Genomic DNA, 115343 nt, shown 5'->3' with positions numbered 1-115343 from the left:
TATTCGGAATCTTTAGGTAGTATAATCAAAGGAAGAATTTTATTGCGAAAGGTATCACCATGAATATCTTTCACTACGCCAATAATTGTTAAAGGACGCGTAACACCACGAGCAATTACTTCTTCAATAGGATTTGTTAAGCCTAATTCTTTTACTCCCGCTTCGTTTATTAATACTTTAGATGAATCGGATGCAATCACTTCATTGAAAAAACGTCCTTCTACTAACTCTAAATGTAGAGTTTTTTGATAATCTTCATCCGCACTAATTCTTCTAAAACTGTATTGGTTGGGGTCTAAATCAGCTTTCCTGCCAATGATATTACCATTTAAAAATTCACCCGGAATGGCGGAAGCAAAAGTAGAACTGATAATCCCTGGGTAAGATTGAATCCTCTCTTTAAAGCTTTTGATATTGCTTATTTTATCTGCATTTTTAAGAACCAATACATTTTCCTTTTCGAACCCCAACTTTTTGTCCTGTATAAATTGCATTTGCTTGTAAACTGTGAAAGTGGCAATAAATAGAAATATGGAAATGCTGAATTGGAAAATGACCAGTGATTTTCTAAGCAATAAATTGTTTTTTCCTTTCGAAAGTTCTCCCTTTAGAACTTTGACTGGTTTAAAAGAAGAAAGGAAGAAAGCTGCATAGGTTCCGGATAATAAGCCGGTTGCAATTGAAATTCCAAGAAAAATGAAAAATAAATGAGGATTGTTTATGTAGTTTGATGATAACTCTTTGCCAATTAAAACTGAAGTTATTGGAAGAACGAATTCAACAATAATCATAGCAATGGTAAAAGCAATAAGACTAAGTAATATCGATTCAAATAAAAATTGAAAAATCAACCGAGTTTTTGATGACCCCAAGGATTTTCTAACACCTATTTCTTTTGCTCTTTTGCTTGATCTGGCAGTACTCAAATTTGTAAAATTTATACATGCAATCACCAATATTAAAATGGCAATAATTGTAAACAAGGTAACATTTAGAATGTCTCCATTATTGCCTAGTTCGAATGTTGAGTGAGAGTGCAGGTGGATATCACTCATAGGACGAGAATAAAAGCGATAGTAATTCCCCGCTTTTACCATGTCTTCATAATTGATGTTTAAAGCTGATTTCAATGCAGGAGCCACATAATTGGTTACAAGCGTATTTAATTTCTTATCAAAATCACTTTGTTTGGTTCCCTTTTTAAGCTTTACATAGGTGTATTTGCCATCGTTTAACCAAAAATTATCTCTGGATTGAGGATAGTCAAAATAGGGAATCAGAAAATCGAACTGAAAATGTGTGTTGGGTGGGCAATCTTCAATTACTGCAGAAATAGTATAGTCATGATTTTGATTTACTTTCAGGCTTTTTCCAATTGCTTCAATATTGCCAAAGAACTTTAAAGCCATACTTTTGGTAATTACCATTTGTTTTGACTCATTTAGAGCTTGAGCAGGATTACCAGAAATAAAGTTTGCACTGAATAGCTTGAAAAAAGTAGAATCGACCCAAAATATTCTATTTTCTGAGAATATTTTGTCTTCATTTTGAATGATGGAACTACTTCGGTTTATTCTCACAGCTTCTTCTACTTCGGGGAATTCGCTTAGTAGGGTTGGAGCCATAGGGTTAGAAGTGAAAGGTCCTTTCATTTCCATATCACCTAATTTTGCTTCTATGCCAAGGCGGTATATTTGTTGATAATCTTTGTGATATTTGTCATAACTTAATTCGTTGCTAACGAATAGAAAAATAATGATGCAACAGGCTAAACCAATTGCTAGCCCACTAATGTTTATCAAAGAAAAGATTTTATCTCTCCAAAGATTTCTAAAGGCGATTTTTATATTATTCCAGATCATAGGTGTAATGTTTTTTACTTACGGATCTAAGCTTATAAGCTAAATGAACTTGCAGTATTATTCGTAACGTAAAGATTCAACTGGATTTTGTCTAGAAGCTTTAAGGGCTTGAAAACCTACAGTAAACAGAGCAAAAAGCAAACAAGCCAAGCCAGCGATTATGAATGGTAATATTTCAATTGAAATGTGATAGGCAAAAGTACTTAACCACTTTTGCATTACTACATAACTAATTGGAGTAGCCAAAACAAAAGCAATTGTTATCCACTTAAAATAGTTTGAAAACAGCAGATATATAATTTGCAATACACTGGCTCCATTTACTTTTCGAATACCAATTTCTTTGGTTCTTTTATTGGTCATGAAAAGACTTAAGGAATACAATCCTAATAATGCTAACATTATGGATAAGATTGAAGAATAATAGCTCAATTGTAAAGAGTTTTCTTCATCTCGATATTGATTTCTACAGATATCTTCTGCAAAAGAAATTCTGTTTGTTCTAATTGGATCAACTTGTGCGAGTACTTTTTTAATTTCCTCGATAGTTCGTTGTTGATTTTCTTCGTTGATTTTTACCAATATAAAATTGCGCATGAATGCTTTGCTGAACATCATTGGCGTAATTTTCTTTCGTAATGAATTGTTGTGAAAATCTTTAACAACTCCAATGATAGAATATTGTTCTTCTCCAAACCATACTTTTTGCTGTATTGGATCACCCTTTATTTCTAGTAATTCTATAGCTTTTTCATTAATGATGATGTTTCGTAAACTATCGAAATTTTGTTTTGGGAATGCATTTCCATATACAAACTCAAAGCCCATAGTTTCAAAATAATCGGGCATTACCTTGTATTCGTCAATGGATTTGTATTTTGCATTTTCACTTCCTACAAGTTTTAATATTTCTCCGCTAAAATAACCTTCCATCCCTGTGTAATGATCACTAGCACTTACCGATATAATATTGGGATTTTGAAGCAATAGATCTTTTATGGCATGATATTGTTTGCGCTGACTCTGGCTCAAGTTACTAATTGAGATAACCTGAGAAGGATTAAAACCCAAATCAATATTTTTCATATAGTGAATTTGTTGCTGACTTATTATTACTGATGTTACCAGGCAAATAGCAACTGCGAATTGAAAAATAACTAATCCCTTCGATAGGGAGTTTTTCCCTTTACCATTGTAATTTCCTTTCATGATAGAAGCTGCTTTAAAACGGCTTAACATGATGCTTGGATATAGGGCAGTAATAAAACTGATGAGAAGCAAACAAGTCAATAGAATGATTAAGAAGAGAGGATTGCTTAGGAAATTACTGGATAATTCTCGATTCATTAAATTGGAAAAGTGTGGCAGGCTAATTTCAGTTATAATTACACCTAGCACTAATGATATACTTGTTAAGCTAACTGTTTTAACCAGGAAACTTTTAATTAGGTGTACATGAGTTGCCCCAACTGCTTTTTGAATCCCTACCTGGTGTATTTTACTTTCAGATTGAACAATTAAGATGTTTGTAAAATTGATAACAGCTATGATTAATATTAAAGTAGCAAGCAAAAGGTGAATGTATATGCGTTCCATACTACTCTTCCCACCAATTTCTTTAATTTTGGTTTTATTCAAATGAATGTCCAAAAGGTTCTGAGTTAATGATCCAACTTCCTCGCCACTCCATCCGAAGCCAACATCCAAAATTTTGGTATGTATTTCATTTATTTTCTGCTTTGCTAGTTCCTGGTTACAATTTTCCTGCAAGAGAATGTAGGTGTCATACTCTAATCCTTGATACTGATCGTTTTCGTCTAACTGTATAGGAAGTAGAATTTCAAAATTGAAATGAGAAGTGGTAGGAATATCTTCTACAACACTTGAAATACTCAAAACTTGTCCTGATTTAATGATGCTTTTGCCAATTACATTTTCGCTTTGGAATAATTTTAAAGCTGTCGACCTTGAAATGGCAACTGATTGGTGATCGCGGAATAGTTTATCATGCGAAGCAGAGTGAAGTATTTGAATACTAAAAACTTTATGAAAGTTTGAATCAATACTCATACTGTGCAATTGGAACTCATTTTTATCTATGTAAAAACTTTGATTACCAGGTCCAAGTGATTGGGTGATTTGTTCAATCTCTGGTACTTTATCTGCGAAATTATCTTTGGTTAAACGAAGACAATTAACGATCGGAACCAATGGTTTACCAGCATCTTCACATAGAGTAATTAATCGTACAATTCGATCTTTCTTTGTATGGAACTGATCGTAACTCAATTCGTGTTGCACATATATTGATAATAAAAGAACAGCTGCTATCCCAATTGCTAAACCACTAATATTGATTATTGAATTGAGTTTATCTTTTGCAAATACTCTAAAAGAAAGTTTTAAGTTATGCCAAAACATATTGTAAAGTTTGTTTGGATTAAAAGTAAGAATTATAATTCTTCTTTGATAGGTTCTCTCTTAATCTGTTTGTGTTTGTTTTCAGATACCACTTTGCCGTCAAACAAGTGAATGACTCTATCAGCATATTCAGAATCTCTTACCGAGTGAGTTACCATTACAACGGTGGTTCCTGAGTGATTTAGTTCCTTTAGTAATTCCATAACCTCAGTACCATTGCTTGAATCAAGATTCCCTGTAGGCTCATCTGCCAATATTAAATTTGGATCGGTTACTACAGCTCTTGCAATGGCAACACGTTGTTGCTGTCCGCCTGATAATTGTTGGGGATAATGTTTTGCTCTGTGCGAAATATTCATTCTATCAAGAACTTCGTTCACTTTGGCTTTTCTTTTTGATGCAGTCAATCCCATATAGATCAGAGGAAGCTCAACATTTTCAAAAACTGTCAATTCATCAATCAGGTTGAAACTCTGGAAAATGAAACCAATATTTCCTTTTCTAAAATGAGTTCTTTGCTTCTCTGATTTTTTAGTAACATCAGTATTGTTAAAAATGTAGCTTCCATTGCTGGGATTATCTAATAATCCGATAATATTTAAAAGGGTTGACTTACCACACCCCGAAGGTCCCATAATGGCTGCAAATTCTCCTCTCTGAATATGAAGATTTACATCATGTAATGCCGAGGTTTCTACTTCTTCTGTTCTAAAAACTTTGCAAAGATCTTTTGTAATTATCATTATTTTCAATTTATAGGTTTGCTTTTCTAATGCCAATTGGCGTGCCAAATAAAATTGCATCAGAAAATCAATGAGTTAGTTTTTTACTGAAATATTTTGTGTTGGAATTTCCAACACCTCATGTTGTGAATTACAACAATCTGTTAACTTTGAGAATGAAACTAATCGAAACATCTTTTTATGCCACAAAAAGGACGACTACTGATTGTAGATGATAATGAAGAGTTATTGTTTGCTTTTCAACTATTTTTAAAATCACATTTTGAATCGATTGATACCATAAAGAATCCTAATCTTCTTGTATCAAAACTAAGAGAGAAAGAATATGATGTTATCCTGCTGGATATGAATTTTAAAGCAGGGATCAATTCTGGAAATGAAGGTCTTTATTGGTTAAAACAAATACTGGATTTTGATAAAAATGCCTGCGTTGTATTTATTACGGCATATGGAGATATAGAATTGGCAGTGAGAGCTATGAAAGAGGGGGCTGTTGATTTTGTGCAAAAGTCCTGGGATGAGAAACATATTCTATCAACACTTTTGGCTGCCTATAAGCTTCGTTGTTCTAAAATGGAAATAAAGAGTTTGAAATCGAAGCAGAAAAGGTTAAACCAGGAAATCAACAAAAATAAAAGTTTCGTTATTGGAAAATCGCCAAGAATGCAGGAGGTTTTTCATACAGTAGATAAAGTTGCTGCTACCGATGCCAATGTGCTCATAACTGGAGAAAATGGAACAGGGAAGGAGGTAGTTGCACGCGAAGTTCACTTGCGTTCGACCAGGAGTGATCAAATATTTGTTCATGTTGATTTGGGGGCAATTTCAGAATCATTGTTCGAAAGTGAATTGTTTGGACACAAGAAGGGTGCTTTTACCGATGCCAAAGAAGACCGAATGGGAAGGTTTGAATTGGCATCAGGAGGGACTTTGTTTTTAGATGAAATTGGAAATGTTCCCTTACACTTGCAGATGAAATTGTTGACTGCCATCCAACGAAAGGAGGTGACTCCGGTAGGTGGTAGTACTCCAGTACAAATTGATGTTAGAATTGTTGCTGCAACCAATTGCAACTTGCATAAAATGGTTGCTGATGGATTGTTTAGAGAGGACTTGCTGTATCGTATAAATACCATATCGTTAGAATTGCCATCATTAAAAGAACGATCAGAAGATATAGCAGAGTTGTCGCAATTTTACCTTGAAAAATTTACAAAGCAATATGCTAAGGAAAGCATGCAGATGAATAAATCAGCACTGACAAAGCTGGAGAAACATGCATGGCCAGGTAATATTAGAGAGTTGCAACATATTATCGAGAAAACTGTAATCTTAAATGATTCGACAAAACTAAATGCAGAGGACATTATCATTGGGGAATCGCTTAAAAAGACTGAAGTGATGCCTGATAGTTTTAACCTAATAGAAAATGAACGGGTGTTGATTAAAAAAGCCATTCAGTTTACAGGAGGAAATATGAGTATGGCAGCAAAAGAGTTAGGAATTAATCGTTCAACCTTATACGACAAAATCAAAAAGTATGATTTATAGACGATTTTACATCGGAATAATAGTGCAGGTGATTTTAATATCGCTTACGCCAGTGCTGTTTCTGTTTGTTCATGCGAGAGAATATATGGTGGTTACCACCTACAGTTTAGCTGTACTTTGGGTGTTACAAATTGTTTATTTATTGCACTATGTGAATAAAACCAACAGGGATTTGTCTCGTTTTTTTGATGCTTTTCAATATCAGGATTCAACTTTGGTTTTTAATGAGCAAAAAAAAGACAAGGCCTTTAAGAATTTGCATCAAAGTTTTAATCACATCATTAATGCCTTTGGTAAAGTTAAAATAGAGAAGGAAAAGGATTTTATCTTTTTTCAACATACTCTGGAACTGGTTGGTATCGGGCTTCTTGCTTTTGATACAGAAGGGAATGTGAAGTTATGCAATTCATCATTTAAGGAGTTGTTTTTGGTTGAGGATTTTTCGAATATATCCGATTTGGAATGTATCGATCAAGAGTTTCCAGATTTTTTGAAAAGAACAAAATCGGGCAAGCAAAAATTGAGGAATTACCTGGTTAAAAACAGGATTTTAAAGTTAGCAGTTAAAGCTACAAGTTTTAGGCTGGAAGATGAACAATTAAAAGTAGTTGCTTTCCAGGATATCAAAAATGCAGTTGACAAGGGCGAAATGGATGCCATGCACAAGTTGATTCGTGTTTTTGCACATGAAATTACCAATTCGGTTAGTCCAATTTCTATGTTATCCGGTAGTTTGATTGAGTTGTATCAGAACCATGAGGAGAAATCAAAAGATGATTGGATTGATGAGGGAACAATTTCAAATACCATAATGGGCTTAAGCACGATTCGAAAACGAAGTAAGGGACTTTTAGCTTTTGTTGATGAATACAAAAATTTAACTCATTTGCCTAAACCAAATTTTGAGTTGATTCCGATGGAGAAACTTTTCATGCAAATTGAAACCCTGTTTAAAGAAGAGTTGAAAGCTGAGCAGATAGAATTTACATATCATCTTCCGAGTAAGGATCAGGAATTAATTGCCGATGAGAAATTGATTACCCAGGTGTTGATTAATTTGGTTAGAAATTCGATTGATGCAATGAAAGAAACGGAGAATAAGACCTTGTCCATTTCCACGGGAGAAGCGAATCCTGTTAATTTCATCATTATCCGAGATAACGGGGCCGGAATTCCTGATGATGTAATTGACAATGTTTTCACGCCATTCTTTACCACCAAGGAAAAAGGTTCAGGTATTGGATTAAACTTGTCGAGACAGATTATGAGGCTTCATAGTGGAACCATTGCTGTTCGTTCTAAACCCAATCGCCTTACTGAATTTACACTGCAGTTTTGATTGAACTTGCTTAATGAGAACAGTGGAAGAATAGACTCTACATCCTTATGCTAATAGGGTGTCTATTCTTAAGCTAATGTACACTCCATTATTAGGCTAATAGAGTCTAAGGTATTATAATACCTCGCACTACAGTATTCTATTGTCTGCAGATATTTGTAACTTAAGGCATATGATGCAGATCAAATCCCCGTTCGAGATAACCAAATTGTTGCTTTCTACTAATCCGGTAGAAAGGGAGAGAGGTTACAATGCCTTTCTGGGGAGAACGCATTGGGTAAAAGGAAATACAACAGCAAATTTGTGCAAGTTGGCAAGTTTTCAATTTCAATTGAATCCTGAACACATTAAGATTTTACCACCTAAAATTATGAATCCAAAAGTATTGTGGGCAAGTCAGGTTCGTTTAGAACAAGAAAAACTGCACATGGTTGATGCGGCTCATGATTATATTGCTGAGCAAGGAGAGGAGTTTCCTCCAATAATTGTTTGGGATTTGTATCAGGAAAAGAGAATACGTTACATTGTCCACGATGGGCACCATCGATCGTGGTACTTCAATAATAAAAAACAGAATGTAGAGGCAGTAATTCTACAACCAATGGAGAATTATCGATCTGTTGAAAAATGTCTTGCTCTTGCTTTTCAAATTCGAAGATTGGCAATTAACCTACCAATATTCTAAAAAAAGCTGGAATTAACCAGCTTTATTGTTTTGTCTTAAGTCATCTAAATTAATCCTGGCAATTTTCTTATCCAGAGTGTGATGTAATTCCACTAATTTGTTACAAGGATATTCATCACATTCAGCACAGGTGTCATACAGTTTTTGTCTAGCGCATTCTCTTACGGCACACTCGGCACAATGTCGAAATTTTTTACCCCAAGGTTCATGACATCCTTTGCAAGTAATTTCGCAAGCTTCGTATTTGTGATCTTCATCAGACCACAGCTTGGCAATTCTAACCTTCACCTTCTCTTGTTGCCTTTGGGTAGCAACATATGCCGGACATGTTGAGCAATTAACTCCACAATAGGCAATCCGATCTTTGTCTTGAATTCTGTTCATTGGTCCTGGGTTTTATTTATGATACGAAAGCATGCCGTTATGATTGCTGTAATGCATCATGATTTGTTTAAATATAGCTAAGAAAATCAGAGTTTTCAAGATGTTTTATAATACAAAAAAAACCTCGAAGAAAATGCTTCGAAGTTCATTTTTGGCACGAATTTTTTTATTCTTTTTCTGGCTTGATCTTACATGTATTGATACCCATTAATGTATATGGCGGACAATTGCCAATTACACTTGTAAGAAACATGATGCAAGCAAAAATAAATACAACTAATCCAATGGAACCAGTAAGGATATTTGTAAAATAAAGGATTGCAAGAGTTATTGATGCAATTACTCTTAGGGTGCGATCCAAAGTGCCCATATTTTTCTTCATAGTTGTTTCTTTTTTAATTGATAATTGTAGGTTGAATTGCTTCTTCTTCAATGTACACAGGTTGAGATTCCACAAATTCTTTAAAACGATTCAGGTTTGTTTCATCAATTTGTTTAAACATTTTTGAAAAGAATGCAAACATTGATTTTGCAAATATATTATTTCCCTCAACTTTATATTCTGCTTTTAAAAGAGTACCATTAGTTGATTTTTCGAAAGTAAATCGATTGTTTTTGGTCATCCAACCAGCAACAAAAACCATTTCTATCATCTCATTTTCTTTATAAGCAGTTAAAGTTTCATGCATTTCCATTACTTTTCCCTGACTATCGATTAACATTTTGTATTCACTTCCTACTTTGTTAGGAGTTTCCTTAATGGGTTCAAAACTTTTTACTTCAGGTAACCATTTTAGTAAACTTTCATGATTGTTGAAGTGTGCAAATGTTTCGATAACTGGTTTGTTAATTTCTACCTCTGATTTGTATTCATGTTTGCTTACAAATAAACCAATCGCAAGAAATCCAAGTATAAGTACGAGAATAATTATTCCAAAGATTTTTAAAAATTTCATAGGTAGATTTATTTTTCGATGTAAACTTTAAATTTCGATAATCCCTTTTCAAAATCAGGACCAATGGCCTTGTCCATATCCATGAATACCACCATAATTGTGCTAGGGAATGTGTTTTCACCTTTAAAGCCCCAGGTTACCTCTGTTCCTTCATCAACCTTTTTTAATTCGAAAAAACCAGTACTGGTAGACTCAAATGGTTTTAAGAACCTTAGTTCAGTTTCGATGTAAGAGTTTGGTTCTATCTTTTTAACTTCTTGTTCTCCTTCGCCTACATCTTTATTTCCAGACCAATGTGTAAATGAACCAACTGTTCCATCAGTTCCATTGTAAGTTATTTTCATTTCTGGATCTTTTTCGGCCCAAGGGGACCATATTTGTTGTTCTTTTAGTGAGCATAGACTTTTGAAAACTGTGTCAATATCTTCTGACACAACAATTTTTCTATCTACCTGATAAGTTTTTGGAGCCATAAAATGGAGGATCCCAATAATAAGTGCAAGAGTTCCGATAATGTAAAGTAAGATTTTCATAGAGTTATAATTTAGTTGGTAATTATCAATTTGGAATACCCAAATTGTTGGATGCAATTATGTGTTTCCCTAAAGATAATAAAAATCATACTTTTTAGTCCGAAATAAAAGTAAAAGAGCCCTAAGGGGGACTTTAGGACTCTTTCTTTATTGCATTAATTATTTACAAGAAAATAATTCCTGCTTTTTTACAAGTATCTCTCAGCTCATCTGGCCAGATACTCGATTGAACTTCTCCGATGTGTGCTTTGCGCAACAAGAACATGCACAATCTTGATTGACCGATTCCTCCTCCAACAGAGTAAGGCAATTCTCCTGACAATAATTTTTTGTGGAACATTAATTCTTTTCGTTTTTCTTCTCCTTTAATTTCAAGTTGTTCCAGTAGTGCTTTTTCATCTACACGAATTCCCATTGATGATATCTCGAAAGCTTGTTCAAGAACAGGGTTCCAAAGAATAATATCCCCGTTTAAGCCTCTATATCCATTAACCGAAGGAGTAGTCCAGTCGTCATAGTCTGGAGCACGACCATCATGCGGTTCTCCGTTTTTCAATTCACCTCCAATACCAATAATAAAGATTGCTCCGAACTCTTTCACAGCTTCAGTTTCTCTTTCTTTTGGAGTTAAATCAGGATACTTTTCCAATAATTCTTCAGAGTGAATAAATGTAATTTCTTCAGGCAATTGTGGCGTTAAAGCTGGATAGTATTCACTTAAAATGTACTCTGTCCTTTTGATAGATGCATAAACCTGCTTTACAGTTCTCACTAGAAAATCAATGCTTCGTTCTTCTTTACTAATTGATTTTTCCCAATCCCATTGGTCCACATAAATGGAGTGTAGGTTGGTAAAATCTTCATCAGGACGAAGGGCGTTCATATCGGTATAAAGTCCTTTGCCAGATGGAATTTGAAGTTCACCAAGCATGTATCTTTTCCACTTTGCCAATGAGTGAACTACTTCTGCCGTTTGCTCTCCTAAGCCTTTAATTGGAAAAGCTACAGGTCGTTCAATACCGTTCAAATCATCGTTCAAGCCAGTACCCTTTAGAACAATCATAGGCGCAGTTACTCTGCGTAGTTTCAGTTCCGATGAGAGCTGAAGTTGAAATTGATCTTTGATAAATTTAATTGCTTTTTCTGTTGCATCGGGACATAAGATGCTTTTGTAAGCCTTAGGAATAATTAAGTTTTTCATGATTTTTAAAATTTTAATTAATAGAAATGCGTTGATAATAAAAAAAGCCTTTCTCTGTGGTGAGAAAGGCTTGTAATATGGTATAACAATGCTACTTCCTCACCCTGGGGGAGAATTATTATTGTTATTATTATTGTTGAAAAATTGTACCATATGTTGCAAATAAAAAAGCCTTCCCAAATTGGGAAGGCTCATGTAAAATATTTTTTCGATAACAACTATAGCCTTCCCATTTCTGATGAATTATTCATCAAATTATTGAAAAGATTATTATTGTTGCTGAATTGTCTCATTTCTTTGTCTTTCTTGCTTACAAATGTAGGATTAATATTTAAACTACCAAAAGTCATTTTTACAGATTTTTATTTTCTGTTCACCAATTTGGCGCGTTTAATTGAGGGATCATATAAAATATCATCTTGAAAATCAGGTGTTGTATGCTTAATGCTAATTCTTTGTCAAGAAAATTGAAAATAATCAGATATTTGTTTAGTTATTAAATCTATTTACGTACATTTACTACGTAATAATTTTAAATTTTTTAAGTAATGCCTACAGGTACAGTAAAATTCTTTAATGAAACTAAAGGTTTTGGTTTTATTAAAAACAATGAAACACAAGAAGACATTTTTGTTCATGTTACAGGTTTGATCGACAAAGTTGACCAAGGTGATAACGTAACTTACGATGTTGTAGAAGGAAAAAAAGGATTAAATGCAGTTAATGTAAAAATTGACTAATTTTTATTAAGATATTTTTCCTAAAGGTAAAGCTCAATTTAATTGAGCTTTTTTTGGCTCTATAGGTAAGTAATGGATGAAGTCTTAACGAAAACATTATTTTTGTAGAATGATTAAAAATACTGAGGCATTAGAATCTTTAAATAAGATGTGCTCCGAAACTTTAATGGAGCATTTAGGCATTACATATACAGAAGTGGGTGAAGATTATTTGGTGGCGGAAATGGAGGTGACTTCAAATCATTGGCAACCTATGAAAATACTTCATGGAGGCGCTACTCTTGCATTGGCGGAGTCAGTGGGAAGTGCACTTTCTGTTATTCATACTGATTTAAAGAACTACGATGTGAAAGGTATGGAGATTAATGCTAATCATATTAGAAGTCTGCGAAAAGGAAAAATTATCGCCAAGGCCAAGTTTGTTCATAAAGGCAAAATGACTCATATCGTTGAAGTAAACGTATTGAATGAGAAGGAAAAACTAGTGTCGATTTGCCGAATTACCAATGTGATCATTAAAAAATAGAGAATGAGCCAATTGGAGGACAAAGAAAAATCAATACAATATTTTTTAGAGCAGTGTATTCAAAAACGTCTGTCGTTTTATGCTTATTCTTTGCCAGGAGATCAAGAAATCAAAATTGGTATTCAAACAAGCCCAACTAAGTTTCGCACTTTATTGGATTTGAAAGGGAAGGATGGTTTTCTGTTTGTGCCTTTTGATGTTGATGGAGAGCAAGCTCCGTATTTTATAAATCCGGAATTCGAGTTTAGCTCATATTCAATACATTTCAAGGATTTTGCAGGCTTACCAGATCAGGAGGATGAGGATTCGGAAATTTACGAAAGTTCGAAAGAAGACTACTTTGTGCAGATAAAGGAAATGCTCACTGATTTGCAGAGCAAGAGACTGGATAAAGTAATCCTTTCCAGAGTACATGTGTTGAATGGGAAAGGACGCAAAGAGGCAGCATCCATTTTTCTTCGATTGAACGAAACTTACCCCAATGCTTTTGTTTCCATGGTAGATATACCGGGTGAAGGATTGTGGATAGGTGCTAGTCCGGAGAGATTTCTAAATTCGGATGGGAAAACCATAGAAACAGTAGCTTTAGCAGGAACTCAGAAGTTAGGTGATAGAGAAGTACATGCTGTTGAATGGGAAACAAAAGAGATAGAGGAGCAAGCATACGTGAGCAAATATATCGAAGAACTTCTTTCCAATTATCAGATTAGAGATTACCAGAAGAAGGGGCCTTTTACAGCACAGGCGGGTAATGTAGTTCATTTAAAAACTACTTATAAAGCAAATACTGAATTGAGTTTCGATCAGATCTCCAGTTTTGCTCAAGCTTTGCATCCTACGCCAGCGGTTTGTGGTTTGCCTAAAAACAAAGGGATGGATTTAATCCGAAAAGTGGAGAAGCATAGGAGAGAGTATTATGCTGGCTTTTTAGGACCAATTCATGCTGATGGGAGTCTTGCTTTGTTTGTGAATTTGAGAAGCATGAAGGTACTGAAGGAAAGCATGGCACTATTTGTTGGTGGAGGGATTACTGCTGATTCTGATCCTGAAAAGGAATGGATGGAAACCTGTTTTAAAGCGCAAACTTTGCTTAAAGTGATTAAATAAGCGAATTTGTTTTAAATTTGAGTTGCCAAAGGTAAAGATATCGGGTACAAAGTATCGAAGAGGATGTGCAAGGTGTTTTGCCTGAAAGCTAAAAGTTTAAATATGGATTCAGAATTTACTTCTACAATAGAAAAAGAAAATACAAAATACATGGAGCGCAATTATTCGGATATCAAGGGTGTGAAAGAACTGATTGATATCTGTTGGGCCAAAGGAATGGAATATGTAATTGTTTCGCCTGGTTCCAGAAATGCTCCGCTTAGTATCTCTTTTGCGAAAGATCAGCGAATTAAAAGTTTGGTGATTGTGGATGAGCGATCTGCCGCTTATTTTGCATTGGGGATTGCACAGCAAACCCGTAAGCCGGTTGGTTTGGTTTGTACATCAGGAACGGCATTGTTGAATTACGGACCTGCAGTTGCCGAGGCATACTACCAACGATTGCCATTGGTGGTGATCTCTGCCGATCGTCCAACCGAATGGATTGGTCAGGACGACAGCCAGGCAATACCACAGCCTGATGTGTTCAGAGGATTTGTGAAGGCAAGCTATCAATTGCCATTGGATGCTAACAATCCTGATGATTGCTGGTATCTGAACAGAATGGGAAATGAAGCCTTAACGAAGGCGCAAACCGGGCGTATTGGACCGGTTCATATCAATTTTCCTTTGCGTGAGCCTTTGTATGGGGTAAAACAATATCCTGATGCAGATGAAAGGGTAATCCGTAAAGTGAGCTCGGTAGATGAATTGAGCAAGGAAAGTGTTGAAGATCTGGCTACAGCTTTCAATTCCAATAAAAAGATTTTGATATTGGCAGGTTTACTTCATCAGCAACCAGAACTGAATGAATTGCTGAAACAATTGGCTCAAAAACCAAATGTGGTGGTAATGACCGAATCGGTTGCCAATTTGCATGGAGAAGAATTTCTACCTTGCATCGACAGAGTAATCTGTTCGATTAAGGATGAGGAGAAGAAGGATTTTCAGCCTGATTTGCTGATCAATTTTGGTGGACCATTGGTGTCGAAGATGATCAAAGCTTTCTTACGTGAATATCGACCTAAGGAGCATTGGTTTGTGGGGAAAGAGGATCATTTTATTGATACCTTCAAGAACCTGACTTCTCATATTGATGTGTCGCCACTGGCATTTTTCCGTCAGTTGTTGCCAGCATTGAATCATACGCAAAGTGGATATGCAAATCTTTGGAAAGAGAAAGATGCAGTAGTAGGCAAAATTCATGATCAATATCTGGATCATCTGCAATGGAGCGACATGAAAGCTTTTGAGAAGATTTTAGAAGCCATCCCGAAAGGGGGAAATCTACAATTGGCAAACAGTTCTGTTGTTAGATATGCGCAATTGTTCAAGACATCCGATCAGCTTACCTATAACTCGAACCGTGGAACCAGTGGGATAGATGGTTGTACATCAACAGCGGCGGGTGCTGCTTTGGTGAATGGCAAAACCACCACGCTGATTACCGGGGATGTCAGTTTCTTCTACGATTCAAACGGATTGTGGAACAAATACCTGCAGCCAAATCTGAAAATCATTCTCATCAACAATGGAGGAGGAGGAATTTTCCGATTCATATCCGGTCCATCGGGAGTAGATGAGTTGGAAGAATATTTCGAAACCGTGCAGGAATATCGTGCCGATAAACTGGCAGAAACCTACGGATTGGATTATTTTTATGCCGAAAATGAAACTGAGGTAGAAAGCGTTCTGCCTGAATTCTATGCAGCCAACGAAAGAGCTGCCGTTCTGGAGATTAAAACGCCACGAACGATAAACGATCAAGTGCTAATAAATTATTTTAAAACTATAAAAGAGAAGGTATGACAACTAGAAACTGGACTACCATTAAGGAATACGAAGATATTAAATTCGAATTTTTCGAGGGAATCGCAAAAATCACCATCAATCGTCCTGAGGTGTACAATGCATTCCGTCCGCAAACCAACTTCGATATGTTGGATGCAATGGATATCTGCCGCGAACGCAGCGATATTGGTGTGATTGTATTGACCGGAACTGGCGATAAGGCTTTCTGTTCGGGTGGTGATCAGAACGTAAAAGGTGTTGGTGGATACATCGATGAGCACGGTGTACCTCGTTTGAATGTATTGGATTTGCACAAGGCAATCCGTTCTATGCCTAAGCCTGTAATTGCCATGGTTAACGGTTATGCAATTGGTGGTGGACACGTACTTCACGTGGTTTGTGACTTGACCATTGCTTCTGAAAATGCAAAATTCGGTCAGACTGGTCCTAAGGTGGGTAGTTTCGATGCTGGTTTTGGTTCGAACTATTTGGCTCGCCACGTAGGCCAGAAGAAAGCTCGTGAAATTTGGTTCCTTTGTAAGCAGTACACTGCAAAAGAAGCGGAAGACATGGGTATGGTAAACACTGTTGTACCATTGGAAAGATTGGAAGACGAAACTGTTGAGTGGTGTAAAACCATCATGATGCGCAGCCCAATGGCGATTCGTATGATTAAGCGTGGATTGAACGCAGAATTAGACGGACAGCGCGGATTAATGGAATTTGCCGGTGATGCAACCATGATGTATTACCTAATGGAAGAAGCACAGGAAGGAAAGAATGCATTCCTTGAGAAGCGTGATCCTGAATTCCAGAAGTTCCCTAAATTCCCGGGATAAGACACTGTCCACAAATACACACAAATGGTCACAAATAAACAGCATTTTTTGCATCAGCATTTGTGTTCATCTGTGTGTATTTTTGTAATTCTTAGAATAAAATTTTTTATCCATAGTTAAACACAAATGGAATGATGCCTTTTGCGTAAGAATTTGTGTCCATTTGTGTGTATTTGTGGATTCTACTTTTGTGAAATCCTTCGTTAACCTTTGTGGTAAAAACTTAAGTCATGCAAATCAGACCAGCCACCACATCCGACTTACCAGCCATAAACGAGATATACAACCAAGCCGTGCGCAAGCGTTTCTGCACTGCCGATTTGGAAGAGATCTCCATGGTGGAACGTGAAAAATGGTTCGCTTCTCATAATCCCGATACCCATCCGGTATTTGTGGCAGAGGAAAACAATGAAATCATTGGCTGGATGTGCTATTCGCCCTATCGACAAGGAAGAAGAGCCCTGCAAACCGCAGTTGAGGTAAGCTACTACTTGCACGATGATCACCAGGGCAAAGGCATTGGCAGCAAGCTATTGGATTTTGCCATCAAACAAGCTCCTCAATACCATATCAAACACCTTTTTGCCATTTTGCTGGAACCCAACACGGCAAGCATTAAACTATTGGAAAAGTTCGGCTTCGAGCGTTGGGCATGTTTGCCGAATATTGCTAATATTGATGGGGAGTGGTGTTCGCATGTGTACTATGGTAGAGAAATCAATTAACAATTAGTAATTAAGAATTTTCAATATCATTAATCCATTCTCTTGACCTCTTGTACTATTGGGCTCAACCGTATTGATATCTATAATTTCTTCAGGTCGTAATGTAATTAGTTTACGAATTATTCTCCTGTTCCACTTTGTTTTGGAATTATTAATTTTGAGTGCGGATAGAGGATGTTTGTACATCCAATGGTTAGATTTTTCTAATATGTACTTCAAACCAGTATTGATAGAATCTTTTGTGTATAATTCTATAATCCCATAATGTTTAGCTTCACCTAATTTATTGTAGATAGAATCTTTAAGAACGACAATAGAATCAATTGTATTTAGATTAACTAACGCCTCGAATATCTTTGTATTCATGGGAATACCATCATAGATGTGAATAGGTTCTAAAGTGATTTTTGTATTAGAATAAGATGGTCCAATTCTAATTAGTTTTTCTTGACAGAATCCATTACAGCATAACAATACAAATATGAGTAATGAAATATTGTATTTTTTAGTTTTCATTTAAACCTTTTTGATTTTAAACAAATTTGTAAGTATCTAAAGTAAAGATAAAATAGAGACAAGACCTCTCAGCCTTGTCTCTGCCCAAATACACAAATTTATAATATGACTTATTCCACTTCGCTAGTTACCTCTTCTTCGGTAGTAGCTCGGCTTCTACGAGTCCTGATTTTGGTATTCACCAATTCGATATAGTGAATAATTTTAGTGTAAGTTTCTTCGTACATTTCAGCTTGTGTACCCGATAGTACTCTTAAATAAGGTATGAGTTGAACATTAATAATGTCAGTCACTTCTCTTTTAATTACACTCGAAGGAATTACCTTTTCTTTTAAAGCTTTTACTTCCTGTCCCTTTCGGTACATGCTTTGCAGTTTGGTGTGATTCGCTTTGCAAATGGTATAACTCTCTTTTACACCATACAAATCAGCCATGGCAGTTTGAAACTCTTCCTGATCTAAATCAGAAAATAATGATAAGGCTTGAGTCATTTGCTCTTCGTAGCCCAATTTGTACAAGAAAGGGTTATTGGCCTCTATCTTGGACGAAATTTTATTGGCTTTAAGTGCTTTTTCTGAGTCATTCAAAGCCAAATTGGCATCAACAAATTTTTTAAAACAGATTAAACTGGAATCGAAATCGGAGTCGAGATTTGAAATTTCGCTTGTGTATTCCGATTTCTTTTCAACTCCAATTGAATCTAATAGTATTGCCCCTTTTTGACCTAGTTTAGTAGCAATATTGGTTAAATTAATATCTGAACTGAAATCTTTTTGAGAAAGTACAGATAAACAATTACTGTTTGCATCGTAGGCTTCGTTCGCCGTACATGTGCTCAATAGTTTTGTTTCCATTGTGCTGTTATTTATAAGGTTATTTGTTGTTGGGCAATACTAATTTATTAAATAATATGTAATTAATAAAAATTTTATTGAATAAATATTAAAAATTATGAATCTTAATTGTTACAAAGTCTACCTTTCTTTTTGATACGACAGCCTGTTAAGTAAGGTTTACGTGGGGATATCAGATGGATGGAGAGGTGATTGACAAAATATGTTTATGAATGTAAATCGTAAATGATGGGTAGCTTAAATTTTAAACTTGATAAGTAAAAGTCGGATTTGATGAGTTTATATTGAAAATAGGAGTGTACAACTCAGATTTGAATCAGGAACAAGAAAAATGATTCTTAGAAATTGGGAGGAAGCCATTTTTGCTTGTAAAAAGGATTAGATCGTCAGATTTGGGAACTAAACATTTGAAAAAGTGAGTGCGAAACTCAGATTTATACAAATGACAAGAAAAATTGGTCTCAGAAACCGGGAGAAGAACAATTTTCAATTGTAAAAGCTTTCAGAAACTCAGATTTGAGAAAAAACAAGCAAAAATTGTCTGAGAAACTCAGATTTGGATGATTCACAAGGAAATTTGGTCTCAGAAATCGGGAGAACTAACATTTTCAGATTTTCAAGCTCTCAGAAACCCAGATTTCAAAAAAAACAAGATTTGATTTTGGTATACTACTTTATTGTGTACTGATCATCGAATAGAATGAGATCCCTCGCTTCCTCGGGATGACTTCCCAAAGGAATAACAACTATACCTTTGTGTCCTTCGTGAAAAACCTTTGTGTACTTTGTGGTTAGAATTACAGATTCCCCTTCAACTCCAATTCTTCGGCCACCTCTTTCATAGCCTCAATGCAATCGTGAATCAAATCAGGAATTTCCATGCCTAGCATTGCGGCGCCGCGTTCAATCACCGTGCGATCAACTCCGGCAGCAAAGCGTTTGTTTTTCCAGTTGCGTTTTACCGATTTCACTTTCACATCCAATACCGATTTCGATGGACGAATTAGAGCCGTTGTGCGAATCAGGCCTGTTAATTCATCAACTGCGTAAATGGTTTTTTCCATTAAGCTTTCGGGAATCACCTCGGTACAGGTAAGGTAGGCATGACTCTCAACCGCACGGATGTATTCCTCGGGCCAGTTGGCAGCTTCCAGAATTTCGCGAGTTTTTTTGGTATGTTCCTCAGGAAATTGTTCCCAATCCATATCGTGAACCAAACCTACAACACCCCATTTTTCTTCATCCTCGCCATGTTTGCGGGCGTAGTAACGCATGCAGGCTTCTACAGCTTTGGCATGAATAATTAAACTCGGGTTTTTGGTGTATGTAGTAAGCAGTTCTAGTGCTTCTTCTCTGTTGGGAATGTGGGTCATGACAGTTATCAGTTAACAATGATCAGTAAACAATTTGGATTTGAAAATAGTGAATAATTATAAATAATGAGTGAAGAAAATCATGTGTATCATACATTCATCATAGAAATCAGCGTTTGCCTATTGTTTAAACTGAATTTAAATAGTAGTTTTAAGACCCGAAAGTCTTTTATTGGTAATTTGAAGCTTGAGGCTGTTTGCCGGGAGCTTGATAATAGAGGAATCGGATATTTACAATATCACAAATGTAATAAAGAGAAGAAATTCGCAAACGCAATTATATGAGCAATCAAATTAGTACACGAAGAGGTTTTTTACAGAAATTGGGATTAACGGTAGGGGCTGCTGCTTTAATTGATACCGAGGTGTTAGCAGAAGTTAATCCGAATAAATATTCGAATGTTGAAGATCGAGAAGCTTTCTTAACGCGATACGAAAAATGGGTAGATCAGTATATCGATGTTGTTGAGGAGGAGAAGAAAAACAAAAAGAATATTGCCAACAAGAAAAGAATAATGGAGCTATCGGAAGAGGCCAACGGATGGCAAGAAGAGATTAAAGAATACATCAAACATGATGATTTCAAGGCCAAATATCTTGAAGTTTCGAAAAGATTTGCCAACTCCATAACTCCAGAATTAGAAGCATAATCTTTCATATCAATTATGTAGAGATGTAGCACATGCTGCGTCTGTACTACAATTAGCGGTGCATTGCATCGCTTTTTTGTTTTAATACTTCAAGGGTGCAATAATGCCTTGTCTTTGCAAAATTATTAAATTTACATCCTGATTAATTCTATAACACCGATGAGTAAAACAAAAGCATGGATTCATGCATTTAGGCTAAGGACTTTGCCTTTAGCACTTTCTAATATTTTTCTTGGCAGTTTGTTGGCTGCCTCCGATCACAAGTTTAGCCTTAAAATATTTTTGTTGGCAACCTTAACTACCTTGTTTTTACAGATATTGTCGAACTTGGCCAACGATTTGGGTGATTCCATTTCGGGTGCTGATAATGAAAATAGAGTTGGTCCGGAAAGAGCGGTTCAAAGTGGTGTGATTACCAAAAAAGAAATGACCAGAATGGTGATTGTATTTGTTTTGCTATCGCTGGTATCAGGACTTTGGTTACTATGGGAAGCATTGCAATTGTTGAATTATACTCAGGCATTAATCATGCTGGGAGTTGGTTTGCTGGCCATTGGTGCAGCTATAAATTATACGGTGGGCAAAAATCCGTATGGATATAGTGGATTTGGTGATTTGTTTGTATTTCTGTTTTTTGGTTTGGCCGGAGTTATGGGAACCTATTTTTTGCATACAGGCGATTTAAATTGGACCATTTTCTTGCCAGCAACTTCGGTTGGACTGCTAAGTGTTGGGGTTTTGAATTTGAATAACATGCGCGATATCGAAAATGATTCTCTTACCGGGAAAAGAACTTTGGTGGTGAAAATTGGTTCTGAAACCGCTAAAAAATACCATTTGTTCTTGATTGGTTTTGCCATTCTATCGGCTTGTGCATACATATTTGTCCATTGGAATTCATTTTATCAGCTGCTATTTGTAATTAGCTTGCCCTTGCTGATTAAACATACAGCGATTGTAATAAAAAACAAGGTGGCAAGAGAATTAGATCCAGAATTAAAAAAACTGGCATTGTCAACCCTTTTGTTTAGTTTGAGTTTTGGAATAGGCTTATTACTTTAGATTACTGATAATTGTTTACTGATAACTGATCACTGAAAAAAATGCTTAAAGCAGATTACGTACACTATCCTCTAAATTTTAAACGTCCGAGTGGAACATCTCGTGGAGTTTTAACGGAGAAAGATTCTTGGTTTATTCGTTTGTGGGACGACAAGCAACCTGAAATAATTGGAATAGGCGAGTGCTCTATCATTAAGGGTTTAAGCCCGGATGATAAGGAAGGGTATGAGGAGAAACTGCAAGAGCTTTGCGATCAGATTGGTGATTACTGGTACTATTTGGAGGGTGGTTTGAGAGAATGGCCATCCATTTATTTCGGATTGGAAACTGCATTTTTGGATTTTAAAGCCAAAGGTTCCAAAATCTTGTTTCCTTCTGATTTTAGCAGTGGTACCGCTAAAATTCCTATCAATGGATTGATATGGATGGGCGACCCTGTTTTTATGAAAGAACAGATTGAACAGAAATTAGAGACCGGATTTGATTGCATCAAGATGAAAATTGGAGCCATCGATTTTAAGGAAGAGCTAAGATTGTTGGAATCTATCCGTAAAGACTTTGACAAAGATAAGATTGAGCTTCGTGTTGATGCCAATGGTGCTTTTTCTCCCGATTCGGCATTGGAAAAATTGAAGGCTTTGGCGCAATTCGATTTGCATTCAATAGAGCAGCCCATAAAGCAAGGGCAGGTAAAAGAAATGGCTGAATTGTGTACCAATACTCCTCTGCCAATTGCCTTGGATGAGGAATTAATTGGAGTTTACGATGTACCTGCTAAAGCTGAATTGTTGGATAAAATAGCTCCTCAGTATATCATTTTAAAGCCAAGTTTAGTTGGTGGGATTAAAGGATCGCAAGAATGGATTGGTTTGGCAAATGACAGAAAAATTCCCTGGTGGATTACTTCAGCATTGGAATCGAATATTGGATTGAATGCAATCGCTCAATGGACTTATACTTTGAACAACTCTATGCCTCAAGGATTGGGAACAGGACAGCTGTATACCAACAATATTGCTTCTCCATTGATTATCGATAACGGATTTTTGAAATACGATACAAATTTAGGCTGGGATAAAATATAATGAACAGAGGACTTACAATAAACGGAAAATACTATGATGAGCTAGATTTATTAGTCTATTGTAGAAGTAAAATTTCTCATTCGGATAGCGAATGGGAAAAAGACTATTGTAAGTTCATTGTAGAGTGGTTGGATGATGCTGAGCATGTAAAAGCAAAAACTTCGGGTTCTACAGGTGCACCAAAGTCAATGTATTTGTCGAAGCAAAAAATGAGAAACTCGGCCAAACTTACAGGTGAGTTTTTCAACTTTAAAGCAGGACAGAATGCTCTGTTTTGTTTGTCTGCCAATTTTATTGCTGGTAAAATGATGATTGTGCGAGCTTTCGAGTGGCAATTGAACTTGATACCAGTTGCTCCTGACGGACATCCTTTGGAAAATATCAGTTCTGATATTGATTTTGCAGCAATGATTCCTCTGCAGGTAAAAAACAGTTTGAAATTAGAGAAAGGCCTACAGCAAATTAAGAAGTTGTTAATAGGTGGTGGAGCTGTGGATCAAATTCTGGAGAATGATTTACAGGATTTATCTAGCGAATGTTTCATAGGCTATGGCATGACGGAAACAGTTTCTCATGTTGCCATTCGTGCCTTGAACGGTCTTGATAAGTCTCAGACCTATCAAGCTATGGGCAATGCGAAGTTTTCTGTCGATACACGAAATTGTTTGAGCATAAATGCACCAGCCATTTTAGATGAACCTTTGCCTACCAATGATGTGGTAGAATTGCTTGATGAAACCCAATTTGAGTGGAAGGGAAGATTCGATAATGTGATAAATTCGGGTGGAATAAAATTGTTCCCAGAGCAAATCGAGAAGAAATTGGAAGGGTTAATCAATCAGCCTTTTTTCATTGCCGGACTGCCAGATGAGCATTTGGGACAAAAAGTGGTTCTTCTGATTGAATGGAATGATGTTGATGAAAATCAGAAGATGGAATTGGAATATAAAATAAAAAGCCTGCTCGATAAGTTCGAACAGGCCCGTGAAATATTTTATGTCTCTGAATTTCAAAGAACATCCACCAATAAAGTTCAGCGTGAGGCTACATTGTCAGCAGTAAGTTTTTCCAGGTAATTAACCAATTGAACCAATGCTTTTGAATCACTCCAGCTATAATTGTTATTCTTCATAAATTGATTGGCATAGCTTGCTTGATTTTTGTAAATATTTAGGATTTCTGATCTTAAAGAATTTACCTTTCGAGGTAAATTACCTGATTTTTCAGCAAAAAATACATCTTTAATGTCTAATTTTGAATGTGGATTTTGGGAATCTTTCAAATATTGCTTTACATACAAGTTTTGCACACCAGTGTGAATTTTTTGCAGATACCCCATAATAGAATCTCCCTTATAAAGGTATTTCTTATAAACAAAAAGATCTCCATTAATATCTACTTCGCTTATTTTATGAGGAGATGAAATTCTACTGTACTGGGTATTAATTTGACATTCAATTTCATCTTCAGCAATATTATACCGTACACCTTTCGGAGTAATGATATGCTTATCAAGAGTTATTATTTTTCCTGGTAGAAAGTTTGTACTAGTCAAACTTTGAGTAGGAACGAAGTACTGAAATATACCATAGTTAGGAAATTGTGGTTTTTGAGCAGGGTTGTCAGAGCAAAATCCAGTAGGGATATTAATTATAAAAATTAACAAAAGGGGTAAAAATTTTTTCATAGAAATTGATTTTTGTTGTCCAACATAAAAATAGTAACAAAAATCAAAAGTGTTATTGTATAAGGTATTAAGGATTCATGGGATTTGATTGATGGTTGATTTATTAGTTCCGCATACGTTTGCATTATCTAGGAATATAAAATGCACCTTAAGCGGTGCATTCTATTATTTTAGTTTGTTTTTAAATACTTTTTTAAACTTTTCCATCTTTGGTTTGATTACAAAACTGCAATATGGCTGGTTCGAATTGTTGTTAAAGTAATCTTGATGGTAATTTTCGGCAATGTAAAATTTAGATGCAGGAGTGATTTCTGTAACGATAGGATCATCCCAGGCTCCTGACTCATTTAGCTTTTCTTTATACTTTAAAGCTAGTTCTTTTTGTTCGTCAGAATGATAAAATACTGCCGATCTGTATTGTGTACCTACATCTGCTCCCTGTCTGTTTAAAGTTGTTGGATTATGGGTTTGCCAAAATACCTCAAGGAGTTCCTCAAAGCTAATTACATTTCGATCATAGGTAATTTGGCAGATCTCGGCATGTCCTGTTTCTCCAGTACAAATCTCTTTATAAGTTGGATTTTTTGTTTCTCCACCCATATATCCCGACTCTACTTTTTCAACACCATTTAATTCTTGAAAAATAGCTTCCACGCACCAAAAACATCCTGCACCAAAACTTGCTATCTCCATTTTTTTTGATTGATTTTCCGTATTCATATTTGTTTTACCGAGTGTTACTCCGGAAACCAACATGAAAATTAAAACTATTGACTTTTTCATACTTTCCGGTTTTATTATTTATAATCATTCTAAAGATAGTATTTGGCTTTTTCATATAAAAGTTAAAAGTTCTTAAAGTGGTGATCTTTCTTAATCTTCTCTATATTTGGATATGATTAAGGATACAAATTCAATAGGAATAGTTCTTTCAGGTGGTAAAAGCTCACGGATGGGAACCGAGAAGGGATTGGTAAAGTGGCAAGGTAAAACTTTAATCGAATACTCTGTCAATTGTCTTAATGCCGTTTGTGATGATATTGTAATCAGTTCTAATAATAAAGACTACAATTATTTGAATTTTCCCGTTATTAAGGATGAAATTGCCAATTGTGGTCCAATAGGGGGAATCTATTCATGTATGAAAAATGTTATCGCAGATTATTACCTTGTTATTTCCTGTGATGTTCCTAATGTTCCGACTGAACTTTTTAAAGATTTATTAAAAAATATTGGTGATGCTGATTTAATTTATGCCGTTGATAGTATGGGGAAAAAGCAACCTTTGGTGGCAATCTATAAAAGGTCATGTTTTTCAACCATAGAAACTGAACTGCTTAATGGGAATTACAAGATGATGAAATTACTTGAGAAAATTAAGCACAAGGAGTATTTGGTGACCAGAGATTTAAAATATTATCATGATAATATTTTATCAAATGCGAATAGTCCAGAAGATTTGGGAAAACTGTAGCATATTTACAGATTTTTATCGCTAAAACTGAGGGAGGATGAATCGTTAATGAGCTTGATATATCTTTAAATAAAGGATGTAAAACTCTCTTATTAAAGAAATAATACATCAAATGTAATTTAGTAAAGATCTAAATAGTTGCATATGTGTTTAAATCAGAGGATTTCGGCATTTTACTTTGTTTAGATCAATTACAAATCCTAAAAACATGTTGTAGAGCATATTGTCTATTCTTCATTTGGGATATGTTTACATGCATAGATGTAGTTTTCTAGATGTATTCATGTGTTAAAATAAATAATCACAATATGAAGAGCAGAAGAGAGTTTTTAAAAATTAGCTCCCTGAGTGCAGCAGGCTTAATATTTGGAGGTGGAATATTAGATTCTATTGCCAATAACCTAGTCGATAATAACAAATCTTTTTTCAAAGGGCCTTATGATTTTCCCAGAACTCCTACCTATTGCGAAGTATGCTTTTGGAAGTGTGCCGGCTGGGTTTATAAGGATGAAAATGGTAAGATAAAGAAGATCATAGGAAATGATTTAGATCCGAATTGTAATGGGCGTTTCTGTCCAAGAGGTACGGGTGGAGTAGGTATGTATTACGATGAAGATCGTTTAAAAACACCATTAATTCGTACCGAAGAAAGAGGTAAGCAAACCTTTAGAGAGGCATCTTGGGATGAGGCTTTCGAATACATTGCCTCTAAAATGAAACAAATCAAAAAGGAGCACGGACCTGAGAGTACAGCTTTATTTACACATGGTTCAGGGGGTAAATATTTCGGAAAACTTTTGAAAGCATTTGGATCGAACAATATTACAGCTCCTTCATATGCTCAATGTCGTGGACCAAGAGAAGTTGCATTTATTTCGACTTTTGGACAAGGAATTAACTCTCCAGAAAATACTGATATCAGAGATACCAAATGTTTGGTGTTAATAGGTTCGCATTTGGGAGAAAATATGCACAATGGCCAGGTACAGGAAATGTCTGATGCTATTGATAAAGGCGCAAATATTATTACTGTTGATCCAAGATTTTCTACAGTTGCGGGTAAATCAAAATACTGGTTACCTATTAAACCTGCAACAGATAATGCTCTTCTGCTTGCATGGATGAACGTAATCATCAATGAAGGATTATACGATAAAGAATACGTTGAAAAATATACTTTTGGATTTGATCAATTAAAAGATCACGTTCAAAGATATACACCAGAGTGGGCCTATGGTGTAACTACCATTAAGCCACAAGAAATTAGAGAAACAGCTCGAGAAATGGCTAATGCAGCTCCTGCTGTAATTGTTCATCCTGGGCGTCACGTAACATGGTACGGAGATGATACGCAAAGATTACGTGCAGTTGCTATTTTGAATGCATTACTAGGGAGTTGGGGAAGACGTGGTGGATTCTACAATCCTGAAAAGGCTGAAGTGCCACATTATAAGTTGCCGGCATTTCCAAAACCAAAGAAAAATTGGCGTGATGCAATGGGTGGCAAATATAATCTGGCGGATTTAGCTTTAGCTTCTGGTGTTTGCGATGCATCAATTCCTAGTCCAGAAATGGATTATGCCATTAAAGGATGGATTGTAAATGGAACTAACCTAATCAATACCTTACCAGATCAAAAGAAAACCATTCAGGCTATTCAGGAATTAGATTTAATTGCAGTTGTGGATACAATGCCAATGGAAATTACTGGTTATGCCGATGTGGTTTTGCCTGAGTGTACTTATCTTGAAAGATATGATGCATTGAGAATATCGCAGGGAAGAGAACCCAGTATTGCCTTGAGAATGCCAGCTGTTGATCCTCTTTACAATACCAAGCCAGCATATTGGATGGCTCGAGAGTTGGCGAAGAAATTAGATCTTCAGGATTATTTCCCATTCGAAACCATCGAGGAAGAGATTGATTGGGAGTTAAAGCAAGTTGGAACTTCATTAGAAGAAATGCAACGAGTTGGAGTGAAGAAATTGGAAAGAGAATTTGATGATTTGTACTTTGCTGATGGAGAAGATGTGGAATTCAATACAAATACAGGGAAAATCGAGTTGTACTCTACTGCATTAGAGGAGGAAGGATTTGAACCAATGCCGGTTTATACTCCGCATCCGGAACCAGAAGAAGGATTTTATCGACTAATATACGGAAGAGCTCCTATGCACACTTTCAGTAGAACTGCCAATAACCCAAATTTGACTGATTTGATGGATGAGAATACCTGCTGGGTGAATCCAAAAGTTGCCAAAGAATGGGATTTAAGTAGCGGACAGTATGTTTATCTGGAAAATCAAGATGGAGTTGTGTCAGAATTCCCTATTAAAGTAAGAGTTACAGAAAGAATAAGATTCGATTCAATATACATGGTACACGGTTTCGGTCATGCCGATAAGAGAATGAAACGTTGCTTTGGTAAAGGAATTAGCGATACTCAGCTAATTACTAATGTAATGACCGATCCGATTATGGGAGGTACCGGAATGAGAGGAAACTTTGTAACATTTAGAACTGATATTAAAAATTCGGAGGTGTAAGCTATGAGATATGCAATGGCTATTGATACTAAAAAGTGTGTAGGTTGCTGCGACTGTGTAGTAGCTTGCCAAACCGAAAACGATGTGCCAATCGGGTATTGTCGCGATTGGGTTGTAGAGGTAATGGATGGAACTTATCCTCAATTAGAAATGGAATTGCGATCGGAACGATGCAATCACTGTGAGAATTCTCCTTGTGTACGCTGTTGTCCAACTGGAGCCAGTCATTACTCAGAAGGAGGAACTGTACTTGTAACCAAGAATGAATGTATTGGTTGTAGTGCCTGTATTACTTCATGTCCTTACGATGCGCGTTTTGTTCATCCAGAAGGATATGTAGACAAGTGCACATTCTGTTTGCACAGAGTAAAAAAAGGAATGCAGCCAGCTTGTGTTTCGGTTTGTCCGACCAAATGTATGTATTTTGGCGATTTGGATGATCCAAGAAGTGAAGTTTCACAAATCCTGAAAAAGAGAAAGTATAAAACCCTAATACCTGAGGCTGGAACAAAACCTCATTTGTATTTCCTAATCTAAAACTGTTTAAAAATGAGAGAAGAAGTTATTATAAGCGGAAGGAATAATCCACTAATCGACCCTCAGTTACATGTTTGGCATTGGGAAATCCCAACCTACTTGTTTTTGGGAGGTTTGGCAGCAGGTTTACTATTTTTTGCTGCTCTTTATACCATTCGTAATAAGGACGAAGAATACAAAACAGCAGTTCGAATTGCTCCAATGTTAGCACCGATTGCTTTAGTTCTTGGTTTGGTTGCTTTGTTTTTAGATTTGCATAATAAGTTGTATTTCTGGAGATTATATACTACCATTCGTTTGGAATCACCAATGTCTTGGGGAGCATGGACTTTAATGGTAGTAACACCATTGTCAATGATTTGGACGGCAATGCATATTAAAGATATATTTCCAAAATGGAATTGGAAATTTGATGTGATCGAAGAGTTAATAGAATTTTTCCATAAGCATAAAAGAACACTTGCGTGGATTATGCTGATTTCATCGGCAATTTTGGGAATCTATACAGGAATATTGTTCTCTGCATTTAATGCACGTCCACTTTGGAATACATCAATTCTAGGACCTTTGTTCCTTGCATCTGGACTTTCAGCTGGAGCTGCAGTGGTTATTTGGATGTCGAAAAATCATGCAGAAAGAAAGAGATTTGCACAATTGGACCTAATGATTATTGGAATTGAGTTATTCCTGATTATCCACATGTTCATGGGATTCCTGGCAAGTACTCAGGTGCAGATTGATGCTGCCAATTTATTTTTAGGAGGAGAATATACTGCACCATTCTGGATTTTCGTTGTATTCTTGGGAATGATTGTTCCTGCAATTCTTGAAGGAATGGAATTGAAAGGATTTAAAATTCCAGTTGCAATACCAGTTGTTCTAGTACTTTTCGGAAGTGTTATGCTTCGATTTATTATAGCTTATGCAGGGCAGGCTAGCAGATGGCTTTACTAATCTAATTATTGAAAAACTTAAAAACACTATAAAATGAGCGAAGTGAAAAAAACAAAATACTTTAATCCGTATATCGGAGGAGTATTGTTAGGACTTGTGCTTTTGGCGGCAAATTTTGTTTCTGGTCGTGGATTGGGAGCAAGTGGTGCAATTAAAAGTGCAGTGGTATCTACAGTAAATACTGTTGCTCCTACCCATGCTGAAAATTCAGCATTCTATAAAAACTATAATGAAACGCATGAAAGCCCAATGAAATCTTGGTTGGTTTTTCAAATGATGGGTGTTTTAGTAGGTGGTTTTTTGTCTGGAGCATTTGCAAAGCGTTTAAAATTTAAGGTTGAGCATTCTCCAAAGATTACATCGAAACGAAGAATCATTTTTGCCATTTTGGGTGGAATGTTCTTTGGGTTTGGTTCCCAATTGGGACGCGGTTGTACCAGTGGGTCGGCCTTAAGTGGAATGGCAGTGTTGTCGGTCGGAGGATTTTTGACTATGGCATGTATCTTCGGAACCGCATTTGCCTTGGCTTACTTTTTTAGAAAGAATTGGATTTAATTTTAAATGTAAAAACAAATAGATTATGGCACCATTAATTGTTAATGAAATAATTTCTCCGGATACCAATTTGTTAATTGCATTTTTAATTGGAATCGGATTTGGATTTGTGTTGGAAGGAAGTGGTTTTTCTTCAAGTCGTAAATTGGCAGGAATGTTCTATGGTTACGACACAACGGTTTTAAAAGTATTCTTTACTGCTGCAATTACAGCAATGGTAGGAATGTTATTTTTTAGTCTTTTTGGTTGGATCGATTTGGATTTTGTATACATCAATCCAACATATATAACATCGGCAATTGTTGGTGGAGTTGTAATGGGAGTTGGTTTCATTATGGGTGGATTTTGCCCGGGAACTGCTTTTTGTGCAATCTCAATTGGTAAATTGGATGCTTTGGCATTTATTGGAGGATTAACTTTGGGTATTGTTTTCTTTACTGAAGGATATCCATTGTTTGAAGAGATGTACAAAGCCAATTATCTTGGTACTCCAACAATGAATGAATTGCTTGATATTCCACGAGGTGTATTTGCTCTTGGGCTTATTCTGATGGCATTTGCCATGTTTTGGGTTGGCGAATGGGCAGAAAAGAAATTCCCACGTGAAGAGTACTAATTATTAATTACCAAAAAATCACGATCATGAAAATGAGATTAATATTAGCTTCTGTATTTATTCCTTTAGGGATAATTATTGCAGCTATACCCGAAAATACAACAAAACCATTTAAACTAACGGCAGAAGAATTGCTTGATGAAGTGAAGGATGGAACACAATTCGTTAGTACTGATGAAATAGCGGATATGTTGGTTTTAAAAGACCCTAGCCTTCAGCTTATTGACGTTCGTAGCCAGGCAGAGTTTGAAAAATACAGCTTGCCAGGAGCAATCAATATTCCTTTAAGCCAGATTCTTTCTGATGAATATGAAGAGTATATCGATCAGGGCGTTAAGATGAATGTTTTTTATTCGAATGGGAACCTTAAAGCTAACGAAGCCTGGATGTTGACCAGACAATTGGGATACGAAAACAATTTTGTAATGCAAGGAGGATTAAACTATTGGGCAGAAACCATTTTAAATCCTCAAGCTCCAAAATCTGTTATGGCAGATGATGAAATTGCAAAATATGACTTTAGAAAAGGAGCAAGTGCTGCTTTGGGCGGTGGAAATGCTGTGGTAACAAATACCAATACTGTGAAAAAACCAAAGCCTACGATTAAAAAGCGCAAAAAGAAAAAGCGTGCAGCAGGAGGTTGCTAAGCAAAAACAATATTAAGTTGAGGGTGTTATTTTAAACACCCTCTTTTTTATATTCTTCCTTTGAGAAACTTCTTTTGAACAAGGCTCTTATAATATTTTTAAAAGAATCAGGCTTTACTCCCAGTTTTCTGTTCTCCATGCTTATATCGTAAATCAATTTCATATGTTGAATTATCACTTTATAAGCTTTTAATAGAGGAAAGTCAGGATCATAAATATGAGCAGGTTCAGAATTTGTACCGTTTAACTCAATAATTTTGATTTTTTTTCCTTCGTATAAATCTTCAATACTATTTACTTTCATATCGAATCGACCGTAATAATATCCATCTAAAGGTTCTGATATTTCTCGGAAAACGGCTACTAATTGTTCATTTATTAGATCATTACCATCTAAAAATTTGGTTCCTCTGTTGTGATTTCCTATGGGTTCAAGTTTGTAACTAATGCCAACGGGAACTATTTGATCCCATTTTGTTTTGTATTTGTTTTTTAAGTAGGATAATCTACTCGAAGCCCTGATGTTTGCTTTTACCAAATCAGAAAATTTTAATTTTCCATTCCCAGTAATCGTAAGAAACTCTTTTCTAACAATGGAGGTAATTCCATCTTTTTTTGAGATAGGAAAACGATGATAAAATACGCCCAATTCAATAGGGTAGTCAATAAATTCCTGAAATAGAATATTTTCTTGTTTGTTTTGAAGGAATGTAATAAGATCTTTCTCGGAATCAATTTTTTCAACTCCTACGCCGCGTTCACCAACATTAGGCTTACCAACTATAGGGAAATCTATTTCGTGTTTATTCATTAATTCCTTTATATCTTGTATAGAGAGAGAAGAATGTGCAACAAATCCTTGAGGGATATACTTTTTATCAAGCAGACTAAGGATTTTCATTTTATCCATTCCAAATGCTCCACCGAATTTCATTGCAGGGTTAGCAGGAGTGAAATAAGCAAATGCTCTTGCTTTAATAGCAAGGTAAAATCCGTAAAAAAACATTGGGATGTAGAAAAACCAAAATGGCCAAAACTCGAAATGTAACCACTTAGAAATCATGAAAGGGATTTTTATTTTTCTACTCATAGTTTTTCTGTATAAAGTATAAAATGATGTTTCAAGGTAGTAATTTCTGTATGATTAAAAGATGATTTGGATAAAATCATCTAAGTATTTGTTAAAATTGCTTAAGGCTATGATATATATTGATAATTTGATATCTTGTACTTATAACCATTTTTACCATAACCTATGCAGAATCAAATTTTATTAGCGAATAGAGAAATTTTAAGCCAACTAATTCATTTGTGTGAAAATATCACTCCTTCACAATATTGTAAAGAATTAAGTCTGTTGTCTCAAAATACAATAGGCAAACATATGCGACATATTATCGAATTTTATGATATTTTGATTGATGCTTACAATGAGAATAAACCAATAAGCTATGATAATAGGGTGCATTGCAACGAAACAGAAACAAGTTTGGATTTGGCTTCTCAAAGGTTAAGAAAAGCTTCTGAATGGGTGGAAAGTGGATATCCTGCTAAGGAATTAATATTGGTTGTTAGTTACGATAGTGAAGGAAAGAATAGTATTTCAATTCCTTCGAGTATAGAACGAGAGTTGGTATACAATATTGAACATGCAATTCATCATATGGCAATTATTCGTATTGCAATTGAAAAAGAGTTTCCAGATGTTAAATTGCATAAGAATTTTGGGATAGCTTACTCGACAATTAGGTATAGAGACGACTTATGTGCACATTAACATATATACCACTAGGGGAAACGGCTTTCATTTTTACTACTAATAGAGATGAAGATCCAAGTAGAATAGCTTTGCCGCCAAGTAAGTATGTTAGCAATAATATTGAAAGCATGTACCCCAAAGATCCAGAAGGGAATGGAACATGGATGTTGTGTAATAAATGTTTCAGTGTTTGTTTATTAAATGGGGCTTTTATAAAGCACAAGCATGAACCACCCTATAAAAAGAGTAGGGGACTTGTAGTTCTGGAGTATGAAAAATTTCAAAACTCATTGGAGTTTATCTTAAATTTTGATTTTATCGATATAGAACCATTTACAATGGTTGTGGTAAGATATGAAACCGAAGTTTCCATAGAAGAAATTAGATGGGATGGTAGTTCGATTCATTATAAGCAACTTGATCCGGAAAGAGCTGAAATCTGGTCATCCTCGACTTTGTATGATAAAGCTGCTAAAGAAATGAGAAAGACTTGGTTTTCAGATTGGAATATCATGAGTGATTTATCAAGTTCAAATATTCTTAATTTTCATAAAAATGCAGGTTATGGAGATTTGTATAATGGATTGATAATGAATAGAAAGGAAATAGTAAAAACCACTAGTATTACCCAAATTATACATGACAGATTAGAAGTGAGAATGAGGTATGAAGATCTTCGTTCTAAAGAAGTGACAGAAAAATATTTACCAAAAGAAAAGAGTCTCAATTGAGACTCTTTTTTTGAATTAGAAATAAAATAACAAGTAGAGTTAATTATTTTCCAGGGCATTGTGAAACGATATCTTCTGGAATATTTTGTTTTCCATATGATTTATCAAAATCAACGGAGAATTTCTTAGCCAATTTTTCAGCTGTATTTTTGTAATCTTCCTTGTTTTCCCAAGTATTAATAGGATTTAAGATTTCTGTTGGAACATTTTCACAAACAGCAGGAATGTTTACATGGAATAATTTGTCTTCAGTATATTCTACATCATTTAATTTTCCATTTAAAGCTGCATCTACCATTGCTCTTGTATACTTTAGCTTGATACGAGAACCAGTTCCGTATGAACCACCGCTCCAACCAGTGTTAATTAAGAAAACATTGGTATTGTGTTTCTCCATTTTTTCACCTAGCATCTCAGCATAGATATTTGGATTACAAGGCATAAATGGTTGTCCAAAGAAACGTGAGAAAGTTGCCTGTGGCTCAGTTACTCCGGTTTCAGTACCAGCTAATTTCGAAGTGTATCCCATGAGGAACCAAAGCATTGCTTGTTCTTTAGTCAATTTTGAGATTGGAGGCAATATACCGTAAGCATCAGCAGTAAGGAATAAAATAGTATTTGGATTTCCAGCGGTTGAACTTTCTTTGATATTTTTTAAGAAATTAAGAGGATAACTTGCTCTTGAGTTAGGAGTAAATCTATCATCAAAGAAATCTAATTCTCCATTAGGATAAATCATAGCATTTTCAATAATTGCACCATGTTTGGTGTAATCATCTTCGTGCATTACAGCCTCGTAAATTTCCGGTTCGTTTTCTGGTTTGATATCGATCATTTTAGCGTAACAACCATTTTCAAAGTTGAAAATACCATCATCACTCCATCCGTGTTCGTCATCACCTAAAAGGGCTCTGTTTGGATCTGCCGACAAAGTTGTTTTGCCAGTGCCAGAAAGTCCTAATAGAAGAGCGGAATCACCATTTTTACCTTCGTTTGCCGAGCAGTGTAAAGGAAGTACACCTTTAAATGGTAAATAGTAATTCATTACTGTAAACATCAACTTCTTCATTGCTCCCATGTACGAAGAGCCAATAACAATACCTATCTTTTGATCGAAATCAACAACTACACAAATGTCAGATGTTTCCCCATTAGGAAGTTCTCTTACTAGGCCTTTGTAACGATCTTTGTTCAATTTGTTGTTCGGTAAAGCGATTAAATGAAATTCATCATTCGCAAAAATCGATTTGTCAAGATCATTAGGTACTGGTCTAAACATGTTGTCGATAAAAACCTGACTCAAACTTTTATCAGTAATGGTTTTTACTGGTAATGCATATTTAGAATCTGCACCAATTACTCGATCCGTTGTATAAACTGTTTCCTTCTCATCAATCATCTTTAAAGCGTCTTCAAAAATCATCGAAAACGTTTGCGGATTCATAGCAATATTATTGGCTGATGACCAGTCTATATTTAATTCACTTTCAGGATTTCTTACAATATAAGTATCCTTAGGACTTCTACCTGTAGAATGAGGAGGTGTCCAAGTTGCAAGTGAACCGTTCTTTGTTAAAACAGCTTCTTTATTTTCTACTGCTTGAGTAATTAGAGATTCTCTTGAAAGATTCTCTTGAATGTTAGAATGCTTTTTTAATGATTCTTGTAATTCTGCAATCATATTAACTTCAATAGCGTTCATGTGACATTTAATATTTGGTTTGGAGCTTCAAAAGTATGACTATATATGCATAAATCCTACTATGTACATATTTTTTTGTAATTTTTAAGATATTATTTCTCAGTAAGTTTTACTACTTTTATCGTGGGGAAAATTGATCTAGGGACGTTGAAAACGCTTCTTTTTTTCAGTTTTCCCTTCTTTTTTTGTTTAAAATAATTCCATCTTTTCTTTGAAATACAAACGTTTGCGTAAAAATCGAGAGTTCTAAATAATTGAAAATTATGATTAACTATAAAGAGCGATTGAGAGTTAGAGTAGCAGGAATAATTCTAACTAAAAGTTATAAAAAAACCTCCAAAGCAACTGCTTTGGAGGTGTAAAAAGTGACATTTATTTCAAAATTCCATTATAAAATGAAAAGAAAAATCAATTAGTCTTTAGATCTTGGATGGAAATTTTTGATTGTTTCTTTCAAATATTCTCTATCCAAATGAGTATAAATTTCAGTTGTTAAAATTGACTCGTGACCTAACATTTCTTGTACAGCTCTTAAATCAGCACCACCTTCTACCAAGTGAGATGCGAAAGAGTGACGGAAAGTGTGAGGAGAAACATTTTTCTTCAAACCAACTTTCTTAGACAAGTTCTTAATAATAGTAAAGATCATTACACGTGATAACTTACGACCTCTTCTATTCAAGAACAAGATATCTTCACTATCCTTATCGATATTTAATTTACCGCGATAGTTTTTAAGATACAATTTGATTTCTTTTTTAGCTTTCTTTCCAATTGGAATTAAACGCTCTTTGTTTCCTTTTCCATGAATTTTAATAAATCCCATGCGGAAGTGAAGGTTAGAAACTCTTAAATCAATCAATTCAGATACTCTTAATCCACAAGAATATAAAGTTTCAAGAATTGCACGGTTTCTTTGTCCTTCTGACTTGTTCATGTCAACAGCTTTTACTAAAACGTCAATTTCGTCTGTAGTTAAAGTGTCAGGAAGTTTACGTCCAATTTTTGGAGCTTCTAATAAAGCAGTTGGATTTTTTTCGATAATTTCTTCCAATAATAGATACTTAAAGAAAGCTTTAATACCAGAAATTACACGTGCTTGAGTGCGAGGGCTAGTACCTGCATCATTAATCCAAGCAACAAAATCCTTCAAATGCTGAAGTACTACTTCTTCAGGAGTTACCTCAATATTCTTTTCTCTAAAGAAAGTAGTTAACTTAGTAATGTCATTAATGTAAGCATCTACCGAGTTCTTAGAGAGTGACTTCTCTAAGGTGAGGTAGGTCTTAAAATTTTCAATTGTTGTTGTCCATTTCATTTTTATCCAGTTTTTAGTATGTAGTTATAGTTGTAAATAATTTGCTTTATAATTTGTAGTTTTACTCAGTCGTTTAAATATACGAAATGTTTATGATAATTCTTGTGTGCAATTTAAAAAAATATTACGTAAGCTGACAAATTTTTCATATACTATTTATGTTTAACCTTAATTTTTTTTGATAAGATGAATTTTTTGATAATAAATGGTCCCAACCTAAATTTGCTTGGAGTGCGCGAAAAATCTATATATGGAGAAGTTTCGTTCGAAACTTATTTTGAGGAGTTAAAGATGATGTACGGAAAAATTCAACTTGAATATTATCAATCTAATATAGAAGGAGAATTGATAAATGAAATACATCGTGTGGGTTTCGATTATGATGGTATTATTCTGAATGCTGGTGCTTATACTCATACATCTGTAGCTCTTGGAGATGCGATTGCTGCTGTGAATACGCCTGTTATTGAGGTACATATATCAAATGTGCATAAGCGAGAGTCTTTCAGAGGAAAAACAATGATTGGTAAGGATTGTATTGGCACAATTGCGGGATTTGGATTGGATTCTTATCGCCTAGCGATAGAGGCACTTTTGTCTTGTTTGGATTAAAGTTTACTTTTTTGTGATAAAAGTTTTTTTTACATCGTTTGCAATTTATGCTATAGAATATTTGCCTGTATCCTTGTGGTAATATTGACTATCTTTGTATTGCCAAAACTAATAATGAAAGAGTTTTTCTATGAAGAAGCATACGAAAATTATTGCAACGATTTCTGACAAGAGATGTGATGTTGAATTTCTTACACAACTTTTTGAAGAGGGTATGAACGTTGTAAGGCTTAATACAGCACATCAAACACATGCCGATGCACAAAAAGTAATTGATAATGTAAGAGCTGTTTCGGACAGGATAGCATTACTTGTGGATACAAAAGGTCCTGAGATCAGAACAGTAGATGTTGAAGATGATTTATTCCTTAATAGTGGTGATAAGATTAAAATTAAGGGAAAAAAAGAGGATGAAACGGCAGATGACTGCTTATTGGTTAGTTACGAGAATTTTGTAAATGATGTAGAAGTCGGTAAGAAGATCCTGATTGATGATGGAGAACTTGAGTTGTTAGTTATTGAAAAGCATGATGATTTCTTGCTTGTCGAGGCTAAAAACGAAGGACCTATTAAAAATCGTAAAAGTGTAAACGTACCTGGCGTTTCTATTAAATTACCTTCACTTACTCAAAAGGATAGAACTTTTATCGATTTTGCTATTGAGCAGGATATTGATTTTATAGCGCATTCATTTGTTAGAAATAAAGAGGATGTTCTGGAAATTCAAAGAATTCTTGATAAATATGATTCAAAAGTAAAAATCATTGCAAAAATTGAAAATCAGGAAGGTGTTGATAATATTGATGAAATTCTTGATCATGCATATGGTATAATGGTTGCAAGGGGTGATTTGGCAATTGAAATCCCAGCTCAGAAATTACCTGTTATTCAAAGAAAAATCATTAGAAAATGTATGGAGCGTAAAAAACCTGTGATTATTGCAACACAGATGCTTCATTCAATGATTAAAAATCCTAGACCAACACGTGCAGAAGTTAGTGACATTGCAAATGCGATTTACAATAGAACTGATGCAATCATGCTAAGTGGAGAAACTGCTTATGGTGAATATCCGGTGGAATCGGTTCGAACCATGAAGGAAGTTGCGATTGAGGTTGAGAAAGAATTATATCCTGATACAAGAAAGAATTTCGTACCTAGTAACCAGGAATTAACAGCAATTTTGGCACGTTCTGCTGTAAAATCATCACAATTACTTCCTGTAAAAGCAATTGTTACTGATACTTTGACTGGAAGAACAGGGCGATATCTATCAGCTTACAGAGGAACTTCTCCTGTTTATGCCTTGTGTTACTCAAAACGAGTGATGCGTGAGTTGGCTCTTTCGTATGGAGTTGAAGCAGGTTATAGAAAACTGTTGGCCAGTAGAGATGAATATGTGAAGCAATCAATGTATACCTTGATGGAAAAGAAATACTTTACCGGTGATGATATGGTGATTATCATTGGTGGTAGCTTTGGTCCATCTAAGGGAGTTTCTTTTATGGAAATCAGTAAAGTAGATCAGTTGACACATAAAGTGTAACAAGAAAATATAGAAGCAAAAAAAATGCGAATCATCTCGATTCGCATTTTTTTTAACCCATATCACTAAGGATTAGTATCTCAAATATATTAAAACCAATGCTATTCCAATACCAATTCCCGAAATGGAAAGGTTAAAGCTTTTTCTGTCGGTTTTGAATACTGCAATGATTAAAGCAGAAATCAACAATCCTGCCAATATAATGATTAGGTATGCTGCCAACACTCCCAGGCTGTATCCCGAAAGGTGAATGAATTTTAAGTTGCTTCCGAATGATTTTAGAAAGTGTAAGCTAATGCTGGTGCCAACTACCAATCCGATTAATGCGAAAAAATTGTATCGAATTGCGTTTGCTGATAAGTTGTTTGAAATCATATGGTGAACTCCAACTGCCAATAATGAAATTGCCGTTGCCAACCTTATGGTTGAATTAGAGAAATGAGTGATTTTAAAACATGCCAAAAGCAATCCCACTAGAGAACCAATACCAAGGGCAAGGAAAAGTGAAAACAAATTTTTCCATTCTTTTAACTGAAAAACAATGCCGAAAAGCAATAGGATTAAAAAATGATCAAAAAGAGATAGTGAAATTAAGTATGAAAAAGCGGATTCGAATCCGGATAAAAATTGTTGCATATTGTTCTTAAATTATTTCCATTTAATAATAGACCTGCAATTTTCTACATTGCTTTTGTTGTTTCTAATCAGAAAGTGAGATTCGCGATCGTCATTATTACTGTAATTGTTATAAATGCTTAATTTATCGTTGTATTTGGCCTCGTGCAGAAAATTAATTTCCAATTCATCGATCGAGCCAGAGCTTAATTTCTCTATTGGACAAGAATCTATTATCCATTTGATGTACTTCACATTATTAACATGCTGGTTAATGTCAATATCGCTAAAATGCACATCAATAGTTAAGTTTGGATTTTCAGGAACATCAGTATTTAATTTTTGCAAAGGTGCTTCAAATACCTTTTTGGCATTGTCATATTTCGCACCATCGATAATGGAGTGGGGGCGAGTTGGCCTTTTGCTCTTGATATTAATAATTAACCACGATGAACTTGCCAGGATGATCGTCTTGCCATCTTTATCAAGAATTCTAAAATCTCTGTTCCCAAATAAGCCTTCAATTCCTGTAGGCCAGGTTTCAACGGTTATTTCATCGGTCCATTTCGGATAATCAATAACTTTCACCTTTAATCGGGTTAAAACCCATGATAAATCTTGCTGCATTAATTTATCGATTCCCCAATTTAAGGCATCGGCATGCATACCCGCAATTTCTTGCAGGTAATTGCATATGGATGTAAGTTTAACCCTTCCATTAAAATCGGTATCGAAAGAGCCAATTCGGAATGTTTTTGTAAATTTTGTTTGATTAATTTCTAAAGTATCCATTAAACCAACTTGAGTTTTAATTTTTTAACGATATAGATTGATCGTATGAATAATAAGGCTACAATTGGCAAAATTTCATTCGGAAATGATTGTGGAATGATGAACCATGTCGCCAAAACAATTAATAATAGTACAGAGCTTGTAAAGAAGAAGAAGTATGATGCTTTATTTTTCAAGCCTAGCAAGATGTTTGCTACAGGAAAGTAAAAAGGTAACGCCCAAAGGATATTCCAGTTTGGTCCGGTTGCTTGATGATCGGTAAAAAACCAAAGAAAAATAATTACCCAACCCACTAAACCTGTTACTCCGAACAAAACGTGATCGATAATAAAATAATTGAGCTTGCTTTTTAATGTACGAATGCTTACCCATAAAATGATTAGTGAAAGTATCCCGAATATAAAACCTGGGCGCTTGTACCATTCTGTCATTTTATAATCCAAAGCTGGATTTAATACTTCTTTGGTATGGCTAACAAGTGGAACTCTTTCGCCATTATTTAATACGGTAGCTTCGGCAAAAGCATACATCATGTTATCAGGTAAAAACATATACTGGTATGGCGTTGCTTCCACATCGCATGGCGAACCTAAAATGATATGGATCCCCAAGTGAATCCATCGACTTCGATTCATAAAATGATCCAGCAAGTTCCAGAAGTTTTTAGGCTCATCCTTATTTTCTTTGTAAATGATTTTGCCCTCAACATTGGCCTCAATAATGTCTCTTATTCGGGTTGAACAATTGTCGAACAAGAAATCGTAATAATAATACCTATTTTCTGGCTTGTAGTTTTCCGCTACCGCGGCAAATAGCTTTCTTTTTGTATCAAGATCTAAATTTAATTTCTGCTCGGTTACTCCTTGACCAGATTTCATATATTCAGGCAAAAAATCACGGTAAGATTCATATGCTAAACGATACATTAATTTTCCCCTAGCAAACTTTGTGTAAAAATTTGGGGTGTTAAAATTGAATGTCCCATAATTAAAAACTAGGTCAATTTTGTTTAGAGGATCATGAAATCGCAGTGCTGAGTGTCCCCAATGTCGGTAAATATCTTCACCTGGCGAACAGGTTAGCAAACTTACTTCAGATTGTTCGGAAAGTTGCTTAGCGTTTGTATGTGATAATGATAGGATGCCTATTACAAATAGGCATATAAAGAATTTGAATCTTTTCATAAGGATGAATATTTATCTGATCGAAGATATACAAAATACCAGTATTTTGTATGTGTTGATCTCATAAAACGTTCTTATTTCAGATATATTGGAGGAAATGAAAGAATTAATGAAGAAGTTAATTTCTCTCTTTTAATTTGCTCGCTTTTGAAATAGGAAAAACAACTTCAGGCCAAAATTTTATCCCATTTCTTTCTGCAATTGGTCGACTTTTTCAAAAATTGCGTTTTGAAGTGAGCAATTCTACTTTTTTTCAAAAAGTTGGGTTTTGCAGTTGTAAAAAGTACTTCTAGCCAAAAATACAACTCATTGTCACATGACAATGGGTTGACTTTTTCAAAAAAACTTTTTTGTGGTTTACAATACCACTTTTTTCCAAAAAGTTTGGGTTTTGCAATTGTAAAAAGTACTTCTAGCCAAGAATACAACTTATTGTCACATGACAATGGGTTGACTTTTTCAAAAAAAGCTTTTTTGTGGTTTACAATACCACTTTTTTCCAAAAAGTTGGGTTTTTGCAATTGTATAAAGTACTTCGCATCAAAATTTTACTCTACTTCCTTTTGCAATTGATCTTTTTTTTAGAATGAAATCCTTTTTCAGTTTAAATTACATTAATTCTATTATTGTATAAAAAAATCCCCTGCGAGAGCAGAGGATTGGAGTATATATTTTAGTAGAATTACTTTATCTCATATCATTAATATCCACATCAGGATTTGCAGCAGTATCGAATACAAAATCCTTATCAGTCAATGTAACATTAGGCGTAAGTTTCTTCAAGATAATGCTAACATCATTTCCATCTTTACCAACTGATTTTAGAGCACTGATTTGGTTTGTAGCCTGATCAATTTTTAGTCGGATGTGAGTAAAACCACGCTCTTCATCGGTAGGAAATAAATCGATTACATGAAGTTTTTTCCCTTTTTCACTTACTTCATTTACATATTTATAAGTAAAACCATTTTCGTAGATGGAAAAAATCTTAGCAGGGTTTAATGCTTCATCTTCGTCTTCATCTGGCTCTTTGATGCTTACTTCTTCAGCATCAATAATGTGAGAATATTGAGTTGTTCCATCAAAATAGGTGTCAACTCCCATCAATTGAAGTTTGTATTTGTTCTCTTTTAGTATGATACTTCCTTCCGAGATTTCGTGAATATCCTCTTCTTCGTTGTCCATAGAAAAGGTAAACTCCGCCTTAATACTTTTATATTCTTTATTTATAGCTGATACTTTATCTAGAATCGCTTTTGCTTTAGCATCTTGTGCTGATACATTTAGACTGATAAGTCCAAGTAAGAGGAAACAAAAAATGTTTTTCATTGTTCTGATTTTATAATTTGTTCGATTTTTAATTCAATTATTGTGCCAGATCTAATTTGCAATGTTATTTAAAAGTTGCTCTAGCGAATATTCATCCTGAATAAGTACCTGTCGGGCTTTACTTCCTTCAAAAGGACCTACAATTCCTGCAGCTTCCAGCTGATCAACAATTCTACCTGCGCGGTTATAGCCAATCGAGAATCGGCGCTGAATTCCCGAAGTTGATCCTTGCTGTGAAGTTACCACCAAGCGAGCAGCTTCTTCAAACAATGCATCGCGCTTCTGCAGATCAATTTCACCAGCTCCACTTTCCGCTGATTCTCCAACATATTCAGGCAACATCAGTGCAGAAGGGTAGGATTGCTGCTCCATAATATAATCTGTAATTGCTTCAACTTCTGGGGTATCCACAAAGGCACATTGTACACGAACCAAATCGCTACTGGTTGATATCAGCATATCACCTCGCCCAATTAACTGATTGGCGCCAGGACTATCCAAAATGGTTCTCGAGTCAATCATCGAAGCTACTTTAAATGCAATTCGGGCAGGGAAGTTCGCCTTGATTACACCCGTAATGATATTTGTTGAAGGTCTTTGTGTGGCAATAATCATGTGAATACCAATTGCACGCGCCAACTGGGCAATTCTGGCAATTGGAGCTTCAACCTCCTTACCAGCGGTCATAATCAAATCGGCAAACTCATCAATAATTACCACAATATATGGCAAGTATCTGTGTCCGTTTTCCGGATTTAATTTGTGTTTTACAAATTTGGTATTGTATTCTTTAATGTTTCTTGCATGCGCTTTTTTCAGCAAATCGTAACGAGAATCCATTTCGATACACAAGGAATTCAATGTTGCAATTACCTTATTGATATCTGTAATAATTGGTTCTTCTTCGTCGGGAAGTTTTGCCAAGAAGTGTTTCTCGATGGTTGAATAAATGCTTAACTCTACCTTTTTAGGGTCAATCAAAACAAACTTCAATTGTGATGGATGCTTTTTATACAAAAGAGATGTAATGATTGCATTCAAACCAACCGACTTACCTTGACCAGTAGCGCCAGCCACCAGAAGGTGAGGCATTTTTGCCAAATCGAGCGTATAGGTTTCGTTGGAAATGGTACGCCCCATGGCAACAGGAAGTGCATGTTTCGATTCTTGGAATTTCTTCGATGCAATAATTCCTTTCATGGAAACTACCTCAGGATTTTGGTTAGGTACCTCAATACCAATTGTTCCTTTTCCGGGAATAGGAGCAATGATACGAATTCCTAATGCCGACAAACTTAGTGCAATGTCATCTTCCAGGTTTTTAATCTTGGAAATTCTAACTCCTGGTGCGGGAACAATTTCATAAAGAGTAACCGTAGGTCCGATGGTTGCTTTAATTTGTACAATTTCAATTTTATAATGTCGAAGAGTTTCAACAATTTTATTCTTGTTGCTTTCCAACTCCTCTTTGCTTACCACCGAATTGTTTATTTGGTGATCTTCCAATAAGTCAATGGTTGGGAACTTATATCTTGATAAATCCAAGGTTGGATCGAAATCCTCTAAAGGTTCTTGATTAATAGGAACAGTTTCTTCCTGTTCTCTTACTGTTTCAATTTTTAACTCTACATCATCTTCACTTTCTGCTTCCTTTGCAACAGGTTCTTCTATTACTTCTAACGGAGCTTCTGGCTCTTCTGTTAATAGAATTTCCGATTCGAAGTTTGGTGTTTCTAACTCTACTCCTTCAATGGCTTCTGGTTGTTCTGTAATTTCTTCAGCAACCTCCTCTTCTTCTAAAACATCATCTTCAGTAATCGCTTCCGCGGATTTCTCTTTCTTCTTAACCAATCCTTTAAAAAAGCCAACGGTATTTTGAAATCCGAATGTTAACAGGCAAAGAAGACTTAATATTAATAAGAATAAAGTTCCTACGCTACCAATAATGGAAACTAGCCATTCACTTATAAAGAATCCATGAATACCACCCAGGAACAGAAACGAATCGCTTGTTGAATCTACAAATACAAAGGCCATTCCTATTGACAACCAAATGCTAAATAATAAGGTATAAAGAATACTTTTTCTGATGGATTGAATTTTTAATCCCCACGATCGCAAGGATAGAACCACCATAACATATAGAAAAGAAAAAGATGCAATTCCAAAGCCTTTGTTGATAAATAGATTTGAAAGGTAAGCTCCGGTTTTACCCGTCCAGTTTTCTACTCTTATTTCCGAATCCGTAATTAACTCGAGCCATTTAATATCCAGTTTACTTTGATCTGCACCTCCTGTAAAAAAGAAAGACACAAATGCCAAGCATGTATATATGGTAAAAAGAGAAAGAGTAACTCCCAAAATAAAACGAGCTCTTTCGTCATTTAAAAACTTGGGTTTTGAGAATATCTTTCTTTTGGATTTAGGTTTTGATTTCTTTTTTGTAGCCATTCGATTATTTTTCAGTGTGTTGCTGATGTCACGCTGTTGCGAAATTTATGTAAAAGTAATAAAAATGACTTGGAAATCCACAGTTTTACCGGCGTACAAAAGATTAATTTTTGTCTAAAATCTTTAACTAGTTGAAACCTAAAATATATTTCTTCAAAGTTGCCTTATCAGAAAGAACGTAGCCTTCAGGAACTGTAAATTCATCTTGACATATTTCTTCTAAGCTTACAGATTCTGCCGTAAATTTTGTTCGTATTTTATTCATTGTAGTTTCAAACTCCATAAGAACACCCTCAATCTCATTTAATGGTGTGTTTCTGTTTGGATTTGCAAGACCAATCTCTTCTGTATACGCAACTTTGATAGGATTTATTGTTTTGTCCTCGAAAAAAAGCTTGGCAACTTTGCATTTGTAACCAGCTACTATTTTACTTTCATCTAAGTATTTTATTTTGGTAGGAGATAGTTGGTTGTAAATAAAAGCAACCTCTTCTTTCGGAAATTCATAATTGAATTTGTTGTTCAGTACCTTAAGGAGTATGTGGCTTTTATCACATTCGAAATTTGAAATAAATTTTGTGCTGAAAAATCCAAGGTATCCCTCAGAGGTTAAACTGATGTTATTTTCTTTGAACCTTAATTCTACCTTGTTCGGAAGAAGTGCGACAATAGGATTTTCTTTTTCCGAAGCGTAATAACTAACATCGTAAATAATAAGTCCTTCGTCGGCTTTGTTCTTATTTCCTGATTTATTATTACAAGAACTTAAGATGATTGTAAATAAAAGAAGGAAAATGGGTAGCCTCATAAAATTCGAGTTAGTTGGTAAATTTAGTTAGGTATAGTAGCTTTAAAATACTTCCTAAAAGTATAAAAACATACTAGAATAAATGTTAAAACTAATCTTCTTTCTCAAAGAATCTAAAGTTTCTACGATTATTTTGGTTTTAAGTTTTAAATTATGCTGATAAGATGAATAAAATAAATTTGGATTAAAATCTAAAAAAAATAAACATAACAGCATTGTTTAATTTGATTTGTGCAAACGAGTGATATGAAGTTTTCAGTTTGCTTTGAATTTCATTATTTTACAAGATAAACTACTAAACAGTAAAAATAGAATCTCTGTAATGTGTTGAAAAACAGTGTTTGAAAAAGTTTTTAAAAAAATGCAATTTTTCTTGTTTTGTAATTTATTTTTTTAGTTTTGCAAAACTAACAAGAAAAACATAAAGCGAAAAGTAATGAATAAATTAGCAGTTGTAGCCTTAGGAGGTAATGCGTTGCTTCGAGGCAATCAGAAAGGTACTGTTGAAGAACAAAATACAAACACAACAGATACTCTTGAAAATTTGATTTTCCTTATTAAAGAAGGATATGATATTGTTTTGGCTCACGGTAATGGTCCACAAGTTGGAAACATTCTAATGAGAAACGATGCTGGTGAGCAAATGTATAATATTCCTCAAATGCCATTGGATATTGATGTTGCCGATTCTCAGGGAGGTATTGGTTACATGATTGAGCGTAACTTAAGAAACATTTTGAAGAAGCATGGTATTCAGAAAGATGTTATTACTTTGGTTACTCAGGTTGTTGTTGATAAGGATGATCCAGCGTTTGAAAATCCAACAAAACGTGTAGGTAAGATCTATACTAAAGAAGAAGCTGATGTATTGGCTGCTGATAAAGGATGGATTTTTAAAGAAGAAGTAAAAGCTGATGGTGGATGGAGAAGAGTAGTGCCTTCGCCAAGACCAATGAGAGTTATGAACGAAGAAATCGTTTCAAAATTGGCTCGTGAAGGAAATATTGTTATCACTGTTGGTGGTGGTGGTGTTCCTGTATACGAGGATGCTGATGGTCAGATTTGTCCAGTAGAAGGTGTTATAGACAAAGACTTGGCTTCTGCCTTAATTGGTGCAAGAATTGAAGCTGATGAATTCTATATCTTAACTGATGTTCCATATATCTACAAGAACTTTAAGCAACCAAACGAAGAAATTTTAGAATTCCTTGACTACAAAGATACCATGGAATTGATGAAAGATGGTCAATTTGCAGAAGGTAGTATGGCCCCAAAAATTAGAGCTTGCCTGGAGTTTGTTCAAAATGGAGGTAAAAAATCGGTAATTACCGAAGCTACTAAGCTTGAGGACAAAAAGTATGGTAGTAAAATTACTATGGAATACGAGAAATAAAATTAAATAAGAATCTTGTGCCTTCGTTTTGTTATGTTGGTACAAGACTCTATTTTTGACAAATATTTGTTTATCCTATTAAAATTATAACAATGGCTTTCAATCTTAGAAACAGAAGTTTTTTGAAGCTTTTGGATTTTTCTCCAAAAGAAATTCAGTACATGTTAGATCTTGCAAGAGATTTAAAAAGAGCTAAATATGCTGGTAACGAAGTTCAAACTCTAAAGGGTAAGAACATCGCTTTAATTTTCGAGAAGTCTTCTACTCGTACGCGTTGTGCTTTTGAAACAGCTGCTTACGATCAGGGAGCTCACGTAACTTATTTGGGACCTTCAGGATCTCAGATTGGTGTTAAGGAATCTATGGCTGATACTGCACGCGTACTAGGTCGTATGTATGATGGTATTGAGTACCGTGGTTTCGGTCAGACTGTTGTTGAAGAGTTGGCTAAGCACGCTGGTGTACCAGTATGGAATGGTTTAACTGACGAATTCCACCCAACTCAAATTTTGGCTGACTTCCTTACTATGATGGAGCACTGTGATAAGCCATTACACCAAGTTTCTTTCGCTTATCTAGGTGATGCTAGAAACAACATGGCTAACTCATTAATGGTAGGTGCTGCTAAAATGGGTATGGATGTAAGAATCGTAGGTCCTAAGAATCTTCAACCAGAAGAAGAATTGGTAGCTCAATGTCTTGAAATTGCTAAAGAAACAGGTGCAAAAGTAACTGTTACTGATAACACTGAAGAAGGTGTTAAAGGTTGTGATTTCCTTTATACTGACGTTTGGGTATCAATGGGTGAGCCAGATGAAGTATGGAAAGAAAGAATTGATACGTTGAAGCCATACCAAGTGAATAAGGAAACTATGGAAATGACTGGTAACGATAAGTGTAAATTCATGCACTGTCTTCCTGCTTACCACAACAGAGAAACTAAAGTAGGAGAAGAAGTTTTCCAGAAGTTTGGTTTAGACGGTATCGAAGTAACTGAAGAAGTATTCGAATCTCCAGCATCTATCGTATTTGATGAAGCTGAAAATCGTCTTCACACTATTAAAGCTGTAATGGTTGCTACTTTAGGAGCATAATTAAGCTTAAAGCATAAGATAAATGAAAGGGATAACAATTGTTATCCCTTTTTTTTGTTATGATTAAATTGTATGTTCTAATGCATTTGTAAGTAGTGGTATCGGGGATAGTTAGTTTTTAAGATATGTAAACTTTTCATTCTTATCAATTGAAATTGTATGAATCCCTTTATTTTTAAGTTCATTCTTAAAATCACAACCGCTGCATCCGCCACCACAAGCGGATTCTTTTTGTTTTTTTACCATTTGAAACAGTTGATAGAGTGTATATCCAACTGCATAAGTAATAATTAGGTATGTTAGTGCAAGCTGTATGCTCATGATTTAAATTATTAAGTTCCCTACTTGATAGACAATAAATGAAACCAGCCATGCAAGTCCGGTTGTATAAAATACAACAAATGCAGTCCATTTCCAATTTGCTTCTTTAACTAATGCTGCAACTACAGCTACACAAGGAAAATAAATCAAAGTGAAAATCAAGAATGATAAGGCTGTTAAGGCACTAAAAACCTTTTCTCCAGTTCTGTGACTACCTGTGAATTCCTGTTCTCTTAATTTGCTTCTTAAGCTCTCGCTAGTTTCATCGCTGCCTTCTCCTTCCTGATATAATACGCCCATTGTACTTACAACTACTTCTTTTGCTGCAATTCCTGTAAGCATACTAACTGACATTTTCCAGTCGAAACCCAAAGGATGCATTGCAGGAGCAATAAAATGTCCAATTCTACCTATGTATGAATTTTCCTGCTTTTCTTCAAGCATATCGTTTCGTAGTGTAGCAATTTCTGCATCACTTTGTTGTTGTATGAAACCTTTGTCAACTTCATTTGCATTTTCCAGTTTTACTTTGGTGTTGGCTTCATTTTGTGCAATTAAGTTATTGTAATCTTTTGAGTAATCTACGTCTAATGGGAAATATCCCAAAGCCCAGATTATTACGGAAGCAACTAGAATAACACCACCCATTTTCTTTAAATACTGTACTCCTTTGCTCCACATATGTCTAGTGGTTGCTTTTAGAGTTGGTATTCTATATGGAGGTAACTCCATTACAAATGGCGCATCTTTTGATTTAAAAAAGCTGGCTTTAAAAATCTTCGCAAATAATACTGCTAATGCAATACCTAGCATGTAAATGCCGAAAAGCATTACACTTGCGTTTTCTGGGAAAAAGGTACCAATGATAAGAATGTAAACCGGCAATCGAGCACTACATGACATGAATGGAATAATCATCATGGTCAGTATCCTGTCGCTTCTATTCTCAAGTGTTCTGGTAGCCATCATAGCTGGCACATTACATCCAAATCCCATAACCAAAGGGATGAATGATTTTCCATGTAGGCCTATTTTGTGCATCAACTTATCCATGATGAACGCAGCACGTGCCATGTAGCCTGTGTCTTCCATAAAGGAAATAAAGAAGAAGAGGATAAGAATGTTAGGCAGAAAAACAATAACTCCTCCAACACCTCCGATAATTCCATCAATAAGAAGGTCTTTTAGTGGACCTTCCGCCATTAAATTATCGATTAAGTTGCTTAAACCCTCTACACCCATTTCTATCCAACTCATTGGGTATTCACCCAAGTTGAATGTGGCGTAGAATGTTAAAAACATAAAGCTTAAGAAGATAGGAAATCCAAATAATTTATGAGTGATAAATGTATCAATCAAGGTTGTATTTCGTCTTCTCTTGATAGGGCTTTCCTTATAGGTTTCTTTCAGAGCTCCATCAATAAAACCATATTTGGCATCTGTAATAACCGTTTCGCATACTTCGCCAAATTCCTTTTCAATCTTTGCAATTTGTTCTTTTGCTACCGACTTTATTTCAAAATGAAGATCGCTTTCGTGAATAATATGACGTGCACTTTCATCATCTTCCAAAAGCTTTATTGATAGATATCTTGGCGACATGCTAGAAGATAGCTTTCGATCTTTCTTGATTACGGTTTGTATTTTAGAAATAGCGGTTTCTACAATTTTACCGTAATTGATATGAATGTGTCTAACTATTGGATCTCTGTCTTCATATACTTCAATCGCCTTGTCGAATAATTCTTTTACCCCTTTACCTTTTGAACTAACAGTTGGAACAATAGGAATTCCCAACATTTTTGAAAGTTCCTTATAATTGAAAGTTGCTCCTTTCTTTTCCAATTCATCGTACATGTTTAAGGCTAATATTACCTTAATATCCATGTCGATAAGCTGAGTTGTTAGGTAAAGGTTTCTTTCTAAGTTTGAAGCATCTACAACGTTGATAACAACATCAGGACTTTCATTCATGATGTATTTTCTTACGAATAATTCTTCAGGAGTATACGCGGTAAGGGAATAAGTTCCTGGTAGATCCGTTACATCAAATTGATAACCATTTTGCTTTACTCGAGCTTGTTTAGAGTCAACTGTAACGCCGCTGTAATTTCCTACGTGTTCTTTAGATCCAGAGGCATGGTTGAATAATGTTGTTTTTCCGGCATTAGGATTTCCTACAAGAGCTACATTTATCTTTTTTCCTTTTTCTTTCGCTGAAGTTTTAAGTACTTCATCACTAATTGTTCCTTCGAAATCGGATAATTTTATACTATTCGCTTCTTTTTGGGTAATTACTTCAATTAATGCAGCTTCGCTTCTACGCAGAGAAACTTCATACCCCATAATTTCATACTCTACAGGATCTTTTAAAGGAGCATTTTTAATAACAGTAACTTTTTTCCCTTTAACAAAGCCCATTTCGGTAATTCTCTTTCGAAATGCACCATGTCCTAAAACTTTGGTTATTATTCCTTCTTGATTATCTGTTAACTCAGATAGTTTCATTCGTTCTAAATTTCCTTGTTGTGTGTTGTTGCCTGATTTGTCAGGTAGTTTAGTATTCATCATGTGATGTTATTTTCCGATGAGAAACACCACAAATTTTCCTAAAAGTTGGTCAAACGTATAGGAAATTTTCAATATTTACAATCCCTATTAATAGGGATTTTTAATACTCATTAAAATAAATGAGGCGTTATATTTGGACTTAATAAAAATATGCCCAATGCAAATGTAACAGTTTTGTGTTATTTTTTTACACTAGTGTGCAAGAAACAAAAAAAGCTGCTCGTTAAAAGCAGCTTTAAGTTTTATAAAATGATATTTATTCCGATAAATCTTCAAATTCAACGTTTGAATAGGCCTCCGCTTCTAATCCTTCAATTAGTTCTGAGTTTGTATTTTGTTCTTCGGTTACGAACAATTCTTCTACTTCGTTGGCTTCTTTATTCGATGATTTGATAAAATCCAAAGCTTCTAGCAATCCTTCAGAAAATTTGTCAAAATCTTCTTTGTATAGAAATACTTTGTGTTTCTCGAAGGAATAGTTTCCTTCTTTGTCATAGCGTTTTTTACTTTCTGTAATTGTAAGATAGTAGTCGTTTTTCCTTGTTGCTTTTACATCAAAGAAGTACGTCCTTTTTCCCGCCCTAATCGCGTTCGAAAAAATTTCATCGCGATTCTTTTTTCCATATCCATCTTTATTGTCGTAACCTTCCATTTCAAATAAATTTTAATTTATTCTGTTTATTGTCTTCAAAAATAAAAAAATCTGCGTACTAATTGCTATTACTTAGTAATTTATTATCGTAAAAAAGTAATTTAAATTCAGTATGCAAACCTTTTCAATTGGCTTTGATTGACTTACATCATTTTGTTATATGTAAAGTATAGGATAGTCTGATCTTTAATTCTTTTTACTGTTTTTTTCAAAATTACTTGTCGGGTTATAAAAAAAGTCTAATTTTGCAGCCACAATAACAAATTTGTAAAAGTTCTTTAAGGATATGATTAGTAGAAGATTACTTCGAGTGAAAGTATTGCAATTGCTGTATGCGTACTATAAAAACCAAGATCGCACAATTGCAAAAGCTGAAAAAGAATTGTTTTTCAGTATTGGTAAAGCTTACGATTTGTACCATTATTTGCTTCTGCTGATTGTAGAGCTAGCTTTTGTTTCAGAAAAGAAGATTGAAACAGCTAAAGCTAAAATTATCCCTACTCAAGAGGATCTTAATCCCAACACCAGATTTATAGACAACAAAGTAATTAGACAATTGGCTGAAAACATACAGTTGAATAGTTATGCTGAATCCAATACAATTACATGGACGGATCAGGAAGATTACATTCGATTGTTATTTGATAAGTTGGTGAATTCAGATTTGTATATCGATTATATGAATGCTGAGAATAATTCTTATCAGGATGATAAAAAGTTTGTTGAGAAATTTTTCTTGACTCTTGTTGCTGCCGATGAAGATTTTTATTCTTTAATGGAAGAAAAAAGTATTTATTGGAATGATGAGATCGAATTTATCATTAGCATGGTAATTAAGACGATTAAGGGATTAAAAGAGAATGATGATCAGCATACTTCAATTATGTCTTTGTTTAAGGATGATGAAGATGAAGATTATGTGAAAACTTTGTTCCGTAAGGCTGTGGTGAATCACACAGAACATGTTGAGATGATTCAGAAAAACACCAAAAACTGGGATTTGGAGCGAATTGCCTTTATGGATATTCTAATTATGGAGTTGGCTTTAACTGAGTTGAAGGAGTTTCCGAATGTTCCGGTAAAGGTAAGTTTTAATGAGTATCTTGAAATTGCGAAGTTTTATAGTACTTCGAACTCAAGCAACTTTATTAATGGTATACTTGATAAATTGGTTAAAGAGTTAAAAGAAAATGGAAAAGTTAAGAAAGTAGGTAGAGGACTTGTTGGCGAGGTATAATCTTAACTTTTAATAGATAATTTAAAATGCGCTAATCAATGGATTAAGCGCATTTTTGTTTTATGCGAATTGATATGAACGGATTCATGGAAATTTTTGTACTTTCGAAATCCGAAAATTAAAGTATGAGTGTATTAAAATTTAGAGATATAAAGTGGGGCATTTTTGCGCAATTGTTGGTGTTTGTGTTTGTTTTAGGCTGCACAGGAAGTTCATCTAGAGAGAATAAGACAGTTGGATTAGATAGAGTAGAATCAGCAAAATCAGGCAAGTATCCTAAGTTTGAGTTTAGTAAAGAAATACATAAATTTGGGAAGATTTCGGAGGGAGAAATAGGAGTTTGCGATTTCTACTTTAAGAATGTTGGTAAAAGCAACTTAATCATTAAAAGTATAGAAAGTGATTGCGGTTGTGCAAACTTTAAATGGTCTAAGAAACCTATTAAAGTTGGAGAAGAATCAAAAATAACCATTGAGTTCAATTCCAAAGGACGATATGGAAAACAATACAAAGTTATTACGATTTATAGTAATACTTTGCAGAAAAAGAAAAAGCTGATTATTACAGCAAATGTGGATTAGTTATTAAATGATTTGTAATTTTATAATAAATCGGTCGAGAGACCATTAAATTTGGATTGAAATGAATATGCTAAACATCTTATTGATGACTCAGCCTGCAGAAGGTCAGGGAGGTTTAACTTCGTTTATTCCTTTGATTTTAATTATCGTAGTATTTTATTTCTTCATGATTCGTCCTCAGATGAAAAAACAGAAGGAGTTAAGAAAATTCCGTGATGAATTGAAGAAAGGTGATAAAGTTGTAACTACTGGTGGTATTTACGGAAAAGTACTGGAAATTCAGGAACGTGCAATTATTATGGAAGTAGAAGGACAAAACCGTTTGAAAATTGATAAAGCTGCGGTTGTAAAAGACATGAGTGACGTTGCTCAAAAATAATTTATCAGGCTGTGCCTACTAAGGCACAGCTTTTCTAAACACTAAGCACCTTGAATAATCTCGATCTTCAAAAACTAAAAGGATATTTTAACAAAGAAAAAATAACATCGAATAAAAAACTATTGGTTTATTTATTCTTTGTTGGTTTATCAACAATTTTTTGGTTTTTGAATGCACTGAGTAAAGAATATACAACGAGTATCAATTACCCTGTATATTACATGAACTTTCCGAAAGATAAAGTGCTTACCAATGATCTTCCCAAGAAGTTAAATTTGCGTGTAAATGCATATGGTTTTGATTTGCTTCGCTACAAATTGAGTACCGCTTTTTTATCAAATCCATTTGATGTAAATAAGTATACCAATAATAGAATTACTGGTAGCTCGCTTAATAGCTATAACCTTCTCACCTCAAACATAACAGAAAGAATAGAGAAAGAGTTGTCGACAGGTATTCGTTTGGAAGCCATTAGTCCAGACACCATTCGTTTTCAATTTTCACCTATTTTGGAGAAAAAAGTACCGGTAGTATTGGATTTGAAACTGAATTATGAGCAGCAATTTATGAAGGGAGGGACAATTCTTCCAGAATTCGATAGTGTTTTGGTAAAAGGGCCTCAATCATTACTTGATTCGGTACGTTTTGCAAAAACAGAACCGTTGGAGTTATTGGGATTGAAAAAGAGCACAGAAAAGGAAATTGATTTTGAGAAAATTGAAGGAGTTAGTTTCTCACCTAAAAAACTCACAGTTAATATTCCTGTTGAACGATTTACCGAGGCTAATAAGAATGTATCGATAAAGGTTGATAACTTACCTGATTCAGTATTGTTACGTTTATTTCCGGGTGATGTAAAGCTTTCGTATTTCGTAGGAATGAATAAATATGAAAATATTACGGAAGATCATTTCGATGTAAGAGTAGATTATTTAGAAGCTGCACAAGGTGACGGAAACAAATTAAAGGTTGAGTTGAAGCGAAGTCCTGATTTTGTTTCAAATGTTCGTTTTTATCCTCAAACCGTTACTTTCCTAATTGAGAAACGTAAGTCGGTTCAATAACAGTTTATCATGCTAAAAATAGGTTTAACAGGAGGAATTGGTACAGGAAAATCTATTGTTGCCGAGGTATTTAAATTACTGGGAATTCCTGTGTATGTTTCCGACAAGGAAGCAAAACGCTTAATGATAGAAAGTGATGAAATTAGAACCAGGTTGATTGATAGATTTGGCGCTGATGTGTACTTTGAGAATAAAACTCTTAATAGAAAACACCTTTCCGATATTATTTTTAACAATCCTAAGGCTTTACAGGATATAAATGCGATTGTTCATCCTGTTGTTAGGAATGACTTTCAAAGCTGGAGCGAGAATCAGCAATCGCCATATGTAATACAAGAATCTGCAATATTATTCGATACTGGTTTGTATAAGAATTTTGATAAGATTATTTGTGTTACGGCAAGTGAAGAAATTAGAATTAAACGTGTGATGGAGCGTGATGGGGTTGATGCCAATGCGGTTATGGAGCGCATGAAGAATCAACTTGACGAAAATGTGAAAATTGAAAAATCAGATTTCGTAATTTATAACAATTCGGATTTAATATTGCCACAAATCATGAATATCCATGAGGAACTAAGTGGGTGTTAAACTTTGTTAAGGTTTTGTGATATATCTGATAAAGAACCTTAATTATACTATCTTTAAAGCTTTCTGGCTTTTTCAGCCAGATATTAATAATACATTAAAAATTGATTGCCACATATGGGTAAATATGGAAAATGGATAGCCGGAGGATTAGGTTGGGCTTTTCTAGGACCATTAGGAGGTATTTTGGGATACTTGGTTGGTTCTGCTTTTGATACAATTGAAATAGAAGGAGGGAAGGTAGCAGGCCAAACTCGCCAGGGAGATTTCGTAATGAGCCTATTGGTTCTGGTTGCTGCAGTAATGAAAGCTGATGGAAAGGTGCTTCGTTCCGAACTGGATTACGTGAAAGCCAATTTGGTGAAAAGCTTTGGTGCTGCGCGTGCTACAGAAGCTGTTGGAATGCTCAAAGATATTTTAAAGCAAAATATTCCGGTTGAAGAAGTTTGCCGACAGGTTCAGGCTAATCTTGATTATTCTTCGAGATTACAGTTGATGCATTTTTTATTCGGAATTGCGAAGGCTGATGGATCAATTTCAAGTTCAGAACAGGCAATTATCGATAAGGTGTCATACTATCTTGGAATTCAAGGGAATGATTATTCTTCTATCAAGTCAATGTTTGTTCAGGATACTGATTCGAGTTATAAGATTCTTGGATTAAGCAAGGATGCTACTGATGAAGAAGTGAAAAAAGCCTACAAAAAAATGGCTATAAAATATCACCCCGATAAGGTAAGTTATCTTGGTGAAGATGTTCAAGAGGCTGCAAAAGAGAAGTTTCAGAAAGTAAATGAAGCTTTCGAGAAGATTAAGAAAGAGCGAGGCTTTGCATAAAACAAAAGCTTTTAAACTATTTTTTGCCAAATAGTTTTGTATAATACTATGGAATTATAAATTTGTGCTTCCAAAATTAAAATTTGAAAATATGTTGAAAGGAATATTAGCTATATCAGGACATTCGGGTCTTTTTAAAATGGTATCGAATGCAAAAAATGCTTTGATTGTTGAATCGTTGGTTGATAAAAAACGCATGCCAGCATATGCAACTTCAAAAATTAGCGCATTAGAAGATATCGCAATTTTTACAGATGAAGGAGATGTGCCATTGGCTGACGTTTTCAAAAACATTAAAGAGAAAGAAAACGGAGGAAAGGCAATCAGCCATAAAGCTTCAGGAAATGAATTGAAAGGATATATGGGTGAAGTATTGCCTAACTACGACGAAGATAGAGTATATGTATCGGATATGAAGAAAATATTCCAGTGGTATAATTTACTACAAGAAAACAATCTTCTTGAAGATCTTGATAAAGAAGAAGAGGTTGAAAATACTGAAGAGTAATTTTCAATTCTAAATAATTTGCAAACCGCTTTAGTTTTAAGGCGGTTTTTTTGTGCGAATTGGTATTGGGTGTGTTGGTTGAATTTATAGAGGAGTTCATCCGTGAGCGGAAGTAATCAATTAATTTTTTGGGAAGCTCGTCCATTGGCGGAAGTGATCAATTATTTTTTTTGAGAAGCTCGTCCGTTGGCGGAAGTGATCAATTATTTTTTTGAGAAGCTCGTCCGTTGGCGGAAGTGATCAATTATTTTTTTGGGAAGCTCGTCCGTTGGTGGTAGTAATCAATTAATTTTTTGGGAAGCTCGTCCGTTGGTGGAAGTGATCAATTATTTTTTTGGCAAGCTCGTCCGTTGGCGGAAGTGATCAATTATTTTTTTGAGAAGCTCATCCGTTGACGGAAATGATCAATTAATATTTTGAGGGGCCTTTCCGTTGTAGGAAGAATCCTTATTGAATGAAGAGGAATGATTTAATAGGTATTGTTTTAAAGTCTTTTCACCTAGTAATGCATTTTCTAATACATATTTCGAGTTAAAATATTGCGCCGAAGCGATATTTTCAAGAACTTGTTTGTAAGTAATCGATTGATGTTCAATTTTAAATACACGTGTTATGGAATCAGTAAAGCTAGAAGTACAAAATGTGGTGCTAAGAAAATGGCAAAAAGGTGACGAAGATAGCTTGGTGAAATATGCTGATAATGATGCTGTAGCTAAATTTTTAAAAGATAGCTTTCCAAAACCATATACATACTCCGATGCCGTTAATTGGGTGCGTTTTGCGAACAGAACCATTGATTCTTATAACCTGGCAATAACTCTTAACAAGGAAGTAATTGGTGCAATTGGTGTAGAAAGACAGAAGGATGTTTATCGAAAATCTGCAGAATTAGGCTATTGGTTAGGTGAAGAGTTTTGGAACAGGGGGATAATGACCAATGTGGTGAAAGAGATGGTTGAATTGGCATTTCAAAACTTTCCAATTGTTCGCTTGTATGCATATGTGTTTACTGGCAATAAAGCTTCGACGATAGTTTTGGAAAAGGCTGGTTTTGAGTTGGAATCAATCCAAAAATCAGCAATCTATAAGAATGGACAATTTATGGATCAATTGGTTTATGTCATAGTAAGAATATGATTCTGTAGAGACGTAGCATCGCTACGTCTTTGTAATGCGTTTCATGTTAGAACAAAAAAAAGAGGCTTTCGCCTCTTTCTCTATTCTCCATCGAAAATAATATTATAGGAATCCCAGAACTTCTTATCGAAAGGCATATTTTCGTAGTATGCTCTTTTTTCAATAATCTCAGGGTTTTCAGTGTTAATTTTGGTGATTAGCATTTCCGTATTGATGTCAATTGATTTGGGAATACCAGTTTCTTTTTCCTTCAATTCGTGATGACGCTTATAATTCACGTAACTTAGGTAATATCTACCTGAGTGTTGTTTGTAGGTCACGCTAAAATCATATTCGATTTTTAAAGGTTGCCATTTTTGTCTGTTCTCATTCACATAGAAACTTCTTCCTTGAGGCGAGTAATTTGTAGCAACAACATGTGTTTCATTCTTAATTACTGCGTAATCTTTGGTTTTAATGTACAATTTACCAGAATAACTTTTCGCATAGTAATCACCTGTATTACTTAGCATCGGACGTTTGCTTTTATAGCTAATTACCCAAATTGAATCATTCTCATATTCGGTGATTTGATCCAATTTTAAATCGTAGAAGCTGATGTGATTTCCATTTAAAACATTTCCACGACTTCTTACGATATCCATTTCAAGCAATTCGTCTAAAAAGGTTGAACCATCAGCCAAAGAGGCTGGTTCGAAGTTTTTGCGTACCTGCAGGAACCTGTATCCTCGCTCTTTGAAAACTTGGTATGCATCTGCACGCTGATATCCTTTGTCGTCATAAATTCTAACAGCAGCTTCGCGAAGTCTGTTCAATTCTTTGTTTTCAAACTTTTCCGATCGATAATAAACATCGTAGTTGAAAGGAGTTTGAAGATAGTTATCAGGAATTCGTTCAAGTGCAGTTTTAATTCTTTTCTGTAAAACCAGTGATTCAGCCATCACCTCCACTTCACCAATATTGTAGTTTTTTGGTGTTAGTACGATCTCCAGAGTATCTACCTGAGTACATTCAGAAACCTTTGCTGTAAAAGTTGAAAAACCAACAGCAGAAGCTTGAATCATTTTTTCGCTGTATTTCCCAGGGATTTTAAACTCAAAAATGCCGTCTAAATTAGAAGCAGCACCAATATAAGATCCAATAACACCAACATTGGCAAATGGTATTGGTTCATTATTTTGTTTGTTGGTTAGTTTACCAACAATTCTGATGATATCCGAATTGTCTTCTTGGCTTTCGTTTTCCTGCGAGAAAACTGTAAGTGAGAATGCACAAAGCATTACAAGCAATAATCTAAATTTTTGCATGATATGTAGGATTGTTTCTTTTCTGTTGTTCAAATTCTTTGCCAATTTGCATTTGGCAATCATGATATACAAAGATATGTTAATATAAGAGCTAGAAAAGCGATTCTTGTGAGAATCCATTTAAAAAATGTTAATTTTAGTCAGAAATATTTATTTTTTGTTGAATAAAAAATATCTTCGCTTGTATTTCAGTTATAGATATAGATAATCAACTACGAAATTAAAATATAAGTCCTATGAGAAGTAAATTGCTTGTTCTGTCTTTGGCATCATTAATGCTAACGTCATGTGTTGTTTCAAAGAAAAAATATGAAGAACTTGAATATGCAAAGCGAAGAAGCGATGCAAAAGTATCTGCCTTAGATAAGGAGAATTCAAAAAAGAAAAAGCAAATCACTCAGCTAAACTCAAAGCTGGACAAAACTTTGGCAGAGTATAACGAGATGAAAAATAGTATGGCTGAAAGCAATGCCAAAAAGAATACCGAAATTGATGAGTTGAGTACCGAATTAATGGGATTGGCTTCGGATACAACAGCTTTAAAATCAAGATTGCAGGAAACTCTTTCTAAGTATAATGATCTGATTAATCAGAATAGTAATAATGAAGGTGCAATAACTGACTTGAAGAAGCAAATTCAAAGTTTAAAATCGGATTCAACCAAGTTGGCACAAGATTTAAAAGCTGCTGGGGTAGAGGCTGAATGGGACAAAAAGAAGCTTGAGACCGAAAAGAAGAAATCAACTGAAGCTGTAGCTCGTAAAGAGAATGAGATTTCAGCCTTGATGAAGCAGATTAAAGAAAAAGATGGAAAGTTAGGTTGGCTTAGAAAAGAGAAAAAGAGATTGGAAGAAGAGCTTGAGTTCATGACCAATCAAAGAAACCTTTTCAAGAAACAATACGAAAAGGCAACAGGTAAGAAATAGACTGTAAATCCATAAAAAAATAAACCATGAATGGCTCGATATTATCTTGTGATTCATGGTTTTGTTGTTTTAAAGGTAGAGAAAGGAAAATCTTGTGTTAAAAAGTATATCTAGATATCTTGATTTAATAGATCTTAATTTTTAGTTTTGCACTCATGGAAGTTTTATTGATATCACTTGTAGTGATTGCCGCAATTGCTTTCCTTTCTACTTGGATTGGACAAAAGCTAAGAGCGCGTAAGGGGGAGGTTGAAGAAGAACCAGTGGCTGAGCCAATGGAAGAGTGTTGTGGTGCACATGAAATTTGTGAAACCGACATTCTGAATAAAATGTCTGAGGAGATCATCTATTATGAAGATGAAGAGTTGGATGCCTACAAAAACTTCGAAGAGAATGATTACAACGACGATCAGATCGATGAATTCCGTGAAGTATTATACAGCTTGAAAGAGAAGGAAATTGCAGGCTGGATGAGAAGTTTGGAACTTCGAAAAATTGAATTGCCATCAGCAATTAAATCCGAAGTAGTTTTTATGCTGGTAAAATAAAGAAATCAACTAGATTAGATACAAGCCGTCTCGCTTTGCGAGACGTTTTTTTGTTTAGAAGTATCTCTCGATAAAAATGTAATCTGATGTATAGATATCAGGCTGTGAAATATTATATCCTCTCAAGATATCATTGTCATCATTATACATCATATTAATTAAAGAAAAAATAGAGCAATTGACAGATAAAAGATCTGATTCTTTCTCTTTTAAAATCAGAAAATTAACTATTGGAATTTAATTTGGATCATTCTATTCAAAATAGGCTTTACTTCCTATTTTAATTGCTACCTTTGCGGCTCATAAAAATTATAGAATGAATTCATTTGAAAATCTTGGTCTATCAAAGGCCATACTAGAAGCTATTTCCGAATTAGGCTTCGAAACCCCAACTCCTATCCAAGAACAAGCCATCCCGGTTCTTCTCGACGGAAGATCTGATTTTGTGGGATTGGCTCAGACCGGAACAGGAAAAACGGCGGCTTTCGGTTTACCTTTGCTTGAGCTTATCGAGCCACAGGTAAAAATACCGCAAGCTTTGATTCTATCTCCTACAAGAGAATTGGGAATCCAAATTGCAGACGATCTTAAGACATTCTCGAAGAATATCTTAAACCTGAACGTTGTGAATGTGTACGGGGGTGCAAGTATCGAAGAGCAAATTCGAAAACTGAAAAGAGGAGCACACGTAATTGTTGCTACCCCAGGGCGTCTTCTTGATTTAATTAGAAGGAAGGCTGTTAATTTATCTGCTGTTGAATATTTAATTCTTGATGAGGCAGATGAAATGTTGAACATGGGATTTAAAGAAGACATTGATGCAATCTTGTCTACTACATCCGAAGAAAAAGTGACTTGGTTGTTCTCTGCAACTATGCCACCAGAAGTTCGACGAATCTCTAAAAATTACATGACAGATCCTACAGAGGTTACTGTAGGAAAAGCAAATACAACCAACAAGAATATTTCTCATCAATATTACATGTTGAACAATCGCGACCGTTACAATGTTTTGAAACGTGTTGTAGATTTTTTCCCAGACATTTACGGTATTATTTTCTGTAGAACCAGAAAGGAAACTCAGGAAGTTGCCGAATTGTTAATGAAAGACGGTTACAATGCCGACGCTTTACATGGTGATTTAACACAAGTACAGCGCGACAGGGTAATGCGTAACTTTAAAAACCGCTCGTTGCAATTATTGGTTGCTACTGATGTTGCTGCTCGTGGTATCGATGTGGATGATCTTTCTCACGTAATTCATTACAACTTGCCTGACGAGTTAGAGTTCTATACTCACCGAAGCGGACGTACTGCTCGTGCAGGTAAAAAAGGTATTTCTATTGCTTTGGTTACTCCAAGAGAGGAGCGCAAAGTAAAAGATCTTTCCAGAAGATTAAAAACTGATTTCGAGCAGGTGAAAATTCCTATAGGAAAAGAAGTTTGTGAAAGACAGTTGATGAATTTCATGCAACGTGTTAACCAGGTTGAGGTTGAAGAGGAAGAAATTGCACCATTTATCGATGGAATTAACGAAGAGCTGGTAGAATTAAGTCGCGAAGATTTAATCAAGCGTTTTGTTTCTTTGGAATTCAACCGTTTTTGGGAGTATTACAAGAATGCAGATGATTTGAATCTGAAATCAACTACTCAACGCAGAAACAAAAAAGAAGGCAACAGTGGTGAAGACCGTATGTTTATCAATATTGGTAAGAAAGACGGAATTGATGTACCTCGTTTGTTGAATTTAATTCACAAACAATGTGGTGTTCGTGGTAAAAACGTTGGTAGAGTCGATTTGAAAGGTGTTTTCTCATTCTTTGATGTTGAAAAAGGATTTACCGATGATATTATTAAAGGTTTTGCTGGCGCTGTAATTGGTGGCAGAAAAATCAGAATTGAAGTGTCAGGCGATAGACCTACTTCAGATAGAGCTCCTCGAAAAGGACGTTCTAGAAGTGGTGATCGTGATAGAGGAGATCGCAGAGATCGAGGATATGGCAGGAGAGATTCTTCCAAAGATCGCAGAGGAAAAAGCGATGGAAAAAGATATTCGGACAGAAGGAGAAAAGAGGCGTAAGCCTCTTTTTTTTTGCTCATGTTTTTTTCATCTTCAAATGTATAAGCCAGTATTTATTTGATAGGATATTACTTCGTTAATTGTGAATGTATTAGGAGGTTAACTTCTTTGTTGCTTTATATTGTTTAAGAAAATCTAAATATTATTGGCATTAATTTTCTAACAATTCACGATTAATTAAAGATATATAGGTTTTAATTTACGCTAATTTTTATTTAAATTTAATCTATAAAATTCCAGAAGGAATTTTTTTTATGCTTAAATGATACAGTTTAACTAACTATTGAGAGATTATTTATAAAAACCTATTAATTATGGATTTGAATAAGATGTTTGAGAAATCGGACCAGTTGTGGACAATGGCTTTAGAGTATGCGCCAAAATTATTATTGGCTATTCTTACGTTGATAATCGGTTTGTGGATTGTCAAGATGATAACCAAAGGAATTGCAAAATTGATGGATAAGAATGAATTGGATCCTACTTTAAAACCATTCATTGTTAGTATGCTTTCTATTTTGCTGAAGATTATGCTTTTCATTGCTGTTATAGGAATGATTGGTGTACAAATGACATCCTTTATTGCAATATTAGGTGCGGCAGGTTTGGCAGTTGGTATGGCTTTATCGGGAACACTTCAAAATTTTGCTGGAGGAGTTATGATTTTAATCTTCAAACCTTTTAAGGTTGGAGACTTGTTAGAGGCTCAGGGCTATCTTGGAGTAGTTAAGGAAATTCAGCTTTTCAACACAATTTTACTTTCACTAGATAATAAAACCATTATTATTCCTAATGGCGGCTTGTCTACTGGATCAATGATTAATTATTCAACTCAACCTACTCGAAGAGTTGATATGACTTTTGGAATTGGTTATTCTGATGATATTGACAAAGCAAAAGGAGTTTTGGAAGGATTATTAACCAATCATCCAAAGGTGCTAAAAGATCCTGCACATTTTATTGCAGTTTCGGAGTTGGCCGATAGCTCGGTGAATTTTACGGTAAGAGCTTGGGTGAATGCAGCTGATTACTGGGAAGTATTCTTTTACATGCAAGAAACGGTTAAGAAGGAATTTGATAAGAACAATATTGGAATTCCTTTCCCACAAAGAGATATACATGTTTATAATCATTAATAACTTAGGGTTAAAAATGAGGAGGAGGCGAGAGCCTCCTTTTTTTATTGAAAATTTGAAGGAAGCTTAATAAATCATAAACTAATTGTTAGTTTTGATATATCAAATTAAATAAGGAGTATGAAACGTCCATGATTGAATAATTATTGACTCAAAAATGAGAATAGCTTGTGCCGAACTTATTTCGGGAATTATTTAAGCATGGTAATCCAGATAGTTATCGGTGCCATCTGACAAATGAAAGAAAAATATAAATAGATGAAAAGATTATCCAGAAAGAAGATCATATTATTGTCAGTATTGACAGTGCTTACATTGTTATTCTTTTTCCTCTCAACAATAGTAAAAAACTATCTAGTTAATCATTCCGAAGAGCTTATTGGAAGAAAGCTAGAGATTGCAGAATTACATTTTAATTACGCCAAAGTTTCTGTTCGGGTGAATGGTTTACGTTTGTATGAAAGTAATGATACAGATCAATTTGTGTCATTCAATGAATTGTATGTTAATGTCTCTCCATGGAAATTGATTAAAGGAGAATATTCGGTTTCGCAAATTTATTTGGATGGATTAAATGTATCTGTTATTCAGGATAGTGTTGGATTCAATTTTGATGATTTATTGGTGAGTGAGGAAGAAACATCTGACTCAATTCAGGAGAATCAAGAGGACAAAACCACTAAATTTTCAATTTACGATATTGAGATAAAAAATGGCTATATCGCATACTTCGATAAGCAGAAAGATAATTTACTTGATTTAAAAAATATTAATCTGGATTTACCATTAATTGCTTGGGACAATCAAAAATCCGAAATGGGAGTGGATTTTTCCATTGGTGGAGAAGGTAATGTTGGTATTAATGCAAATGTTGATCACGCCAAGGAAAGGTATATGATTGACCTAAAGGTAGCTGATATTAATATTAAACCTTTTATGGCTTATGCCAAGGATTATATGAAGATCTCAAGCATGGAGGGGAATATGAATACATCTCTAAAGATCAATGGAAGTATGACCGATTTTATGGATGTATTTATTAAAGGAAATACCAGTTTGCAAAACTTTTCATTAAATGATTTGGAAGGAAAACGATTTCTTGCAGCAAAATCTACAAGTGTAAATCTCGATTCTTTAAATATAGGTACATCTCATTTCGAAATAGGAAAAATTGTGATGCAAGATCCTGAAATTTATGCCACATTGTTTAAAGAGAATACCAATTTTGAGAGAATATTCGAACCTGTGATGGCTGTTGATACGACCGAATTATCAGAGGTTGAGCAAGATTCTTTAATACAGGATCAGGCCTTATTTTATGCTGTTGATAGTATAATTGTTAAAGGTGGTTTGTTACAATTTTCTGATAAAACTTTAAATCGCGATTTTGTTTACGATATTAAAGATATTGCTCTGAATCTTGGTAAAATTACAGAAACAGCAGGTAATGTGCCTTTAAACTATTCGATGAACTTAAATGGAGGAGGAAGTCTAACAGGAAACATGAATTTCAATATGCAAGAAGTTTACGATTTTAATTTGAGAACAAAACTTACAGGGTTGGAATTGATGAGCTTTTCTCCATATACAGAGTTTTATATTGCAAGACCGATTACCCAAGGTGCCTTAAACTATGATTGTGAAATTGATATGAAGCCAGATCATTTGAATAATCAAAATAATATAAAAATTTCAGAATTTGATTTTGGTAAAAAAACAAATGATCCGAACACTATAAAAGCACCAGTGAGATTGGCTTTGTATCTGTTAAAGGATCAGAATGATATTATTCAATTTGATTTGCCAGTATCGGGTAACCCAAAAGAACCAGATTTTAAACTGGGTAAGATTATCTGGAAAACTCTAATGAATTTCTTGGTGAAAACCGCAGCAAAGCCATTTGGTATTCTTGGAAACATAACTGGTACAAATCCAGAAAATATTGAAACAATTCAATTGAATTATTCGAGCGTTTCACTTGGTGATAAAGAAAAATCAACTTTAAGAGATATTTCAGAGATTTTAAAGAAGAAAAATGAATTGGTCTTCTCGTTTACTCAGGAAACAGATATTAACCAAGAAAAGAATTATTTAATTCTTGACGATTGTGTAAATGACTATTTTAAATCAAAACTAGAGGAAGTACCAAATTTGAAAACTAAGAAATTGGAAAGTTGGGCAAGTCAGTCTCCAGAGTTTAAAAACTACCTTGTGAAGGATAGTACTGGAATGTCTAAAAGTATAATAGAGCTTTGTCTTCAGAAGGTTGGAAATGTAAAGGCTAATCAAATGCTTGATTCGTTGATTGATACACGAAATAAAGAAATAAAAAATTACCTATTGGATAGTTTACAAGTACCACAGGATAACTTTATTGTGAAAACTGCAGACTTAAGAAATCTTTCCGATCAACAAAAAAAGCCAAAATTTAGAGTGGAGGTATCTATTAAGTAGTTAGCATATATTTTTTAAATTCATTGTACATCTTAAGACTATACTCTTGCAAGATATCTTGTAAAACTATGTATTTTTTTATATGTTTGTTACACCATGAATCACGAAATCAACGAATACTTTATAACAAAATGGAAGTCTCAATTTAAAAAGGGACTATTGGAATACATTATCCTCCTATTGCTAAGATCGAAGCCATGTTATGGTTACGAATTAATTAGTGAAATGAATCAATTTACTTCCCTTGAAATTGCGGAAGGTACAATTTATCCACTTTTGAATCGACTTAAAAAAGAAAAGTTGGTTACTTCGGAGTGGGCTGAAATGGATACTGGTATTCCAAGAAAATACTACAAACTTACCGATGAAGGTGCTTCGCACTTGGAAATTATGCGAGAGTATGTGGATTCCTTAAATCTATCTATTACAAGGATAAAGGAGAATGCGTAAAACTGTAAAATGCAATTAATTACCAGAGGAATGAGAGATTATATTTTATCCTTAGATCAAGGGACGTCAATTTCGAAAGCAATTTTATTTAATAAGAAAGGCGAGATAGTTGCGCAAGTTCAGAAGGAATATGAGCAATATTATCCAAAGCCAGGATGGATTGAGCAAGATGCTAAGGAAATTTGGTATTCGCAGGCATCAGTGGCTGAGGAGGTATTGACAAAAACGGGACTGACAGGAAAAGATATTGCAGGAATTGGGATCACCAATCAAAGGGAAACCACGATTATTTGGGATAAAGAAACAGGAGAACCAATTAACAATGCAATAGTTTGGCAGGATAGAAGAACATCACACCTTTGTGATAAGTTAAAAGAGCAAGGATACTCACAAAAGATTAAGGAAAAGACAGGACTGATTTTAGATGCCTTTTTTTCTGCGACTAAAATACAATGGTTGCTAAATAATATTGAAGGGGCAAGAGAAAAAGCAGAAAGAGGAAAATTAGCTTTTGGAACAGTGGACAGTTGGTTAATTTGGAAATTAACTAAAGGTGAACTTCATATCACGGATGTATCGAATGCAAGCCGTACCATGCTTTATAATATACATGAATTGTGTTGGGATAAAGAATTGCTAGAATTGCTTGATATTCCGGAATCAATTCTTCCAAAAGTTTGTTCTTCCAGTGAGATATACGGACATACCAGAAGGTCAATGTTTGGTGAGGAAATTCCAATTTCTGGGATTTGTGGTGATCAACAAGCTGCTCTTTTTGGACAAGCGTGTTTCGAGAAAGGAATGGTGAAAAATACCTACAATACAGGTTGTTTCATGTTGATGAACACTGGCGATGAGCCTGTAGAATCAAAAAATGATTTGATTACAACCATTGCTTGGGGAATAGGTGATAAGCCTACCTATGCATTGGAAGGAAGTGTTTTTATTGGAGGAGCTGTTGTACAATGGTTGCGTGATAGTTTAAATCTAATTCATTCCATTGAAGAGATTGAATCACTTGCACTAACCGAAAAGGATAATGGAGGAGTTTATATTGTTCCTTCTTTTACAGGATTGGGTGCACCTTATTGGGATCAATATGCAAGAGGTACTTTTTGGGGATTAAATATGGGTACAAGCATTGGACATATTGCACGTGCTTCTTTAGAATGTATTGCCCATAGATCATCAGATGTATTGAAAACCATGGAAGCCGATTCAGGTATAAAAGTGGAGCAATTACGAGGTGGTGGATTAATGGCGAATGATACCTTGCTTCAATATCAAGCCGACTTTTTAGGTATACCAATTGTACGACCAGAAATTAAGGAAATTACAGCTGTTGGAGCTGCTTACTTGGCTGGTTTGGGTGTAGGATTTTGGAATAGTGTAGAAGAGATCCAGGATCACTGGAAACTAGACAAAGAATACGAAGTAAAGATGGATGAAGAAATAGTGAAACATCATAAAAAATATTGGGAGAAAGCAGTTAGCAGATCTCAAAATTGGATAGATGCAGATGAATAAGAAAGTATTATTATAAATTAAAAAGGGTTATTTCATTTATGAAATAACCCTTTTTAATTTCATGAAGATTCATATCTTCTTATTAGATAAGTGTTTGGTAAGTATAGGTATTTTGGAATAGTTATAAATAGTATCTTTTTTAACTATGCACATTGTATTGCTAAGTATTTTATTTAGTTTTGTCGTGTTCGCTTAACGTTAAATTAACATACGAATAACATTGAGTTAATATGAAGGGTTAGTGTGAACATTTTTTTTTACTCCATATACATAGTTAAACAATGTGCTTTGTATTAGGATTTATATTTCAATACCACTATGATGGATACCAAAATTGATAAGCAGCTAGAGAATCGTTTGTATACATTTTTTTCGAAAATAATTGACTCGAATAAAGTTGTAATGATAAAACAAGAAGATGTTGTTTATAAAAGTATTTGGGATTTCTGGGAGTGTGAATTGTAATTATAGTTCATGTAAATATTCAAAATTACAATAACCATAAATTTATTTTAAAATGATTGGATTTTTAAAGCCAGCGGCTCATAAAGAGATGCTGCCTGAGAACAAAATTGACCCAGTTTACAAACGATTGCGATTGCAAGTGTTTTTAGGGATATTCTTGGGTTATGCAGGTTATTACCTTGTTAGAAAGGTATTCTCATTAGCAATGCCTGATTTGGTGAATTTGGGATATTCTAAAACTGAGTTAGGATTTGCATTATCTGGAGTATCTATTGCATATGGATTGAGTAAGTTCATAATGGGTAATGTTTCGGACAGAAGTAATGCTCGTCGCTTCTTAACTCTTGGTTTGGTGCTGTCAGCAATTACAATGATTGCTATGGGTATTCTGCCAGTTGCAACATCGTCGATAGCCATCATGTTTGTTCTTTTATTATTGAACGGATGGTTTCAGGGAATGGGATGGCCTCCTTGTGGCCGTGTAATGGTGCATTGGTTTTCTATTCGAGAGCGTGGAACAAAAATGTCTGTTTGGAATGTAGCTCATAATGTTGGTGGAGGTATTATCGGTCCTTTGGCAATTTTAGGTGTAGCAATTTTTGTTGACTGGCAGGCTAAATTGTATTTCCCTGGCTTGGTAGCATTGCTTGTTGCATTTATTGCTTGGTTATTAATAAGAGATACACCACAATCATGTGGTTTACCAAACATCGAAAAATATAAAGACGATTATCCTGATTCATATTCAGAAAAGTTTGAAGAAGAAATGTCTGCAAAGCAAATTTTTCTTGAATATATTCTTAAGAACAGACTTTTATGGATGATTGCAATAGCCAATGCTTTCGTTTATCTGGTACGCTACGGTGTTTTAGATTGGGCTCCATTATACCTTGAAGAGGCTAAAGGATTTTCTATTGAAGAAACTGGTTGGGCGTATTTTGCCTACGAATGGGCAGGAATACCTGGAACTCTTTTGTGTGGGTATTTAAGTGATAGTGTATTTAAGGGGAAACGTGCTCCTGTAAGTATTATTTATATGGTACTTGTAACTATCTCAGTATTCATGTACTGGACAAGTGACTCTATTGTAGCAAATTCAATAGCATTAGTATGTATCGGTTTCTTAATCTATGGTCCGGTAATGCTTATTGGTGTTCATGCTCTTGATTTGGTTCCTAAAAAAGCTGCTGGTACAGCTGCTGGTTTAACTGGCTTGTTTGGTTATATGGGAGGTGCTCTTTTTGCAAATATTGCAATGGGTGCGGTTGTTGACAAATGGAGTTGGACAGGTGGATTTATGGTTCTTCTTGGAGCTTGTGTGTTATCTATTCTTTTTATTGCTATTTCGTGGATACAGGAAATTAGAGGGCACAACGGAATTCATCATTAAAATTCGGAAGTAAAGATTTAATCATAAATAGAAATTAACCTTCAAAATTTAAATAATATGGAAAAATTTAATCTTAAGAACCTATTATTAGGTGCGATGGCCTTATGTTCTATAGGCTTAGCAGGGTGTGAAGATGATACACCAGATTACAATGAATTTAACTACTACAAAACTTATCCACTTAAAGAATTAAGTGCCGAAGCTAAGGTGGTAAGAGATTACGTTAAGAAAGATATCGTGATTGCACATAGAGGGTCAACTTTCTGGGCTCCGGAAGAAACTGAAGCGGCTTTCCGTTGGGCAAGAAATATGGGTGCAGATTATCTTGAAATTGACTTACAAAGAACAAAAGATGGTGTATTGTTAGCTCTTCATGATAATAACTTAAGAAGAACATCAAATATTGAGAGTATTTTCCCAGGGAAAGAAGATTACCCAGTAAGTTACTTTACTTTGGCTGAGTTGAGAAAGCTTGATGCAGGTGCTTGGTTTAATGTTGATGTACCTGAAAATGCAAGAGAGTCATTTGTAGGAGAGAAAATTTCTACTCTTGAAGAAGTGATGAAAATTGCAGAAGGATACAGAATCAAAAGAGATGTAAATGGTGAGCCTGTAAAAGATATGACCAGACTTACTGAAGCTGGAGAATGGGCAGGATATTACGAATTCGAAGTTGATCCACAAGACAATGGTAACCGTCCAGGTGTTTATGCAGAAACCAAAGAGCCTTACCTATTCTCAGGAATGGAAGCTGACTTGGCAAAATTCTTAACTGCTGAAGGATGGAATGTAACTGCTTCTCCAAAAGCAATTCCAACAACGCCAGGGAAAGTTGATGTAGCGAATACAAATGGACGATTCATTTTACAGTCTTTCTCAAGACAATCAATCGTTAATCTTGAAAGAGAATTACCAGGAGTGCCAAAATGTATGTTGCTATGGGAAGATGAAAGCGCATCATATGTAAGACCATCTAATACAATAGAGTCTTTAGCTGAATTCATCAATTTCTCAGTAGAATACAATTGTCATATTGCGGGTCCTTCAATCGAAGGTAAGCCTAATAAATATCCAGACCTTACTGAGCCATGGATGTGTGAAATGTATCACAGAGCAGGAATGCTTGTTCATGCATACTCATTCGACACTGAAGATCAGTTAAGAAAGTATAATGGAGATTACTTCTACGGTGGAGTATCACGTTTTGAAGATCCAAATAGAACTGTACAAGGAAACTTTAATTACGATGTAAATTCAAATATGTTTATCGATGGTGGATTTACAAATCTTACAGATCTTTCTATGAATTACCAGAAGCGTGAAGTAGTGGGTACTGCTCAAGAAGTATTAGACGCTTTAGGATACTAATCAATTTCTATTTACAAATTATTAAGCAAAAGTAATATGTTTAAAAAATTATATATAGCTGCCTTATTAACGGGAGTATTAGCTTCAGGGGCAAATGCTCAGGAAAATAAAATCTCAGTAGATAATCCGAATGGAGGAATTAAATTAACTTCTGCGGATAAAGAATACCAAGTAAGCATTAATGGTAGAATTTACATGGATGGTGTTCACTATTTTGATGATGTTACTGATTTAAGTTCTGATGTATCAATTGATGATATTCGTTTTGGAACTAGTGTGAGATGGGGAAAATGGAGTGCTAAAATTAATGTTGGTTTTGGTAATGATGAAGTGAAAATTAAAGATGCATTCTTAAGATATCACCACAAAAAGAACAGTACGTTTACAGTTGGTAATTTCTTTGAGCCATTTGGAATTGAAGCTGCAGAGTCTAGTAAAAACCTTAGATTTATTGGTGCATCTAATACAACTCAAGCAATGGGTATTGGTCGTGGAGTAGGTTTAGGGTATACTTATTATACTCAGAAATTCTATGGTTCAACTGGTATTTTTGCAGGTACAGTTGATAACAACAATAAAGGTGATCAAGGATTTTCTACGACTTCTAAAGTTGCTTATACTCCAATTCAAAACGAAGATTTTGTATTCCAGGTAGGTGGATCTTTTACTTATAGAAAACCTGAAGCAAATGGTTTTAATGAAAGTTTTAACGATGATGATTACAATCGTGTAGTTGAATTTGCAGCTGGTCCTGAACACAAGTTTTTAAATGCTACAATGAATGGAGCACAGTCTGATATGAGATTTAACTTCCAAACTTTGGCATTAAAAGGCCCTTTTATGTTACAAGCTGAATATACGCAAGCAAAAGTAACTCGTGATGATGATTATGTGTCAAAATTAATGAAAGATGGTCCTTTGTATTACGTTACTTATGCATGGCCAGTAAAACCTCAGGATTATCCTGATTGGTATGGTGAGCTTCGTGATATCGAAACTAAAGCTTACTATGTACAGGCTGGATTCTTATTGGGAGATAACTATAAGTATAATTCATCAACTGCATACATTAAAAGACCTAAAGCTGGAGCTTTTGAATTCCTTGTACGTTACGACCATACAGATTTGAATGATATCGATGGTACTTATTTTAACGGAGCTTATGGTCCTGCAGATTTAAATGCTGCTTTAGGTGGAGCAGGAAACATGAGTATTCAAGGTGGAAAAGCTGATACTTATAGCTTGGCTGTAAATTACTACTTAAGTTCTAATGTAATGTTCCGCTTGAACTATGACTATATGGATGTTGATAATCAAAAACACCCATTAGATAAAAATATCGGAGTTCTTAAAGGAAGAATTCAAGTTAATTTTTAAGAGATTACTTTTATATAGGAAAAGCTTGCTTGCTTCTAAGCAAGTTTTTCTGAATAAAATTTAATTTTTAGGGAATATCAGACCTGTTTAAATTGATTTTTTTAAGGAAAAGAGACCATTTCTAAGTGAAATAGGTCTCTTTTTTTATTTTTTTTCTTAAGTCGTTTAAAAATACCAAAACTCTATTTTGTCAGTAAATATAGTATTTGTATGAGGTTTCGATATTTTAGACTAAATTAAAACAGACTATTTCTTTGCAAAGCACCTTGCAATGCTAAGTATTTTATTTAGCTTTGTAAGTGTCAAGTTTGAATAAGAGAATATTTTTTAAACTTGTTAATAGAATAGGAAGAATACTTCCGTTTTTTTTGATAAAGGTACATAGTAAGACAATGTACTGTGTATTCAGATTTATATTTTAATACTACTATGGAAGATGTAAGATTTGATATGCAAATGGGGAATCGCCTTTATTCTTTTTTCTTAGACATTTTGTCAGGACAAAAAGAGTTGGCAACTCAGGATGAAGAAGAAGCGAAAGGAAGTATCTGGGAATATTGGGAAAAGGAATTGTAGAAGAATCAATAGGTTGTGCAGTCATGGATAGAGATAAGATGCTTAGAGAGGTTAAGAGTTCAAAACAGAAATGGGATGTTATCATTGTTGGTGGTGGAGCATCGGGTTTGGGCGCAGCCATTGAGTCTTCGACACGTGGTTACAAAACCCTTCTTCTTGAACAAGATGATTTCGCAAAAGGTACTTCAAGCAGAAGTACAAAATTGGTTCATGGTGGCGTAAGATATCTTGCTCAAGGAAATATTTCATTGGTTCTTGAGGCTCTACGTGAGAGAGGTTTATTAAAGAAGAATGCTCCTCACTTGGTGAAAGATCAATCCTTCATTATTCCTAATTATAATTGGTGGGGAACTCCATACTACACTTTAGGATTAACTCTTTATGATTTAATGGCTGGTAAGTTAGGTTATGGAAGATCATTACCATTTTCAAAGAAAAGAACGCTTAAGCACATACCAACTCTAAAAAGTGAAAAGCTTAGCGGTGGTGTAGTATATCATGATGGACAGTTTGATGATTCCCGATTGGCAATAAACATGTGTCAAACATTCGTAGAGAATGGAGGAGTGGCTATCAACTATATGAAAGTTACTGGGGTTGTTAAAAATAACGGTAAAATCACCGCGGTGAAGGCTACAGACTTGGAAAATAATGAGTCTTATACCATAGAAGGAAAGGCTATCTTAAATGCGACAGGAGTTTTTGTTGATAAAATTATCAAAATGGACGAACCTAATGCGAAAGATATCGTAAGGGTGAGTCAAGGTGTTCACTTAGTATTAGATAAGGAGTTTGTTCCAAGTGATTATGCTGTAATGATTCCAAAAACAAGTGATGGCCGTGTATTATTTGCAGTACCATGGCACAACAAAGTAGTTGTTGGTACTACTGATGTACACAAAGATAAAGCAGAATTAGAACCGAAGGCGTTGGAAGAGGAAGTTGATTTTATATTGGAAACTGCGGGCAGATTCCTGGAAAAACCACCTAAAAGATCAGATGTAAAAAGTGTATTTGCTGGCTTGAGGCCTTTGGCAGCTCCAACACAAGATGGGGCGAAAACCAAAGAGATTTCAAGAGGACATAAGATTGTTGTGTCCGAATCTGGTATGGTGACTTTAACAGGTGGAAAATGGACAACTTATCGTCAAATGGCTGAAGATGTAATGAATACAGTTGCTAAAACAGCTGGTCTGGAACAGAAAAAATCAGTAACAAGAAATTTACAAATTCACGGATATAAGGAAAATCCAGATTTAAGCAATCCGATGTATTTCTATGGATCGGATGAAGAAAAGATTTTGGATTTGGCTAAGCAAGAAGATGGCTTAAATGAATATTTGAGTGGAGAACTTAAAGTATTGAATGCGCAGGTTGTTTGGGCAGTTAGAAACGAAATGGCCAGAACTGTAGAAGATTTTTTATCGCGTAGAACAAGAGCTTTACTTCTTGATGCAAGAGAAAGTGTAAGAATGGCTCCAAAAGTGGCTGAATTAATGGCAAAGGAGCTTGGATACGATAAACAATGGGAAGATGATCAGGTAAAGAAATTTAATGATTTGGCAGCCCAGTACATATTGAAATGAAAAAATGTAGGACATATTGAGCAAGGGTTTTATTAAAGGTAGTTCTTAGTCTGTTATTTATAACTACTGATTTTATTAATTGTTACAATATTATTAATCAATTTGTTAGTTTTGGCACGATATTGCCTTGCTTTCATAGTCCTACATTTCATTAAAAGTGATGGTTTCATCACAACCCTAAACCTCTAATCAAGTTGAGTGTTAATGACTTGATGTTTTAATCCGAAGGATTAAAAATTTTTATGAATCAATTGCAATCGTTTACGTTTTGTAAGTTGTTGGAATTGAGAACTCGGAAAAGAACTAATTTTTATAACACAATAACCCAAATTAATTGAATTATGGAAGACAAGTTTATTTTAGCTTTAGACCAAGGAACTACAAGTTCGAGAGCAATCGTTTTCAATAAGAAAGGCGAGATGGTGAGCGTGGCGCAGAAGGAATTTACCCAAATTTTTCCTCAGCCAGGCTGGGTAGAGCATGATGCAAACGAGATTTGGTCTACACAAGCAGGTGTAGCAGCTGAGGCTATTACACAAGCTGGAGCTAATGGTAAAAGTATTGCAGGGATTGGTATCACAAACCAGAGAGAGACAACCGTTGTTTGGGACCGCGAAACCAGTGAGCCAATTTATAACGCAATCGTTTGGCAAGATCGTCGTACATCTAAATACTGTGATGAGTTAAAGGCACAAGGACATGCTGATATGATTCAGGATAAGACAGGTTTGATTATCGACTCTTACTTCTCAGGAACTAAAGTAAAGTGGATTCTTGATAATGTTGAAGGTGCTCGTGAAAAAGCAGAAGCTGGAAAATTAGCATTTGGTACTATCGATAGCTGGTTAATCTGGAAATTGACTCAGGGTAAAGTGCATGTAACTGATGTTACCAATGCAAGTAGAACTTTACTTTACAACATCAAAACTTTAGAGTGGGATAAGGATATGTTGGAACTTCTTGACATTCCTGCTAGCATTCTTCCAGAAGTTAAATCTTCTTCAGAAGTATACGGACACACAGTAACTACTCTTTTTGCTCATGAAGTACCTATCGCAGGTATTGCAGGTGACCAGCAAGCTGCTACTTTCGGTCAAATGTGTATCAAACCAGGTTCGGTGAAGAATACTTATGGAACAGGATGTTTCATGCTATGTAATACCGGAACAACTCCAGTAAAATCAAACAACAACTTGTTAACTACCATCGGATGGCAAATAAATGGTGAAACTACTTACTGTTTGGAAGGAAGTATTTTCATGGGAGGAGCTATCGTACAGTGGTTACGTGATGGTTTAGGAATTATCAAATCATCTCCTGAAGTAGAAGAATTGGCTGGTTCGGTAGAAGATAACGGTGGTGTATTCCTTGTTCCTGCACTTACAGGTTTAGGAGCTCCTCACTGGGATCAATATGCTAGAGGTACAATTGTTGGTTTAACAAGAGGATCTACTTCTGCTCACATAGCAAGAGCTGCATTAGAAGGTATCGCTTTCCAAACCAGAGATGTATTGAAAGCTATGGAGGCTGATGCTGGAATCGAAATTAACGAATTACGTGTTGACGGTGGTGCTGCAATTAACAACCTATTAATGCAATTCCAGTCGGATGTATTAGATGCACCAGTTTACCGTCCGAAAACTCTTGAAACTACTGCACTTGGTGCTGCTTATTTGGCAGGTTTAGCAGTTGGATATTGGGATAGTGTTGACGAAATTAAAAGCCAATGGGCTATGGATCGTAAGTTTGAGCCAGAAATGCCTAAGGATAAATCTGAGAACTTGATTAAAGGTTGGGATAAAGCCCTTGGTCGTTCGAAAGATTGGGATACAGAAGCTTAATTTTCAACATCTAACAGCCTGAGGTTGGTTGATAGAATTGATCTCAGGTTAAATATTTTTAAACCAATGCCGGAAGTGAGAAGGAGGAACAGCGCAAGGTAGAGATCCGGCATTCTTTTATTAACAATTACTAAATACCATATTAATCATGAGTGAATTTATAGCAGAATTTATCGGAACAATGTTACTAATCCTTTTAGGTAACGGAGTAGTTGCAAACGTTGTATTAAATAATACGAAAGGAAATAACAGTGGTTGGATTGTAATCACAATGGGATGGGGATTAGCAGTATTTACTGCAGTAGCTGTTGCAGGTCCAATATCAGGAGCACATATCAACCCAGCTGTAACTGTAGGATTGGCCGTTGCAGGTATGTTTGCTTGGTCAAAAGTAGGTCTTTTTATCGTAGCACAAATGGCAGGTGCAGCATTCGGAGCATTCCTTGTATGGTTAATGTATCGCGATCACTTTAACTCAACTGAAGATGGCGGAGCTAAATTAGCTTGTTTCTCTACTGGTCCTGCTATCCGTAATTTTGGAAGCAATGCTGTCAGTGAAATTATCGGAACATTTGTATTGATGTTTGTGATCTTCTATTTAGCAGGTCCTTCTTTTGAAGCTGCAGGTGTTGAGGGAGCTAAGATTGGATTGGGTACTTTAGGTGCTTTACCTGTTGCTTTATTGGTAGTTGCTATCGGACTTTCATTAGGTGGAACTACTGGTTATGCAATTAATCCTGCAAGAGATCTTGGTCCTAGAATCATGCATGCTATTCTTCCTATGAACAACAAAGGTGGTAGCGACTGGGGATATTCTTTGGTTCCGGTTATTGCACCAATCGTAGGAGCAGCAGTAGCAGCATTCTTATTCATGAGCCTATAATCTACAACTAATTTACTACTACATTTTTAAACCCTGTGGAGGTCTTGAAATCGAGACTTTCTGGATCTCTACAGCCCATAAAATATTAATCTAATGAAAAAATCAGTTTTAAAACTATCGGTATTATTTACTCTTATAATATTATTTGCGTCGAACATGAACGTAAATGCACAAGGAAAAGTAACAGTTAGTCCATCGGTAACTACTCGTCATTACTGGAGAGGTATCATGGTAAGTAACACTGCCAATTTCGAAATGGATCTTGCTTATACCAACAACAACTTTACTTTTGGTGCTTGGGGTGGATATGCATTTGATAATACATATTCAGAGTTCGATTTTCATGTAGGATACAAGTTCAATGATCATTTTAACATTGCAGTTTGGGATTTATTTGCAAACCGCGATAGAGCTTCTATTGATGATTACAACTATCTTGATTTAGACAGAGCTACAACGAATCACTTGATTGATGCAAGTTTTAATTTCTATTTCACTGAGAAATTTCCATTAAGTCTTTCGGTAAGTACTATGCTTTACGGTCGTGATTTAGATGAGAATGGTGACCAAAACTATTCAACTTACGTTGAGTTTGGATACCCAGTAACAATTGGTGGAGAAAAGATTTCTCTATTTGCAGGCTTAAATGCTTTCGAGGACCAGGTTTATGGTGAGAGTTTTGGTTTTGTAAATATTGGTGCTACAGCCACAAGAGAGATTAAAATTACAGATAGTTTTTCTTTAAATGCTTGGGCTAAAGTTGCTATTAACCCACAAGCAGAAACTGCGAACCTAATTTTAGGTATTGGTTTTTAATCAGCAATGCTTGATTAAACCTTTGCATTAATTTCCATAAAGCAGAACATCTAGTTCAATTATTAGCGATTAAACTCGCTCTTCGAAAGAAGAGCGAGTTTTTTCGTTGAAAATTGTTCTGTAGCGATTAGCTAGAAAGTTAGTTTTCAGCATTGATAATGCTTGAATTTTTAATCATTTAAGAAACATCTTTGATTACCATTCAATTTCACGGTACTCAACCGATTCACAATTGATATCGTAACCAGATGTTGCGGTAGGAAGTTCGAACTTATAGGCATAAACTCCAACAATATATGTTGCTCCATCTTCGGTATTAAAGTCGCTCCAATTATTTGTTCCAGTAACAATTGTGTGACTTGAAGTAAGCATTCTGTCCGAAATATAAATGATTTCTCCATCCATTTCGCTGTGAATTTTTACTACATAAACGTCTCTATCATCTACATCATCCCATTCAATCTCGAAAGAGTGTGCCGTTTCGTCATAGTTAAATTTTGTTATTTTTACAGGATCAAGTCTAGCTTCCAATAGTTTATCGCTAACGGTATAGGTTGCAAGATCTTCAGCGGTAATGTCAAACTGATAAATTCCATTCTCTATATCATCCGTTGTAAAATCATTTTCAGCAGGAATTGCTCTAAAAGCCATTTTATTATTGTATTTGCTTAGGCTTTTCTCAATATTACTATCGGTTGGCCCTTCCATGTCAACTTTGCTCATTGCGAAATTTGAATAGGTATAAAATACTGGCGCATACACTGTGTCATCACCACTTTTCTTCACTCTTACATATACATCACCAATGGCTTGTAAATTTGGCGTGTTGTCAACATTACTGTCACATGCGATAATACTTACTGCTAAAATTAGCAATGCCCCTATGCTTTTTAAATTCTTCATTTGTTTTTAATTTTTATCAGTAATACTGATTTTTCTGATTTAATAAATTGCAGAGACAAAATCCCGGGTATGCCTCTTTAAAAGCTTTTACAATCTCATGATGATGAAACTTTAAAATGGTTGCTTGAATTTTTTCATTTTTAAAAAATGGATATTCTATTTGGTTTAAAATCAGTGGATTTTAAATGTCAAATAAAAAAGTTGTAATTTTAGCGCAACCTTATCGCACTTTGCACGACTATTTAATAAATCAGGATCGCAAAAGACGTTAACCACTTTGGAAAACCGAGAATTAGAACAAATAGTAAAAGAATGCTCGAAAGGTAAATCTAAAGCGCAAGAATTGCTTTATCGAGAGTTTGCACCTAAAATGCTAGGTGTGTGTTTGAGGTATTCCAATGATTTAAGTGAAGCCGAGGATACTTTGCAAGATGGTTTTATTAAAGTTTTTCAAAGTATTAAATCTTATCAGTTTAAAGGATCATTCGAAGGTTGGATTCGCAGAATAATGGTTAATACTGCTTTGGAAAAGTTCCGCAAATCGAAAAATATGCAAGTGGTTGATGAGGTTTGGGAACCCGATCCTGATTCAGAACCCGACGAATCCATTCAAAGCTCGAACATTCCATTGGAAGTTCTATTGCAAATGGTTCAGGGCTTGCCTGATCGGTACCAAATGGTGTTTAGTTTATATGTTTTAGATGGATACACCCATAACGAGATTTCTGAGGTGATGGATATAACTGTAGGAACTTCGAAATCGAACCTGGCTCGAGGAAGAGCAATTTTAAAGCAAAAAGTGAATGATTTTTTAAGTGAAAAAGAGAACAAGCTGAAAATATGCTAGACGAGAACAAACATATCGATAGTCTGTTTGCCGATGGGTTGAAAGGAATGAGTGTTGAACCAAATCCTGAAGTCTGGAATGCGATTGATGGAAAGATGGCAGCTACTCGTAGAAAAAGGAGAGGAGTAATCATTTTTATTTCAGCTGCACTTGCCGCTTCTGTTCTATTGTTTTTCGGAGTTGCAAATCGTAGCTTGTTTATTTCCAAACCTGGAGGTTTTCCTACCGAACAAATGAGCGATAATTCTTCTTCAGTGAATCAGTCGGATGATTCAGAGGTGTTTAGCGAGACTGGTGGAAAAGACAAAGCAGACACAGAAGTAACTAATGTGGAGGATGGAAATGGTGTATTTATAGCAGAAAATACATCGAATTTTGCAAAGAATATTGTTCAACCAATAATAACAAGCAGAGAGAATAATTTTGAGAAGGAATCTTTATTAAATAGTATCCCATTAGGAATTAGACAACTGTTGAATGCCTCCAATCAGATTCCTGAGAGTTTGCAATATGAGCATGCGGAAAAATCAAAAGCCATACAATTAAGTGCAGAAGATTTGATTGTTATGAATAACCTCTTGGCTATGGAGCAATCCAGAAAGGATGAGTTAAGAAAGAATCGTTGGGCCATTATTGGACAAATTTCTTCTGCTTACTCTAACGAAGAATCCGCTGCAAGTGCAAATAGTGGAATTGTAAGCTTTGGAGGAGGGGTTAAAGTGAACTATGCTTTAGGTGAGAAATTAGCATTACAAACTGGTTTCATGTATAATCGTGTTGGTCAGGATATGGGAGGCTCCAGGATGGATCTGGCATTTGCAGATCCTATGGGAGAAGGAGAAACCAATAACTTTAACAAACAGGAGAGAACGGTTCTACCATCGCACACTACTGCGGGCAACATTAGGTATACTGGTGGGAATATTGAGGATAGAACCAATGCTGAATATATGGTTGCTTCTACTTACAGTTCATCGGATGATTTGATGCAAAGCTTCGAAACCATTGAAGTGCCAATTTTACTTCGATACAATTTAACACAAAAGAGATTGGGTGTTTATTTAAGTGGGGGTATTGGTGCGAACTGGATTGTTGAGAATGGTGTTTATCGCACTTCAGGATCTAGACAAAAAATTGGTGAAATAGAGAACTTAAGAACTACCAATTTCAGCTCCTTATTTGGTTTGGGATTTGAGTATCAGTTAAGTCCTAAAGTTAGAATTGGTCTTGAACCTAGTTTTAAATATTACTTGAATTCTATTAACAAGAGTGGCCAATTTGATTATAAACCATACTCAATTGGTGTACACACAGGCATTCGCTATAATTTCTAAACATATTTTAAGAATGAATAAAAATATCCAAGGAAATACCTTGGATTTTCTTTCATAAATATGTCTTTCTAACTTATCCTTATCTCTTCACCATTTCATTAATCCAGATTGGAGCAATACGTGTCTCGAATAGGTTCATCAACCTACATTAGTAGGTTGGAAAGGTGTCTCGAGTAGGTTCGCCAACATACTTTAGGAGGTTGGGTAAGTGTCTCGAGTAGGTTCACCAACGTACTTTAGTAGGTTAGGTAAGTGTCTCGAGTAGGTTTACCAACGTACTTTAGTAGGTTAGGTAAGTAGCTCGAATAGGTTCACCAACGTACTCTACCACGTTGGGTAACGTATTAACTTAGGTTAAGTAGGAATCCTGTGTGGTAGTAAATATAGGGAATTGTAGTATAATGGTTAGTTAAATAAAAAAACAGGACCAATAGTAAGTCCTGTTTTCATGCCTTTTATTTGTAACAGATAAATTTGTTTGTAATTTATTTCAATAACTCTTCGATTTTCTGTACCAATTTGTTTAATTTTTCATCGGTGTAACCAATTGAGGTGTAAACTACTTTCCCATTTTGATCGACTAAAAAGTTGCGAGGAATATAATTAGTTGCATATAGCTTATAGATTTCTTCATCTGGATCTAAGCCAGCATTAAATTCTACACCTCTGCTTTTTAATCTATCCATTTTTTTACGAACTACATCAGGCTTTTCTCCACGAGAAATTGCCAGCAGAACAAAATCCTTGTTTGCAAATGGTTCGATAATTCTTTCAGGAAATTCGTAAAGTTCTTTCATACAAGGGTTACACCAGGTTGCCCAAAAGTTGATCAAGACCACTTTGCCTTTAAGGTCAGATAATTTAACTTTTGATCCATCAAGCATTTCAAGCGTGAAATCTTTGGCCATATCACCACTATTCACCAAAGTAGATTCTTTTAATTTTATAGTGCGTTCTTCAGCATTTTTGCGATTTATTTCTGCAGCTTCTTCTTTCGTTATGGTTTTTTTTATGTTTTTGGTATTTCTGATTTCCTCCTCAGTTTTCATTGTAAAAACAATAATCTGGTTATCTTCTATTGCTTCACCAAACTTTTTTATAAGTTCTTCTTTTTCTTTACCTCTTACTCCCATTTTCATTTGCTTTATATGAGAGGTGTTTAATTTTTTTACAAAATCTTCGCTTACGATCTCGTTATCTACAATGTAAATGGTTTCAGGTTTAATTACTTTTTTCTGCTGGGCATAAGTGCCAAATGCACATAAAAAAGAAAGAATTAATAGGATTGTAATTTTAAATTTCATTTTTGGATTATTAAAGGTTTATTATTGAATTGTTTTCTAGTCTATAGACTAATTTTAATTTCTAAATTTAAATAATACTTATGATATATTGGTGTAAAGTACGAAATATTTCGTAAAATATAATGAATGTAAATAGAGGGATAAATAAAACCACCTTGCGAATGAAGGCGGTTTTGGAGTTTTATTTGGTGTTATTTTATGCCATTTCAAGCCAGGAACTTCCGTCCTGATAATCTTCGATGCTAGATACACCTTTGTTTATTTGGAAGGAGTTGATCAAATTGCTAATGTCATGTTGTAGAGAGTTGATACAGTTGCTGATTAAATCTTTTCTAAAACCTTTTTCTTCCAAATTAAGCACGAAACCAGCAGATACAATTCTACTTAAAGCTTTACCCAAATCCACTTGTTTGCGCTGCGGAAGGTTAAAATCAATTGAAAAGTTAATTTCCTTCTTAAAATATTCAGATGCTTTATCAGTTAGATTAAAATCTTTCAAGAATTGGAACAAGTTGCTTTCTTTTTTCTTCTTCATCAATTTTAGAATCATATCTGTAATTTGAGTGTAAAGCATTTCATTTGCCCCTTCGAATATTTGGAATGGACGACTATCTACAATTCCACGTCCCCCGATATGACTTAAACGATAGCCTTTTGCTCCGGATAGTTGTACCAGGGTTTGAGCCGACTCTTGCATTAAATCGGTAACAACAGTTTTAATACTATTTGCCTCGATACCATCGCTTGCCAAATTGTTCTCCAATCCACTTTTATCGCTACTTCTTACACAAAGAGCAGAACATATGGTGTAAGCACTTTGCATTTTTGAAATTTGGTGCTGAACCTGATCAAACGAAAGCAAACTTTTTCCTCCTACAATTCTAGTTTTACATTGGTCAATTGCTTCATCCATTAGTCGTTTGATAAAGCCCAATCCCATACCAGGGAACTGCATTCTGCTTCGGTGAAGAATGTCCAGCATCATTTTAACCCCTGTGCTTTCGGGTGTTAATTTGTATTCCTTTGGTATTTGTACATCAAGTTTGTTGGTACCATAGGGAATCATGTACAATCCCAGGTTATCGAAATATTCTTCGACTACAACTTTTTGTTTTTTTTGAGTTACATCGCAAATAAAAAAATCGATATCACGATTCAATTTGCCCTGCTCATGTTTCTGTCTTGATGTGATCAACCAAAAATCTGCTAATCCGGTTAAGCCTTGCCAATGCTTAGTACCTTTAATGTGGTATAGATCATTTTTTTGGGTGTAATGAGTTTGCATATTTAGTGCATCGCTACCAAAATCAGGTTCGGTAATCATTAAACCTCCCATTTGCTGTTTTTCCAAAAAGCGCTTGAAGATACCTCCCTTAACAGTGTTGTTCGCATATTTGGCTACAGGCTCAAGAAACAGTGCAATATTAATTCCTAATGTTAATGCCAATGGTAATGATTCATATGCAGCAGAAGAGAGTATGCCTAAACATTCCTTCACTTTTGCTCCTCTTCCTCCATAATTCTCTGGAATTGCTACCGATAAAGGAGCACTTGCCATTACTTCACGCATTACCAATGGAGGAAAACCTCTATTCAGGCTGAATTTATTAATGTCATCTCGTTCGTAAAATACTGATTTCAGAGTTTGCTCAAACTCTTTCAGGTACTCGGAAAAATTCTTAATCATCTTATTCAATCTTCTTTTTATAGGTCTAATTTAATTTAGACGTGATAAAAATAGCTCTTAAATGAGACAAATAAGTCTTTATTTGGTGTTTTATTCCTTATTTAGAATACTAAACCTGAATATGGGATTTTATTATTTTTAATTGAATGCCTCAGCGGCAGGTAATAATTCATTATTAAAATCGAATAATGCTTGATTTTCCCAACTCGACCCATTTTTTGATTCATCACCATCGAATGCGACATATTCTGCACCCCAGTAGCAAAATCCTAAAGCATCTACTTCATTACAAATGTCTTTGATTTTAAGTAAGTATTTCTTTTGGCCTTCAGATGTTGCAGGATAATTAGGCAGGATCAGTTGATCCTCCTGACCTACAATGTTATTGGTCCAATCGTTCCAATCGAGAGTAAATGGATAGGCAGTTTCGGCTATAATCACAGGCTTTAAAAATTGAGTTTGCAAATGGTTTATGCTAGATTTCAATTCAGAGAGACTTTTTCCGTGCCAAATGGGATAGTAGGAGAGCGCCATAATATCAAAATCAAGTTGCTTTAAATCATTATAAAATGATTCGGCATTGGAATAACCAGCATGATGAACCATGATTTTGCAATTGGGGTCAGTATCACGTACAGCGTTAATTCCTATACTTAATAATTCTTTAAATTGCTCTATTTGTTCGAAGCGATCTCCAACAGGAAGTAAAATACCGGGATTAATTTCATTTCCAATTTGAATATAATCGGGTTTTATTTCTCTGACGATTTTTGAAGTGTAATTGTACACACTATCCTTAAGTGTTTCAAAATTTAAATTTTTCCATGCTTCCGGTATTTGTTGATGTGCAGGATCGGCCCATGTATCCGAATAATGAATGCTTAACCAAAGGTTTAGATTTTGCGTTTTAATTAGTTCTGCAAACTTCTTAACCTCATTAAAGGAAGAGTTTGAATTTTGTGGAGTATGCCATAATCTTAAGCGAACAGTATTCATTCCTTGGTTCTTAAGAATATTCAGCACGTCAGATTGTACTCCTTTATCATAGAATGGTATAGATAGTTCTTCTAATTGAGGTAAAAAAGACAAATCTGCTCCTTTTATAAAACCATTTTCCTCTGTTGGAAGAATTGTTTCACTCTCACTTTTACTGCAAGATGATAAAAGTATGATTAGAAAAATAATATGGAGTGTTATTTGCTTCATTTAATATTGAGTTTGATCTCTGCAAATCTATAAAGAATTGCTCTTTATCTTTAAATTCATCTTGATTAATACCAAATGACTGTGAGTGAGAAAGATATTTTAGATGTTTGTTTTTCTTTAAAGTCATGAGATATGGAACAAAAAAAGCCGCTGAACATTCAGCGGCTTTACTTGTATCTTAATAGCTATTGCTTATTCAGCACATTCTTCCAATAAAGCTTTAACGGCAGCTTCTAACTGCTCATCTTCACCTTTGGTAATGGTTTCAGGCATGTTTTTAACCTGAATTTCAGGAACAGTCTGATTGTTTTCCAACCATTCTCCAGCTTTGTTCTTTGCACTTACAGGAATCGAACCCCAAAGTACACGATCATTCTGAAGCATTTCCCAGCCAGCAAAACTACAAGTTCCTGGAACAGGCATACCAATTAGTTTACCAATGCCAAGATCTTGGTAAGCACATGAGAAACAGTGACCATCGCTGTAGTTAGATTCATTGATCATAGCAACGGAAGGCTTGGTCCAACGGTAACCAGGTTCGTAACCAACTGTACGATCTTCAATAGCATATTCCATAAAAGTTTCACCAGTTAGGAACATGGTAATGTCACCAACCAAATCACCACCGCCATTAAAACGAGTATCGATAATGATACCATCGCGGTCGTAGTATTTACCCATTACTTTTTCGTATGTGTTACGGTAAGCACCATCATTCATACCTGGGATGTGAACATAGGCAAGTTTGCCATTACTCAAGCGGTCTACTTCCTCTTCATTCTTTTTCACCCAACGTTTGTAAATCAAGTCTGACTCGGTACCTAATGAAACAGGTTTTACAGTTATGTCTTGATATTTTTTGGTAGAAGGATCAAAAATGTGAAGTGCAGTAAATTTACCAGATTTACGATTTAGGAACTTGGCAAAATCAACATCCTTACCAATTTTGATTCCATCAATCTGTTCGATAATCATACCAGGTTTTACATTGAATTTTTTCTTATCCAATGGACCATCCTTAATGATTTCAGTTATCTTGATACCATCTCCTTTGTATTTGTAATCGATGAAGATTCCCAATGATGCAGTTTTGTCACCATTGTAAATTCCTCCATAGTAACGTGCACCTGAATGTGAAACATTCAATTCACCTAACATTTCAGAAAGCAATTGAGCAAATTCAAAATCGTTACTAAGCGATTTTAGTTTAGGCTCATAATTATCTCTTAAAGCATCCCAATCAACTCCGTGGTAATCCGAAATGTAGAACATGCCTTTATTTCGAGCATAAACATGATCGAACATCTGCTGACGTTCTGCAGCAACATCTAAAATCATCTCACTATTCACAGAAATCGGTTTTGTAGATTTTCCTGCCAAGTCAACTTTCGACATCGTTCCTCCTGATAGCAAGAATAACTTTTTCATGTCTTTGTCCCAAAGCAAGCTTCCCCCTCTGGATCCGATAGGAATTAATTTTTTGGTTTCTTTAGTGCGTAATTTGGTGCTCCAAATGCTATATCCTTTATCGAATTTTGCAATATAGTACAAAGTTTCACCATCTTTAGAAAGAACAGCATCGCTCAATTTAGAAGAGTGAATGGTCAATCTTTTCTTGCGATCTTTCATGCCATCCCAATCAAAAGTCAACAAGCTATCTTTTTTAGCTTCTTCCTTTTTAGACTTGTCCTTCTTCGATTTTTTCTTGTCTTTCTTTTCGTCTTTTTTAGCTTTTTCTTTCTCTTCTTTTTCCTTCTTTTCAATTTCCTTAAGAAGAGCATAGTCATCTTTGCTCATGTTGAAACGATCCCATGAATCTTTTGTGAAGAACATGGTGTATACATCCATCTGACGAGAACCACTGTTTGCGTATGAACGCAATCCGTGACGATCGCTAAACCACAACATTTGCTTTCCTTTGTTCACCCATTTGGCATAGCTGTCGCCATAACCACTTTCGGTAAGGTTAATCATTTTCTGTTTGCCATCAGCCGAAATAATTACAACTTCTCCATTAGCCAACACGGGAGAATAATCAACCAACAACCATTTGCTATCAGGACTCCAGGTAAAATATTGATCACCTTCACCCATGTAATATAGGTGGTCGCCATTCATAATGGTACGGATCTTTTTGCTTTTGATATTGAAAATCTTCAATGAACTTCTGTTTTCAATAAAAGCAATTTCTTTTCCGTCAGGCGAATATTCAGGCTGATAGTTATCGTTAGTATTAACAATTACAGGTTCTTCCTTAAGCAATGTTGAAGCATAGAAATACGGTTCAGTTTCATTCACTTTTTTACTTGCGTAGATTCCCCATTTTGCATTACGTTCGCTTGCATAAAGAATGCTTTTTCCGTCAGGCGAGAAGCTTACAAATCTTTCCTGAGCAGGAGTAGTTGTAATTCTTTTTGTCATTTTACCTTCAACCGACGAAACAAATACTTCGCCTCTAACAATGTAGGCAACTTCTTTTCCATCAGGCGATATAGCCATTTCTTTTACATTACCACGAACTGAAATGATTTGTTCGTTATTGGCTTTGTCTTCAGTACGAACATTTACATTTACTTTTTCTTGTTTGCCATTGGTCATGGTAAATAATTCACCATTGTGAGTATAGCAAAGAGTACCGTTGTTAGCCATGCTTAGGTAACGAACTGGGTGCATTTTGAAGCTTGTAATCTGAGTGTTTTTCTCAGGTGTAGCAAGATCCATTTTGTGTACGTTAAAACATCCGCTTTCTTCGCTTAGGTAGAAAATGCTTTTTTCATCAGTACTGTAAACAGGATTTCTGTCTTCACCATTAAATGAACTGATCATTTTGTGTTTGTCAGTTGCTACATCATAAGTCCAGATATCTCTGGTAACCGATGATACATGGTGCTTACGAAATTCATCTTCGCCACCTTTTACATCATGATAAATCATCTGCTTTCCATCATTGCTGATTTTTACATCTTCGGCAGGAATTGTGAAAACTTGATCAACACGACCTCCATTTGCAGGAACTTGGTACAATTCAGTTTGCGAACGATGTGGATATTGTCTATGTTTCGCGTCATCCAAACGTATACCGCCAAATAAGATGTTTTTATTGTCGCGAGTAAAAGTGTAAGGAACCTCGTTATTCGAATGATAAGTCAAACGAGTAGCTGCACCACCTTTGGCATCCATAATGTACACATCAAAATTACCAAAACGGTTTGATGCGAATGCAATTTTGCTTCCATCATGGCTCCACACAGGCATGTAATCGTGAGCTTTGTGAAATGTTAATGGGCGAGCTTCGCCACCTTTAGCTGATACCAGATACAAATCTCCTCTGTTGGTGAAAACAATTTGTTTACCATCTGGCGAAATTGCTGCGTAACGAATCCATTCTGAATTGCCATTGGCAAAAGCATAGGCATTACATAATACAGCCATCAAGAAAATAAATAATCTCTTCATTAGTTAATGTACTAGTTGTTTAAAAAATGATGCAAAAGCATCGGTATTGTTAAATTTTCCTAGGGGGTGGTAAAAATAGGTAAAAAAATATACCTAAGATTTGATCTTAACAGAAATATTAGAGGTTTTCTTTGTTGTAAAAGTTGTGCTGGTGTAGGCACTTCACAAACATAAGTATAATTGTTGATATTGAAAATAATTGTGAAATGAATGTTGGTATGTTACACAATATTTGAACTAATATGAATTGGACCAGATGAAAGGAAATCTGGTAAAGTTTTTTTCGATTCAAATAAAACTATTTATTTTGTAGCCGAATCTAAACCCACAACCCCATTGACCGAATCTAATAAAATAGTTCTGAGTAAGGACAATTTCAGAAAAATATTTGACCATTATTTTGTAAGTCTTGTAGCATTTGCAAATACTTTTGTGTCTAATATTAATTTGAGTGAGGATTTAGTGCAAGAGGTTTTTGTAAGATTGTGGGAAAAGCAAGATGAATATCAGAATGAAATTACTTTAAAGGTATATTTATATCGAGCGGTTCGTAACAAGTGTTTGAGTAATATCAAACATGAGCAGGTCAAAAATAAATACATTGCAGAATCCTTACCTAAACTCGAAACCGAAGAGTTTTTTCTTGATCAGGTGCTATCTGAAGAGGTTTCCCGTTTGCTTTACAGATTCATTGGTGAATTACCAAAACAAAAACAACAAATTATTCGATACAGTCTTTTGGGCTTAAAGAACCAAGAAATTGCAGATGTAATGGGATTAGCAGTTAATTCGGTAAAGTCTCATAAATTGAATGCATATAGAGTACTTCGCGAAAAATTAGGGAGTCATGTCTATTGGTTGGCTATTCTGATTGAATTGAATTTTTAAGCTGTAATTCACGAGTATAAAGGGAACTTATAGATTGGAATCTAAATTTTATTATTCTTTTCTTACTTTTTTACTTCTTTATTTATTAAGCATACTATTTTTCTAAGCCCACCAACTAGAACAAGTGGCTATTAAAAACACAAAATCATTTTTCCATTTATTTTGCTTCCATAAATTTTTCAAAAAAAAAGAAAAATAACTAACACCCTTTTCCTACTTAGTGGTCTCTTAATAAAATCAGTTGAAAGAACTGCATCTTAAACGAGGGTTAATTACTTGATTAAAAGATGAAGGATGTGAAAAAGTAATTGAATTCTCTGTTTTAAGAAAAGATAATAACAACATGTTATGAAAGAGATATATGACATTGCAAAATTGATTTCCTTAGAAAAAATGGGAGGCTTGACTGTTGACGAACAGCAAGAACTTGCTGAGTGGAAATCGAAAAATAAAAGGAGCTACTTGTTGGCTTCTGACTCGAAACGAATTCAAGGAAAGCATGACCAATATAGTAAAATTGATCAGGAGAAGTCCTGGGAGAAGATTACCAGACAATTTCCTGAATTGAAACCCAAGGTAATCAGATTTAAAACTGTATTGAAATGGGCTGCAGTAATAATCTTGCCATTATTGGCTACTACCTACATGCTAAATGAAGTGTATTGGTCTCATGATCCCGTGATTGCAGAAGCAGGTTCTTCGAGGGCAACCCTTGAATTGTCTGATGGTAAAACCATTTACTTGGAAGACTATCAAGGGAAGGATATTAAGTTTGGGAAGAAAAAGCTGGCAAGTAATGCGAACAATGAATTGGTTTATCAGAAAGGAAAGGCTGTTGATGGAGTATTAAAGTTCAATACCATTAAAACACCAATTCAGGGAGAGTATTACATGCAATTGTCCGATGGTACTAAAGTATGGTTGAATGCTCAAACAGAAATTCAGTTTCCTGAAAAGTTTGGAAATAGTAAACGAGAGGTGAAGTTGATAAGTGGAGAAGCCTATTTTGTTGTAGCAAAAGACAAAGAGAGACCTTTTGATGTATATCTAACTGATGGCTCTAAAGTGGAAGTATTGGGAACAGAATTTAATGTGATGGCTTATCAGGATGAAGCGGAGATACAAACCACTTTGGTAGAAGGAAGTGTTCAGTTTTCAAATGAAGTAGAAGAAGTAATTCTTAAACCAGGAGAGCAGGTGGGATTGAAACTTGCTTCTAATGAATTGGAAGTAAGAGAGGTGAAAATAGGTGTTTACACAGCATGGAAAAATGGAAAATTTGTTTTCAACAGAGAACCTATGGAAAGTGTTTTGAGAAAAGTGTCTCGTTGGTATGGGGTAAAGGTAATATGTGATGATGAAGCTGTCTTGAAAAGAAGAATATCAGGTGTGACAGACAGGTATGAAAATATTGACAAATTGATTGGATTGATTGAAGAAATATCGCCAATTGATTTAGAATTGGAGGGTGATCATCTAATTGTAAGTCGAAAAGTAAAAAGGTAGAAATAAAGAGTTGCAAGGTCTTGCGACAAATAGGTTAAACATCAATTTCTATGGACTTTGGTTCATGGATTAAATAAAAAAAACGGGGAACCTGGACCGTTCCCCGCAAAATAGAGTCTCATGACTCAAATGTAACAAGTTAAACTAAGTGTCTAACCCAATTTCAAATTTATGAAAAAAAATTGTGTTACTGGCAGTAAGGGGCGCGTATTCTCTCCACTGCGAAAAATACTTTTAAGAATGAAACTAAGTGTGTTTCTATTTTTACTCGGAATTATTAGTGTACAAGCCAATGAGTTGTTTTCGCAAACCTCGTTGAATATGGAAATGAAATCTGCTAGTGTTGAGGAAGTTTTAACCGAAATTTCTCAACAGTGCGAATATGATTTTATCTATGATTACGAATATGTAAAGGAATTAGAGGATGTTAATATTGAATGTAAGGGAGCCTCTTTAGATGAAGTGTTATACGAAGTACTAAAAATTACGAATCTAGACTATCGTTTAGAGGATAAAATGATTGTATTGTACCCTCGAGAGGTCGTAAAGCAAAAGGTTGAAGAAAGTTTAGATGTTTCAGTTCAACAAGAAAAGAGAATTATTCAAGGAAAAGTTGTAGATAATAATGGAATTCCACTTCCTGGTGTTTCAATTGTTATAAAAGGATCTACGATTGGTGTTTCATCAGATTTTGATGGAAAGTTTGAATTAAGTTATGTTCCAACTGGGAACGATGTTCTGCAGGTTTCTTTTATAGGAATGGAACCACAGGAAATTAAACTAACCGATCAGAAATTTTTAGATATTATCCTAAAATCATCTGCAGAACAGCTTGAAGAAGTTGTTGTAACAACAGGTTATCAAAAGATTGATAGAAAACTATTTGCTGGTTCGGCTACTAAATTAAAGGCTGAAGATGCTAAAGTGTCCGGTATTACCGATGTAGGAAGAATGATGGAGGGGAAAGTTGCTGGTGTAAGTGTGCAAAATGTTTCAGGAACTTTTGGAGCAGCACCAAAAATACGTGTTCGTGGTGCTTCATCAATTTATGGAGATACAAAACCATTGTGGGTTGTTGACGGGGTGGTTTTAGAGGATGTTGTGGATGTGAGTCCCGATCAATTATCTTCTGGAGACGTATCAACCTTAATTAGTAGTTCCGTTGCTGGTTTAAATGCTGAAGATATTGCTGATTTTCAAATTTTGAAAGATGCATCAGCAACGGCCCTTTATGGTGCACGTGCTATGAATGGTGTGATTGTAATCACTACCAAAAAAGGGGGTAAAGGAAAAGCTAAAGTAAATGTTACCTCTGAATTTACGATTAAGACTAAACCAAATTATGGTCAGTATGATATATTAACTTCTCAGGATCAAATGTCAGTTTTTCGCGAAATGGAACGCAAGCAATGGTTGGGACATGCTGAGATGATGAGAAGTAAAGATGGAGGTGTTTATTTTCAAATGTATGACGCTATTAATACATATGAAAATGGTAAGTATGAATTATTAAATACTCCAGAATCACGTGCTGACTACCTAAGAAAATATGAAAAAGCTAACACAGATTGGTTCGATTTACTCTTTAATAATAGTTTACAACAAAATCATTCGGTTAGTTTAAGTGGAGGGTCCGAAACCGCAAACTTTTATGTTTCTTCTTCTTTTCTACACGATGATGGTTGGACAATTGCAGATCAGGTTGATAGATATACGATTAATATGAAAGGTAATTTCAAATTGAATGAAAAATTATCTGTTGGGCTATCAACTAAAGGAAGTTTTAGAGATCAACAAGCTCCTGGAACTTTTAGTCGTACCTCCGATGCGGTAAATGGAGATTATAGTCGTGAGTTCGATATTAATCCATTTTCTTATGCCTTAAACACAAGTAGAACAATTGTGCCTTTCAATGAGGATGGATCGTATCGCTATAATAGAATGAACTTTGCAAAATTTAACATTCTAGAAGAGTTCAAGAATAACTATATCGATCTAAATGTATTGGATTTAAGTATACAAGGAGATTTAGATTACACATTTAATAAGCATTTAACCTATAAATTTGTAGGTAATATGCGCTATGTGAAATCAACGTCAGAGCATAAAATGACTGGTGATTCTAATGTTGCGAATGCATATCGAGCAGGTATTGGAGACTCAACTATTGAAGATGCAAATAAATATCTTTTCACTGATCCTGAAAAACCAAATGAAAGACCTATTAGTGCTCTTGAGAGAGGTGGATTTTATAATAGAGAAGATAACATGTTGAAAAATTTTTATTTCAGAAATGTTATCAACTATAACAACACTTTTGATGGAAAACATCTGGTGAATGTTATGCTAGGTCAGGAAGTGAGATCCTCTGATAGAGAATATTCTGCCTTTGATGGATATGGAATTCAGTATGATAAAGGAAATACTGTTTTTACCGATCCTAATATGATCAAGAAATTATCTCAAGGTGGATTCCCTTATTTTGGGATCGGGAAATCTCGTGATCGTTTTGTAGCATTCTTTGCTAATGTGGCTTATAGTTTATCCGGTAAGTATACATTAAACTCTACGGTTCGTGTTGATGGAAGTAATAAATTGGGAGACTCAAAAGATTCACGTTGGTTGCCAACTTGGAATGTGAGTGCAAAGTGGAATGCCAAAGAAGAAAAATTCCTTACAGATGTTGAGTGGCTTTCTCATCTTAATTTAAGAGCTACCTATGGTTTAACAGCAAGTATGGGACCAGCAACCAATAGCAAAGCAGTATATAGAAGTGGAATTACTGTTGCTCCGTTTGCCAATGAAGTGCAGAATGGATTGAGAGTAGCAAGTTTGAAGAATTCTGAGTTAACTTGGGAAAAACAGTATGAAACTAACGTTGGTTTCGATTTGGGTTTGTTTAATAACAGAATTAGTATTAGCAGTGACTTCTACTTGAGAAAAGGTTTTGATTTAATTGCGGGGATTAAGACCAGTGGTATTGGTGGTGAACTATGGAAACTTGCCAATTATGCTGATATGGATTCTAAAGGGGTTGAGTTTAGCTTAAATACAGTAAATATCAAACAGAATGATTTTAGCTGGAATACCAATGTAACTTTTGCCTACAACAAGAACGAAATCACTAAACTTTACGGACAACCAAATATTCATAGTCTTACAAAGGCTGAAGGAGCAGCAACACTAGGAGGCGCTGTACGTGGCTTGTTCTCTATTCCATTTGCTGGTCTCGACAGTAGAGGTTTGCCAACCTTCTATGATAAAAATGGAGATAAAACGAAGGACATTTATTTTCAGGATACCAATGTAGATCATTTGAAATACGAAGGAAGCATCGATCCTAAAGTAACTGGTGGTATTTCAAATCGATTCAAATATAAAGGCTTATCACTGAATATATTCTGTACTTATTCCTTTGGTAATGTAATTAGATTGTACCCTTCATTTCATGCAAAGTATAGTGATCTAGATGCTATGCCAAAAGACATGAAAAATAGATGGTTAAAGTTTGGTGACGAGAATATCACAAATATTCCAACTATTGTGAGTAAAAGAATTTATGAGGAATTCGGTACAGGTTTAGAATCTACCTATAATGCCTATAATTATTCTGATCAGAGAGTTGCAAAAGGTGATTTTATTCGTTTAAAGGAGTTGTCATTATCATATAATTTGCCCAAAACACTAATGAATAAACTAGGTATATCTGGAGCAGTGCTAAAAGCAGCGGGAACAAATTTATTTTTATTGTATTCAGATAAGGCATTAAATGGACAAGATCCTGAGTTTTTTGGTAATGGAGGTGTTGCTCTACCAGTATCACGCCAATATACATTGAGCCTGAAGTTAAACTTGTAATAGAGAAAATCTAATGAGAAATTATATAAAAATAGTATTGGCACTTTATCTATTCGGATTTACATCTTGTAATGAGTTTTTGGATGAAATGCCTGATGATAGAACAGTTATTGATTCTCCTGAGAAAATTGGAGAATTATTGACCCAAGCTTATCCAGATCAAAATCATGCCATGTTTTGTTATGCGATGAGCGATAATGCTACAGATAAAGGTAAAAGTGCCAGGAAGAATGTAATTAACAGTGATGCATACCATTGGACTGATTTTAGATTAACTTCTCAGGACACTCCTGATGCATATTGGAATGGATGTTATTCTGCAATAAAGCAGGCAAATCATGCTTTGGATGCAATTGAAAATAGTAAGGTTGATGGAATAATTCCTGATGAGGTTAAACCATTCTATGGAGAGGCATTAATTGCTAGAGCATATTGTCATTTTATGCTGGTAAACCTTTGGAGTGTGAGTTATAATCCCACTACAGCTGCTGCAGATTTAGGTATTCCATATGTAACCAAATCAGAAACCAATGTACTTACAAAATATGAAAGAGGAACTGTTGCTTCAGTTTATGAAAATTTAGAAAAGGACATTACTGAAGGTTTAAAGTACATTAATGATAATGTATATGGTAATAAATCATTACACTGGAATTTTAAAGCTGCCCATACATTTGCCGCTCGTTTTTACAGTGTAAAAGGTGAATTTGATAAAGTATTGGAACATACAAATATGGTAATTGGTGGAAATCCTGCTGAATCTTTGCGTGATTTGAATGGAAAGTATAGCAATATGGATATTAATGAAGCCATTATTGAGTGGGGCAAAACTGATGAAGAAACAAATTTATTGGTAGCACCTCAATATAGTAGTTGGTTTGTGTATTTGTATGGTACATATCAATATGGCATGTCATTGGAAATGTTCAATAAGATATTTGATAAGGCTCATAGTGAGCTGTATGGACAGAAACATGAATACTTCAATAAAAACTTTGCTCATGGTGAATGGATTTGGGATTTATACGGAGGTGATCCTGATATTTTCATGGTAAAGTGGGGATATCATACAGAAAAAGATGGATTGAATAGTGATATTGGTTACTATATGATCATGAATGTTCTTGTTGATATGGAAGAAGCTTTATTATTGAGAATAGAAGCTAATATCATGCAGGGTAATTATGAGCAAGTTAAATCGGACATGAATGCATATTTGAGCAAGAGAATTAAGGTTTATGATCCAGTTAAACACGACTTTACTTATGAGAAGATGGAAAAAGTCTATAAAATTGGTTCTGTTTATGATTATGGATTGAATCCGTTTTATTCTATAGATGAAACAAAAAGAGTTTACTTGAATTGCTTGTATGATTTAAGACGTAAGGAGTATTATTACACAGGTATGCGCTGGTTCGATCATAAAAGGTTTAATACAAAAATACGTCATTACTCAGTTAATGGAGATTTAACATCTTTAAGTGAGAATGATTTAAGGAAACAATTACAAATACCTTTGAATGCTCAGGCACAAGGTATAGAAGCTAACCCAAGATAATAATCTAATCATGAAAAATATTACAATAAAAATTATCTTTATTTTATCTCTTTTTGCACTTATTTCCTGCGAAAAGGAAGAAGATATGCGTGAAGAAACGGTTGTTTATGTTGATGAGGTTCATGAAAGTGAGTTTGATAAATGGATTTATGAAACTTTTACATTGCCTTATAATATGGAAATAAAATGGAAGTGGGAAGATGGTGAGGTTGACAACAACTTTCATGTTACCCCTCCAAGAAAAGAGAAGGCTGAACAATTCTTACAAGCTTTATATAAAACCTGGATTCAACCATACGAGGCAGAAGGAGGAGAAGAATTTATAAAAACTTATGTACCAAAGTTGATTTACTTGGTTGGAACTCCACAATATAACGACGATGGAACCATGACTCTGGGGTTAGCGGAAGGTGGAAGAAAGGTAACCGTTTTTGATGTCGATAATTTAAAACATCTTGAAGCTGATAAATTATCAAAAGCTTTTCACACCATGCACCATGAGTTTGCTCATATATTGCATCAGAAAATTCACTACCCGGTTAAATTTAAGGAAATTTCTAAAGGATTGTATACGGGTGCCTGGTACAATCACAATGATTATTCAGCAAATAGTTTAGGTTTTATTACTCCTTATAGCATGTCGAATGATCATGAAGATTTTGTTGAAATTGTTGCTACCATTTTATCTGAATCTCAAAATAGTAATGTTCCTATCAGTAGAGATGTGCCTGAAAAGGATGAAAATGGCTTGGTTACAGGAAACATTGTTAAGATGTTGCTTTCAGATTTTCAGTTGAAATTGTACATGTTTGGCATAGCTACAGTACAAAAAGAAGATGGCTCGTTAACCTTACAGCAGAATCAATCTGGACCTATAGGTTTATCGAAGATGTTGAGTAAAATAGATATTGTTACGGAGTATTATGAGAAGGAATGGGGGATAGATTTATTTCGACTTCAAGCTAGAATAGAAGCTGCTACAAATAAATTTATCCTTGATTATGAAGAGTAATCATAAGCCTGTCAATTGAAATGTGGAATAAAAAAAGAAGAAATGATTAAAATTAAATATATCATACTGTTTGTTCTTATTACAGCTGGATTTACAGCATGTGATAATGATGATTTTGAGAACAAATTCGACCAATTACCTGATGAAAGAATTCGTTCTACAATCAAGGAATATAAAGAAATCTTAGTCGGCTCTGAGTTTGGCTGGAAAATGACTTACTATATTGATTCCAAGATAGAATATGTTGGTTATAATGTAGCGGTTTTTGGTGAAGATAATACCGTGAGTTTGACCTCTAAGTTCATCGATGATCCTGTCAAAAGTGAATATACAATAAAAGCTGAAGCTGATTTGGAATTAATTTTCAACACCTTTAATGAGAACCTAACAGCCTTAAGCTATCCTTCAGGAGATGCGCCAGATGGATTCGGTGGCGATATAGAGTTTAACTTTGTCTCAGTTTCTGAAGATCAAACGGAAATTATTCTAAAAGGAAAAGTTTATGAGGGCACTTTAATACTAAAAAAGGCAGAAAGAGACATTTCAAGTTTCGATGAAGTGGACGAAAATATCAAACGTCTAGGTCAACAAAAGACAGCTCGCTATATGAACTTGGCAATTACATCGGGTTTAGGAGCGAGTGAGGAAAATCCTGTTTTAATAGGATTGGATTTGAGTTCATTAGCAGCAGCAGGAGACTATAACTATAATTATAAAGGAGAATATTATAGTGGTAGAAAAATGCTATACTTCCATCATGATGGCATGGGGTTAAGTAGCCCGATTCAGATAGATGATTCAAAAATTCAAGATTTTTCTTATAATGTTGATAAGAAAAGATATGAGTTGGTAAATTCTGACCTACAGGGTTATATATATAGTTCAAAGTTACCCGTGTTTTCTATCCCAGGTGTATTTGACGAATTCATGAACCATTACAGTCTTAAGCTAAAAAGAAGTAATGGATTAGTGTGGGACAAATACATAAGTATGAAAAAAGCAAATCCTGTAATTAAAAGCGTTGTAGTAGTAACCGATTACAAACAGCGAATTCCAAAATTTGATGAGGAGGGAAATCCGATTCTGGATCAATCAAACCTTCAGGATTACGATTTTGGTAAACATATGGGAGAAGGCTTACTATTTTCATTCGAAGAGCACAATCAATTCTATTTCTATTTTGTACCCCTTGAATTTACCAAGATATCGGGAGATAGGCTTAAAATGAAAAGAGTTGTTGGCGAATTTTGCACAAAAGATGATGAAGATCCTTCAGTAGGAAACTCCATTAAAAATAATTCTGAGTTCAATGAATTTGTTGACTATTTGTGTAATGATGGCGGTTGGTTTATACGACTGATAATAGAAGCAAATCAAATTGATTGGGATTTTATTTCCCTGGATAATCCTGATGACTTTTTTATTACAAGACTTTATTAGTGTTGTAATTATTAATCCCAAAATAGAAAAAAGAAAAGAATTTTATTTAAAAATAATTGTCTTCAAGGTATAATGATTTCCTCTGAAGTAGGAGCTTATACCTTGTTTTAACCCTTTAATGTTAATTTTTATGAAAAATTTATTAAAAGTAGCACTTGTATCACTAGGAATGGTAAGCATGGTATCATGTTCTGATGATGATAAAAACGAAATGCCAACAACACCTGGTATTGAAACAAATTTCGTAAATGCCGAAGGTGTAGCTACTGATGTAACTTTAACCTGGAATAAAAGTGAAGATCCAGATGGTGATGAGGTAACTTATGATGTTTATATCGGAGAATCAGAGACTTTAACTGATGCAGATATAAAATCTAAAGCTCAAAAAACAAATTCATATAAGGCTAATTTAAAAGGTCATACTCAGTACTTTTGGAAAGTTGTTGCTTATGATACAGAAGGTGGTGTTGCAGAAGGTGATGTAAATAAATTCACAACTGTAAATGCTGTGCCTGCAAAACCTGAAATTACAGGACAAGTTGAAGAGCTTGTATCCGATGATTTAACAATGATTGTTAAATGGTCGACAAGTGAAGATGCTGATGGTGATGCTGTTGTTTATGACTTATATGTCACTAAGAATGATGAATTTGCTGATGCTGATTTGGTAAAAGCTGATATTGTTGGAACTGAATATAGAATCACTGCACTTGAAGGTTATACAGATTATAAAATTAAGGTTGTAAGTAAAGACGAGTTTGGTGGAAAAATAGATAGTGATATCGTTGAGTACACAACACAAATGATTGATGGTGAAATTTATGTTCGTGAAGGTACATTTGTAGATTCCAGAGATAATCATGAATACAAGACTGTTGAAATTAATGGTACTACCTGGTTGGCAGAAAACTTTGCATATCTTCCATTTTTTACAGATCCTGATGCTGATGAGAAAAAATGCTCAGTATATGGAAAACCAATTGTAGGTGCTATTGGACAGTCTGATTTTGTAATGCCAACAATAGAGGAAGCTAAAGCTCATGAAAACTATGCAAAGTATGGTGTGATGTATTCAGCGGCTATCTTGGATGATATTGCACCAGAGGGGTGGCATGTTGCTACAGATGAAGAATGGCAAGAGCTTGAAAAATTGAGCGGAATGTTAGAAAGTGATGCTGAATTTACAGGGTATAGAGGAAATACCTTGCATAAATTCTTATCAACAGATGCAGGTTGGACAAATGAGCCAGCTCCAACTGATGAGTTCAAATTAAATATCAAACCAGGTGGATATAATAAAGTATTGGAAGATAAAGGTGAAGGTGCTTATACTTACTTCTGGACTAACTCATCAATGCAAAATATGTTCGGAAAAAAATATTGGAATAGAGCTTTTTCAGGAACAAAAACCGGTGTAAATCGTGGTAATACTAAATCAAGTACATACAGAATGTACGTTCGTTTGGTAAAGGATAAATAAGCAGATAATTTTTTGTTGTTGGAAAACCAATATCTAGTTAGAGATATTTTTTAGTGGTTAATTTAAGCTGCGTTCCCATTTATTTGGGGACGCAGTTTTTTTATTGTATAAGAGGTCTTTAGAAAAAGTCTATTTATAGTTAGTATTTTGATATAAGATAAGTTGTAAGCTTCAGTCAAGTATGTGAAAATTGGTGTTTTTGGTCGTAGAATGGAATTGACTGACATCAAATTATAAGGTGATTTTTCTGCTCTAGCATTCTTTCTCAAGTTTAGATTTCGAATAGGTAACGTTTTGAATTATAGGATCATTTATTTGGAATTTCGGTTTTGAAGAATTTCTTTTAAAACGACCATTAAAAGGATTGGTAAGCTTTGCAAGATTGAGTTTCACTTTATGCATTAACCTTGCCTCCCTTATCAGCGTTTTAATTGTACATTCCGCAAAATGTTGCGGAACGTTATGCAATTTATTGCGCAAGCTTAAAATGAAATGCCAAATTTTGAAAAGTTTAACTCTGTAAATATTTCCTTTGATTTCTTTTCAGGAGTGAAAAGAAATTTCGATATTCTCATTCAATTGGCATGTTTTGACATAGCTTGCATTTAATGACCTTTTGTATTTTCCACAAGCTTTTTTACTTTTACCGCAGTAAATATGGAGCAACACGAACAAGATATCATTCAAAAATTCAAGAATGGAGATCAATCTGGTCTTCGCATGTTGTTCGATTTGTACTATACGCCACTCTGTGTATTTGCCTATAAATATTTCGATTCCTACGAGAAAGCAGAAGACATTGTACAGGAAGCTTTCATCAATTTGTGGGAAAAAGAGAGGATGATTGAATTTACCGGCTCCATAAAATCTTACCTGTTTAGCATTGTTCGCAACAACTCCATTAATCAAATCAAAAAAGACAGTCGCTTTCGTTTTGAAGAAGTAGAAAACAAGGCTTACGATATTATTGAGGACAATTACGAATCAGAACAACTCGAAGAACGCACAGAAAATCTCTACAAGGAAATCGCTGAATTGCCTGCCCAATGTAAAGCCGTATTTGAAGCAATTGCTTTCGACAAAATGAAATATGCCGAGGTTGCTGAGGATATGGACATTTCCATCAATACCGTAAAAACCCATTACAAGCGTGCATTAAAACAATTGCGCAGTAATTTGGATATATTGGTGATGATTCTACTACCGTAAACAGTTATCAGTTATCAGTTATCAGTTATCAGCGGGTAGCTGCAAGTATAAAGTATAAAGTATAAAGTATAAAGTATAAAGTATAAAGTATAAAGTTGCCAAAGTATGTATGAGTTCCGAACTTTGCATACTCATTACTCATTACTCATTACTCATTACTCATTACTCATTACTCATTACTCATTACTCATTTCCATTTTGCAGTCATTCCGATCCCGTTAGGGGAGGGATCTCGATCCAATTGAACAGATCCTTCACTTCGAAAACTACGTTCAGGAAGACAGAAAAAAGTTGCGCACCGTGTTATTATTCAAATTTCAAAATATTTGCTGTATACTTTTTTTTACTCCTGTTTAGCTTGGAGCTGAAAGCTGTTTGCTGAATGCTTTTATTATTTAATTACTCATTATTCATTACTAATTGTCAATTGTTCTTTACCTTAAAAGATATTTTAAAAAAAGTAGAAAAAACTTGTCACCCGTTTTCAAAAAACACACTTATATCTATAAACAATGGGGAAAATGAACATTTCGCAAGAACATATAATAGATCTAATTCAAGAGTATCAACAAGGAAGAATTTCTGAGGAGGGGTTTCAGAAGCTTCAGGAGTGGCTGAAAGAAGATGAGGCCAATGCTGATGAGTTTGCCAAATATTTGGCTCTTTTTAAAGAGAGTGGAGCTTTGAGTAATCTGGATAAAATTCAAAAAGAAGATGCCTGGTTGAACATTAGCAAATCTCTGTCGAAGCCTGAAAAGAAATCGAAAGTAAGAAGATTACATACCTGGTTGCCTTATGCTGCTGCAGTTGTAGTTTTATTTGCGGTAAGTTATTTCATGATTGAGCAGGTAAGAACTGATTATGATTTTGGAGAGGATTACAATTTTGCTGAGGTGTCGAGCATTGGTTCAAAAAAAGCGGTGCTTACGCTTGAAAATGGACAAAAAGTAAACCTTGAGGAAAACGACAAGGAGTTGATTACTGAAGCGGATGGAACATTAATTCAAAAAAATGCCGACAGTGAATTGATATACGATAATGCTTCTTCCTCCAAGGATAGAGTGCTTTACAATCAGATTGATATTCCAAGAGGAGGAGAATATTCACTGGTATTAGCCGATGGAACAAAGGTGTGGCTGAACTCGGAATCGAGTCTTAGGTATCCGGTGCAGTTTGTGGGAAACAAAAGGAAAGTGGAATTGACTGGAGAAGCTTATTTTGAGGTTACGCACAATCCGAGCAAACCATTTGTAATTGAGTCTCACGATACTGAAATAAAGGTGCTGGGAACCAGCTTTAATGTTTCAGCCTACGATGATGAGGAACACATCTCAACTACTTTGGTTGAGGGTAGTGTTGAATTAAGCTGTTTGGGCAATAAGGAGTTGTTGAAGCCAGGATTTCAGGCTACGGTAAAAAAAGGAGACAATCGATTTAAGGTAGAAAAGGTAAATACAACTTTGTATACCTCCTGGAAAGATGGAGTGTTCCGTTATAAAGATCAATCATTGGAAGAAATTTGCCATCAGTTAAGCCGATGGTACAATGTTGAATTTTTCTTTACCAATCACAAGTATCGTGAATATAGATTTACTGGTGCAGCCAAGAAAAATAAAAGCTTGAACTTTACACTTGAATTGATAGAAAAAATGGCAGATGTACAGTTTGCCATTAAAGATGATAAAATAATTGTAGGGAAACCTGAATAAAGATATTGTGCTTTTGTGGCGGCCACCCAAAAGCACATAAAAAAAACAGGAAATGCGGCCACATTCCCTGTTTTAACAAATAACAAACCATTGAGAATTGTGTCAATGGTAGTATTAATCTAGACCATAAAGTTATGAAAAAAAACCTTATGTGGAGGTGTATGTCACCTTCCATTAGAAAAACCCTGCTTGTTATGAAGCTAAGTTTTATTTTAATTCTTGTTGGCAGCTTGCAACTTTCTGCATCTGTACTACTCGGACAACAAGTTAGTGTTCAGGCCAAAACATCATTGGTTGATGTATTGGAAGATCTGAATAATCAAACTGGCACTTATTTCATGTACAATGTAAATGAAATAGATGATGAGATCGAAGTTCAGTTGGATATGCAAGATGCCAGCCTGGAAGAGGTGTTGAATGAAATTTGCAAGCAAGCACCGGTAAACTACGAAATTGTTGAGGATTTTGTAATCATTACCAAAAAAGATCCTGTGCCTGTTATCAAGGAAGAACAGGAAAAGAAAGAACTGAAAGGTAAAGTTACCGATAAAGATGGGATTCCTTTGCCAGGGGTTTCAGTTGTGATCAAAGGAAGCAGCACAGGTGTTGCTACCGATATTGATGGTAATTATACTTTGGAAGTGGAAGATGAAAATGCAGTGTTGATTTTCTCTTTTGTTGGGATGTTGCCACAGGAAAGAAACTATACAGGCCAGCTGGTTCTTAATGTTGAACTTTTTCAGGATACTGAAGGATTGGAAGAGGTAGTTGTGATTGGTTATGGTACCATTACAAGGGAAAGATCAACTGGTGCTACTACCAAAGTTGATCCTGTAATTTTAAAAAACACACAAAATGTTTCCTATGCCGATGCATTAATTGGTATTGTACCAGGGATGTATGTTGAGGAGTCATTTTCGAATCCGGATTCTTCACCTGATATTATTTTAAGAGGGATTGGTTCCATTTCGGGGGAAGTTTCTCCTTTGGTAGTTGTTGATGGTGTACAAATGCCAAATGGTTTTAATTCGTCTGCAATCAATTCTAGCGACATAGAAGAAATTAGTGTTTTAAAAGATGCTGCTTCAACAGCAATTTATGGTTCTCGAGGATCAAATGGTGTAATCATTATCAATACCAAACGAGGAAAGAAAAATTCAAAACCACAGGTATCATTTAATGCCAGTTTTGGTACCAAAAGACCAGATAAATCATTTCGAGATGATATCATGAATGCTTCTGAGAAATTGTCTTATGAGGAGTCTTTGGGATTATACCCTACAGACGATGCTGCTGCACAGGCTTTGTTGGCAGAACGTCGTGCTTCAGGTAACGATGTTGATTGGTCAAACCTAATGCTTGACAATGAGATGAACCAAAAATATGATCTTTCTATTGCAGGAGGTAATGAGAAAATGAATTATTACACTTCATTATCATACAATAAGGTTGATAATATTTATGGGAGCAATTACGAAAGATATACAGCAAGTTTAAAATTCGATTTTGAGATTGCTAAGAATTTAACACTTGGTCTTTCTGGTACTTATGGTAATGTAAACAATAAAGATAGAAGAGTTACGGGTAGTCCAGTATCCAATGCCTTCCTGTTGAATCCATGGGAAGAGGTTTACGATGAAAATGGAGATCCTTTGCGAAACCTTAGTTATGCTACAAATTCTTATGGGGTGGCTTATAACCCATTGTTTATACGTGATAATACAGATATAAAATCGATACGTAGAAATGTAACGGGAAATGCAAGATTAACTTACAAACCTCTTGACTGGTTGACTTTGAATGGTAATATTGGAGGAAACTACAATCATTCTAAGGGACATAACTACGAAAAAATTATTATTGAAGGTGGACAGTTAACCGTTACAAATGGTGATAACAATAATGTTACTGGAACCTTAACCGCTAGCATCGATAAGGAATTCGATCAGCATTCGGTAAATGTGGTTATGGGAACAGAGTTTATCGAGAATGAAATCTATAGCTATTATGGACATGCCAAGGAATTTCTTTCCGATGCCGTTCAAATTATCAACTCAGCAAAAAATATTGATACTCAGAAGGAGAGTAAATCAGAATCGGGTGGGGTAAGTTATTTTACCAGATTGAACTATTCTTATGCAAATACCTACAACTTTACGGCATCCATACGTAGAGATGGTTCATCTCGATTTGGTGACAAGCACAAATGGGGAAACTTCTGGGCTCTTGGTGGTTCATGGAACATTCATAAGAATATTGACAAGGAGAAAAGTGCATTGAGTACCTTAAAACTAAGAGGAAGTATTGGTACTTCAGGAAACGACCGTATTGGTGATTTTGCTTCGGTTTCTTTATATGATTTTAGAGAGTCTTACGATGGTAGTGATGTTGCGACTTTGAATCGAGGCGATAATCCTGAACTTACCTGGGAAAAGAACAAGAACAGAAATATTGGTTTAGATGTAGGCCTTTGGAGAAACAAGTTGTATGTAACTTTAGATTTCTACATTCGTGATACCTACGATTTGATCAATGATGTTCAGATTCCATTGCAATCGGGATTCCAGAATTTGACCTCTAATATTGGTGACTTTAGAAATAAGGGATACGAAATTTCGATTCGTAGTACCAATTTCTCTACTAAGAATTTTATGTGGTCTACCAATTTCAACTTTTCGTACAACAAGAGTGAGATTAGAGAGTTGATTGAAGATGATAGAATTATTGAATTAGGTACAGTGGCCTATAAAAAAGGCAACCCAATCGCATCTTTATATCTTGCAGAGTGGGCAGGAGTGAATCCTGAAACTGGTTACAACATGTATGTAAATCCAGATGCTACAGGAGCTGATGATTTATTGATAGAGTATCAAACCAACGTTAGAACTCCTAACGAGTCTGATATTACAGCTTCAAGACGTGTTACCAACAAAACAGGTAACCCTAAGTATTTTGGAGGTTTTACCAATACTTTCCGTTACAAAAATTTCGATGCTTCTGTTTTAATTTCTTTTGCAGGAGGCCATTATGTGGTGAATAGCGCCAATCATCAATTAAGAAATGATGTATGGATGAATCAGCACAAAGATGTAAACAATGCTTGGAAACAAGCAGGAGATCAATCTCAATTGGCAGTTCGTGCATTGAATTACTGGCAACCTTTAACACGCCGAGTTGATTCAGATTATCAAAACTCTACTCAATTTTTACAGGATGCAGACTATGTGAAGCTAAAGAACCTGACCATTGGTTATACACTGGATAATAGTCTGTCAAGTAAAGTGGGAATTGACAAGCTACGTTTTTATGTACAGGCTCAAAACTTATTTACCATTACCGATGTAGATTATATTGATCCTGAATATGCTACAATGGGTGGTGTAGGATTATCATCTACAGTGTTAAGAGGATATTCTTTTGGGATAAGTGCTAATTTTTAAATAAGAAGGAGATGAAAAATATTATAAAATATACATACTTATTACTCTTGCTTGTGGGATTCGCGGCCTGTGAGGATGAGTTCATTGAGAAACAACCTTTAGATGAGGTAGCACCGGAAACATTATTCGAAACAGAAGCAGGTTTCAGAACTGCTTTGGATGGTGTATATGCTGCCATGAAAGGAGATTTTTTGGGATACAATTTCTGTATTTATACCATTCCGGAAAATATTAATGATGACATCATTGCGGGAAGTCCCTATGGCTTTACATTTGAAAATACTCACGCTGATATTCATTCTTTGAATTACGATTATCAATCGTTTCAGTTGGAGGGATTTTGGAAATTTGCTTACGAGGCAATTAACAATGCCAATTCAATTATCAAGTATGGTCAGAATAGTTCTTTGAGAAATAAGGATCAGTTTGTTGCCGAAGCTTTGGCACAGAGAGCATTAATACATTACGATTTGTATCGATTTTTTGCTCCCGCTTATGCTGTAAATACTGATGCATTAGCAGTACCTTATCGTTTGGAAACTGATGAGTTGTTGGTGAAAAAGCCACGAAATACGGTTCAGGAGGTGATTCAATATGTATTGGATGATTTAAATGCTGCAGAAAAAATGGCAACCAATGATGTAAATTCTTACCGAATTTCGAAAACTGCCATTCAGGCTTTGTTGGCTCGTGTGTATCACGAAACAGGCAATTATGAAAATGCCATGAAGTTTGCAAAAGAAGCGCTAAAGGATACAAGATATGATTTAGATACAGATGCTTCAGCTTTAGAAAATCAATGGAGACAAGATGATTCCAATGAGATTATTTTCAGAATCAGATTCGATGAAAAGGATAATGGTTCCAATGCAGCCATGTTTGCAATTCCTTTGTATTCAAGTTTCCCATATTATGTGTCGAATGACTTACTAAATCTGTACGATCAGACGAATGACATTCGTTTCGATGTTTATTTTGAATCAGATCCAATGGGATCGGGAAATTACTATCCTGAAAAGCATGTTGGAATGAGAACAGCGGATTACGATAACTATAATGCAGGTGCCATAGATATCAAATTGGTTCGTGTTCCTGAATTGTATTTGATTATTGCAGAATCGGCTGCACGTGAAGGTTTATCAGAAGCTGAAACTTATTTGAATGCCTTAAGAAATGCACGTGGCATTGGCGATTACTCAGGTGATTTGCTAACTGAAGTAATGAATGAGCGCCGCAGAGAGTTGGCTTTTGAAGGATTCCGTTTTACAGATTTAAAGCGTCTGCAAATGGGATTCACAAGACCTGATGGTTCAGGTTTAACTGCAGACAGTCCTCGCTTTGCCTTGCCAATTCCTAAATTGGAAATTGACCGTTCGGGAATTCAGCAGAATCCTGGGTACTAGTTATGAATAAACTAACATTCATAGTTATAATATATTGTTTTACTCTTTTGTCATGTCAAGAGAGTAAAACAAATAAATCCAGGGAATTTACTAAAGAACATTCGTACAAAGATCATCATGCAATTCTTAGAACTCTAACAACTGATCGTGCTAAAATTGATAGTATGACCAAGTGGGTGCGTGAAGGTAATTTTTATATTTCAATAGTAAGAAAAAATAAAAATTCTAGAAAAGTTTCAGCTGATTCGGTGGAATATTACTATTGGAAAATGAAAGAGAAAGAAAAAAACTTGAATAACTAGTGTTTAGAATGGAGAGAATTATTCTCTCCATTATTTCCTCATAAAATAAACAATAATTCATCATGACCAGAAGTATAATTTTGGCTCTAATGGCTTTGCTGTGCCTAAATGTAAAGGCAGAGAAAGAAGAAAAACGGGCAGTCTGTGTAAAAAATGCATTCATTATTGATATGCTGTCGAATCAACCAGCACAAAAAGGAAGTGTTTTAATTGTTAATGGAAAAATTCATAAAATCAGCTACAAGGAGGGAATTAAAATTCCTAAAAGTGCAGAAGTTATTGAGGCAGAAGGCAAGTACTTAATGCCTGGTCTGATTGATGCTCATGTTCATGTTACCACTGGAAAGCATGAAAGTGAAGAGGCACTTAGAATGTATTCAGAAGATCTTTTGAAGAAGATGTTGCGAGGAGGAATTACAAGTGTAAGAGATGTTGGGGGCAAAGGATACATGCTAAAGAAATTAAAAGCAAAGAGCGCTAAATTTGAAATAGAAGCTCCTAAGATTTACTACTCGGCTTTCTTCGCCGGACCATCTTATTACGAGCAAAGAAAAGACAAGGATTTTGATGCTTGTACGCAGGCTGTTGATGAAACAACAAATGTTCAGGAAGCCATGGCAAAAGCAAAGAATGCTGGTGCTAGTGGTGTAAAATTATATGCAGCCATTAATCCTGATTTATTAAGAGAATTAGCCCAGGAAGCAAAGAAGCAAGGAATGGGAGTTTGGGGACATGCTACAGTGATGTCGGCTAAACCTATGGATGCGGTAAATGCAGGAATGGAAGTGATGTCGCATGCCGAAATGCTGAAGTGGGAGCAGTGTCCTGATTTGTCAATGAGTATGTTCGATAATTATGGGAAGTACTATGGCAAATTCAAGTTTGATTTTCCTGAACTGGATAGGCTGTTCGAGAAAATGAAGGAGAAGAATGTCATTCTGGATGCAACCTGTTATCACGGAACCGTAAATGGCTTAAAAGAAGCAGCAATCTTTACAAAGAAAGCCCACAAAATGGGAGTGAAAGTAGCTGCTGGAACCGATTATCTGGGTGATCAGCCCTTACCTTATATTCACGATGAATTGGAAACATTTGTGAAGCATTGTGATTTTACGCCATATGAGGCATTGCGATCGGCAACCGTAATTGCTGCTGAAACTTTTAAAAAGCAAAACGAGATTGGGACAATCGAAAAAGGCAAAATTGCAGATTTATTGTTGTTAAATTCCAATCCATTAGAAAATATCTCCAATACAAAAGACATCCACACTGTAATTAAGGAAGGTGTGATTTATAAAAAATAAGATACGATGAAGAACTTACTAGTGATTGCAGCATTGTCAGGCATATTTATGACATCCTGTAAAGAGCATAAAGAAGAAGTAAAAACAGATACTTTTAAGTATTCGATTTCAATGGACATTACCAATTTGCGTGGACCGGTAATATTATTGGATCGTACAACGAGCGAACCCATTAAAACCATTTATTCAAGAACACCAGAGTTCAAGATGGAAGGTGAATTGCCTTTGGACAAGATGCATGCTTCCTATGTATTGCACTTTCCGTCGAAGTATTCAAATCCCTACATGTATCCGGTGAAAGAAGCTTGTGCCATAGATTTCTATATGGATAAAAGCACAAGCATTAAGGCACATTACGATTCATTGCTTTTCTCGAATGTAGAGAATGAACACATGAATAAAGTTGAGCAGTTCAAGCAAGCAAACTTACCTGCCGTTGTTGAATTTGACAAGTTTAACAAGCAAAGTTTGAAAGAGAGTGATGGTGAACGAAGAAGCGAAAAAGAGCAAATTGCTTATGCAAACAAAGGAAATGCTTTGTTGGATGCCGTTCGCAAAGAAGTAATTCAGAAGACAGGGAAATTTAAGGATAGCGAAGAAATGGCTGTGATTTTGGCCAATTGGGGTGGACAAGTAGGTGTTGAAAAACTGGATTCACTTGGGGCGTTGTTTCAACCTGCAGTGAAAGAAACAGCTGCTTATGAAAGAATTGTTGCTGTATTGGATTATATGAAAAAGCAGACAGCTCCTAAATCGCTATCAGTAGGCGATAAAGCTCCTGCATTTACATTGAAAGATGCTACAGGGAATGAGCACAGCTTATCTGATTTTAAAGGAAAGTATTTGGTGATTGACTTTTGGGCATCATGGTGTGGACCATGCAAAAAGGAAATGCCATTCATGAAGGAGCTGTATGGAAAATATCATGCAAAAGGATTGGAAATGTTAGCGATTTCAACAGATCAGGATCCTAATGCGTGGAAAAAGGCAATGAAAAAATTAAACATGCCTTATCTGCAATTGCATGATAAAAATGGCGATGTGGCAGCATCTTATTTTGTAAGAGGTATTCCATACGTATTGTTGATTGGTCCTAAAGGAGATATTCTAGCCATTGAACGTGGAGAAGCATTGGAAGAAACCATCAAAGAAAACTTAAAATTATAAGAATATGAGAGGTATCGTTCAAAATGTAGTTCTGCTGTGCATGCTACTGAGCAGCCTGTCTTCTTTCGCACAATCCGAAGATTTGTTCATGCAAATATGGAAGGCAAAAGATGATGTGAAGCTATCTGCTGAAGCTTCAAAAAGCTTAGAGCATTTCAAGAATCAAAAAATGGAGATTCTAAATCAAATAAAGGAATTGGAATCGAAATATTACAAAGAGCAAGAGAAGGATAAAAAGCTTAAAAGTAAAATTCTAAAACTATATTCTCAAAAGCATCATTTGATAGATGAGATCAAACAACAAGCCATAAAGAATAAAGATGAGGCTTTGTTTTTAGAGTTGATGGAGCACATTCGCCCCAAAGATTTAAAGAAGCTCTTACAAGAGGAAAATTTGAATAATGCTCGTCGTGATCTTTATGAGAAATGGCTGGAGAGTATCCAACATACAGCTATAGGTAGTCAATTGAAAGACTTTAAGCTTATGGATGAAAATGGAGTAGAGATTAATACAGCTGATTTGAGAGGAAAAATTCTTTGGGTCGACTCATGGGCATCAAAGTGTGGTCCCTGTATTAAGAAACTGAAGCAGATCAAAAGAGCTTATGAGAAATACCAAGCCAAAGGATTTGAGATATTGGCAGTGAGCTGGGATTATACTGTTCGTGGCTACATAAAAACCATGGAGGAAGCAAAAGCGGATTGGTTAAAGGTGGTGAAGAAACATGAATTCCATTGGATGAATGTTTTTGATACCGGAGATCAAATCATGGGAGGACAGTTTGGCTCTGTTGGGAAGAACTTATTAATAGATGCGAATGGAATCATTATTGGTTTTGATTTACATCCTTTGGAAATAGAAAAGCTTTTGGAAGAAAGATTGTAGAAAATAATTGTGCAAAAGAAAAGGGTTTCTGTGTAAGAAACCCTTTTTTATTACTAGTCGGGGCGAGAAGATTCGAACTTTCGACCCCACGCAAAGTAATCATCGTTCTGAGATCTCTGTTGCTTTTGTTTTCAGGAATCAGCTTGATTTAGTTTGTAAGGCAACCTTTGAGTTTTGATTAGGGATTCTTTCCATTAATAGTCTTTTATTTTCAAATGGATGAGCTTCCAGTAGCAATAAAGACAATGGTTCAAGGATTTAGTTTGTAAGATGCCCTTTGGAGTTGAGGTTAGACTTGACACCAAAGGGCATCTAATGTATCTGGGATTGTTATGTTGCAGGTATTTTACTCCTTCTGCTTTAAATATGGACATATGTGGATATGTATGAAATGACGCTCAAGGGGAAGCGGATGACGTTGTGGAGTAGAGTTTAGCCCGATTGATGATTTATGTTTGTGGTCTAACTTTCTGTAATGTACTGTGTTGAGATGAGTGAGGTGTGAATTCTTAGGATCGAGGTCGTGTATCTTTTCTTTATTGTTAATACAGTGTGTTGTAGTGGGTGATGTTTTTAATCGACATGTAAATTATTGTGGCAACCTATTAGTTAAGACCTGAAAAAATGATGGGTGGCAGGAAACAAAAGTTTGATGTTTAATATAAATGATTTATTATGAAAAAACTTATCCTTAGTTTATTTCTTGTTTGTTCGTGGTTTTTTATCTATGCGCAAAGTGTTGGGATTGGGAAAGAGCAATTTACACCTCATCATAGTGCAGCTCTTGAGATACAATCTAATGCGAAAGGGGTGCTTATTCCTAGGCTTACTTTTGATGAAAGGAACAGTATAGTAGATCCTGTTAAAGGATTGTTGGTTTTTCAAAAGGATTTGGAGAATGGGTTCTATTATTTTAATGGTAGTGCCTGGGTGCCAATAGTTGGTTCTAAATCAAGTGGAGATGATCATCTTTATGATGAATTACAAAGTTTGGATTTGAGTGATGAGAATATTTTATATCTCTCTCGTTCAAATTATGTTGACTTGAGTAGGTTCTTGAATAATACTGATGATCAGGCCCTGAGTCTGTCTGGGAATGTATTGACTCTGGAAGATGGAGGAACCGTAGACTTGAGTGCCTATCTTGACAATAGTGATGATCAAACGGTAACCGACTTTAGCCTGAATGCTGCAACCAATATTTTAACGCTATCCCTTGAAGATGGGAATACGCAAACTGTAGATCTTTCCACGCTGAATAATCAGGGAACGGATGATCAAACGGTAACCGACTTTAGCCTGGATGCTGCAACCAATATTTTAACGCTATCCCTTGAAGGTGGGAATACTAAGATGGTAGATCTTTCCGCACTGAACAATTCGGGAACGGATGACCAGGTCCTGAGCTTGTCTGGGAATGTACTGACTCTGGAAGATGGGGGTACCGTTGATTTGAGTTCTTATCTGGATAATACAGATGATCAAACTGTGACGGACTTTAGTCTGG

The 115343-nt window shown here is 35.1% G+C and carries 97 protein-coding genes (1 of these 97 running past the window's edge); 66 read left to right on the top strand and 31 right to left on the bottom strand.

Annotation, left to right across the window (positions count from 1 at the left end; translation table 11 throughout):
* The 3 genes in view from DF185_RS10490 to DF185_RS10480 are tightly spaced (at most 57 nt apart) and all read right to left on the bottom strand, a layout consistent with a single transcriptional unit that may run on beyond the window.
* On the bottom strand, positions 1-1862 hold the 5' portion of the coding sequence (locus DF185_RS10490; protein WP_110360702.1) for an ABC transporter permease. Its footprint begins 538 nt before the window's first position; the window shows 1862 of its 2400 coding nt (coding positions 1-1862); its start codon is at positions 1860-1862; the stop codon falls past the left edge of the window.
* 57 nt (positions 1863-1919) lie between these two features.
* Positions 1920-4283 carry an ABC transporter permease gene (locus DF185_RS10485; protein WP_110360701.1) on the bottom strand — a complete coding sequence of 788 codons (2364 nt, stop codon included), beginning with the start codon at positions 4281-4283 and terminating at the stop codon, positions 1920-1922.
* A gap of 32 nt (positions 4284-4315) precedes the next feature.
* Positions 4316-5026, bottom strand: a complete 711-nt coding sequence (locus tag DF185_RS10480) for an ABC transporter ATP-binding protein (RefSeq protein WP_110360950.1) — start codon at positions 5024-5026, stop codon at positions 4316-4318.
* 180 nt (positions 5027-5206) lie between these two features.
* Between DF185_RS10480 and DF185_RS10475 the strand changes: the two genes are divergently transcribed.
* The 3 genes from DF185_RS10475 (at position 5207) to DF185_RS10465 (ending at position 8601) form a co-directional block, all read left to right on the top strand.
* On the top strand, positions 5207-6577 hold the full coding sequence (locus DF185_RS10475; RefSeq protein ID WP_110360700.1) for a sigma-54-dependent transcriptional regulator: 1371 nt from the start codon (positions 5207-5209) through the stop codon (positions 6575-6577).
* Positions 6567-7916, top strand: coding sequence for a sensor histidine kinase (locus tag DF185_RS10470; RefSeq protein ID WP_110360699.1), 1350 nt, complete (start codon positions 6567-6569; stop codon positions 7914-7916). The genes DF185_RS10475 and DF185_RS10470 overlap by 11 nt, the downstream gene beginning before the upstream one ends.
* A gap of 172 nt (positions 7917-8088) precedes the next feature.
* Positions 8089-8601 carry a hypothetical protein gene (locus tag DF185_RS10465; protein ID WP_110360698.1) on the top strand — a complete coding sequence of 171 codons (513 nt, stop codon included), beginning with the start codon at positions 8089-8091 and terminating at the stop codon, positions 8599-8601.
* Positions 8602-8613: 12 nt separating this feature from the next.
* Here DF185_RS10465 and DF185_RS10460 read toward each other — a convergent pair whose 3' ends face one another.
* The 5 genes from DF185_RS10460 to asnA all read right to left on the bottom strand — a co-directional run bounded on the left by DF185_RS10460 (position 8614) and on the right by asnA (position 11675).
* Positions 8614-8985 carry a DUF3795 domain-containing protein gene (locus DF185_RS10460; protein WP_110360697.1) on the bottom strand — a complete coding sequence of 124 codons (372 nt, stop codon included), beginning with the start codon at positions 8983-8985 and terminating at the stop codon, positions 8614-8616.
* 166 nt (positions 8986-9151) lie between these two features.
* On the bottom strand, positions 9152-9367 hold the full coding sequence (locus DF185_RS10455; protein WP_110360696.1) for a YgaP family membrane protein: 216 nt from the start codon (positions 9365-9367) through the stop codon (positions 9152-9154).
* A 13-nt stretch (positions 9368-9380) separates the two neighbouring features.
* Entirely contained in the window at positions 9381-9941 is a 561-nt protein-coding gene (locus tag DF185_RS10450; protein ID WP_110360695.1) for an SRPBCC family protein, read from the bottom strand.
* Positions 9942-9949: 8 nt separating this feature from the next.
* Complete coding sequence (locus DF185_RS10445) at positions 9950-10474, bottom strand: SRPBCC family protein (protein ID WP_110360694.1); 525 nt, start codon at positions 10472-10474, stop codon at positions 9950-9952.
* A gap of 163 nt (positions 10475-10637) precedes the next feature.
* Positions 10638-11675 carry an aspartate--ammonia ligase gene (asnA, locus tag DF185_RS10440; RefSeq protein WP_110360693.1) on the bottom strand — a complete coding sequence of 346 codons (1038 nt, stop codon included), beginning with the start codon at positions 11673-11675 and terminating at the stop codon, positions 10638-10640.
* 548 nt (positions 11676-12223) lie between these two features.
* On the opposite strand from asnA, the gene DF185_RS10430 reads away from it, so the two are divergent.
* From DF185_RS10430 to DF185_RS10405, 6 genes are all read left to right on the top strand, one after another.
* On the top strand, positions 12224-12415 hold the full coding sequence (locus tag DF185_RS10430; protein WP_110360691.1) for a cold-shock protein: 192 nt from the start codon (positions 12224-12226) through the stop codon (positions 12413-12415).
* Between the two features lie 109 nt (positions 12416-12524).
* Positions 12525-12941 (top strand): PaaI family thioesterase, encoded by a 417-nt coding sequence (locus DF185_RS10425; protein WP_110360690.1) that lies wholly within the window; start codon positions 12525-12527, stop codon positions 12939-12941.
* A 3-nt stretch (positions 12942-12944) separates the two neighbouring features.
* On the top strand, positions 12945-14048 hold the full coding sequence (locus DF185_RS10420; RefSeq protein WP_110360689.1) for a chorismate-binding protein: 1104 nt from the start codon (positions 12945-12947) through the stop codon (positions 14046-14048).
* Between the two features lie 102 nt (positions 14049-14150).
* The gene (menD, locus tag DF185_RS10415; protein WP_207784625.1) at positions 14151-15896 is read left to right on the top strand and encodes a 2-succinyl-5-enolpyruvyl-6-hydroxy-3-cyclohexene-1-carboxylic-acid synthase; all 1746 of its coding nucleotides are present in this window, start codon (positions 14151-14153) and stop codon (positions 15894-15896) included.
* The gene (menB, locus tag DF185_RS10410) at positions 15893-16717 is read left to right on the top strand and encodes a 1,4-dihydroxy-2-naphthoyl-CoA synthase (RefSeq protein WP_054717253.1); all 825 of its coding nucleotides are present in this window, start codon (positions 15893-15895) and stop codon (positions 16715-16717) included. Before menD ends, menB begins: the two co-directional genes overlap by 4 nt.
* Before the next feature lie 230 nt (positions 16718-16947).
* On the top strand, positions 16948-17442 hold the full coding sequence (locus DF185_RS10405; RefSeq protein ID WP_110360688.1) for a GNAT family N-acetyltransferase: 495 nt from the start codon (positions 16948-16950) through the stop codon (positions 17440-17442).
* Between the two features lie 3 nt (positions 17443-17445).
* Here the strand turns inward: DF185_RS10405 and DF185_RS10400 are convergent, their stop codons facing one another.
* From DF185_RS10400 to DF185_RS10390, 3 genes are all read right to left on the bottom strand, one after another.
* The gene (locus tag DF185_RS10400) at positions 17446-17958 is read right to left on the bottom strand and encodes a hypothetical protein (RefSeq protein ID WP_110360687.1); all 513 of its coding nucleotides are present in this window, start codon (positions 17956-17958) and stop codon (positions 17446-17448) included.
* Between the two features lie 110 nt (positions 17959-18068).
* Positions 18069-18812 carry a hypothetical protein gene (locus DF185_RS10395; protein WP_110360686.1) on the bottom strand — a complete coding sequence of 248 codons (744 nt, stop codon included), beginning with the start codon at positions 18810-18812 and terminating at the stop codon, positions 18069-18071.
* Between the two features lie 797 nt (positions 18813-19609).
* Positions 19610-20185, bottom strand: coding sequence for an HDIG domain-containing metalloprotein (locus DF185_RS10390; protein WP_110360685.1), 576 nt, complete (start codon positions 20183-20185; stop codon positions 19610-19612).
* A 281-nt stretch (positions 20186-20466) separates the two neighbouring features.
* Here DF185_RS10390 and DF185_RS10380 point away from each other — a divergent pair, with 281 nt between their 5' ends.
* From DF185_RS10380 to DF185_RS10365, 4 genes are all read left to right on the top strand, one after another.
* A complete protein-coding gene (locus DF185_RS10380; RefSeq protein ID WP_110360683.1) occupies positions 20467-20835 on the top strand; it encodes a twin-arginine translocation signal domain-containing protein in 369 nt (122 codons plus the stop codon).
* A gap of 159 nt (positions 20836-20994) precedes the next feature.
* Positions 20995-21897, top strand: a complete 903-nt coding sequence (locus tag DF185_RS10375) for a 1,4-dihydroxy-2-naphthoate polyprenyltransferase (protein WP_110360682.1) — start codon at positions 20995-20997, stop codon at positions 21895-21897.
* Positions 21898-21938: 41 nt separating this feature from the next.
* Positions 21939-22982 (top strand): o-succinylbenzoate synthase, encoded by a 1044-nt coding sequence (locus DF185_RS10370; protein WP_110360681.1) that lies wholly within the window; start codon positions 21939-21941, stop codon positions 22980-22982.
* Positions 22982-24058 carry an AMP-binding protein gene (locus DF185_RS10365; protein ID WP_110360680.1) on the top strand — a complete coding sequence of 359 codons (1077 nt, stop codon included), beginning with the start codon at positions 22982-22984 and terminating at the stop codon, positions 24056-24058. Before DF185_RS10370 ends, DF185_RS10365 begins: the two co-directional genes overlap by 1 nt.
* On the opposite strand, the gene DF185_RS10360 is transcribed toward DF185_RS10365, so the two are convergent.
* Positions 24016-24669, bottom strand: coding sequence for a hypothetical protein (locus DF185_RS10360; RefSeq protein ID WP_110360679.1), 654 nt, complete (start codon positions 24667-24669; stop codon positions 24016-24018). The two genes, DF185_RS10365 and DF185_RS10360, sit on opposite strands and share 43 nt — an antisense overlap.
* 165 nt (positions 24670-24834) lie before the next feature.
* The gene (gene msrA, locus DF185_RS10355) at positions 24835-25452 is read right to left on the bottom strand and encodes a peptide-methionine (S)-S-oxide reductase MsrA (protein WP_110360678.1); all 618 of its coding nucleotides are present in this window, start codon (positions 25450-25452) and stop codon (positions 24835-24837) included.
* Between the two features lie 112 nt (positions 25453-25564).
* Here msrA and DF185_RS10350 point away from each other — a divergent pair, with 112 nt between their 5' ends.
* From DF185_RS10350 to DF185_RS10320, 7 genes are all read left to right on the top strand, one after another.
* Complete coding sequence (locus tag DF185_RS10350; protein WP_110360677.1) at positions 25565-26143, top strand: molybdenum cofactor guanylyltransferase; 579 nt, start codon at positions 25565-25567, stop codon at positions 26141-26143.
* Between the two features lie 308 nt (positions 26144-26451).
* A complete protein-coding gene (locus tag DF185_RS10345; RefSeq protein ID WP_110360948.1) occupies positions 26452-28689 on the top strand; it encodes a molybdopterin-containing oxidoreductase family protein in 2238 nt (745 codons plus the stop codon).
* A gap of 3 nt (positions 28690-28692) precedes the next feature.
* The gene (locus DF185_RS10340; RefSeq protein ID WP_110360676.1) at positions 28693-29226 is read left to right on the top strand and encodes a 4Fe-4S dicluster domain-containing protein; all 534 of its coding nucleotides are present in this window, start codon (positions 28693-28695) and stop codon (positions 29224-29226) included.
* Between the two features lie 12 nt (positions 29227-29238).
* Positions 29239-30180: an NrfD/PsrC family molybdoenzyme membrane anchor subunit gene (gene nrfD, locus DF185_RS10335; protein ID WP_110360675.1), complete on the top strand. Its 942-nt coding sequence runs from the start codon at positions 29239-29241 to the stop codon at positions 30178-30180.
* A 33-nt stretch (positions 30181-30213) separates the two neighbouring features.
* Positions 30214-30735, top strand: a complete 522-nt coding sequence (locus DF185_RS10330; protein ID WP_110360674.1) for a YeeE/YedE thiosulfate transporter family protein — start codon at positions 30214-30216, stop codon at positions 30733-30735.
* Positions 30736-30760: 25 nt separating this feature from the next.
* Positions 30761-31351: a YeeE/YedE thiosulfate transporter family protein gene (locus tag DF185_RS10325; protein WP_110360673.1), complete on the top strand. Its 591-nt coding sequence runs from the start codon at positions 30761-30763 to the stop codon at positions 31349-31351.
* A gap of 26 nt (positions 31352-31377) precedes the next feature.
* Complete coding sequence (locus DF185_RS10320) at positions 31378-31998, top strand: rhodanese-like domain-containing protein (protein WP_110360672.1); 621 nt, start codon at positions 31378-31380, stop codon at positions 31996-31998.
* 31 nt (positions 31999-32029) lie between these two features.
* Here DF185_RS10320 and DF185_RS10315 read toward each other — a convergent pair whose 3' ends face one another.
* Positions 32030-33088: an ATP-grasp domain-containing protein gene (locus DF185_RS10315; RefSeq protein ID WP_110360671.1), complete on the bottom strand. Its 1059-nt coding sequence runs from the start codon at positions 33086-33088 to the stop codon at positions 32030-32032.
* A gap of 165 nt (positions 33089-33253) precedes the next feature.
* Between DF185_RS10315 and DF185_RS10310 the strand changes: the two genes are divergently transcribed.
* Both DF185_RS10310 and DF185_RS10305 read left to right on the top strand, forming a co-directional pair.
* Complete coding sequence (locus tag DF185_RS10310) at positions 33254-33775, top strand: DinB family protein (RefSeq protein ID WP_110360670.1); 522 nt, start codon at positions 33254-33256, stop codon at positions 33773-33775.
* On the top strand, positions 33763-34488 hold the full coding sequence (locus tag DF185_RS10305) for an NRDE family protein (protein ID WP_110360669.1): 726 nt from the start codon (positions 33763-33765) through the stop codon (positions 34486-34488). The genes DF185_RS10310 and DF185_RS10305 overlap by 13 nt, the downstream gene beginning before the upstream one ends.
* Positions 34489-34531: 43 nt before the next feature.
* Here the strand turns inward: DF185_RS10305 and DF185_RS10300 are convergent, their stop codons facing one another.
* Together DF185_RS10300 and xerD are read right to left on the bottom strand one after the other, a co-directional pair.
* A complete protein-coding gene (locus tag DF185_RS10300) occupies positions 34532-36190 on the bottom strand; it encodes a phosphoenolpyruvate carboxykinase (ATP) (protein ID WP_110360668.1) in 1659 nt (552 codons plus the stop codon).
* A 412-nt stretch (positions 36191-36602) separates the two neighbouring features.
* Positions 36603-37508, bottom strand: coding sequence for a site-specific tyrosine recombinase XerD (gene xerD, locus DF185_RS10295; RefSeq protein ID WP_054717346.1), 906 nt, complete (start codon positions 37506-37508; stop codon positions 36603-36605).
* Positions 37509-37694: 186 nt separating this feature from the next.
* Between xerD and aroQ the strand changes: the two genes are divergently transcribed.
* Together aroQ and pyk are read left to right on the top strand one after the other, a co-directional pair.
* Positions 37695-38120 carry a type II 3-dehydroquinate dehydratase gene (aroQ, locus tag DF185_RS10290; RefSeq protein WP_110360667.1) on the top strand — a complete coding sequence of 142 codons (426 nt, stop codon included), beginning with the start codon at positions 37695-37697 and terminating at the stop codon, positions 38118-38120.
* A gap of 130 nt (positions 38121-38250) precedes the next feature.
* The gene (pyk, locus tag DF185_RS10285; protein ID WP_110360666.1) at positions 38251-39666 is read left to right on the top strand and encodes a pyruvate kinase; all 1416 of its coding nucleotides are present in this window, start codon (positions 38251-38253) and stop codon (positions 39664-39666) included.
* A 72-nt stretch (positions 39667-39738) separates the two neighbouring features.
* On the opposite strand, the gene DF185_RS10280 is transcribed toward pyk, so the two are convergent.
* The 6 genes from DF185_RS10280 to DF185_RS10250 form a co-directional block, all read right to left on the bottom strand.
* A complete protein-coding gene (locus tag DF185_RS10280; protein ID WP_110360665.1) occupies positions 39739-40302 on the bottom strand; it encodes a HupE/UreJ family protein in 564 nt (187 codons plus the stop codon).
* A gap of 12 nt (positions 40303-40314) precedes the next feature.
* Complete coding sequence (locus DF185_RS10275) at positions 40315-41073, bottom strand: acyl-[acyl-carrier-protein] thioesterase (RefSeq protein ID WP_110360664.1); 759 nt, start codon at positions 41071-41073, stop codon at positions 40315-40317.
* Positions 41073-42257: a lipoprotein N-acyltransferase Lnb domain-containing protein gene (locus DF185_RS10270; RefSeq protein WP_110360663.1), complete on the bottom strand. Its 1185-nt coding sequence runs from the start codon at positions 42255-42257 to the stop codon at positions 41073-41075. The genes DF185_RS10275 and DF185_RS10270 overlap by 1 nt, the downstream gene beginning before the upstream one ends.
* Positions 42258-42944: 687 nt before the next feature.
* Positions 42945-43586, bottom strand: coding sequence for an outer membrane lipoprotein periplasmic chaperone LolA1 (gene lolA1, locus DF185_RS10260; protein WP_110360661.1), 642 nt, complete (start codon positions 43584-43586; stop codon positions 42945-42947).
* Positions 43587-43637: 51 nt separating this feature from the next.
* Positions 43638-46037, bottom strand: a complete 2400-nt coding sequence (locus tag DF185_RS10255; RefSeq protein WP_110360660.1) for an FtsK/SpoIIIE family DNA translocase — start codon at positions 46035-46037, stop codon at positions 43638-43640.
* A 127-nt stretch (positions 46038-46164) separates the two neighbouring features.
* Positions 46165-46845: a hypothetical protein gene (locus tag DF185_RS10250; RefSeq protein WP_110360659.1), complete on the bottom strand. Its 681-nt coding sequence runs from the start codon at positions 46843-46845 to the stop codon at positions 46165-46167.
* 436 nt (positions 46846-47281) lie between these two features.
* On the opposite strand from DF185_RS10250, the gene arcC reads away from it, so the two are divergent.
* Both arcC and DF185_RS10240 read left to right on the top strand, forming a co-directional pair.
* Positions 47282-48238 (top strand): carbamate kinase, encoded by a 957-nt coding sequence (arcC, locus tag DF185_RS10245; protein WP_110360658.1) that lies wholly within the window; start codon positions 47282-47284, stop codon positions 48236-48238.
* Positions 48239-48330: 92 nt separating this feature from the next.
* Entirely contained in the window at positions 48331-49332 is a 1002-nt protein-coding gene (locus DF185_RS10240) for an ornithine carbamoyltransferase (RefSeq protein WP_110360657.1), read from the top strand.
* A 111-nt stretch (positions 49333-49443) separates the two neighbouring features.
* On the opposite strand, the gene DF185_RS10235 is transcribed toward DF185_RS10240, so the two are convergent.
* The 3 genes from DF185_RS10235 to DF185_RS10225 form a co-directional block, all read right to left on the bottom strand.
* Positions 49444-49653 (bottom strand): FeoB-associated Cys-rich membrane protein, encoded by a 210-nt coding sequence (locus DF185_RS10235; RefSeq protein WP_110360656.1) that lies wholly within the window; start codon positions 49651-49653, stop codon positions 49444-49446.
* A 3-nt stretch (positions 49654-49656) separates the two neighbouring features.
* Entirely contained in the window at positions 49657-52224 is a 2568-nt protein-coding gene (gene feoB, locus DF185_RS10230; protein WP_243421766.1) for a ferrous iron transport protein B, read from the bottom strand.
* A 256-nt stretch (positions 52225-52480) separates the two neighbouring features.
* On the bottom strand, positions 52481-52876 hold the full coding sequence (locus tag DF185_RS10225; protein WP_110360655.1) for a DUF3276 family protein: 396 nt from the start codon (positions 52874-52876) through the stop codon (positions 52481-52483).
* Between the two features lie 286 nt (positions 52877-53162).
* Here DF185_RS10225 and nusB point away from each other — a divergent pair, with 286 nt between their 5' ends.
* The 8 genes from nusB to DF185_RS10185 all read left to right on the top strand — a co-directional run bounded on the left by nusB (position 53163) and on the right by DF185_RS10185 (position 59207).
* Complete coding sequence (gene nusB / locus DF185_RS10220; RefSeq protein ID WP_110360654.1) at positions 53163-54113, top strand: transcription antitermination factor NusB; 951 nt, start codon at positions 53163-53165, stop codon at positions 54111-54113.
* 125 nt (positions 54114-54238) lie between these two features.
* Entirely contained in the window at positions 54239-54694 is a 456-nt protein-coding gene (locus DF185_RS10215; RefSeq protein WP_110360653.1) for a DUF1573 domain-containing protein, read from the top strand.
* 61 nt (positions 54695-54755) lie between these two features.
* On the top strand, positions 54756-55073 hold the full coding sequence (gene yajC / locus DF185_RS10210; RefSeq protein ID WP_110360652.1) for a preprotein translocase subunit YajC: 318 nt from the start codon (positions 54756-54758) through the stop codon (positions 55071-55073).
* Between the two features lie 50 nt (positions 55074-55123).
* Positions 55124-56137, top strand: a complete 1014-nt coding sequence (locus DF185_RS10205; RefSeq protein ID WP_110360651.1) for a CdaR family protein — start codon at positions 55124-55126, stop codon at positions 56135-56137.
* 9 nt (positions 56138-56146) lie between these two features.
* Positions 56147-56728 carry a dephospho-CoA kinase gene (gene coaE / locus DF185_RS10200; protein WP_110360650.1) on the top strand — a complete coding sequence of 194 codons (582 nt, stop codon included), beginning with the start codon at positions 56147-56149 and terminating at the stop codon, positions 56726-56728.
* Between the two features lie 114 nt (positions 56729-56842).
* Positions 56843-57562: a TerB family tellurite resistance protein gene (locus tag DF185_RS10195; protein WP_110360649.1), complete on the top strand. Its 720-nt coding sequence runs from the start codon at positions 56843-56845 to the stop codon at positions 57560-57562.
* Between the two features lie 91 nt (positions 57563-57653).
* On the top strand, positions 57654-58070 hold the full coding sequence (locus DF185_RS10190) for a DUF5606 family protein (RefSeq protein ID WP_110360946.1): 417 nt from the start codon (positions 57654-57656) through the stop codon (positions 58068-58070).
* A gap of 612 nt (positions 58071-58682) precedes the next feature.
* Positions 58683-59207 carry a GNAT family N-acetyltransferase gene (locus DF185_RS10185; protein WP_110360648.1) on the top strand — a complete coding sequence of 175 codons (525 nt, stop codon included), beginning with the start codon at positions 58683-58685 and terminating at the stop codon, positions 59205-59207.
* A gap of 80 nt (positions 59208-59287) precedes the next feature.
* Here DF185_RS10185 and DF185_RS10180 read toward each other — a convergent pair whose 3' ends face one another.
* Positions 59288-60514, bottom strand: a complete 1227-nt coding sequence (locus DF185_RS10180; protein ID WP_165836002.1) for a carboxypeptidase-like regulatory domain-containing protein — start codon at positions 60512-60514, stop codon at positions 59288-59290.
* 236 nt (positions 60515-60750) lie between these two features.
* Here DF185_RS10180 and DF185_RS10175 point away from each other — a divergent pair, with 236 nt between their 5' ends.
* The 15 genes from DF185_RS10175 to DF185_RS10110 all read left to right on the top strand — a co-directional run bounded on the left by DF185_RS10175 (position 60751) and on the right by DF185_RS10110 (position 79937).
* Positions 60751-61440 (top strand): GumC domain-containing protein, encoded by a 690-nt coding sequence (locus tag DF185_RS10175; RefSeq protein ID WP_110360646.1) that lies wholly within the window; start codon positions 60751-60753, stop codon positions 61438-61440.
* Between the two features lie 155 nt (positions 61441-61595).
* Complete coding sequence (locus DF185_RS10170; RefSeq protein ID WP_110360645.1) at positions 61596-61988, top strand: phospholipase; 393 nt, start codon at positions 61596-61598, stop codon at positions 61986-61988.
* A 316-nt stretch (positions 61989-62304) separates the two neighbouring features.
* Complete coding sequence (locus DF185_RS10165) at positions 62305-64068, top strand: DEAD/DEAH box helicase (RefSeq protein ID WP_110360644.1); 1764 nt, start codon at positions 62305-62307, stop codon at positions 64066-64068.
* A 314-nt stretch (positions 64069-64382) separates the two neighbouring features.
* The gene (locus DF185_RS10160; protein ID WP_110360643.1) at positions 64383-65204 is read left to right on the top strand and encodes a mechanosensitive ion channel family protein; all 822 of its coding nucleotides are present in this window, start codon (positions 64383-64385) and stop codon (positions 65202-65204) included.
* Between the two features lie 258 nt (positions 65205-65462).
* Positions 65463-67658, top strand: coding sequence for a DUF748 domain-containing protein (locus DF185_RS10155; protein WP_110360642.1), 2196 nt, complete (start codon positions 65463-65465; stop codon positions 67656-67658).
* Between the two features lie 96 nt (positions 67659-67754).
* A complete protein-coding gene (locus DF185_RS10150) occupies positions 67755-68108 on the top strand; it encodes a PadR family transcriptional regulator (RefSeq protein ID WP_207784624.1) in 354 nt (117 codons plus the stop codon).
* 30 nt (positions 68109-68138) lie between these two features.
* Positions 68139-69635 (top strand): glycerol kinase GlpK, encoded by a 1497-nt coding sequence (gene glpK, locus DF185_RS10145; RefSeq protein WP_110360944.1) that lies wholly within the window; start codon positions 68139-68141, stop codon positions 69633-69635.
* A gap of 517 nt (positions 69636-70152) precedes the next feature.
* Positions 70153-71490: a glycerol-3-phosphate transporter gene (gene glpT / locus DF185_RS10140; protein ID WP_110360641.1), complete on the top strand. Its 1338-nt coding sequence runs from the start codon at positions 70153-70155 to the stop codon at positions 71488-71490.
* A gap of 57 nt (positions 71491-71547) precedes the next feature.
* Positions 71548-72858 carry a glycerophosphodiester phosphodiesterase family protein gene (locus DF185_RS10135; protein ID WP_119754622.1) on the top strand — a complete coding sequence of 437 codons (1311 nt, stop codon included), beginning with the start codon at positions 71548-71550 and terminating at the stop codon, positions 72856-72858.
* A gap of 36 nt (positions 72859-72894) precedes the next feature.
* Complete coding sequence (locus DF185_RS10130) at positions 72895-74235, top strand: OprO/OprP family phosphate-selective porin (RefSeq protein ID WP_110360640.1); 1341 nt, start codon at positions 72895-72897, stop codon at positions 74233-74235.
* A 399-nt stretch (positions 74236-74634) separates the two neighbouring features.
* Positions 74635-74811 (top strand): hypothetical protein, encoded by a 177-nt coding sequence (locus DF185_RS23580; RefSeq protein ID WP_165836001.1) that lies wholly within the window; start codon positions 74635-74637, stop codon positions 74809-74811.
* A gap of 23 nt (positions 74812-74834) precedes the next feature.
* A complete protein-coding gene (locus DF185_RS10125) occupies positions 74835-76397 on the top strand; it encodes a glycerol-3-phosphate dehydrogenase/oxidase (RefSeq protein WP_110360639.1) in 1563 nt (520 codons plus the stop codon).
* A gap of 341 nt (positions 76398-76738) precedes the next feature.
* Entirely contained in the window at positions 76739-78238 is a 1500-nt protein-coding gene (gene glpK, locus DF185_RS10120) for a glycerol kinase GlpK (protein WP_110360638.1), read from the top strand.
* Between the two features lie 148 nt (positions 78239-78386).
* A complete protein-coding gene (locus DF185_RS10115) occupies positions 78387-79121 on the top strand; it encodes an MIP/aquaporin family protein (RefSeq protein ID WP_110360637.1) in 735 nt (244 codons plus the stop codon).
* Positions 79122-79214: 93 nt separating this feature from the next.
* Entirely contained in the window at positions 79215-79937 is a 723-nt protein-coding gene (locus DF185_RS10110; RefSeq protein WP_133250015.1) for a TorF family putative porin, read from the top strand.
* A 195-nt stretch (positions 79938-80132) separates the two neighbouring features.
* On the opposite strand, the gene DF185_RS10105 is transcribed toward DF185_RS10110, so the two are convergent.
* A complete protein-coding gene (locus tag DF185_RS10105; RefSeq protein ID WP_110360635.1) occupies positions 80133-80840 on the bottom strand; it encodes a hypothetical protein in 708 nt (235 codons plus the stop codon).
* Positions 80841-81117: 277 nt separating this feature from the next.
* Here DF185_RS10105 and DF185_RS10100 point away from each other — a divergent pair, with 277 nt between their 5' ends.
* Together DF185_RS10100 and DF185_RS10095 are read left to right on the top strand one after the other, a co-directional pair.
* Positions 81118-81687 carry an RNA polymerase sigma factor gene (locus DF185_RS10100; RefSeq protein ID WP_243421765.1) on the top strand — a complete coding sequence of 190 codons (570 nt, stop codon included), beginning with the start codon at positions 81118-81120 and terminating at the stop codon, positions 81685-81687.
* Positions 81681-83021 carry an outer membrane beta-barrel protein gene (locus tag DF185_RS10095; protein WP_110360634.1) on the top strand — a complete coding sequence of 447 codons (1341 nt, stop codon included), beginning with the start codon at positions 81681-81683 and terminating at the stop codon, positions 83019-83021. The genes DF185_RS10100 and DF185_RS10095 overlap by 7 nt, the downstream gene beginning before the upstream one ends.
* Before the next feature lie 485 nt (positions 83022-83506).
* Here the strand turns inward: DF185_RS10095 and DF185_RS10090 are convergent, their stop codons facing one another.
* From DF185_RS10090 to DF185_RS10075, 4 genes are all read right to left on the bottom strand, one after another.
* Positions 83507-84325: a TlpA family protein disulfide reductase gene (locus DF185_RS10090; protein ID WP_110360633.1), complete on the bottom strand. Its 819-nt coding sequence runs from the start codon at positions 84323-84325 to the stop codon at positions 83507-83509.
* Between the two features lie 196 nt (positions 84326-84521).
* Entirely contained in the window at positions 84522-86012 is a 1491-nt protein-coding gene (locus DF185_RS10085) for an acyl-CoA dehydrogenase family protein (protein ID WP_110360632.1), read from the bottom strand.
* A 138-nt stretch (positions 86013-86150) separates the two neighbouring features.
* Entirely contained in the window at positions 86151-87218 is a 1068-nt protein-coding gene (locus DF185_RS10080; protein WP_110360631.1) for a glycoside hydrolase family 53 protein, read from the bottom strand.
* Between the two features lie 192 nt (positions 87219-87410).
* Positions 87411-90674 carry a S41 family peptidase gene (locus DF185_RS10075; protein WP_110360630.1) on the bottom strand — a complete coding sequence of 1088 codons (3264 nt, stop codon included), beginning with the start codon at positions 90672-90674 and terminating at the stop codon, positions 87411-87413.
* A 336-nt stretch (positions 90675-91010) separates the two neighbouring features.
* Here DF185_RS10075 and DF185_RS10070 point away from each other — a divergent pair, with 336 nt between their 5' ends.
* From DF185_RS10070 to DF185_RS09995, 15 genes are all read left to right on the top strand, one after another.
* Positions 91011-91562, top strand: a complete 552-nt coding sequence (locus tag DF185_RS10070; protein ID WP_165836000.1) for an RNA polymerase sigma-70 factor — start codon at positions 91011-91013, stop codon at positions 91560-91562.
* Positions 91563-91910: 348 nt separating this feature from the next.
* Positions 91911-93068 (top strand): FecR family protein, encoded by a 1158-nt coding sequence (locus DF185_RS10065; protein ID WP_110360628.1) that lies wholly within the window; start codon positions 91911-91913, stop codon positions 93066-93068.
* Between the two features lie 171 nt (positions 93069-93239).
* Positions 93240-96926, top strand: a complete 3687-nt coding sequence (locus tag DF185_RS10060; protein WP_207784623.1) for a SusC/RagA family TonB-linked outer membrane protein — start codon at positions 93240-93242, stop codon at positions 96924-96926.
* 13 nt (positions 96927-96939) lie between these two features.
* Positions 96940-98484: a RagB/SusD family nutrient uptake outer membrane protein gene (locus DF185_RS10055; protein WP_110360627.1), complete on the top strand. Its 1545-nt coding sequence runs from the start codon at positions 96940-96942 to the stop codon at positions 98482-98484.
* 10 nt (positions 98485-98494) lie between these two features.
* Positions 98495-99496, top strand: coding sequence for a substrate import-associated zinc metallohydrolase lipoprotein (locus tag DF185_RS10050; protein WP_110360626.1), 1002 nt, complete (start codon positions 98495-98497; stop codon positions 99494-99496).
* Between the two features lie 42 nt (positions 99497-99538).
* Positions 99539-100936 carry a DUF4302 domain-containing protein gene (locus DF185_RS10045; RefSeq protein WP_110360625.1) on the top strand — a complete coding sequence of 466 codons (1398 nt, stop codon included), beginning with the start codon at positions 99539-99541 and terminating at the stop codon, positions 100934-100936.
* Positions 100937-101066: 130 nt separating this feature from the next.
* Positions 101067-102416: an FISUMP domain-containing protein gene (locus DF185_RS10040; RefSeq protein WP_165835999.1), complete on the top strand. Its 1350-nt coding sequence runs from the start codon at positions 101067-101069 to the stop codon at positions 102414-102416.
* Positions 102417-103073: 657 nt separating this feature from the next.
* Positions 103074-103625, top strand: a complete 552-nt coding sequence (locus tag DF185_RS10035; protein ID WP_110360623.1) for an RNA polymerase sigma factor — start codon at positions 103074-103076, stop codon at positions 103623-103625.
* 521 nt (positions 103626-104146) lie between these two features.
* Positions 104147-105334: a FecR family protein gene (locus tag DF185_RS10030; protein WP_165835998.1), complete on the top strand. Its 1188-nt coding sequence runs from the start codon at positions 104147-104149 to the stop codon at positions 105332-105334.
* A 194-nt stretch (positions 105335-105528) separates the two neighbouring features.
* The gene (locus DF185_RS10025; protein ID WP_165835997.1) at positions 105529-108774 is read left to right on the top strand and encodes a SusC/RagA family TonB-linked outer membrane protein; all 3246 of its coding nucleotides are present in this window, start codon (positions 105529-105531) and stop codon (positions 108772-108774) included.
* 11 nt (positions 108775-108785) lie between these two features.
* Positions 108786-110177 (top strand): RagB/SusD family nutrient uptake outer membrane protein, encoded by a 1392-nt coding sequence (locus DF185_RS10020; protein ID WP_110360620.1) that lies wholly within the window; start codon positions 108786-108788, stop codon positions 110175-110177.
* A gap of 364 nt (positions 110178-110541) precedes the next feature.
* Entirely contained in the window at positions 110542-111783 is a 1242-nt protein-coding gene (locus DF185_RS10010) for an amidohydrolase family protein (protein ID WP_110360618.1), read from the top strand.
* A 6-nt stretch (positions 111784-111789) separates the two neighbouring features.
* Entirely contained in the window at positions 111790-112950 is a 1161-nt protein-coding gene (locus tag DF185_RS10005) for a TlpA family protein disulfide reductase (RefSeq protein WP_110360617.1), read from the top strand.
* Between the two features lie 4 nt (positions 112951-112954).
* On the top strand, positions 112955-113836 hold the full coding sequence (locus DF185_RS10000; protein ID WP_110360616.1) for a TlpA family protein disulfide reductase: 882 nt from the start codon (positions 112955-112957) through the stop codon (positions 113834-113836).
* A 675-nt stretch (positions 113837-114511) separates the two neighbouring features.
* A partial coding sequence (locus DF185_RS09995; protein WP_207784622.1) for a phage tail-like protein occupies positions 114512-115343 on the top strand: 832 nt, incomplete at its 3' end.

It is taken from the genome of Marinifilum breve, assembly GCF_003202155.1.
GTDB lineage: Bacteria > Bacteroidota > Bacteroidia > Bacteroidales > Marinifilaceae > Marinifilum > Marinifilum breve.
Note: the sequence above shows the minus strand (reverse complement) of the source record. Positions and strands in the feature narration are given on the sequence as shown.

Bases quoted from the DNA above. Each gene is read 5' to 3' on its own strand.
- glpT (WP_110360641.1), top strand. From the start codon at position 70,153: ATGATTGGATTTTTAAAGCCAGCGGCTCATAAAGAGATGCTGCCTGAG.
- DF185_RS10370 (WP_110360681.1), top strand. From the start codon at position 21,939: ATGCTTAAAGCAGATTACGTACACTATCCTCTAAATTTTAAACGTCCG.
- DF185_RS10075 (WP_110360630.1), bottom strand. From the start codon at position 90,674: ATGAAGAGATTATTTATTTTCTTGATGGCTGTATTATGTAATGCCTAT.
- DF185_RS10185 (WP_110360648.1), top strand. From the start codon at position 58,683: ATGGAATCAGTAAAGCTAGAAGTACAAAATGTGGTGCTAAGAAAATGG.
- DF185_RS10390 (WP_110360685.1), bottom strand. From the start codon at position 20,185: ATGACCCACATTCCCAACAGAGAAGAAGCACTAGAACTGCTTACTACA.
- DF185_RS10345 (WP_110360948.1), top strand. From the start codon at position 26,452: ATGAAGAGCAGAAGAGAGTTTTTAAAAATTAGCTCCCTGAGTGCAGCA.
- DF185_RS10010 (WP_110360618.1), top strand. From the start codon at position 110,542: ATGACCAGAAGTATAATTTTGGCTCTAATGGCTTTGCTGTGCCTAAAT.
- DF185_RS10255 (WP_110360660.1), bottom strand. From the start codon at position 46,037: ATGGCTACAAAAAAGAAATCAAAACCTAAATCCAAAAGAAAGATATTC.
- DF185_RS10125 (WP_110360639.1), top strand. From the start codon at position 74,835: ATGGATAGAGATAAGATGCTTAGAGAGGTTAAGAGTTCAAAACAGAAA.
- menB (WP_054717253.1), top strand. From the start codon at position 15,893: ATGACAACTAGAAACTGGACTACCATTAAGGAATACGAAGATATTAAA.
- DF185_RS10405 (WP_110360688.1), top strand. From the start codon at position 16,948: ATGCAAATCAGACCAGCCACCACATCCGACTTACCAGCCATAAACGAG.
- DF185_RS10325 (WP_110360673.1), top strand. From the start codon at position 30,761: ATGGCACCATTAATTGTTAATGAAATAATTTCTCCGGATACCAATTTG.
- DF185_RS10045 (WP_110360625.1), top strand. From the start codon at position 99,539: ATGATTAAAATTAAATATATCATACTGTTTGTTCTTATTACAGCTGGA.
- DF185_RS10380 (WP_110360683.1), top strand. From the start codon at position 20,467: ATGAGCAATCAAATTAGTACACGAAGAGGTTTTTTACAGAAATTGGGA.
- DF185_RS10080 (WP_110360631.1), bottom strand. From the start codon at position 87,218: ATGAAGCAAATAACACTCCATATTATTTTTCTAATCATACTTTTATCA.
- DF185_RS10105 (WP_110360635.1), bottom strand. From the start codon at position 80,840: ATGAAGAATTTAAAAAGCATAGGGGCATTGCTAATTTTAGCAGTAAGT.
- DF185_RS10115 (WP_110360637.1), top strand. From the start codon at position 78,387: ATGAGTGAATTTATAGCAGAATTTATCGGAACAATGTTACTAATCCTT.
- asnA (WP_110360693.1), bottom strand. From the start codon at position 11,675: ATGAAAAACTTAATTATTCCTAAGGCTTACAAAAGCATCTTATGTCCC.
- DF185_RS10170 (WP_110360645.1), top strand. From the start codon at position 61,596: ATGGAAGTTTTATTGATATCACTTGTAGTGATTGCCGCAATTGCTTTC.
- DF185_RS10305 (WP_110360669.1), top strand. From the start codon at position 33,763: ATGTGCACATTAACATATATACCACTAGGGGAAACGGCTTTCATTTTT.
- DF185_RS10035 (WP_110360623.1), top strand. From the start codon at position 103,074: ATGGAGCAACACGAACAAGATATCATTCAAAAATTCAAGAATGGAGAT.
- coaE (WP_110360650.1), top strand. From the start codon at position 56,147: ATGCTAAAAATAGGTTTAACAGGAGGAATTGGTACAGGAAAATCTATT.
- DF185_RS10165 (WP_110360644.1), top strand. From the start codon at position 62,305: ATGAATTCATTTGAAAATCTTGGTCTATCAAAGGCCATACTAGAAGCT.
- feoB (WP_243421766.1), bottom strand. From the start codon at position 52,224: ATGATGAATACTAAACTACCTGACAAATCAGGCAACAACACACAACAA.
- pyk (WP_110360666.1), top strand. From the start codon at position 38,251: ATGAAGAAGCATACGAAAATTATTGCAACGATTTCTGACAAGAGATGT.
- DF185_RS10055 (WP_110360627.1), top strand. From the start codon at position 96,940: ATGAGAAATTATATAAAAATAGTATTGGCACTTTATCTATTCGGATTT.
- DF185_RS10460 (WP_110360697.1), bottom strand. From the start codon at position 8,985: ATGAACAGAATTCAAGACAAAGATCGGATTGCCTATTGTGGAGTTAAT.
- DF185_RS10400 (WP_110360687.1), bottom strand. From the start codon at position 17,958: ATGAAAACTAAAAAATACAATATTTCATTACTCATATTTGTATTGTTA.
- DF185_RS10235 (WP_110360656.1), bottom strand. From the start codon at position 49,653: ATGAGCATACAGCTTGCACTAACATACCTAATTATTACTTATGCAGTT.
- DF185_RS10095 (WP_110360634.1), top strand. From the start codon at position 81,681: ATGCTAGACGAGAACAAACATATCGATAGTCTGTTTGCCGATGGGTTG.
- DF185_RS10360 (WP_110360679.1), bottom strand. From the start codon at position 24,669: ATGAAAAAATTTTTACCCCTTTTGTTAATTTTTATAATTAATATCCCT.
- DF185_RS10110 (WP_133250015.1), top strand. From the start codon at position 79,215: ATGAAAAAATCAGTTTTAAAACTATCGGTATTATTTACTCTTATAATA.
- DF185_RS10150 (WP_207784624.1), top strand. From the start codon at position 67,755: ATGAATCACGAAATCAACGAATACTTTATAACAAAATGGAAGTCTCAA.
- DF185_RS10485 (WP_110360701.1), bottom strand. From the start codon at position 4,283: ATGTTTTGGCATAACTTAAAACTTTCTTTTAGAGTATTTGCAAAAGAT.
- nrfD (WP_110360675.1), top strand. From the start codon at position 29,239: ATGAGAGAAGAAGTTATTATAAGCGGAAGGAATAATCCACTAATCGAC.
- DF185_RS10160 (WP_110360643.1), top strand. From the start codon at position 64,383: ATGGATTTGAATAAGATGTTTGAGAAATCGGACCAGTTGTGGACAATG.
- DF185_RS10175 (WP_110360646.1), top strand. From the start codon at position 60,751: ATGAGAAGTAAATTGCTTGTTCTGTCTTTGGCATCATTAATGCTAACG.
- DF185_RS10240 (WP_110360657.1), top strand. From the start codon at position 48,331: ATGGCTTTCAATCTTAGAAACAGAAGTTTTTTGAAGCTTTTGGATTTT.
- DF185_RS10040 (WP_165835999.1), top strand. From the start codon at position 101,067: ATGAAAAATTTATTAAAAGTAGCACTTGTATCACTAGGAATGGTAAGC.
- DF185_RS10280 (WP_110360665.1), bottom strand. From the start codon at position 40,302: ATGCAACAATTTTTATCCGGATTCGAATCCGCTTTTTCATACTTAATT.
- arcC (WP_110360658.1), top strand. From the start codon at position 47,282: ATGAATAAATTAGCAGTTGTAGCCTTAGGAGGTAATGCGTTGCTTCGA.
- lolA1 (WP_110360661.1), bottom strand. From the start codon at position 43,586: ATGAAAAACATTTTTTGTTTCCTCTTACTTGGACTTATCAGTCTAAAT.
- msrA (WP_110360678.1), bottom strand. From the start codon at position 25,452: ATGAAAAAGTCAATAGTTTTAATTTTCATGTTGGTTTCCGGAGTAACA.
- DF185_RS10375 (WP_110360682.1), top strand. From the start codon at position 20,995: ATGAGTAAAACAAAAGCATGGATTCATGCATTTAGGCTAAGGACTTTG.
- DF185_RS10050 (WP_110360626.1), top strand. From the start codon at position 98,495: ATGAAAAATATTACAATAAAAATTATCTTTATTTTATCTCTTTTTGCA.
- DF185_RS10365 (WP_110360680.1), top strand. From the start codon at position 22,982: ATGAACAGAGGACTTACAATAAACGGAAAATACTATGATGAGCTAGAT.
- DF185_RS10020 (WP_110360620.1), top strand. From the start codon at position 108,786: ATGAAAAATATTATAAAATATACATACTTATTACTCTTGCTTGTGGGA.
- glpK (WP_110360944.1), top strand. From the start codon at position 68,139: ATGAGAGATTATATTTTATCCTTAGATCAAGGGACGTCAATTTCGAAA.
- DF185_RS10000 (WP_110360616.1), top strand. From the start codon at position 112,955: ATGAGAGGTATCGTTCAAAATGTAGTTCTGCTGTGCATGCTACTGAGC.
- DF185_RS10065 (WP_110360628.1), top strand. From the start codon at position 91,911: ATGAAAGAGATATATGACATTGCAAAATTGATTTCCTTAGAAAAAATG.
- DF185_RS10470 (WP_110360699.1), top strand. From the start codon at position 6,567: ATGATTTATAGACGATTTTACATCGGAATAATAGTGCAGGTGATTTTA.
- DF185_RS10025 (WP_165835997.1), top strand. From the start codon at position 105,529: ATGAAGCTAAGTTTTATTTTAATTCTTGTTGGCAGCTTGCAACTTTCT.
- yajC (WP_110360652.1), top strand. From the start codon at position 54,756: ATGAATATGCTAAACATCTTATTGATGACTCAGCCTGCAGAAGGTCAG.
- DF185_RS10270 (WP_110360663.1), bottom strand. From the start codon at position 42,257: ATGAAAAGATTCAAATTCTTTATATGCCTATTTGTAATAGGCATCCTA.
- DF185_RS10130 (WP_110360640.1), top strand. From the start codon at position 72,895: ATGTTTAAAAAATTATATATAGCTGCCTTATTAACGGGAGTATTAGCT.
- DF185_RS10320 (WP_110360672.1), top strand. From the start codon at position 31,378: ATGAAAATGAGATTAATATTAGCTTCTGTATTTATTCCTTTAGGGATA.
- DF185_RS10315 (WP_110360671.1), bottom strand. From the start codon at position 33,088: ATGAGTAGAAAAATAAAAATCCCTTTCATGATTTCTAAGTGGTTACAT.
- DF185_RS10090 (WP_110360633.1), bottom strand. From the start codon at position 84,325: ATGAAATTTAAAATTACAATCCTATTAATTCTTTCTTTTTTATGTGCA.
- glpK (WP_110360638.1), top strand. From the start codon at position 76,739: ATGGAAGACAAGTTTATTTTAGCTTTAGACCAAGGAACTACAAGTTCG.
- DF185_RS10465 (WP_110360698.1), top strand. From the start codon at position 8,089: ATGATGCAGATCAAATCCCCGTTCGAGATAACCAAATTGTTGCTTTCT.
- DF185_RS10195 (WP_110360649.1), top strand. From the start codon at position 56,843: ATGGGTAAATATGGAAAATGGATAGCCGGAGGATTAGGTTGGGCTTTT.
- DF185_RS10445 (WP_110360694.1), bottom strand. From the start codon at position 10,474: ATGAAAATCTTACTTTACATTATCGGAACTCTTGCACTTATTATTGGG.
- DF185_RS10455 (WP_110360696.1), bottom strand. From the start codon at position 9,367: ATGAAGAAAAATATGGGCACTTTGGATCGCACCCTAAGAGTAATTGCA.
- aroQ (WP_110360667.1), top strand. From the start codon at position 37,695: ATGAATTTTTTGATAATAAATGGTCCCAACCTAAATTTGCTTGGAGTG.
- DF185_RS10450 (WP_110360695.1), bottom strand. From the start codon at position 9,941: ATGAAATTTTTAAAAATCTTTGGAATAATTATTCTCGTACTTATACTT.
- DF185_RS10310 (WP_110360670.1), top strand. From the start codon at position 33,254: ATGCAGAATCAAATTTTATTAGCGAATAGAGAAATTTTAAGCCAACTA.
- menD (WP_207784625.1), top strand. From the start codon at position 14,151: ATGGATTCAGAATTTACTTCTACAATAGAAAAAGAAAATACAAAATAC.
- xerD (WP_054717346.1), bottom strand. From the start codon at position 37,508: ATGAAATGGACAACAACAATTGAAAATTTTAAGACCTACCTCACCTTA.
- DF185_RS10225 (WP_110360655.1), bottom strand. From the start codon at position 52,876: ATGGAAGGTTACGACAATAAAGATGGATATGGAAAAAAGAATCGCGAT.
- DF185_RS10180 (WP_165836002.1), bottom strand. From the start codon at position 60,514: ATGCAAAAATTTAGATTATTGCTTGTAATGCTTTGTGCATTCTCACTT.
- DF185_RS10250 (WP_110360659.1), bottom strand. From the start codon at position 46,845: ATGAGGCTACCCATTTTCCTTCTTTTATTTACAATCATCTTAAGTTCT.
- DF185_RS10300 (WP_110360668.1), bottom strand. From the start codon at position 36,190: ATGAACGCTATTGAAGTTAATATGATTGCAGAATTACAAGAATCATTA.
- DF185_RS10430 (WP_110360691.1), top strand. From the start codon at position 12,224: ATGCCTACAGGTACAGTAAAATTCTTTAATGAAACTAAAGGTTTTGGT.
- DF185_RS10030 (WP_165835998.1), top strand. From the start codon at position 104,147: ATGAACATTTCGCAAGAACATATAATAGATCTAATTCAAGAGTATCAA.
- nusB (WP_110360654.1), top strand. From the start codon at position 53,163: ATGATTAGTAGAAGATTACTTCGAGTGAAAGTATTGCAATTGCTGTAT.
- DF185_RS10330 (WP_110360674.1), top strand. From the start codon at position 30,214: ATGAGCGAAGTGAAAAAAACAAAATACTTTAATCCGTATATCGGAGGA.
- DF185_RS10425 (WP_110360690.1), top strand. From the start codon at position 12,525: ATGATTAAAAATACTGAGGCATTAGAATCTTTAAATAAGATGTGCTCC.
- DF185_RS10060 (WP_207784623.1), top strand. From the start codon at position 93,240: ATGAAAAAAAATTGTGTTACTGGCAGTAAGGGGCGCGTATTCTCTCCA.
- DF185_RS10085 (WP_110360632.1), bottom strand. From the start codon at position 86,012: ATGATTAAGAATTTTTCCGAGTACCTGAAAGAGTTTGAGCAAACTCTG.
- DF185_RS10420 (WP_110360689.1), top strand. From the start codon at position 12,945: ATGAGCCAATTGGAGGACAAAGAAAAATCAATACAATATTTTTTAGAG.
- DF185_RS10480 (WP_110360950.1), bottom strand. From the start codon at position 5,026: ATGATAATTACAAAAGATCTTTGCAAAGTTTTTAGAACAGAAGAAGTA.
- DF185_RS10135 (WP_119754622.1), top strand. From the start codon at position 71,548: ATGGAAAAATTTAATCTTAAGAACCTATTATTAGGTGCGATGGCCTTA.
- DF185_RS10350 (WP_110360677.1), top strand. From the start codon at position 25,565: ATGATTAAGGATACAAATTCAATAGGAATAGTTCTTTCAGGTGGTAAA.
- DF185_RS10190 (WP_110360946.1), top strand. From the start codon at position 57,654: ATGTTGAAAGGAATATTAGCTATATCAGGACATTCGGGTCTTTTTAAA.
- DF185_RS10005 (WP_110360617.1), top strand. From the start codon at position 111,790: ATGAAGAACTTACTAGTGATTGCAGCATTGTCAGGCATATTTATGACA.
- DF185_RS10340 (WP_110360676.1), top strand. From the start codon at position 28,693: ATGAGATATGCAATGGCTATTGATACTAAAAAGTGTGTAGGTTGCTGC.
- DF185_RS10395 (WP_110360686.1), bottom strand. From the start codon at position 18,812: ATGGAAACAAAACTATTGAGCACATGTACGGCGAACGAAGCCTACGAT.
- DF185_RS10275 (WP_110360664.1), bottom strand. From the start codon at position 41,073: ATGGATACTTTAGAAATTAATCAAACAAAATTTACAAAAACATTCCGA.
- DF185_RS10215 (WP_110360653.1), top strand. From the start codon at position 54,239: ATGAGTGTATTAAAATTTAGAGATATAAAGTGGGGCATTTTTGCGCAA.
- DF185_RS10475 (WP_110360700.1), top strand. From the start codon at position 5,207: ATGCCACAAAAAGGACGACTACTGATTGTAGATGATAATGAAGAGTTA.
- DF185_RS10155 (WP_110360642.1), top strand. From the start codon at position 65,463: ATGAAAAGATTATCCAGAAAGAAGATCATATTATTGTCAGTATTGACA.